Below are 111799 nucleotides of genomic sequence, written 5' to 3'. Positions count from 1 at the left end.
GGTCGGGCGCGACCCGGCCGGGCTCGCCCTCGGCGTGAACGGGCGGCTCTACGTGGCCGAGCGCGAGAACCGGAGCGTCGGTGTGGTCGACACCGCCCGGATGGCGCGGATCGCCGGAATCCCGGTCGGCGACGGTCCCTTCGCCCTGGCCTACGATCCGGTCCGCGACCGGGTCTACGTCGCCAATGTCCGGAGCAACGATCTCACCGTCATCGATGCCGGCGCGCTCAACCCCGTCGCGACGGTACCGGTCGGGGCGAGCCCCTACGGCGTCGCCATCGACCCGGATGGCCGGCGCGTGGTCGTCACCAACCAGCATGCCGGAACCGTGTCGATCGTCGATGCCGAGGCGCTCGCGGTCGTCGCCACGGTGCCGGTCGGCCGCTATCCGGAGGGCGTGGCGATCCTGGGCGGACGCGCCTACGTGGCGAACTGGTTCTCGGACGACGTGTCCGTGATCGACCTCGCGGCCCTGACGGAGACCGGCCGGATCCCGGTGGCCGAGGGTCCGCGCACCGTGGCGGCGGACCGGCCGGTCCCGGGGGAGGCCGGCCGGTGAGGGGGGCGCTCGCCAGCCTGATGGTCGCCGGCCTCGCGCTCGCCGCCTGCGACCGGCCCACGGAGTCGGAGGAGGGTCAGGCCGTGGTGGCCCGCACCGCCGAGAGCGACTTGCCGGCCTGGCTGTCACCCACCGACGGGACCGACCCGGCGCGCTGGCTCGCCGGCCGGGAGGCCGGGCACCCGGTGCCGGCGGGCTCCGACTCCGTGCGGGCGCTGCAGGACGCCCTGGCGGAAGCCAGGGCCGTCTTCATCGAGGATCCGCGCATGATCGCCAACCGCACGGCCCAGCTCGGGCAGATGCTCGCCGAGATCGGCAAGACCGAGCGCTCCGCGTCGCTGCTCACCGGGTTCAGCGCGGTGGCGGCCCGGCGCGGCCGCCACAAGAGCCTCTACGGAGAGATGTGCCAGCACTACTTCAACACCCGCGCCCGCGGCATCGACCATGCCGCCGCCCTGGCCCTGCTCGCCGACCGGTTCGCCCCCGGGCCGGGGCCGGGAGAGGCGCCGTGAGCGCCGCGCAGCGCCTCGCCGCCCCGGGCCCGGCCCAGCCCGCGCGGTCCGTCCGAGCCCGGGACCTCCTGATCGTCGACGACCACCCGATCGTGCTTCAGGGCTTCCGGCTGCTTGCCGAGGAGGCGGGCATCGCGCGCGTCCACGAGGCCCGGGACATCGTCGCCGCCTACCGCACCTTCCACCGTCACCGGCCGGGCGTGGTGGTGACCGACCTGAGCTTCCGGGACGACGGACTGTCCGGCCTCTCGCTGATCCGCCGGATCCGCGCCCTCGAGCCGGAGGCGCGCATCCTCGCGCTGAGCATGCACCGGGACCCGGTCATCGTCGCGCGGGTCCTGGAATGCGGCGCCCTGGGTTTCGTCCTGAAGGATACGCCCGCCGCCGCCTTCCTCGAGGCGCTGGAGGCGGTCGCCAACGGCCGCTCCTACCTGCCCCATGACATCGCCATCGAGATCGCGATGCTGAATGCCGGCGCGCACGACCTGCCGCTGGCGAATTTGAGCAGCCGGGAGATGCAGATCCTGGTGCTGATCGGGAAGGGCAAGCCCTACGACGAGATCGCCGAGATCCTGACGCTCAATTACCGCAGCGTCGTGAACGCCACCGCGACCCTGCGGTCCAAGCTCGGCGTCGGCAGCATGGCCGAACTCATGCAGATCGCCGCCTCCCAGGCCCGCACGCGCCCCTGAGGGCAGGCGCAGGCGCCGGCCGAGACACCAGATCTCACGGCGCGTACGGGATCACAGCCGAAGTCACGGGCCCTCGCAATATTCTGCGGGGCGTGTTGTGCGTCGCCGATATTTATTCAGTCGATCCCGGAAGTGGATCGAACATGTGTTGTGATATCCCGGTGCGTCCGAGCCTAAAATGCCGAAAAATCAACGGCTCTCGTGTTGGGATCGGAAAGTTTCTCTTGTTAGCAGGGCCCGCCGAACGCGAATCATCTCGGGCCGAGCGCGGTCCCTCAGGCGGCTCGCCTGGGCCGGCGGGATGACGTTCGGACAATAAGAAATCCAGAAGCCGTCGAGGCGGGGGTCTGTCATGCGCGTCAACGCGACCGTGGTTCCAAGTTACGATTACAAGACGGCCCTGGCCGCCGGGTTCCTGGGCGGAAACCTGTCGAGCTTCGTCAAATGGGGCTCCGAGATCCCGTTCCCGCCCCGGGAGGCCGGGCGTATCTCGCCGCCCTTCGCCATCCTCAAATGGCTCGGCCTGAACGTCGAGGCCATGACCTATACCTTCACCGGGCACGTCCTCAATTACGGTGTCGCGCTGATGCACCAGGGGTTCTCGGTCTTCTTCGGCCTGCTCTACTGCCTGACCGCCCTGACCTTCCCGCTCGTGACCTTGGGACAGGGTATGGCTTTCGGGTTGATCGTCACCGTCCTGTTCCACGGCCTCCTGTTGCCGCTCGGCGGCTGGGCCCCGCCTCTGTGGCAGATCTCCGGCCATGAGGCGTTCTCCGAGGTGTTCGGTCACCTGCTCTGGGCCTGGTCGATCGAGATCGTCCGGCGCGACATGATGGGTCCGCCCCTGAACGCCCGACGCGTGTGATCGGAGGCGCTTCGCCCGTCCGCCGGGGGCGGCTTACCGAGGCGCCTCCTCGGCCATCGCCGCGACACGGGCGACGAAGCGCGCGTGCGTCTCCGGGCCGACCCGCAGCAGGTAGGCCCGTACCAGGTCGAGGAGGGCCGTGGCGTCCGGCAGGTCGCCCTCGGTCGGCACCGCCGCGTCCGATACGAAGAAGCTGGAGACCGGGACGCCCAGCGCGTGCGCGATCTCGCTCAGCGGGCTCCCCGGCGATGGGCTCCGGCTTGCCGCGCCCGACGGTTTGGATTCGTCACACATGATCGGTTCAACGCGGCTCGGGACCGGTTGTGCGGGAGACGCAGCGGGGTCCTGCCGTTCCAACCGGCCTGCGGCGGGAATGCACCCCGATCCGATCATGAAATTTTCGACAGATTCCGGGATGAAATGGTACGGTTGCGCACCAAATCGTCCTGGTACAGCTCGGCGGGATCGACACGATGGGACAGCGCTCGAAGACGCCGGTCAACGCGATCGACGGCTTCAGTGAACCGCTCGACCGGCTCCGCGCTGCCCTCGAAGCGTCATGCGTGGTCGGTGTCTGGGATTGGGACATCGTCCGTCACGTCGTGGTCTACGATGCCGGCGCGGCGCGCTTGCTGGCCGGCGATCCCGCGCTTGCGGAGACCGAGCTCGACGGCTCGACCGCCATCGGCGCCGTCCATCCGGCCGACCATGCCTGGCTGCTCGATCATGTTCAGCAGGCCTCGAAGACCGGCGGCCTGGCGGTCGCCGAGTACCGGGTGGTCGCCCCGGACGGAACTGTGCGGTGGCTGCTCAGCCGCGGACGCATGTTCCAGGATGCGAACGGGCGTCCGGTCCGGTCCCGCGGCATCATCATCGACATCACCGAGATGCATCAGGGCAGCGAGCGCTACGTCTTGAGCGACCTGTCGGCGCCAGCCGATGCCCTGGAGCGGGCCGCCGACCTGGCGATCGCGCTGAAGCGCACGCTCGACGGTGACACGCCGGCCGAGGTTCGCGCCGCCGCCGACGTGCTGCTCATGAGCCTGGGCCGCGCGATCGCGCGCAGCAGCTTTCATCGCTGAGCCGCGTTCGGCGCCCGAACGAGCCCCTCTGCGCCCGGGCCGCGGGAACATGCCTCGGCCCTTCGGTCTTGGCCCTCCACGGATCACCCGGGAGGATCACATGGGACAGGATGTCGACGCGGCGCGGGAAGCCTTGGGAACCGTGCCGCCGGCTCGACCGGCGCGCGCGGTGAAGACGCCCGACGCCGGCGCCGGGGGAAGCGGCCCGCACGCGCCGGGCCATCCCGAGGCCGAGGCTCCGGGCGATGCGGCCCCGGAGAGCGGCGGCTACGACACCCGGCCGCCCGTTCCCCAGCCGGACAACCGCAAGGGCGGATACGGCGCCGGCTGAGGCCGGTCGGGTATGGCGGCCGCCGCCTCGGGCGACCGAGGGGGCGGCCGCCTGGGGGATTCAGGTATCGCACGGCTGGTCTTCGCGAGGGGCGCATTTATTCGTTAGATATTAGAGGACAATTTTTTGGAACCAAACGTGCTCGGCCTCTGAAATCCTGAAGCTTGATCTGTAAATCCTCGCTGCGTGGAACGTATCATGTGCCATCGGGATTGATGGGGTCCGGAATGATCCACGGAGACCATCATGCGTACCCCCCTCGCCGTCCTCGCCATTGCTACGCTGTTCGGCTCGAGCGCCCTCGCGCAAACCACCGTGACCGGGACGCCGGCTGCTCCTGACGCGAAGACCAGCCAGCAATCGGGTGGCCAGGAGAGCGTCACCCGTCCGAACACCGACAAGATGGCCCCCAACGGCGGCACGACCGCGGCCCATGCCAACGTCCAGCTCGAGAAGGGCGCCAACAGCTTCACCGAGGGCGAGGCGCGTTCGCGGCTCGAGAAGTCCGGCTTCACGGACGCCAAGAACCTCAAGAAGGACGGCGACGGCATCTGGCGCGGCACCGCCATGCAGGGCGGCAAGCAGGTCAACGTGGGCCTCGATTTCAAGGGCAACGTGGCGGCGCAGTGATCCCCTGATCCTCACGACCTTCACGCAGGAGAATTCTTATGGCTCAGCAAACCATCACGGCCCTCTACGACCGTTACGAGGAGGCCAGCAGCGCCGTCAGCAAGCTTGAGGCGGGCGGCATTCCGCACGGCGACATCAGCATCGTCAGCAACAACGAGGGCGACCGTCATGCCGGCCGCACCGCCACCGACGGAACGCATGTCAGCGACGACACCAAGGAGAAGGCCAAAGACGGCACCGGCACCGGCGCCACCCTCGGTACCGTGGTCGGCGGCGCGGCCGGCCTCCTGGCCGGTCTCGGCCTGATCGCGATCCCCGGTGTCGGCCCGGTCGTGGCCGCGGGCTGGCTCGTCGCCACCCTGACGGGCGCCGGGATCGGCGCCGCCGCGGGCGGCCTGGGCGGAGCCCTGGCCGGGGCCGGCGTCAGCGAGACGGACGCGCATGCCTACGGCGAAGGCGTACGCCGGGGCGGGACGCTCGTCACGGTCCGCGTCGACGATGCGCGCACGACGATGGTGCCGATGGTCATGGATGTCCTCGAGGAGCACGGCTCGGTCGATCTCGACCAGAAGACCAGTGCGTGGCGTGCGGATGGTTGGGAGGCTCCGGCCCCGGCTGCCGGTACCGCCATCACCGGCCCGACCGACGGTCGGAGCCGTGTCCGGGCTTATCCGGGCACCACGAGCCTCTGATCGGCCGCTGCGCGACCCGATACAATCCGGAGCCCTTTAGGCTCCACGCGACGGCCGGGACCTATGTCCCGGCCGTTTCTCGTTCAGGCATCCCGAATGGTAGGGTGTCGCCGAGCAGAGCCGGCGATCCCGCGGCTAACGTTCCGATTGTGGCGCGGCTAAGGACGCTGGACCTGCCAACAGAATAGCGTTGAAAGCCGGATTTGGTGTGTTGAATCCTTAGTCGGTCCGAAACAACAAGGGGATGCTGCACGATCTGAAGGGGCCAATATGAACGAGACATCCTATGGGAAATCTTCCAACTTCACCGAGTTGGCGGTTGATCTCGTCGCCGCCTATGTGGCGAACAATCCGGTCCCGGCCTCCGAGCTGCCGGCACTGATCGCGCGCATCTACGGTGCGATCGCCGGCCTGGCGTCGGGCACGGCGCCGGTCGAGAGCGGTGCCGCCGCGCCGGCCGTCGACAAGCCGAGCCCGGCTCAGATCCGCAAGTCGGTGCAGCAGGACGGGATCGTCAGCTTCATCGACGGCAAGACCTACAAGACGCTGAAGCGCCATCTGGCCGCCAATGGCCTGAGCCCGCAGAGCTACCGCGAGCGCTACGGCCTGCCGGCCGACTATCCGATGGTCGCCCCGAGCTACGCCGAGCAGCGTTCCGCCCTCGCTAAGGCGATCGGGTTGGGGCAGCCCGGCGCCATGGCCAAGCGGAAGGGCGAGGCCGCCTGAGCGGAGCCCCTCTCCGACCGGGCAGGCGCTGGCTCGAAGCCGCGCCCCCCGGCGGGATCGGCCGCGTCGGAGAGCCTGCCCGCCCCGGCGGTCAGGGCGACGGTTTGCCGGTCAAGACAAGCGTGTTCAGACATTCCGGCTCGTCCGCGGCGGTGCCGAACGAGCGTTCCCCGCCCCCGGACGCGACCGACAGGTCGGTTCGCTCGCCCGCGATCCGCGCGGCGTGGCGATGTTCCGGGCTTCCGGGAAGCCCGTCCCGATCGCGTCGAGGGTGATGCTTCGCGGTCGAGCGCGAGGAGCGGGCCGACTTCCGGCTCCGCGGCGGCGGTCGGCGCACGATCATCGACCGCGATCACGCGGATCCCGTTGGGCTGGAAGCTCGGCCCCGACCCTCGCGTGAACGGACCCGCGCGCTCGCGCCGGGGCGTGATGCCGAACGCGTCCTCGACCCGTTCCCGATTGCGGCGGGCCGCGATCGTCCGGACCCACCAGCTTCCGCGGCTTGCACCGGCTGGGCGAGGCCGGTCTCCACAACCCATTCGTGCGGTTGTGGATGCATCGCGTGCTGCCTATGTATAGAACATAAAGTGAACATAGGCGCGCGGCCGGGCGGCCGGCTGTCTCGATGCCGCGGCCTTGAACGGAACCGGAGGGCTGTCGATTGATCGAGGAACGGCCGATGCCGACGAAGCTCTACCGCTTCCACTGCACGGACGGGCATGAGCTGGTGACCGACCTCAAGGGCAAGCGTCTGCCGACGACGGCGCAGATGCGCGTCCACGCCGAGCGGGTCGCGCTCGGGCTCATGGAGCGGGTCGAGCGGTTCGACTGGTCGGGCTGGCAGGTCGAGGTCTACGACGCCAAGGGGCGTCGCGTCTGGATCCGGGCGTTCGTCGACGTGAACGTGGATGTGCAGGCCGCGTGAAGCGCGACGGCCCCCGAATACGAGGAGAGACAAGATGGCGTTCAAGCCGAAATCCGCCGCGGAGACCAAGGCGAAGGATCTGGGCCTCGCGCTCGCCCGGATCGCCGAGGGCGACGGCACGCCGGCCAATATCGGGGTCGACCAGCTGCGGCGGGTGAGCCCGCGCCTGACGCCGCTGGCGGTCGGCCAGATGGTCCGCAAGGAGCGGGGGATCGTCGAGGCGACCTTGGCCGAGCGCGGCCTGGCCCTGGTCGACTATGCCGATCAGGGGCCGGGTCGCGGGATGGAATTCGTCATCGACTCGGCGGGATGATCCGGTCGGGCGGCCCGATCAGGCGACCGCCGGACGACCCCGCAGCAGACGGCCGGCCAGTCGGAACGGCAGGAGCGGCAGCTTGAAGAGCGCCGTGACTGCCAGGACCGCGATAACGGTGAGGATCGCCAGGAAAGAGTTGAGCAAGCGGTGCGCGCTCCCATGAAGGGCTGCCCTCGCGGGCTGATGACCCCAGGTGGCGCCCGGAACGCGGCGAGACTATGGACGCCTCAGCCCTCGATTGCAGTCATGCGCGCCCGGCCGATCGACCTCCGTGTCGCGGAAACGGAAGGCCGCGCAAGGGGTTTTCCCTGTTGCGCAGGGCCGGCCCGCACCGGTCCCGGCGAGCCGGAGGGCGGCGCGGCGACACACCGCCGCAACCCCGCGGCACGATAGGCAGGATTGTGAGAGCGATATGAGCAAGCGCGGTGCAGGCAGGGCCGGCCTCGTCCTGGCCGTGCTCCTGGCGGCCGGACCGGCGGCCGCGGAGGTCCAGGTCCGCTACGCCACGCCGGAGCGCTTCACGGATGCCGAGAACCGCTTCGCCTCCGGGCAGCCGCTCCGGGTCACGCTGGCCGAGCTGACCCGGATCCTGGTCGATCTCGGCAATGCCCGTCTCCGGTCGGACGAGCGCCTCGACATCACGATCCTCGACATCGATCTCGCCGGGTTCGACCGACCCGGTTTCGCGTCGCCGACGGGCGTCCGCGTCGTGACCGACGCCACGCCGCCGCGGATCCGCCTGGCCTACGCGCTGCGCCGGGGCGGCCGCATCGTCGCGCAGGGCGAGGATACGGTCACCGACATCAATTTCCTGCTGACCGCGAACCCGCGCTTCTCTACCGGCGGCCTGTATTACGAGCGTCAGGTCCTGCGCGACTGGTTCGCGCGCCGCTTCCCCGCGGGGGCCGAGCGCGGTTGAGCTGCGTGCCCGGGCGGTCGCCGAACCCGCCCACGGCCCCTATTCGGCGGCCGTTCCGCTGAAGGCCTGCCGGTTGGCGCCGCGGGCGCGCGACGGCCGGCTGCCGTCGTAGCGGGCGGCCTTGCCGGCGGCGAAGAGCAGGAGCGCCGCCAGGCCCAGCAGCACGAGATCGACCCCGACGAAGAGCGGGTCCACCGGATCGCCGGCGCCGTAGGCCCGCTGCATCCGCCAGCCATCGGCCAGAGCGGCCGCCGCGTACAGGGCGGCACCCACGATCAGCACCTCGGGCCAGGCCCGCCGCTGCGGACGCAGCAGGCCGACCGCGGCGATCAGCACCCAGACCGCGAAGAACCCGCGGATCTCCCAGAACGCCCGGTCGGGCAGCCCCACCGGGAGGATCCGGTTGGCCAGGAAATAGGCCGCGATGGCTGCCGGCAGCCCGGCGATCGTCGCGATGTTGAGGCCCTGGACGAGGCGCAAGCCCAGATGCGGCGCGCTCCCGGCCGCGGCCGTCTTGGGCAGGCGCGCCACCGACCACAGCAGCAGGCCCGTGGCCACCATGGCGCTGCCGGCGAGCCCGCACAGGAAGAACAGGATCCGTAAGCCCGGCCCGGCGAAATGCGCCTCGTGCAGGCCGACCATCGTGGTGAAGGTCTTGGCCGCCGGCTTCAGCCCGCCGGCCCGGACCTCAACGACGCTCCCCGTGGTGCCGTCGAAGGCGACCTGCGGGTGCTCGTGCGAGAGCCCGTGCGGCTCCTCGAACACGACCACCACGGTGGCGTTCGCGTCCTTCGGGTTGACGATCGAGATCCGCTCCAGGGGCTCGTGGATCGTCTCCTGCGCGCGCCGCACCATCGGGCCGACGGGAGCCAGGGTGCCCGGCCGGCCCGCCGGGGGGCGCGGCGCCGTGATCTGGCCGGCCTCGGCGAAGAAGCGTTGCGTGTCGCCCCGATAGGCCGCGGTCATGCCCCAGGGCATGTACATGAGCGACAGGGTGACCAGCCCCGTATAGGTGATCATCAGGTGGAACGGCAAAGCGAGCACGCCCGTGACGTTGTGGGCGTCGAGCCAGCCGCGCTGGGCGGACTTGTCCCGGCGGAAGGTGAAGAAGTCGGCAAAGATCCGCCGGTGGGTGATGATCCCCGAGATCAGCGCCACCAGCATGATCATCGCGCAGATACCGACGATCCAGCGGCCCCAAAGGGGCGCCATGTTCAGCTCGAAGTGGAACCGGTAGAGGAAATCGCCGCCGCGTGTCTCGCGCAGGGTGGCCGGCGCCCCGGTCTCCGGATCGAGGAACACGTGGCTCGGCGGCTGGCCCGGCCCTGTCCGCCAGAACAGTTCGAGCAGGGGCAGGTCCGGGCGCGGCGGCGTGATGAACCATGACCGCGCGCCTCCCGCCTGCGCCTGCAGGTAGGCGACGCCGCGCTCCACCGCGGCGGCCGTCGCGTCTGGACCGCGCACGGTTCCGGCCTGGAGCTCGGGCCGCATCCAGCGCGAGATCTCGGGCCGGTAATAGCTCGCGGTCCCGGTGACGAAGACCGCGAACAGCACCCAGCCGACGATCAGCCCGGACCAGGCATGCAGCCACGCCATCGACTGCCGGAAGTTGTTGCGCATCGGCGGGGCCTTACCAGCGATAGCGCAGGGTTCCGTAGACCGTGCGCGGCAGGCCATAGAAGCAAGCCGAGTAGGAGAGGCAACTGGAGACGAAGCGCTCGTCCAGAAGGTTGTTGACGTTCAGCTCCGCCGTGAGGCCGGCCAGGCTCGGCGCGAGGTGCCGCATGTCGTAGGACGCGACCGCGTCGACGACCACGCTCTCCGGCACTTGGAAGGTATTGGCCGGATCGCCCCAGGACGGGCCGAGGTAGCGCACGCCGCCACCGATCCCGAGGCCCAGCAGGGGGCCGTCGGTGAAGCGGTAGTTCGCCAGCAGCGAGATCGTCGTGTCCGGCACCTGCACCGGGCGCCGCCCCTGGAGCGGCACCGACAGCCGGGTGAGGTCGTTCGCCGTGCTGCCGCTATCCCGCACGTTGCGGATGTCGAGGAGCGAGACGCCGCCGATCAGCGTCAGGCCCTCGGCCAGGTTGGCCCGTGCCTCGAACTCCACGCCCTGGGCGCCGACTTCGCCGGTCTGGACCACGAAGCCCTGGCGCAGGGGATCCGCGGAGGTTCGGTTCGATTGGCGGATATCGAAGACCGCGGCGGTCAGCAGGATGTCGGTGCCCGGCGGCTGGTACTTGATGCCGGCCTCGTACTGGTCGCTGCGGATCGGGTCGGGCACGCGACCCACCGACCCGAAGGCGCTGTCGAACACACGCCCGCTCACGATCGGCTCGAAGGCTTGGCTGTAGGACACGTACGGCGCCACGCCGCTGTCGAACTGGTACAGCAGGCTCGCACGATAGGTCAGGGCGTCGGAGGGCGCATCCTGGAGCGTCAAGGTGCTGGTGTTCCCGGAAAAGCTGCGGGTCGGGCCGGTCTGGCTGGCGACATCGTAGCGGCCGCCGAGCGTCAGCACGGCGCGATCGAACTTTGCCTGGTCCTGAAAGTACACGCCGGTCTGCTGGGCATCGACCCGCGAGGTGGTGTTGAATGCCGGGAAGGCGATGTTCATGGCGTAGTTCGGTGCCAGGATGTTGAGGTCCGGAGCGCTCGGGAACGGGGTGCCGCTGGTGCGGGTGCTGAAGGTCCGGTGATCGACGCCCAGCAGGGCGGTGTGCGCGATGAACCCGGTATCGAACTCGGCGATGAAGTTGTTGTCCATCGTGTAGGCTTCGGCCGCCACGTTGGTGCCGATGACCGACCGTGCCAGGAGCGGGCCGCTGGCGGTCGGGCCGTTCCGGTCGTTGAAGGCGCCGTAGACGCTGCGGTAATCGCCCTGGGTACGCAGGTAGCGTCCGGCCGAGTGGAACCGCAGGTTCTCGCCGATACGCTGATCGAACAGATACTCGATCGAGGCCTGGGTCCGGTCGGAGCGCTCGATGTTGCGATCGCCGTCGTAGAAATTCACCGGCAGCCGCCCGAACAGCCCGCTGCCGAAATTGCGTGAGAACACGGTGCCCACCGCCGGGAAGCCGCCGTAGAAGCCTGAGAACGGATCGCGCTGGTAATTGCCGATCAGGGTGAGCGACGTGTCGGTGGACGGGCGCCAGGTGATGCTCGGAGTGATGAAGGCCCGCTCGACCTTGGTGGTCACCGCCGGCCCGTCGCCGTTCCAGCCGAGCCCGATCACCCGGTAGGCGAACTGGTCGGCCAAGCCCGGGATGTCCGACGCGATGGGGCCGCCGATGTCGAAGCCGCTCCGGACCTCGTTGAAACCGCCGCCCTGAATGAAGACCTCGCCGTGGCGGACGAATTGCGGGACCTTCGAGACCAGGTTGACGATGCCGCCCGGGCCGGACTGCCCGTACAGTACCGAGGCCGGCCCCTTGATGATGTCGATCCGCTCTAGACGGTAGACGTCGATCGACGTGTTGGCGTCGCGCCCGCCGATGATCGCCATCTGATCCAGGAAGACCGGGGCCGTGAAGCCGCGGATGTTGAACAGTTCCAGGCGAGTCGAGCCGGCACCGCCGCGCGACTCGGCGAAGACGCCCGGCGTGTAGCGCAGCGCCTGGGTGACCGTCAGCGCGTTCTGGTCCTGGATCTGCTGGCGGCCGACGACCGAGACGGATTGCGCCGTCTCCAGGATCGGGGTGTCGGTCTTCGTGCCGACCGTGCTGCGGCTGGCGACGTAGCCGGGGACCGGGCCGACCGCGCCGCCGGCGCCGTACAGGTCGCCGTTGAGAGACCGGCTGGGGCCCTCACCCGTCACGCTCAATTCGGACAGCTCGATATCGGTAGTGGTCGGCGCCGCCTGTGCCGCGCCCGCGCCCGGCGCGATGACCGCACAGGTCGTTGAGAGCAACGCGAGATACAGGGATCCGGCCAGCGACCGTTCGATTGCGTTCCAGGTCGCTTCAGCCCGGGACCGGTTCATCTTGACGCCTCTAAGACAAGCACGGGACCGCCCGTGCTCTCTACGAAAACGGCAGCCTCACGCTACCGTGATCGTGTTGGCATCAGAGTATTGGTATAGGCAACCGCTATGTTATGGAGCAATTCTAATATAACTTGGACTCATTCCAAGTTGTACCCGCCTCCGCGGCTTCCCGCGAAGGGGAGGGGGCTTCGACGGTCGGGATCGGGCCGCCTGGGGGGGACATTTTGCGCTGTGGGTATGGGAAGGTTCTGTTAACCACGCCGGATTAGCTGAATACGGAATCGGCACTGAACCGGCTTGGTTGTGTGGTCCTGTGGTTCACGATCGCGCGTTCGTCTCTGCGACGACGCGTTGACGCGGTGACTGTCCTGGGTCGATACAGCCAAGATATGCGGCTGGCACAAGCGAGGGTTGCATGGTGGTGCGAAACTCAATCGTGCGCGATGCAGTTAAGCAGCCCGTGGATCGCGGCCGACCTCGGCCGCACGCCGTGAAAGACTGTTCCGATATGACGACCGTGACCAAGCCGAAGCTCGCGACCGAAGCCGATCGCGCGATCGGGAGCCGTATCGCGGCGCTCCGGGCCGCACAGGGTCTGAGCCAGACCACGCTGGGTCACGCCATCGGCGTCAGCTTTCAGCAGGTGCAGAAATACGAGAAGGGCCGCAACCGCGTCGGCGCCAGCCGCCTGCAGATGATCGCGGACCAGCTCAAGGTCCCGGTCGAGGCATTCTTCGCGGACAAGTCGCCGGAGGATACGGGCGCCGAGTCCATCCAGGGCCTGTTCGACGATCCCGAGATCATGGACCTCGTGGCGGCCTTCCGGTCGATCACGGACCAGACGACGCGCACCGGTGTCCTGTCGATCGTGAAGGCCGCCGCCGCCCTCCGACAGGCCGGCACCGACGCCTGACCGAAGGCGGGACGCCGGCTGCCGGCCGTTCCTCAGATCGGCTCGCCAAGCAGGTCCCCCACCGTCCGCTCGATGTGCTGGGCGATATCCGGGGCCCCCGTCATCTCGCCGAAGCTGCCCCGCGTCATCGGCCCGTAGGCGTAGAGACCGGGCCGGGGCCGGCCGTCCCGGTCGAGCACATGGCTGCGGCGATCGACGGCGAGGCCGAGACCGACCGCGTCGAGGCTGGCGGTCCCGTCCGCCAGCAGGGCGGCGACCAGCGGGTTGCGCGAGACATCGCGCTCCGGCCCGGTACACAGCACCACCGCATCGAACGACCGGCGCGTGGTCTCGCCGCCGCCGGGCCGCACCTGCGCCGCGATCCGCCCATCCGCGCCGAGTTCCAGGCCGGTGACGGCTGCCCGTTCCACGAGAAGGCGCCCCGCCGCCCGCGCCTCCGTCAAAGCCGCCGCGATCTGCGGCGCGATGCGGAAGCGGTGGACCTCCCAAAACGGCAGCAGGCGGCGCACGACGCGCCGCTTCTCGGCAGCCGGCAGGCTCGACCACAGATCGGGCAAGGCCGTGCGGAGGGAATCCACCACCGGGTGCCAGCCCAGGGCGGGATCGACCGACGCGACCTGCCGCCGGACGAGCCGGAGCAGGTCCAGAGCGGTGGCGGGCGGATGCGTTCCGACCACGTCCAGATCCATCCTGAAGAGTCCGTGAGCCTTCGGCAGCAGGCCCCGCCGGGAGATCGCGGTGATCGGCCCCCGATGACCGCCAGCGCCGAGGCTCGTCACCACGTCCGCCATGGTCAGCCCGGTGCCGACCACCAGCACGGAGGCCTCCGGCCCGATCCCGGCAAGCGCATCGGCCGCCCAGGGATCGGCGACGAGGCGGCCGGATTCCGCAACGCCTGGGCCGAGACGGCAGGGCAGGGCGGGCACCGCGTGACCGAAGCACAGGGCGACGCGGTCGGCCGCGAGGCGCTCGCCGGATCGCGTCAGGATCTGCCAGGCTCCGGCCTCTCCCCGGACCTCCATGGCCGTCGTGCGCAGATGGGACAGGCGCACGCGGTCCGAGGCTGCTGCCAGGGTTTCGGCCAGGACGGCGCCGATATACGCCCCGTAATCCGCCCGCGGTACGTAGGCTCCGGTGCCGTCCTCGCACGCCGCATCGGGCAGGATGCCCTGCGCGTGCAGCCAGGCGGTGGCGGCCCCGGTCTCGCCGGTGACGATATCCAGCCGGTCGCTGGGCACGTTGATGCGGTGATTGGGATCGCGGGTGCTGTAGGCCACGCCGCGCCCGAGCTCGGGCCGCGGCTCGAGAACGACGATGTCGAGGGGCCCCGTCGAGGCGCGTACCGCATGGATCGCCAGCACGGCGCCGGTGAAGCCGCCGCCCACGATTGCGAGGCGCAGCGGGCTTGAGGTCGGTGGCATGGTCCAGATGCATCCCCGAGGGTTTCGGGGGCGTTCGATCAGCCGGACGATGTCCGCGCAAGCCCGGAGGAGGCGGTACAGGTCTGTTCACGACGGGCAGCCGACGCCCGCGTGGTTCGGGTAAGTAGCGTGGCGCGATAGACCATGCCGGTGCTTGACGAGCCGGACGGTCCTGCTGAGCGCGGCGTCGGCTTCACGCGCGGGACCGAAGCCTCATGGGACAAGGCCCAACGCGATGTTTCACGGGAAACATCGCAGCGCCATTCCAACTTACCGCTCGAAGTCCGCGCCAACCGGGGTCGGCTGGCCGGTGCCGGGATCTACGCGGTGGCCGGCGCGAACTGGACGAAGGCCCCCAAGAAGGCCACGAAACCCGAGAGGGCGCCGGCGACACGATAGGCCCTCGCCGGCAGCCTGCGGCCGGGCAGGGTCCAGCTCAAGGCCGGCAGGGCGATCAGATTCAAGACGAGCCCGGCCATCACAGCCGCAGCGATCGCTCCTAGTGGCAGGTAGAGTGCGCCCACCAGGACACTCTGCGTGCTGCCGAGACCAGTCACCATCCGGACGCCGCCGCCGGCCAGGAAGCCGATGGCCGCTGCGGCGGTGATCGCCTCGCGCAGCATCGGGACGCCAAGATGTCCCGGAGGAATGGTCTCGATGGCTCGCACGGCGGCTCTCGCTCGTAGGTCCGAGCGGATGATCGCCGACCGCGATCAGCAATGCAATTGTGAGTTGTACTTAGTTCCGTTGATACACGCGCTGGGTCGCATGCGCCCCCATCCCCGATCGGCGCTGCCACCGCCCGGCCCCTCAAGTCCCTTGGCGCAGAGCGGCGTTACCCGGGCTGGGCTGCGGATCGTGAGACCCCCGCGTCGAAGCCCAACATCGCGGTGGCAGTCAAAGCGCGCGACAACGACGATCCACCCGGCATGGCTCGGTCCCCGAACCGCTTCCCACCCATCAAGACCGCGCAGACGATCCTATGGTCCCCCAAAGCCCGAAGGGACCGAGCGCTCCGCGCCGGTCCGGCGATAAGGGCCGAGCTGCGCGCTCTGCATCTCAGTGACCAGGAGCCGACGGTACACGTCCCCGCCGACAGGCCGGGGTCCGACCTTCGCTCCTTTGCAGACGCCGAACCTCGCACCACGCGTGCAGGCCGCGGCCACCCAGGAGCTACCGCGGCCGGGCGCTCGGCTTACCAAGCGGCCTGCAGACCGGCCGAGAAGACTTGGGCGGTGGCGCCGGGGCGGACCTCGCCGGTGTAGCTCGCCGACAGCGAGACCCCGGCGGCCACCGGGCCCGACACGCTCACGCCCAGCACCGCACCGTCCCGCGCCAGCGCGCTGGTGCGGGTCGAGAACGGCACGCCGAACAGGCTCGAACGCACCACCGCCGCCGTGTCCGCCAGCTCGTGCGCCCAGTACGCCCGGGCGTCGAGGCGCAGGCCCGCGGCTCCATCCACCGCGACGCTGGCGAGCCGACCGCCCGCCAGGATCCGCGCCCCGTCCAGCGCCGCCGTGGTGAAGACCTGCGGGACCAGGCCGCCGCGCTCGCTCACCCGGCCCCGGCTCAGCCGGTCGTAGCTGAAACCCAGCTCCGGCACGAGTTCCACCGGCAGGCCGGTCGCGATCGCGTAGCCGGCAAAGCCCGACAGGCCGAGATCGCCGCCGGACGGCGCGCCGCCGGCCCGCATCGGGGCCGAGCCCAGCACCATTGTCCGGTTCACCCGCCCGTCGGCATAGGCGCCCCCAGCCGTGCCGCGCAGCACCACCGCGCCCAGCCGCGTGCTGCCGTAGAGCGTCCCGCCGTAGCTGTCCGTGGTGAACGACCCGGGCCCGAACCCGGCCCCGGCGCCGCGGGACGCGCCGGTCTCGCGCAGGTAGCTGAACGCGCCGCCCACCAGCGTGTCGCGCCCGATCTGCCGGTCGACGCCGAGCAGCAGCCCGCCGGCATCGAGGTTCGCCCCGCCGGCGGCGCGGTCGCCGCCGCGGCTGCCGAAGCCGTACAGCGCGTCGGCCCAGATCCGGCCCTCGCCGGTGGCCAGCGGCTGGTCGGGGCCCCCGGCGGCGCCGCGCAGGTCGATCGCGGTGCCGTTCGGCCCGAGCCCGGCGCCGCCGGCGCTGAAGCTGGCGCTGCCGCCGCCCGAGGTCAGGCGCCGGTCGATCGTGGCGGCGACCAGCCGGCGCGCCGCGAGGTCGGCCATCACCGCGTCGCCGTAGCTCTGGCCCGACAGGCTCGCGAGCCCGCCCGCCAGGGTGCCGGGGGCGGCGGCGTAGAGCGGGTCGAACAGCCGTGCCCGGGCCGCGTCGGGCCGGGTGCCGGCCGCCGGCCGGGCAACGTCCAGGGCGGCGCCCACCGCCCGGGCATTGCCGCTCTGGGCGAGCCCGAGGGGCGCGAGGTTGCCGTAGGCGGCGGGGGTCACCACAAGGTCGAGGCCGGCGGCCCCGTAGAGCGCGTCGAAGCGGGTGGCCGCGGCCAGGCCGGCTGGCGGCTGGGTGAGCCCGCTGAACGAGCCGCTCAGCCCCGCCTGCGCCACCAAGACGGAAAAGCGCTGGCCAAGCCCCGGGGTGAAGCCGTTGGTCGCGTTGCCGGTGATCCCGCGCAGCACCGGCGCCAGGGTGCCGTTGGCCGCGACCGCGCCGCTCGGGCCCACCGCCAGCAGGCGGGCGTAGTTGCCCGCCCCGGCGCCGGTGCCGGTCCCGTCGATGTCGAGCCCGAACAGGCTGCCGGGGGCGAAGCTCACCGGGCCGGCCACCGTCAGGGTGCCGGGCGAGTTGCCCGGCCGCAGGGCGCCGGCCACCGCCACCGGGGCCGCGATCGTGCCGGTGCCGCGCAGGGTGCCGGCGGCCGCCACCGTCACGGGGGAGGTCCAGAGCCCGTTGAGCGCCAGCGTGCCCTGCTGGATCGTGGTCGGGCCGGAGAAGCGGCCGGTACCGGTGAGGTTGAGCGTGCCGGTGCCGACCTTGGTCAGCGTCGTGGGGCTGCCCCCATCCACGATGGCGCCGGCATAGCTGGACGCGCCGGGGCCGCCGACGGTGATCTGCCCGTTGCCGAGCACGGCCGTGGCCGATCCGGACAGGTTCGCGACGGTGAAGGCGCCGCCGCCGAGGTCGAGCGGGCCGGTGGTGGTGAGCGCGGTGATCCCTGAGACCGGGCCGGTGAACTGCAGGGCGCCCGTGTTGGTCAGGGCGCCGTTGAGCCGGCCGGACAGGCGGGCGGTGCCGGCGTTGGAGACGGGCCCGTTCAGGGTGCCGTCGCTGACCAGCAGGCCGGCATTGCCGATCTCGGCGGCCGAGAGGCTGGCCCCGGAGGCGACCGCGACCGTGCCGGCATTGCTGAGCGCGCCGGCCAGGCCGTAGGCGCCGCTCGCCGCCACATTCAGGGTGGCGCCGGCGGCGTTGGCGAAGGTGCCGTCGCTGGCGACCGTTCCGGTGACCGCGACGGTGCCGGCGTTCCGGATCGCGCCGTCGACCCGGCCGGCGCTGGCGACCAGGGTGCCGGTGTTGGTCACGCCGCCGGAGAGCGTGCCGCGAGTGGTCAAGGTCCCGGCATTGGTCACGCCGCCACCGATGGCGCCGGTATTGGCGGTGTATCCGGCATTCACCAGGCCGCCGGAGAGGCTTCCACTGGTGACCAGGGTGCCGGTGTTGCTCACCCCGCCACCGATCGTGCCGGTGTTGGCGGTGTAGCCGGCATTGGTCAGTCCGCCGGAGAGGCTGCCGCTGGAGGCCAGGGTGCCGACATTGATGACGCCACCGGCGACGGTGCCGCTGTTGACGGTGTAGCCGGCATTGGCCAGCCCGCCGGAGATCGCTCCGCTGCTGGCGAGCAGGCCGGCATTGATCACGCCGCCCGCGAGGGTGCCGCTGTTGGCCGTGAAGCCGACATTGACAAGGCCGCCGGTCGCGGTGCCGGCGTTCACGAAGCTGCCGGCCGTGCTGACGGTGATCGGCGAGATCAGGCTGCCGGTCGCCGTCAGCGCCAGCGTGCCGCCCGTCACGAGGGTGCTGCCCGTATAGGTGTTGGCCGCCGACAGGCTGGCCGTTCCCGGCCCGGTCTTGATGAGCGAGCCCGGCCCGGCCCCGTCCGCAAACACGCCCGCGAAGCTGGAGGTGCCCGTATCGATCTGGAGCGTGCCGGTGCTGTCGAGGGTCACCGGCCGGGCGGTGGCGAAGCCGTCGGCCAGGACTTCGAGGGTGCCGCCGCCGAAGGCCAGCCCGCCGCTCGCGGCGCCCAGGTTGCGGTCGGCCAGGATTCCGAGCACGCCGCCGTTGATGGTTGTGCCGCCGGCGTAAGTATTGTTGCCGGTGAGATCGAGGATGCCGGCGCCGGTCTTAATCAGGCCGCCGGGTCCGGAGATGTCGTTGGCGAAGCGACCGTAATAGGCTTGGCCCTTGTAGGTGGTGTTGACCGTCCAGGTGGAGGTGAACTGGCCCGGTCCATCGATCGCCTTGCCGAGGTTGAGCAGGCCCCAGCCGTAGATCTCCGCCGGCCCGATCGGGGTGGCGGTGGTGAACATCGTCTGGGCGATCTGCGGCGCCGTCAGGAACGGGAAGGCCTGTGTCAGCACTGCGGCCGCGCCCGCGACGTGCGGCGCCGCCATCGAGGTCCCACTTTCTTTAAAATACGGTGGTGTGTAGTTGGATTGAGGTCCGGTCGAGTAGATATCGACCCCCGGCGCAGCAATGCACCACGCCGCCGTGACGCCGCACCAGTTGCTGAAGGCGGCAATCTTGTTTTTGCTATCGGTGGCGACGACAGAAACGATCGATCCGGCAATACCGGAGAAATCGATTCCGCTTTGATCGGAAATAGGTCGACCCTTATCGTCTAGGAATTGGTAGACACCGCTTCTCGCGTTGCCGGGTCGTATGTATGGATAGAGGGCCGAGCCGCTCGGGTTGACCGACGTGACCGGCTGCAACTGCCGATCATTTCCGGCGGCAAAGACCAGCAGCATGCCGCTGTCAGCGGCCTGCTTGATTGCATCATATTCCGGTTTTTCGTTTGAAAATCCATAGGATTGGATCGTGAATACCTTGTAGGCTGGATTTTTGATCCAGTTGCCAAATTCATCCTTGATGTACGGGGGCGGTGAGCCGGGCCCGTAGCTGCCATTCAGGACGCGGGCGCCCTGCGCAGTCGCATGCTCGATGGCGGCGCTGGTGTCGCCATAGAGTCTGCCGGCATAAATGCTGGCATCGTCATTGCCCACGATCGCTCGAAGGGTGAGAATCGTGCTGTCATAGGCGACGCCCATCATCCCGACACCGTCGCGGGCAGCGCCGATCGTTCCTGACACGTGCGTGCCGTGGCCGTCCCGGTCGGTCAGCGCAGGGATGGGGAAGGCCGGACTGCCGAATTCCGGATTCCAGACATAGGCATCGTCCGAGCCCGGAGAGATCCGCGTGAATCCGGGCTTAGAGAGATTGCGGAATTCAGGATGGTTCGGGTCGATGCCGGTATCGACCACCGCCACCAACACCCCAGCGCCGGTGAACCCGCGCGCATAGGCGGTCGCGGCGTTGATCTGGGCCAGGCCCCAATCAGCCCGGTACTCGGGCGTGTCGAAATCCGCCGCCGTCAGGCCCAGGAACGAGGGCGGGCGTCTCGCCACGCTTTGAGCCGCTGCCGGCCCCAGCGCCGCCGTGAGAGCGGCCAGAGAGCAACCGAGCAGGAGGCCGCGCTGCGCCCGGCCACCCCGGCTTCCGACGCGGTCCGCTCGCGTGACGGAGCCGCGGCGTTCACCCGTATGGCGCATGGGGTCATGCTGGTCTGACATGAAGATCGTCCGATCGGTCCCGGCAAAGGCAAGGCTCCGGCCTTAAGCGGACGGACGTTTTACAGGCTATGACGTCCCGGCCACAGGATGCGGCGCGCGCGCGATTTGGCACTTCCTTCACCCCTTTTGAGACATACTGCATGCCGCGGGGCCCTGTGATGCGCGCTCTTGATCCGGACCGACCGGGGCGAGAGACCATCCGAAAGGTCCCGCCGAGATGTGGCGATGCGATGCGAAGCCAATCGGCGTGTTCATTCGATTCGTCGCAATCACGCCTGTCGAAAGACCGGTGCAGATCGACGCGAATCGGGATCATTGCAGGCCTGATACTATGAGACATCACCGCGCCGCCGTCATCGCCGCCCCGGCCGAGCACCGGCAGGCCCCGGCCGCATCGATCGCGCCCGATGCCGGCGCTGGGGCATCCCGTCCGGGCGAGGCGGCGCCCGAGGCGCCCGCCGCCGGCATTGCGTGCCTGCGCTTCGAGCCGCCCGAGGATCCGGACGCCCTCGGCCGGGCCTGGCAGGCACATCTGGCGCCGGTCTTTTCGGTGAGCTTCGGGCCGGAGACCGACCTCAGCGTCCCGATCGCGATGCGCAGCTATCACCTCGGCGAGCTGCTGGTCGGCGACGTGATCGCGCCGGCGCATATCCTCGAGCGGTCTCCGGAGATGATCCGGCAGCAGGGGCTCGATCACATCCTGCTGCAATTCTACCGGCGCGGCCGCAGCGTGGTCGAGACGGACCGCGCCGCCGAGCCGGTCAGCGAGGTCCAGTGCATCGTGTTCGACCTGGCGCAGCCCGTGCGCATCGTCGCGGACGCCGTCGATGCCACGAACGTGGTGATCCCCCGTGCCCTGCTGGAGAAGCAGGGTTGTCATCCGGACGCCCTGCACGGCCGCCCCCTGGACCATGACGGCGACCCGTTCGGGCGCCTGGTCCACAGCTTCGTCGCCAATGTCGTGGCCTGCGGCGACCGCCTGGATCAGCGCGAGGCCCTGGCGTCGGCATCCGCGATCATCCAGCTCTGCGCGACCTGGCTGCGCGGCCGGGAGACGGGGAGCCCCGTCCAGCACCAGGATGTGCGGATCCGGGTCCGCCGGTTCATCGAGGCGGAGCTCGGCAACCCGAAGCTCTCGCCGGCCCTGATCGCCGCGCGCCTCGGCCTGTCGCGCTCGACCCTTTACCGGGTGTTCGCGCCCAACGGCATCGTCACCTACATCCGCGACCGGCGCCTGATGCACGCGATGCGGATGCTCATCCGGGACGAGGCGCAGCCCGCGCGCGTCGCGCGGATCGCCTACGCGGTCGGCTTCACGGACGAGCGCACCTTCCGGCGTGCCTTCAAGCGCCGGTTCGGCTTCGTGCCGAGCGACGCCGTGCAGCGCTTCGGCCCGAATCGTGGCCCGGAGCCCCTGTCGATCCTGCAGACCTGGATCGAGAGCCTCTGAGGGATCTGCCGCGATCGCGGCGCGCTCGGTCCGGACGGCCCCGGTTCAGGCCGGGGGCGCGACGCCGCGCGGAGTTTCCGCCGATGCGGTCGGCAGCAGGCCGTGCAGCGCCATGCCGATGAGCATCGCGGCGACGAAGACGAGGACCGGAACCGCCCCCGTGGACAGGGCCGCCACGGCGGGGCCGGGGCAGAAGCCCGAGAGGCCCCAGCCGATCCCGAACAGGGCGGCGCCGACGATCAGCGGGGCATCGATTCGGCGCCGGGCCGGCAGGTCGAACCGGGCATCCAGGACCGGGCCGGAGAGGCGCCGGCTCAGGCGGTAGCCGAGCCCCGACACCGTCACGGCCCCCCCGAGCACGAAGACCAGGCTGGGATCCCAGCTGCCCGCCACGTCGAGGAAGCCGCGCACCCGGGCCGGGTCGAGCATGCCCGAGAGCGCCAGGCCGAGCCCGAAGGTGAGGCCCGCGGCCAGGGCCGCGAGGATGCGCAGGACGGCGCTCACGGCAGCCCCCGGATGGCGGCCACGGTCAGCATGCCGGTGGCGAGGAAGACCAGCACCGCCGCGATCGAGCGCGGCGACAGCCGGGCCAGCCCGCACACCCCGTGACCGGAGGTGCAGCCGGATCCGAGCCGGGTGCCGAAACCGACCAGCAGGCCCGCGAGCGCCAGGACCGGCAGGCCTGCATCGATCCGCATCTCCGGCCAGTGTCCGGCCAGCAGCGCGAAGGCCGGCGGCCCGAGGATCAGGCCGAGCAGAAAGGCGGCGTCGGCGAGCCGGCGCGCGCGTCCCGGCCGACCGAGGCCGGCGACCAGGCCGCTGATCCCGGCGATCCGGCCGTTCAGCAGCAGGAGCATCGCGGCGGACAGGCCGATCAGCAGGCCGCCCGCGAGGGGGGGAAGATAGGGGCTCATGGCGGTCTCGCCTTCCGAATCGGGGACCGCCCCGGCGATCCCCGGACCTGGGGTTAGCGGCCGGGCTGTCCCGGAACAAGCCTTGCCAAATGCCGTTGAACGATCGATTATCGAGCACGTTCAGTGGCTTAGCGAAGATCATGCTGGTCCCGGGGCAATCTGCGAACGAAACCTTCTCCCCCGATGCGGGGCGGGCGGAAGGGCATTCCCGGGACCGTCCGGCGCCGCGCCGGCCCCGCTTCGGACATCCGAATCGGGCCGGCCGGATCGGCCCTCGCAAGGACGGCAGCGCGAAAGGTTCAGCGACGATGGCGCAGGGTGATCAGGTGGTGTTCCAGCGGCTCGACCTCGCGGAGATCCTGGGGATCTGGCGCCATGCCCGGGGCCGGATCGTGGGCATCCATCAGCAGCAGGGCCACTCGGCCACGGTCGACGTGAAGTTCGAAGGCCACGAGACCCTGGAACGCTACCTCGCCGACCTGTTCCAGCTGGTGCATTGATGGCGCTCGAGATCCGGACCCTCCGGGCGTGACGGCCTCGGCCGCGATCCCGCCGCTGCGCGCCGCCGGCCGCGGCACCCTCGAGGGCGACCTGTGGGCGGAACTCCGCGCCGAGGCCGAGGCCGTCCTGGTCGAGGAACCGCTCTATGCCGGGATCGTCCAGGCGACGATCCTGGACCAGCGCAGCCTCGCCCAGGCCTTCGCGTACCGCCTCGCCCACCGCCTGGGCGACGGCGACCTCGCCCGGCTGTCGATGCGCGACCTCTGCCTGTCCGCCTTCGAGGCGGACCCCCATGCCGGGGCCAACGCCGCGCGCGACCTGATCGCCATCCGGGAGCGCGACCCGACCTGCCGGCGCTATCTCGACCCGTTCCTGTTCTACAAGGGCCTGGCGGCGCTGGAGGCCTACCGGGTCGCCCATTGGCTCTGGCACCAGGGCCGGGCGACGCTCAGCCTGCATGTCCAGAGCCGCATCTCGGAGGTGTTCGGCTGCGACATCCACCCGGCGGCCCGGATCGGCTCGGGCGTGTTCATCGACCACGCCACCGGCGTCGTGATCGGCGAGACCACGGTGGTGGCCGACGACGTCTCGATCCTCCAGTCGGTGACGCTGGGCGGCAACGGCAAGGAGAGCGGCGACCGGCACCCGAAGGTGGAGCGCGGGGTCCTGCTGAGCGTCGGGGCCAAGGTGCTCGGCAATATCCGCGTCGGCGAGGGGGCCAAGGTCGCCGCCGCCGCCGTGGTGCTGCACGACGTGCCGCCCCACACCACCGTCGCGGGCGTGCCGGCCCGGGTGGTGTCGCGCCTCGCCGCGGGCGAGGAGCCGGCGCGCAGCATGGATCAGTCTTTCGGCTTCGGCGACGGGATCTGATCCAAGCAAGAAAATTTTTTCTCAGAGACGAGAGCCGCAAATCCCGCGGGATCGACGTTCGGACGAGAAGGCAATTCTCTCACGATGCGGGGTTGCTTCACATATTTCCTATGGAGTCGGCGTTTTAAAGGCTGGTATTCCACGGACGCAGGATAAATAGGAAAAATCATTTCGTTGACCCGGTGCGGAATCAAGGCTTACCTTGACTGTGCTGGTTCGCCGCAGCGGTGAGCACAGTGTCCCGCCAGTCAACGGCTGCGCGGCTGCACGACACAACGGATCTTATTCTGAGCGCAGCGGCCATTCGGCCCTGATATCACCCCTTTTACCTTGTGCCCGACCCGCATCGACTGCGGGACGGCTCGCGGAGACGCGGGCCGATGCCGCGGCGCGCCTGCCATTGCGATGAAAGAGGACGAACGATGAGTGGACCCGGTCTGAGCGTGAGCGCCACGGCGGCACGCAATCTTGCGACAGCCACCGTCACCTCGGTCCAGAACGCGGCCAATACGCCGCGCTGGCTCCTCCGGCTCCTGCCGTTCGTGGACGTCGCGGGCGGCGTCTACCGCGTCAACCGGCGCGCCGTCGTGCTGGCCCGCCCCGGCCGCGTCGACCTCGTCACCGAGAACAGGGACCGGGCGATCCGCCCCGCCTCGCTGCGGGCGGTGCCGCTGTTCAGCCGCCTGGGCGATGCCGAGCTGGCAAAGCTCGCCGACCGCTTCACCGAGAGCAAGCACAAGGCCGGCAAGATCATCCACGAGGAGGGCGCCGGGACCCGCACCCTGACCGTAGTGGCCGACGGCACGGTCGAGCTCACCTTCTCGGGGCCCTACAAGGGCCGCCTGCGCCAGGGTCTGGCGACCCGGGGCGATTATTTCGGTGACGGCGACCTGCTCGGTGCCGGCGGACCCACACCGGCCGTCAAGGCGCTCTCGGCGGTCACCCTCCTGACCCTCGATCCGGACGCCCTCGAGAACGACGAGATCCGCGCCAAGATCGCCCAGTACCGGGAGGAGCAGGAGCGGCTGAAGGGCCATACCAGCTCGCACGGCGAGCAGGGCATCGAGCTCTTGGCGGTCCATACCGGCGAGCCGCGCCTGCCGACCACCTTCGTCGATTACGAGGCGCATCCGCGCGAGTACCACCTCTCGACGATCCAGACGATCCTCAACACCCATACCCGCGTCACCGACCTCTACTCGAACGAGATCGACCAGCTCCGCGAGCAGATCCGCCTCACCGTCGACGCCGTGAAGGAACGCGAGGAGTGGGAACTGCTCAACAACTCGCAGTTCGGCCTGCTCAACGAGGTCGGCCCGCGCCAGCGCATCCCCACCCGCGGCGGCCCGCCCACGCCGGACGATCTCGACGAGCTGCTGACCCTGGTCTGGAAGAAGCCCGCCTTCTTCGTCGCGCATCCGCGCGCCATCGCGGCCTTCGGCCGTGAGGCCACCCGCCGCGGCGTGCCGCCGGTCGTCGTCCACCTGTTCGGCGCGCCGTTCATCACCTGGCGCGGCGTCCCGCTGATCCCGAGCGACAAGCTGCCGATCGACATCGATCCGGTCACCGGCGCCGAGACCACTGCGATCCTGCTGTTGCGGGTCGGCGAGGGCGAGCAGGGCGTGGTCGGCCTGCAGAAGTCCGGCGTGACCGGCGAGATCGAGCCCGGCCTGTCGGTGCGCTACATGGGCACCAACGACCACTCGATCGCTTCGCATCTGGTGACGCGCTACTTCTCGGCCGCCGTGCTGGTCGAGGACGCGATCGCCCGCCTCGATAACGTCCTCCTCGGCAACTACCATGACTATGCCTGAGGGACTGGCCTTCGGTCGACCGGAGGCGAGCCCGGCCGAGCTCGCCCATAGCGATCTCATCGGGCGCCTCGCCCGGGAGATCTACCAGCAGGGGCAGGCCGCGAGCCAGCCCTTCGCCCCGACGCTGCCCGCGGGACCCCAGGTCCCGCAGGCCCTCGAAGGCCTGTCGCAGGGACCGGGCGGCGCCCCGTTCCCGAGCGCGGCCACGGGAATCCCCTCGGTTCCGGCCGGGGGGCAGCCCTCCGGCCTGCAGCCGGACGGATCCGCACTCGCGGCCAAGTCGTTCGGCGGGCCCACCCTCGGCGTGCCGGGCCTCAGCGGCCCGACCGTGCCGAACCTCGCCCCCGCGAGCCCGGCCTTCTTCGACACCGCCGCGATCCCGCCGGTCCACCCGGCGAGCCCGCGCCCGGTCCTGCCGGATTTCGGCTTCCCGAGCGCGCCGGCGGCCTTCCCGGGCGGTCCCGACCTGCACCGTCAGGTGGCCGGGGATCATCCCCGCGCCAACGCCTTCGCGCAGGCGATCGCGCCGCAGCTGGTGCCGGCCGACCCGTCCCGGCAGGGCGTCGATGTCGCCCAGGAGAGTTTTGCGCGGACCGGGCACCTGTCCCGGGCGCCCGAGGCTCCGGTCTCCGACTATTACTTCCTGAATGCCGGCCCGGGCCAGGCCCGCAAGGCGCCGGCCAGCCCACGGGTCGAGCCCGCCCGCTATCCGGGTCCCGCCCCGCGACTCACCGCCCAGGGGTCGAGCCCGGTGGCGGCGCCGTTCGACGTGGAGCATGTCCGCCGGGACTTCCCGGCCCTGCACCAGAGCGTCAACGGTCACCCGCTGGTCTGGCTCGACAACGCCGCCACCACCCACAAGCCGCAGGCCGTGATCGACGCGACCTCGGAATTCTACGGGCGGCACAACTCGAACATCCACCGGGCCGCCCACACCCTGGCGGCGCGCTCCACGGACCTGTTCGAGGGCGGCCGCGAGGCAGTGCGCCGCTTCCTCAACGCCCCCTCGAAGGATGACATTGTATTCCTGCGCGGCACCACGGAGGGGATCAACCTCGTCGCCCATTCCTTCGGCCGGGCCCATATCGGCCCGGGCGACGAGATCATCGTCTCGACCATCGAGCACCACGCCAACATCGTGCCGTGGCAGCTCCTGTCCCAGGCCACCGGGGCGACGCTGCGGGTGATCCCGGTCAACGACCGGGGCGAGATCATCTTCGAGCAATACGCGGCCCTGCTCTCGGGCCGGACGAAGATCGTCTCGGTGACCCATGTGGCGAACGCGCTGGGCACCGTGAACCCGGTGCGGGAGATCATCGCCCTGGCCCATGCCTACGGGGTGCCGGTGCTGGTCGATGCGGCGCAATCCTCGCCGCACATGCCGCTGGACGTGCAGGCCCTCGACGCCGACTTCCTGGTCTTCTCCGGCCACAAGGTGTTCGGGCCGACCGGGGTTGGGGCGCTCTACGGCAAGACGCACCTGCTCGCGGCGATGCCGCCCTGGCAGGGCGGCGGCCACATGATCGAGGACGTCACCTTCACCCGGACCGTCTACAAGGGCGCCCCGGAGAAGTTCGAGGCGGGCACGCCGGACATCGCGGGCGCGGTCGGCCTCGGCGCGGCGCTCGACTATCTGGAGCGCATCGGCCTGCCGGCGATCGCCGCCTACGAGCATGACCTGCTGGACTACGCGCAGGCCGGCCTCGCCGAGGTGAAGGGCCTGCGCCTGATCGGCACGGCCCGCGAGAAGGCGAGCGTGATGTCCTTCGTGATCGAGGGGCAGGAGAACGAGGCGGTGGCCCACCATCTCGACGCGCACGGCATCGCGGTGCGCTCGGGCCATCACTGCGCCCTGCCGGCCCTGCGCCGGTTCGGAATTGGCCAGTCGGTGCGGGCCTCGCTGGCCTTCTACAACACCAAATCCGACGTGGACGTGTTCCTCAAGGCGCTGCACAGCCTGCCGCGGCACTGAGCCGGACCGCGACGGGACGGACCGAAACAAAAACCGGCCGGACCCCGGAAGGTCCGGCCGGTCTTCCCGTTCTGGACGGTGGCGTCTCCCGCGCGTGGAATGCCCCGCAGACGATGGTGAGCCTGTGCGTCGGCCGGCCCTCGCCAGGGTGGCCGTCGGACCCGCGTCTTTCGTGGATGGCCCGGCTCTGCTTTCCGTCGGGAGATGCCCGGGGGCCTGCGCATGCGTGAAACGCGAAAGCATTCGCGATCCCCCAGCTGACGAGCAGGGTCTTCTCGTATTCCGCGGGTTGCGGCGGGACTTATTCTTTCGTCCTCCAAATTTTCGAAAGACGCTTTCGTTGACGCTCCGCGTCTCGGGGCGGACCATCGCGGCCTCCTTCGCGAACCTTGCGGCAGCCCCGACACTCTGCCGTGGCCATCGCCGCGCCGGCCCCGACACGGAGATTTTCATGAGCCTGCTGCCCCCGGAGGCCGTCGAGTTCATCGGCTTCGTCGCTCCCCGCCACAGCTCCGAGATCCACCCGGCGCAAGGTCCGGCGATCGACCGGGACTACCTGAAGCTCCTGGCCCAGGCGCATGAATGGGGCGGGTTCGACCGGGTGCTGGTGGCGTTCCATTCGACTTCGCCGGACGCCCTGCTGCTCGCCGCACAGGTCGCGACCGTCACCGAGCGGCTCGGGCTGATGATCGCCCACCGCACCGGCTTCACGGCGCCCACCGTGGCGGCCAGGCAATTCGCGACCCTCGACCAGCTCACCGGCGGCCGGGTCGCGATCCACGTGATCAGCGGCGGCGACGACCGGGAGCTCGCCCAGGACGGCGACCACCTCACCAAGGACGAGCGCTACGCCCGCACCGGTGAGTTCCTCGACATTGCCCGCCAGAGCTGGACCGCCGCGGCGCCATTCGACTACGCGGGCGCGTTCTACCGGGTGGAGCGGGGCTTCTCCGAGGTGAAGCCGGTCGATGCCATCCCGGTCTATTTCGGGGGCGCATCGCCGGCGGCCCTGGCGGTGGCCGGCCGCCACGCCGACACCTACGCCTTGTGGGGCGAAACCCAGGCCCAGGTCCGGGAGCTGATCGGGCGGGTCCGGGACGCCGCCGCGCCGCACGGGCGCCAACCGCGCTTCAGCCTGTCGGTCCGGCCGATCCTGGCCGAGACCGAGGCGCGGGCCTGGGCTCGTGCGGAGGATATTCTGGCCCGGACCCGCGCCGCCCGGGCGGCACGGGACCTCGGCGCGGCCGCCGCGCCGCAGAACGAGGGCTCGCGCCGGCTGCTGGCGGCGGCGGCCGCGGGCGCGCGCCTCGACAAGCGGCTGTTCACCGCCATCGCGGCCGAGACCGGGGCGGCGGGCAATTCCACCGCCCTGGTCGGGACGCCCGAGCAGGTGGCCGAGGCGCTGCTCGACTATCACGACCTCGGGGTGCGCACCTTCCTGATCCGCGGCTTCGATCCGCTGGAGGACGCGATCCAGTACGGCCGGGAGCTGCTGCCGGCCTTCAAGGCCGCGCTCGCGGCCCGCGGCCGCGCCGCAGAGGCCGCCTGATGCGCGCCGCGATCCTGATCCTCGTCGCCCTCCTGGCCGCCTGGCCGGCCCGGGCGGGGGACGTGCTGCGGATGGGCGACCAGCGCGGCAATGCCCGCGCCCTGATGGAGGCGGCGGGCGTCCTCGACGGCCTGCCCTACCGGCTGGAATGGAGCGAGTTCCCGGCGGCCGCGCCGCTTCTCGAAGCGCTGAACGCCGGGGCGATCGATGCCGGCGGGGTCGGCGACGCGCCCTTCACCTTCGCGGCCGCCGCCGGGGCACCCGTGAAGGCGTTCATGGCGTTCCGCAACCGGCAGGACGGGCTGGCGATCCTGGTCGCGCCGGATTCGCCGATCCGGAGCGTGGCGGATCTCAAGGGCAAGCGCGTCGCCACCAACCGCGGCTCCATCGGCCACCAGGTGGTGCTGGCCGCCCTGGCGGAAGCGGGGCTGCCGTTCGACAGCGTCCTGTTCAGCTTCCTGCCCCCGGCGGATGCCAAGATCGCCCTCGCCTCCGGGTCCGTGGAGGCCTGGGCGACCTGGGAGCCCTACACGTCCACGGCGGAACTCGCCGGCCTGGCCCGGGTGGTCCGCGACGGCAACGGCATCACCCCCGGGCTCACCTTCACGGTCGCGCGCGACAGCGCCCTGACGGACAAGCGGCCCCTGCTCGCCGATTTCGCCGCGCGCCTCGCCCGGGCCCGGGCCTGGGCGCTCAAGGATCCGGCACCCTACGCGAAGGTCTGGTCGAAGCTGATCGGCCTGCCGGAGGCGGTGCCGCTGCGCTGGTTCAGCCGCGCCGGCTACCGGACCGTGCCGATCGACGCCGACGTGATCGCCGACGAGCAGCGCACCATCGACCTCTATGTCCGGGCCGGACTGATCCCGAAGGGCCGCGCCCCGCAGGCGGCGGCGATCTTCGACACGGGATTCTCCCGAGCCCTGTCCGAAGCCTCGGCGGCGGTGCAATGATGCGGCGCTCCCCCGTATGGAGGTCCTGACGATGCACGACACCGGCGACGGCCACACGCATGCCCATGACGACGCGCACGGCCACGATCACGACCATGCCGCAGGGGAGGGGGCGCCGCGCTGGAAGCATGACGGCGTGCGGGTGATCCCGGGCGACCAGCTCGACAGCAACACCGCGCAGACACCCGGCATGTTCCGGCAGGCGGCGGTCAACGCCGCCCGGGTCGGCGCCCAGAAGATCTGGGCCGGCACGGTGGCGATCCAGCCCGACGCCAAGACCGGCGTGCACCATCACGGCGCCCTGGAGAGCGTGATCTACGTGGTCTCCGGCCGCGCCCGGATGCGCTGGGGCGAGCGGCTCGAATACGTGGCCGAGGCCGGGCCGGGGGACTTCATCTTCGTGCCGCCCTACGTGCCCCACCAGGAGATCAACGCCTCCACGGACGAGCCCCTGCACTGCGTGCTGGTGCGCTCGGACAACGAGGCCGTGGTGGTCAACATTCCGGATGTCGAGCCGGTGGAGCGGCCCGAGGCCGTCCACTGGGTCGACCCGATCCACAAGCAGCCGTGAGGACCCGCGGAGCGCCGCCATGAGTCGAGACCGCCAGCTGCATCTCGGCGCGTTCATGCGCCCGGTCGGGATCCACACGGCCTGGTGGCGCTATCCCGGCGGTTACCCGGACGCGAATTTCAACTTCGAGCACCTGACGCATTTCGCCCGGCGGCTGGAGGCGGCGAAGTTCGACGCCTTCTTCATGGCCGACCATCTGGCGGTGATGAACATGCCGATGGCGGCGCTACGCCGCTCGGCCACCGTGACTTCGTTCGACCCGCTGACGCTGCTGCCGGCCCTCGCCGCGCTCACGTCGCGCATCGGCCTGATCGCCACGGCCTCGACCACCTACAACGAGCCCTACCATGTGGCCCGGAAGTTCGCCTCCCTGGACCACATCTCGAAGGGCCGGGCCGGCTGGAACCTCGTCACCTCGGGCAACCCGGACGAGGCGCTGAATTTCGGCCGCGACGCGCATCTCGACCACGCGGTGCGCTACGCCCGGGCGCGCGAGTTCTACGACGTGGTTACCGGCCTGTGGGATTCCTGGGCCGACGACGCCTTCCTGATGGATCCGGAGAGCGGCCTGTTCTTCGATTCCAGCAAGATGCACGTCCTCGACCACCGGGGCGAATTCCTGACGGTGAAGGGGCCGCTCAATATCGCCCGGCCGGTTCAGGGCTGGCCGGTGATCGTCCAGGCCGGCGCCTCCGAGGCCGGAAAGCAGATCGCGGCCGAGACCGCCGAGATGGTGTTCGGCGCCAGCTCCACCCTGGAGGCCGCGCAGGCCTACTATGCCGACGTGAAGGGCCGGATGCCGGCGCTGGGGCGCGATCCCGACCACCTGAAGATCCTGCCCGGCGCCCTGGTGATCCTCGGCGAGACCGAGGCCGAGGCGCAGGCCAAGCGGGCGCGCCTCGACGATCTGGTCCATCCCGACAGCGGCCTCGCCAACCTGTCGGTGCGGCTCGGGGTCGACGCCTCCGGCTTCGATCTCGACGCGCCCCTGCCCGAGATCCCCGAGACCAACGCCAGCAAGACCAGCCAGGCGCAGATCCTGGACTATGCCCGCCGGACCGGCGCCACCGTGCGCGACCTCGCCCGCAAGGTCGGCGCCTATGCCGGGCTCCATTTCGTGGGGACGCCCGCACAGGTGGCGGACCGGATGGAGGAATGGCTGGAGGGCCGCGGCTGCGACGGCTTCAACGTGATGTTCCCGTTCGTGCCCCAGGGGCTCGACGACGTGGTCGACACGCTGGTGCCGGAGCTGCAGCGGCGCGGCCTGTTCCGGCGCGACTATGCCGGCACGACCCTGCGCGACCATCTCGGCCTGCCGCGCCCGCCGAACCGGTTCTTCGCGTCGGAGGCGCCGGAGCACGCGTGATGGAGAGCCGCGTCGGCGGCGCTCCGCGCTGTGCTTACCGCTTCACCTTGGCCTTGCGGGCGGCGAAGCGGGCGTCGCGGGTCGCCTTCTGCTCGGCGGCCAGGGCGGCCTGGCGCTCGACCTTCTCGGCGGCCTGACGGACGAGTTCGGCGGCCGCGCGCTCCTGCTCCGCGAGCGCTTCCGCGGCGCGGACCGCCTCCGCGGCGGCGCGGGCGGCTTCCCGCTCGCTCACCCGCACCTCGCGGGCCTCGGCGACGGCCTGACGCTCGGCCTGGCGGGCGAGGACGGCCGGATCGTCCGCCGCGGGGCGCGCACGGAACTGAGCCAGCCGCTCTTCCTTGGCCTTGGCACCGGCCTCGAGACGATCAGACAGCTGCGTTTCTTTGAATTGACCCACGGAGACTCCTCGCGCGCCGCAGCGCCCGTATCAGAAACAGAAGAAGCCGCTCCACACTGGGAACGGCTTCGAAACGCGTCCTCGGTTGAGGCGCGAGGTTCAGGCGGCCTGGAGGCTGCCGGCGGATTGCTTGCCGCTGCGACGGTCGGTTTCCAGCTCGTAGGAGAGCTTCTGACCCTCGATCAGGTTGCGCATGCCGGCGCGCTCGACGGCCGAGATGTGCACGAACACGTCCTTGCCGCCATCGTCAGGCTGGATGAAACCGAAGCCCTTGGTCTCGTTGAACCACTTAACGGTGCCGATGCTCATAACTATTCCAACTGCTTCAGAGCATGGTGCGGAGACCGGAGACCGGTCTGGCGTGATCACCAGGCTGTAACAAAGATCCAGGGCCTGCCGCCGTTGCGCTGCGCGAGCCGCGAACTCTGGACGATCGAAGGGGGCGAGCGCGTGCCTGAGCGTGCGCCCGTCCGTGGTCGTCGAAACTGGGAGAGATGCAGAGCGCTCGCCCTGTTGTGGCGAGACGGCCGAATATCTGGCCAAAGATCGATTTATGATCTGTAGCGCATCGACGGGATAATCACAATCGTCAAATGTGTTGCGCGAAAATTCGGTGCGGCGCGCCGGTAAAGCGCGATTTTTCGCGCGGTTATTCTGGTGTATCAATACGGATCTTGAGGCCGCCCGTTGCGCGGCCGTACCCGGACGGATGCCGGTTCCGAGTTCCGGACCGGGATCGAAGCGCGCGACCGCGTTCGAATATCAATCTGTCCGAACGCGACGAGCCGCTCGAAAATCACCCTCCGCGGCGCATCGACCGTGAGACGCGTTAGCACTCTTGTCTATTGAGTGCTAAGACAGGGTCGATCCGGCGCAGACGATTCGGTCTGCCGCCGCCTTTCCCGCACGGGCTCGGTCATGTCGACGCGAGGCCCCAGGCGGGACGACCAGGATGCCGCACATGAAGTTTCGCCCCCTGCACGACCGCGTGGTGCTACGCCGCATCGAGGGCGAGGAGAAGACCAAGGGCGGGATCATCATCCCCGATACCGTCAAAGAGAAGCCCCAGGAGGGCGAGGTCGTCGCCGTCGGGCCCGGCGCCCGGGACGAGGCCGGCAAGATCAATCCGCTGGAGGTGAAGCCCGGCGATCGCGTGCTGTTCGGCAAGTGGTCCGGCACCGAGGTCAAGATCGACGGCCAGGATCTCCTGATCATGAAGGAATCCGACATTATGGGCGTCGTCGCCTAAGGGCGTCCGCCCCCTCCGACGCTGCTCAAGCCCTTCGAGGCGCCCGCCCCGGCGCGCCTCGGGGCCGCACGACAACAGAAGAGATTGTCCATGTCAGCCAAAGACGTTCGTTTTTCCGTCGACGCCCGCGAGAAGATGCTGCGCGGCGTCGAGCTGCTCGCCAGCGCCGTGAAGGTCACGCTCGGTCCCAAGGGCCGCAACGTCGTGATCGAGAAGAGCTTCGGCGCCCCGCGCATCACCAAGGACGGTGTGACGGTCGCCAAGGAGATCGAGCTCGCCGACAAGTTCGAGAACATGGGCGCCCAGATGGTGCGCGAAGTGGCCTCGAAGTCGAGCGACATCGCGGGTGACGGCACCACCACGGCCACCGTTCTGGCCGCCTCGATCGTCCGCGAGGGCGTGAAATACGTCGCCGCCGGCATGAACCCGATGGACCTGAAGCGCGGCATCGACCTCGCGGTCGCCACGGTCGTGCAGGACATCGTGGCGCGGGCCCGCAAGGTCGCCTCGTCCGAGGAGATCGCCCAGGTCGGCACGATCTCCGCCAATGGCGACAAGGAGATCGGCGAGATGATCGCCCACGCCATGCAGAAGGTCGGCAACGAGGGTGTCATCACCGTCGAGGAGGCCAAGACCGCCGAGACCGAGCTCGACGTCGTCGAGGGCATGCAGTTCGACCGCGGCTACCTCTCCCCGTACTTCATCACCAATGCGGAGAAGATGATCGCCGAGCTCGAGGATCCCTACATCCTCATCCACGAGAAGAAGCTGTCCTCGCTCCAGGCGATGCTGCCGGTGCTCGAGGCCGTGGTTCAGACCGGCAAGCCGCTGCTGATCATCGCCGAGGACATCGAGGGCGAGGCGCTCGCCACCCTCGTCGTCAACAAGCTGCGCGGCGGCCTGAAGGTCGCGGCCGTGAAGGCGCCGGGCTTCGGCGACCGCCGCAAGGCCATGCTCGAGGACATCGCGATCCTGACCAAGGGCCAGATGATCGCCGAGGATCTGGGCATCAAGCTCGAGAACGTGACGCTCCCGATGCTCGGCCGCGCCAAGCGCGTCCGCATCGACAAAGAGAACACCACGATCATCGACGGGTCCGGCGAGAAGTCCGACATCGAGAGCCGGATTTCGCAGATCAAGGCGCAGGTCGAGGAGACCACCTCGGATTACGACCGCGAGAAGCTCCAGGAGCGCCTGGCCAAGCTCGCGGGCGGCGTCGCGGTGATCCGCGTCGGCGGCTCGACCGAGGTCGAGGTCAAGGAGAAGAAGGACCGGGTCGACGACGCGCTCCATGCCACCCGCGCGGCGGTCGAGGAAGGCATCGTCCCCGGCGGCGGCACCGCGCTGCTGCGCGCCAAGAAGGCCGCTCAGGGGCTCACCAACGACAACCCCGACGTCCAGGCCGGCATCAAGATCGTGCTGAAGGCGCTCGAGGCCCCGATCCGTCAGATCGCGTCCAACTCGGGCGTCGAGGGCTCGATCGTGGTCGGCAACATCCTGGCCAATGCCTCCGAGACCTACGGCTTCAACGCCCAGACCGAGGAGTATGTCGACATGCTCCAGGCCGGCATCGTCGATCCGGCCAAGGTCGTCCGGGCGGCGCTCCAGGGCGCGGCGTCCATCGCCGGCCTGCTGGTCACCACCGAGGCGATGATCTCCGAGCTGCCGCGCAAGGAAGCCCCGGCCATGCCGGGCGGCGGCGGCATGGGTGGCATGGGCGGCATGGACTTCTAAGGCCGGCCCAGCCGCAGACAGGACGGTCCGACGCGGCGCCGAAGCCGCGCCGGGCCGTCACCGCGTTTCGACCGGGGCTCGCGCCGAGCCCGCGACGTCCTCGCGATCGCACCAACCGGGGCGATGCGGGTTGACCTCGCGAACGGGTCGGGAGGTTTCCATGGGCGCGCATCTCCATCCGGATCCGAACGGGCCCGCGACCCGCGTGACCGGCGCCGCCCTGCTGGCTCTGGTGACGCTCCTCGCAGGTCCCACCCCGGCCCGGGCCTGGGGCGTCCCCGGATGCACCAACCTGCCCGAATACAACCGCGCCCTCGGCGCGCTTCAGGGCATGACCAGCGCCTGCGACATGAGCGTCGAGCGCGCCCGCCAGGTCATCGCCGAGCATGACGGCGTCCCGGCGGTCGCACCACCGGCTGCGCCGCCGCCCCGGATCAAGGCGAGGCGTCACCCGGGACGCGCCCACCACAGGGGCCCCCGCCACCGCCACGCGGCCGGGCGCTAGAACCGGCTTCCAGGCCGAGGCCGGCGGCTTTAATCTCGGCGCCGTGTCGATGGAGGATGCTCCGTGCGGCTCGATCTCGGTCACAAAGGCGATTGGATCGTCGATCCCCGCGAGCTGGCACTGCGCCTGGGCGTCAGCGTCGCCGCGCTCAAGCGCCACGAGCGGCTCGGCCAGGTCGAGGCCCGCATCAAACCCGGGTCCGGAGCGGATGCCGACGAGACCCGCGTCACCGTCCGCCTGAACGACAAGGGCTGGCGGGGCACCTTCGACCGCAGCGGTGCGCTCATCGCCGAAGAGCGATGGTGAGGCCGGATCCGCGTGAAGAAAACCGCGGTCTTCGGGCCAGGCGTGGTACAGAACCTAAGTGCTTCCGCCGCTTCTACCGTCGAGGACCGAGATGAACACCGTCAGATGGCTTATGGCCAAGGTTATCGGCTTCCTGTTCTCGCAGACGATCGACCACAAGAACCGCAAAGCCGCCGCCGATCGGGAGGGCGGCACCTTCGAGACCGGTTCTGCCTATCAATCGGCGGGCTTCGAGGGCGATTATCATGCGGCGACCAACCTGCTGAAGCAGCGGATGGACAAGAGCTTTCCCGACAATTTCCACGCCCGGTTGGGCTCGCAGACCAACAGCATGTACGATTACGGCGAGGACCGCGCCGGCGCGGTCGACACGGCCTCGACCGCGATCGCGATGGCGTTGCGCAACGGCGCGACCGTCAGCCAGGCCGCGGAGGCGGGCGCGGCGAGCGTCGGCATCTGAGGGACGGACGCGGCCTCACGCCTTCAGGACGCGGCGGTCACGGGAGGCAGGCATCTGCAGCCGCGCGGATCGGTGACTTTGGCGTCCTTGCTGAGTGCGGAGTCTGTCTGTCCGGGGACGGCGCACGCCTCAACCCGATCGTCCGCACGAGCAGACCTATTCCACCGCGTTGGCGGATCCACGTCATACAGGATGGGACGTGGCGCGGCCTGCATAAGCCCCCATGCGCTATCGTAGCTGTCGCCGAGAAAGGCGGCCGTGCCGATGGGCCGTGCCCGCCGATCCATGACGCAGGGTCTATCCCACCCCCGCCCTCAGGCGCCGAAGCGGTGCTGGGCCTCGAAGGAGGAGGGGGTTGGGTTGGGGGGCGCCGATCACGACCGGACGGGCGCCCGCCCTGCTCTGTGATGGGCCGTGCCCGCCGCTCAGATCACCACAGGTGGCGCGGCAGCCGCCGCTTCCAGCGCTCGCCGGCCTTCAGGGTGTCGGCCTGGCGGGACAGGCGTATCGCGCGCGTCGGCATCGCGGCCGGCTGATTCACGGCGGCCCGGGCCGGAGCGGGTGCGCTCGGGGCCGGTGCCGGGCGCGAAACCGCCGGGGCCGGGGTGAAGATGGGCCGTGCCGCCTCGGCCTTCGGCGCGCGCTTGGTTGCCGGCTTCGCCGCAACCTTGGCGCGACGCACCCGCGGCAGGCGCTCGATCGACGGGGCCTCGTCCGCCGCCGTGTCCGGCTCGTCCTCGGTGGTGAACATCGGCATGAGGCTCGGCAGCACCCGGCGCGCCGGGGCCTCGGGCGGAGCGGATGCGACCGGGGCGGCGGGGGCGGGCTGCGCCACGGCCGGCTTCTCGGCGGTCTCCGTGGGAAGGTCCCACCAGAGGGTCTGGTTTTCGCGGGGTCGCGTCGTCGTATCGGCCAACGCGACGCGGGAGGGACGGGTATTCTTGACTTCGACCGTGAACGGCCGCGCGCTCCGGCGCTTCATGTGTGCGGAATTCCTGGAAACAACGTGCTGAACGGCTCGACATGTGCCGGCACCATTTGAGCATCATAGAGGACCGAGCCGCGCATTGTCGAGCGCAGAGATCAACAATCCTGTTCGACTAACACAAGCCTTTGTGACGACCTCAAGTGCCACCGCGTCGCGGCATTGTCGAAGTACTGGCTTCGAAGCCTCGGGAGCGCCGCCGCGGCCCGCCCCGCGCAGCAACGCCGCCGGCCGACAGGCGGGAGCGCCCGAACGTCCCGATCGCCCGCCCCCGGCCCCAGCGTCCTCGGGAGCGGCCCCGGTTCACGATCCCGGAGGGCTGGGCGCGAGTTCGTGCAGCCGGCCTGTCCGGAGGCCTGTCGATCGGAAACCACCGTTCCGATCGCACGTTTTGGCACGAAGCCCGTGTGCAACGCGCACGGCACAGCCAAGATGAAGGAGCCTCTGATGCGTCATGCTGTCTTTGCTGTTCTTGCGCTCAGCCTCGCGACACCGGCTGTCGCGCAGACCAACACCGGTCCCGCCCCGATCGTCCAGCCCGGGCCGCCCCGTCAGGTCCCGCCCGGCACGCCGGAGGGGACCGTGGTCGTGCCCGGCGGACGGGAGAATAGCGGTCCGGGCAGCACGGCCGTGATCGCCCCGACCGGTACGGGCGCGGCGACGATCACCACCGACACTGCGGCCGGCGGCAACGCCAGCCAGCCGGAGCGCGCCGTTCCCCAGACCGGCGCCGGCGGCGGCGGCGACAATGGCGGCGGCTGAGCGCGCGCGCCGTCATCGAGCGCGGCCCGCTGAACCCTGAGGCGGCCTGTTAGCCGCCCCCGCCGCCGCCCCCGCCCGTCCCCGGGCCGCCGAGATTGCCGTCCTTGTTGGGCGTGTTCCAGTGGATGATGCCGTCGTCGGCGGGGCGCAGCGTCGTGGTCGGCGGACGCGGCACGCCGAATTGCGGGGCCGCGATCGGTCCGCGGCCCTGCGGCCTGTTGGCCCGGTGGCGCTCGGCGAAGGCCGGGGTGCTGCCGACGATCGCGACCGCAGCCAGGAGCCATTTCACCATTGCAGCTCTCATCTTCGTCCCGCCCGGCCTCCCCGGCGGGACGGCCCTGGGAGGTGCCGGCATGGGGCTCGGCCCGCCGGACGCGCGTGGCCGATGCACCGTGTCAGGAACGGTCTGAGATGCCGAGGGGTTTCCACAAGCCAGGGGTGCATACCGGCGGCCTTGGCGAGGAGAGACCGTGTGTTCAAGATTCCGACTCTGACGGGTGGCCTGTTCGCAGCCAGCCTGTTTCTCGCGCCTGTCCCCGCCTCCGCTGCCCAGATCGGCCTCGGAGCCGTCACCGAGGCCGCCCCGGCCGTGGAACAGGTCCAGTACGGCTACGGCGGTCCCCGCTTCGGGCCCGGTTTCGGCCGCCGCCACGGCTATGGCGGCCCGCGCGGCTATGGCCGGGGCCATGGCTACGGCTATGGGCGCGGCTACGGCCGGGGCTATGGCCGCGGTTACGGCGGCCCGCGGGGCTTCGGCCGGCGCGGCGATTTCTAACGCGTCCGATACGCCTGCATGCTTCGTCAGCCCGCCCGGCCCAGAGCCGCGGCGGGCTTTCTCATGCGCGAGTCCCGCGTCGGGATCGCCCGGCCGGTGCGGGCGCAGGGTCCGCTAACCCAAGTCCGGCATTCTCGCGTCCGAGCCGCGTTGCGTATGGGCTCGACCGCTGGTGAGATCGGACGCTCCCCCGCCCCGTGAGCAGATCGGGGCGGGGCCGAGCGGCCGTGACGTCCGGCGCTCGCGTCGCCGTGACGCCCGTGGTCGTAAAACCGCCGTCCCTTCCTGCCAGAGTTCCTGCATGCGCTTGATCTACGCCGCCCTCCTCGTCTGCTGTGCCACGGCCGCCTCGGCCGGGGAGCCGCTCATGGATGGTCCCGTCGTGGGCGGCGGTTTCGGCATGAGCGGCTCGGACTATTACGGCGACATCCGCAGCCGGATGCCGTTCACCGTCGAGGCCGCGCCCCGGCCGGCGGGCGTCGCCGAGACCGAGCGCGCCCGGGCGGCGCGCATCCGCGCCGTGGCCGCGTCGCGGCGGGCGGATGCGCGATCCGCGGTGCGGCGGCGCTCGCCCCACGGCTGAGCCGACCCCGGGCTTAAGCCCGGCCCGGCGCCGCGACGGGATCTCCGGACAATCGCCGGGCTGCCGCGCCGTTCGGCGCGGACGGTCACGCCCGCGCCCGCGCGCCGTGGAGCCTCTCCTCGGATTCGTCGGGGCAACACAGCATCTCGGCATAGTCGCCGATCGGGCGCGGCTTGCCGAACAGGTAGCCCTGCATCTCCCCGCAGGCCTCGTCCGCCAGGAAGCGCCGCTGCGCGGAGGTCTCCACGCCCTCGGCGACCACGCCCATCCGCAGGCTGCGGCCCAGGCTCAGCACCGCGCGCACGATCACGGCGGCCTGCGGGTCGACCCCGAGCTGCGCCACGAACGAGCGGTCGATCTTCATCTTGTCGAACGGGAAGGCCTGCAGGGTCGCGAGCGACGCGTAGCCGGTACCGAAATCGTCCATGCTGATCCGGACGCCGAACCCCTTCAGGCGCCGCAGGATGCTGATCGCCCGGGCCATGTCGTTGATGATCACGCTCTCGGTCACCTCCAGCTCGAGCCGGTCCGGCGACAGGCCGGTCTGGGCCAGCACGGCGAGCACGGTCTCGGGCAGGTCCGGCTTCTGGAATTGCCGCGGCGACAGGTTCACGGCGACCTTCAGAGACGGCGCCCAGGTCGCGGCCTCGCGGCAGGCCTCGCGCAGGACCCAATCGCCGAGCGTGATGATCAGCCCGGTCTCCTCGGCCAGGGCGACGAACACGCTGGGCGGGATCTCGCCGCGGACCGGATGGGTCCAGCGCACCAGCGCCTCGAACCCCACCAGCACGCCGGACGCGCCGTCGACCTGCGGCTGGTAGTAGAGGTTCAGGGCATTGTCGGCGAGCGCCTGGCGCAGGTCGCTCTCCAGGACCCGGCGCTCCTCCGCCTCCTCGTCCATGTCGGCCGCGAACACCCGGTAGGTGCCCCGGCCCTCCGCCTTGGCTCGGTAGAGGGCGAGGTCGGCGCGCCGGTACAGGCATTCCGCGCTGGCGCCGTGCTCCGGGGCGAGCGCGATGCCCACGCTCAGGCCGACGCCGATCCGCTGGTCGCCGACCTGGAGCGGCGCTCGGAACAGGCCGGTGAGACGCTCGGCGATCCCGGTCGCCTCGTCGCGCCCGCCGTCGAGCAGGACCGCGAACTCGTCGCCGCCCAGGCGCGCCACGACGCCGTCGCCCACCACCGAGCGCAGACGGTCGGCGACGCTGCGCAGCAGGTCGTCGCCGGCCTGATGGCCGAGTGTGTCGTTCACGCCCTTGAAGCCGTCGAGATCGAGATACAGGACGGCGCCGGTGCCGCCCCGGAGCGCGATGTCGGCCAGCCGCCCGTCGAGATATTCGCGGAACAGGCCGCGATTCGGCAGGCCGGTCAGGATGTCGTGGCGGGCGAGCCGCGTCACCTCGGCCTCCGCGGCCTTGCGCTGGGTGATGTCGGTGAAGGTCCGCACGAAGCCGCCATCAGGCAGCGGCACGGTCCGGATCTCGAGCACGAGGCCGTTCGGGCGCACGCGCTCATGGACATGGGCCTGCTCCAACCCGCCCCGCTCGATCCAGTCCCGGTACGAGCGGTCGGTCCGGTTGCGCTCGCGGTTCTGCAGCTGATGGCGCAGGACGGATTTGTAGCTGGGGCTGGACCGCATCATCGCGCGGGGCAGATCGAGGAGCACCAGGGCGCGCTCGTTGCAGACCTGAACCAGGCCGCGTCCGTCGACCATGATCAGCCCCTGGTCCATGCTGCCCAGGGTCCTGTCCAGCAGCAGCGTCTTCTCGCGCAGGGCGAGGCCCTGGCGGGCGAGGGCGGCGTTGATCGTGCGCAGGTGATCCAGCATCAGCGCGAGCGCCGCGAAGGCCAGGATCACCGCCATCATCACGGCGATGCCGCCCGCCACGGCGCCGCGGGCGAGGCCGAGATCCGGCATGTCCAGGGCCGGATCCGGGATCGCCCGTGCCGCCGCCATGGCCAGGAAGTGCAGCCCCGCGATGGCGGCCGTCAGGATGGTGGCCGCGGACATGCGGGTCCGCGCATCGCCGCCGCGGACATGCACCACCAGGGCGGCGCCGGAGAGGCCGCAGCCGATCGCCGTCGCGGCCAGCGCCAGGGCCAGGTCCCAGTCGAACCGTCCGGGCAGGACCACGCCGGCGATGCCGAGGAAATGCATGCAGGCGATGCCGCCGCCCAGGATCAGGCCGGCCAAAGCCCCGACCCACGGCGTGTCCCGGCGCGCGGCGCGCAGGAGCGTGAAGGCGACCAGGGCCGCCGCGACGGCCACGATCAGCGACAAAGCCGTCGTGGCCATCTCGTAGCCGAGGACGATGCCGGGATCGTAGCCGAGCATGCCGATGAAATGGGTGCTCCAGATGCCGGCGCCCGCCGAGAAGGCGGCGGCCAGCAGCCAGGTCGGCGCCCAGGCGCCGCCCTTCCGGACGCGCTGCTCCAGCAACAGGGCGACGTAGCAGGAGATCCAGCAGACGCAGGCGGCCAGGGGGAGCACCCACGGCGTGTGCTCCTCGGTTAGGCAGGCCAGAGCACGGTACATCGGACGCCTCGCCGGACGGCAACATCGCGGCACATTAGTCCGGTGATACTAACCAGAAGTTGCATCGCAGAATAAGATTTCGCCTCTGCGATGCCTGGTCGTCGCGCGACTGCATCCCCGGCGCGCCACGGCGCGTTTCCGGCCCGCGATCAATACAGAGCCGGCGGCGGCACGGTCTTCGCGGGCGCGTCATCGTCCTCGACGCCCGCGCGCGGGCCCGATCACAAGTCACGACCGTGCGAGCGTAGCGGTTACATGCCGCCAGCGCGCCTCGGCCATGCCGGATCGCCAATGCTCCCGGCAGCACAACTGGGCTAGGTAAAGCCTCCTCCCAAGACGACCCCTTCGAGCCCGCTCGGCACCAGCTGCGGCGGGCTCTTTTTCGTTAAGCGTTTCGCCATACGCCAGGCCGGTGTCCGCGATCCGACGCTCCGCCCGCCGCCAACGGATATTTTGACGGCAGCCTGTGACCGCACGCATGAACAGATTCCTGGCGACCGTCGCGACCCTGATCGTGTGCGCGACCCCGGCCCTGGCCGAGAGCGATGAGCCCCGCCTGGGTTGCGACGACCCGCGCACGACGGGGTCGCTGCCGGCGGGAGCGCGCGGTTCGACAGCCCTGGGTCTCGCAACCAGCCGGACCGAGATGACGCCGCCCGAGGAGAGCTGGCAGGAGCAGGCCCAGCAGAACGCCGAGCGCCGCCGGCGGGAGCGGGCCGAGGGCTGCCCGGTCGATTGACAGCCGGCTACGGAGCCTCATCGTCGGATCAGAGACGGCGGCACGTTGGGGCGCCCAAGTTCGGAAGATTCGGATCCCGAACGAGATCCGGGTGTGCCTACCACTTAGCGTTGATCCGCCGAGCGATTGCCGGCACAGTCGCTGACGACGGGCCGTGGCCGATCCCGGCCCGGCGATCGGCGACGCTTCCTGCCGGGCACCTCAGAACGAAGGGCTCTCCGACATGCGGCTCCTGGCTTTCGGCGCCTTGATGGCTCTTGCAGTCTCGCCGGAGGCGCTGGCCCAGGATCCCCGGGACGTCCCGGTCGAGCGCGACCTCCAGCGGATGGACCGGATCGACCGGCGCCTGGGCCGCGACGGCATCCGCCGGGTCGATCCGAACGTGACGCCGGACAATCCCGACGGCGTCGTCGGCTTCGACGGGCCGCCCTTCAACGATGGCGATCGCGGCGTCATCGACGACGGCCCCCTGCCGCCCGGCTCGCCGGCCGATCTCGACGACGATTGAGCGGGCCGCCTCGACGGCGTCCGGGCCGATCCGCCGCCCCCGGGCCGACAGGCGCCGCGGGGTGAGGGCGGTGAGTTGGACGGACGCCGATCGCGATCCGTCATGCCGCTCGTCGCTGTCGCGCCCCCGCTGGGGACGACCCGGTCTCCCCTTCGGCACCGCGCGCTCTAGAACAGGCGCCGACGGCAACACGCTCTCAGGAGACGGATGGATGGCACAGGATACACCGGACGCCGATCGCGTCGCCCGTGTGATCGCCGAGAACGTCTATGCCGCCTTCTGCCAGCGCGCGACGATGCCCGCCCATCCGCTCGAGGAGCAGACGATCCTGGCGCGGCTCGTCGAGGCGATCCGTCCCCAGATCGGCAGAGGCGCGCCGGGCGCGATCGTCGAGGCCGCCAACGCGGCCTTGTCGGCGTGGGAGCAGCGGGATCCCGATATCCGCGGGCCGCGCGTTGTCGCGGTGAACCCGGTCGACGGTGCGGTCACCCTCGGATAGCGGCCCGCCGCCTCGTGGACGAGGGGCCGGTGCGAAGCGGTTTTGGTTGGGGATCTCGAATGCGCAGGATTCGGTCGAAGTCTGGCGCATCGAAGCGCGCGCTGCCCGAGAGCCTGACACAGCACCTCTCCGATCCGAAGATCCACATCCTCAGGACGCCGGACGGCCGACGCAGGCCCTCGCGCGCGGCGGGGCGCGCGGCGGAGGCGGGCCGGAAGGTTCTGATCTCGCTCGTGACCCTGGCGGTCCTCGTTCTGGCCGGCGGCCACCTCGTCCATGCCTGGTAGGTGACCCCTGGTCGGTGACCGGCGCCGACCGCCCCGGCGCGCTTCCACGTCGCGATCCGGGCGTGCCCGATATCGGGACGGCCCGGCCCGACCGGCTGCGTCGCGGGCCCGTCCGCCAAGGTCTAGCTGAACGGGACCGGCCGCCTATGTCAGGGGCAAGGAGCCGTTCCAACCATGATCATGATCCTCATCTGCTTCCTCGCGCCATGGCTCGCCATGTTCCTGCGGGGTAAGATTTTCCAGGGCATCCTCTGCATCATCCTGCACCTGACGATCATCGGCTGGATCCCGGCGACGATCTGGGCCCTGGTCGTCACGCGCAGGGAAGCCGCCTGACACGATCGCCACGCAAGAGGAGGGCCCCCATGCCGCCCAAGCTCACGAAGACGATCATCGGGGCGATCATCGCGGTCGCCCTCGCGGCTGCCGTGTCCTACGGCGTCATCAGCCAGCAGACCGCCGACCAGATCCAGACCAAGGCGAACCAGTCCCTGCAGACCGACCAGACCGCACCCGCCCCGGCGCCGCAGCAGACCCAGCCACTCCCCCAGGATCCGGCCCCGCAGGCACCGGGCGAGCCGAAGCCGGCACCCCAGGCGCCCGCCTCCCGTCCGTAGCATCCGTCGAGGGGGCGCCAGCCGCCCTTAAGGCCGGGCCATTGTCGCCCGCGCCGTGCCCTTCCCGGGTCAGGTGGCGCGCCGTCCCGGAAGCCGATCGATGCGGCACCCGGTTGCCGCACGCTTCACTGGAGCGATCCGGGGCCGGGCGACATGGAGCGTCCGGCCTCGAGCAGGGCGCGGATCTTGGCGGTCGCGTGCGCCAGGATGTCGGGGCGCGCATCGTGGTAGGCGGTCTCCGCGACGAAGCTCTGGAGCGCCTCCTCGATCCTGTCCTCGATCTCGTCCATCACCGTCAGGCCGGGTGGCCCCTCTCGACGCAGATAAGCGTCCGCGAGGGCCAGGTAGGCCGCGCTGGCGAGTAGAAAGGCGACGCCGTTGGCTTCCTGCGCCAGTTCGGAGCCCGGCTCGGGACTGCCGACTTGGTCCTCCGGGAATTCATCGATCATCACATCACGCCCTGCACGTCGCCCGTGCCTGAGCATGTCTCACTTATTGCGGCGCACCCAGCTGCAAAGACTGCGTATCAGCTGGGCCATTCGAACAGTATTACTACTTTTGAGGTAATAATTCTGCGTCGATGCGCCCCCGGGTTGTGCTTGCGACACGATCGGATCGGTGCCCCGCTCGCACGGTCGCGACGAGCGGGGCATCGGTCCGAAGCGTTCACCGCCGCGCCGGAAGCCGGCTCGGTGCCGGCGCGGGCCGGCGCTAGACGATGCCGCTGCCGTCGTAGGGCCACGGCCGGTCGAGATGGGCCGCGACGGCGGCCGGCTCATCACCGACCGCATGCACGGCCGCGGTCACGTCCTCGACCGGCACCTGGAGGCGCCGGGCCCAGTAGGCGGCCGAACTCGGATCCTCGACATTCACGCGCTTGGGCTCTTGGGACAGATCGGACATGGGAACCTCCGGCGGGAGAACCGTCCGGGAGCCCGGCCGGTTCAGAAGGCGATGTCGGGCCCCGCCGCGCGATGCCCGATGCCGGCTACCAGCCGCCGTAGAAGCGGCGCGGGCCGTCGTAGCCCCCGGGGCCGCGCTCGTAGCCGCCGCCATATCCGTATCCGTAACCCGGGCGGCCGCCATAGGGGCCGCGGGGACCGCCATAGCCCCAGCCGCGATCGTTGGGCCGGCAATGGCCCCACGGATTCGGGTGAAAGCCCGGGCCGCAGCCGCCGGCCACCCGCTCGATCAGCCCGGTGCCGCCGAGGGGGCCGTAGCCGAACGGAGCCGCGTTCGCCGCCGTGGCGGTGCCGAGCCCCGCGGCGAGGATCGCGGCCATCCCGAGCGTCTTGAAGCGCATCATGACACCAACTCCTGAAACCGTCGGCCCGCGCTGGCCGGACCGGATGCCAGGAGGATGCAACCCCGGCCCTGAACCCCTTCCGGCTCGGCCGTTCATCAACCTGATGGTGAACGTGACGCGGCACGATCGTGCTGTGGTTTCGGCAGCCCATGAAAAAGCGGCGGGGCTCGCACCCCGCCGCAGGTCGATCAGATCGGTCCGCGCGACAGCCCGGGCCGCTCGGCTACAGGCCCAGCAGCATGCTCGCCGAACCGAACAGGGTCATCAGGAGACCGCCGACGAAGACGCCGATCATCGCGTAGGAGAGGGCCTTGAGAGCCATGGGCACGCGTCGCCTGCCGGATCAGCAGCGATAGCCGCCGGTGGTCTGACCGTATTGTTTCACCGGGCGGGTCTGCTGGTCGGCATTGCCCTCCGCCGCCGAGCTCATCGGGCAGCGGTCGTAGATGGGCGCGTCGTGGACGCCGAGCCCCAGCGCTCCGGTGGTCTCGACGTCATAGGGTGCGAGGCCGGTCCAGCGCGCACCATCTGAGGCCATGGCCGACGAGATCGGAGCGACGCCAAGGACAAAAGCGGTGACGGCGGCAGCGATACGGGTCTTCATGGATAAAACTGAGCTCCTACAAACTACAAGCCGGTCAATCCGGCCGGTTTCTTCTTGTACGAGACCAAGATGGGGTCCCCGACGCCATCGCGCCGTGCCGCCCCGCACGCGGCGGGACGGATTAAAGCCGGGCGGCATTTGCGTACGTCTGCGCAGGCATCCCATGCTCCTGCGGGTGGACTGGGCCGATCGCGGGGATCGGCTTTAATCGGGGCCACGAAGTTGGGGCTTCAATTGCGCCAGAGGCGGCTCTCTCGAGCTTCGTGTATGGAAACAGCGCCGCAGAGCCCCGTGGCCCTCCCGCTGGCACAGTCCGCGCTCTATCGGTGCAGTATGAGGCCCGTCCTGCTCCGTCGCCGGTGCGGACAGGGCCGCTTTCGGTGTCCCCGTGCCACAGCCCGCACGCGCAGCTTGCAAGCCGCGCGCCGACCATCCCAGACAAAGGGAGTGCCGTTCAGCGAAAGCAGTTGGGAGTGACGGCCGATTTCGGCGGCCTACAGCCAGTTGGCGGAGACGGAGGGATTCGAACCCTCGATACCCCTTTCGGGGTATGCTCATTTAGCAAACGAGTGCCTTCAGCCGCTCGGCCACGTCTCCGGCGCTCTGGCTCTAGAAGGTCGGATCGGGCGGGTCAACCCGATCCGGGCTGGTCGTTGTGCGGCGGCGGCGTTCGTAGTGCTTGGCGATGCGCAGATGCCGCGACATGGCGTAGTTCATGGCCGTCAGGAAGCCGTAGGTGCCGCGCAGGACGTGGCGTCGGCCGAGATAGGCCTTGAGGAAATTGCCCGGCAGCTCGACGAAGACCCGCCAGGTCGGAATCACCACGCCCCGGGCCTCGAGGTCGTCGGCCTGCTGGTCGGAATAGCGGTTGAGCTTGTCGAGCTGGTCGCCCAGGGAGCGCACCGAGAAATGGTGGATCACCCCCCGGAGGCGGCCGGGCTTCACCCCAGGCTCCAGGGCGACCCGGTCGTGGACCGGGGAGGGGGCGTAGCGGCCCCGGTCCTTGCGATAGAGCCGCACCGGCGTGAGCGTGTAGGCCCAGGGATGGGGCCGGCCCTCGCCGGGAAACACCTCGGCGATGCCGATCCGCCAGGCCGGCCGGCTCGGCTCGCCGGCGGCGAACAGGGCGCGGATCTCGGCGGCGAGCGCGGTTGGGACGACCTCGTCGGCGTCGAGGTTCAGGAGCCAGACGTGCCGGCACTGCTCCTCGGCGAAGCGCTTCTGCGGGCCGTAGCCCGGCCAGGGATTGTGGATCACCCGGGCGCCGAGGGAGGCCGCGAGCGCCTGGGTACCGTCCGTGGAGCCGGAATCGACCACCACGAGGTCGTCGGTCAGGTCGCGCACCGCCCGGATCGTCGCGCCGATCCGATCGGCCTCGTTCCGGGCGATGATGAAGATCGACAGGGGCAGCGGCGCCACGTCGCTCGCCGGGGCGTCCATCGCCGCGTCGGTCACGCCAGCCAGTCCGGCACCCGGTCGAGGGCGATGAGATCCGCGACACCCACCCGCGGGCGCACCACAGCCGCCCGGTCGCCCCGCACCAGCACCTCCGGCACCAGGGGGCGGGTGTTGTAGGTGCAGGCCTGGACCGCCCCGTAGGCGCCCGCGCTCATCACGGCGATCAGGTCGCCGGCCTTCACCGCCGGCATCTCGCGGTTGAGGGCGAGGTAGTCGCCGCTCTCGCAGACCGGGCCGACCACGTCGGCGACCATCCGGGGCGTGTCCGGCCCCGGCTCGGCCACCGGGCGCAGGCCGTGATACGCCTCGTACAGGGTCGGGCGGATCAGGTCGTTCATCGCGGCGTCGACGATCACGAAGGTTCGGCCCTCCGAATGCTTCACGTACAGCACCCGGGTCACCAGGATTCCGGCATTGCCGCAGATCATCCGGCCGATCTCGAAGACCGGGCGCAGGCCCAGCGGCGCGAAATGCGGCCGCAGGGTCGCGGCCAGGGCGGCGGGGTCGGGCGGCGGGGCGTTGTCGTCCCGGTACGGGATGCCGAGGCCGCCGCCGAAATCGATGTGCTGCAGGGGATGGCCCGCGGCCAGGAGCTGCCGGGCGAGGTCGGCGAGGAGCCGGGCGGCGCTGGCGAAGGGCGCCAGGTCGGTGATCTGGCTGCCGATATGCATGTCGACGCCGTGGACCGCGATCCCCGGCAGGGCGGCGGCCGCGGCGTAGACCTCCGGGGCCCGGGTGATCGGGATGCCGAACTTGTTCTCGTACTTGCCCGTGGAGATCTTGGCGTGGGTGCCGGCATCCACGTCCGGGTTGACCCGCACCGAGACCGGTGCCGTCAGGCCAAGGCCGGTCGCCGTCTCGGAGAGCTGGGCCAGTTCCGGCTCGCTCTCGACGTTGAAGCAGAAGATGCCGGCCCGGAGCGCGGCGACCATCTCGTCCCGGGTCTTGCCGACGCCGGAGAAGACGATCTTGGCGGGATCGACCCCGGCCGCGAGTGCCCGGTGCAGCTCGCCGCCCGAGACGATGTCCATACCGGCGCCCTGGGCCGCGAGCGTCCGCAGCACGGCCTGATTCGCGTTCGCCTTCATGGCGAAGCAGACCAGCGCGTCGTCGCCCGCGAAGGCCTCGGCGAATACCCGGTAATGCCGCTCCAGGGTGGCGGTGCTGTAGCAGTAGAACGGCGTGCCGACCTCCGCGGCGAGGCCCGTCAGGTCGACGTCCTCGGCCTGCAGGCGGCCGTCGCGATAGTGGAAATGGTGCATCTCGGCCGTGTCTCTCCTGCGCGCCGGAGCGCGGGTGTTTCCCGTGAAACATCCCGGCCGCCCGCTGTCGGGCGCCCATCGCGGAGGGGCGCGGAACGGCGCAGGCGCGGAGCGATGCTCCGGCCCCCGCCGTCTACAGCAGCGGATCGAGAATGAAAGGCTCCTTGGGGATCCGATAGCCGCGCTTGGCGCCGCGGCTGGTCTCGACCGGGGCGCCCGTGCCGCCCGGGGGAATCGCCGCGATGGCGACTTCGTCGCCGGCCTGCACGCCGGCGGGCGTCGGCTCGGCGGCGCCGCCGCCCAGCCCGACGGAGACCGGCAGGGTCCGGCGGCCGTTGACCGAGTCGGTCGATGTCTGCGCGGCCGGGGCCGAGGTCTGAGGCGGCTCGAGGGAGCCGCGGCGTCCGCAGGCGGAGACCGCGACGGCGACGAGGCCGGACGCGGCCAGGAGCTTCAGGGCGGGAGACGACAACATCGCGCGAGGGTCCGGCGGGCTCGGCGCCGGCGCTCGAGGCCGGCGGGGAGCCTCACCTTAGCGGTTGCCGGGCGCGTGCGCGAGCGCGCAGCCGCCACACGCCTCCCGGCCTCGCTTCACCAGGTCCGGCCGCGAGGCTGCGCGCCTCAGCCGCGCTGCTCGCGGGTGCCCTGCGCGCCCTGCTTGCCCTTGCCGGGGGCGTCCTGCTGCTGCTGCGCCTCGTAGGCGTCGATCGCCCGACGGCAATTCTCGCTGAGCTTCTTCCAGTTCTTCTGGAAGCAGGCGTCGGTGGCCGGATCGTCGGGGGCGAGGTTGCCGCAATAGGTCAGGTAGTCGCCGGTGCAGTACTTCTTCAGGGTCTCGTTGCCGCGCTTCGACTGCTGCGCCGCAGCCGGGAGCGTCAGGGCGGCGGCCGCCGCGACGGCGAGAAGGATTGGCTTCAGGCGCATGGGGATACGTACCATCTCTCGGAGTCAGGAATGTCGGGATAAGTCCCGGTTGCGATGATGCCTTTGCATGGTCGAAACAAGGCAACCGACGAACGTTTCTCGGTGAGGATCCGTCCTGGCAGCCCGGTCAGACGCGCTCGGGTTGCGGAGCCGGGAATGCCGCCCGGGGCATCCGGTCCTGGCCGGTCAGGGCGTCGGCCACCTCGGTGATCCGCCGGCGCAGGTCGGCGTTCTCGCGCTCGACGCCGCCCTGGCGATCCGCCAGGTTCTGGGCCAGGGCCTCCTCGGCGGCCTTCAGGCTGGCGCGCAGATCGTCGCGCTCGGCCGCCAAAGCGTTGGAATCCTCAGCTTGGGGCCGGTCGGCGCCGCGGCCCTGCCGAATCGCCAGAAGGCTGTCGAGCAGGTCGGCATGCGCCTCCTCGAGGGCGCGCAACGTGGCGAAGCTCGCGGTGCCGTCCTCGCGGGCGCTGCTCAGTTCCGCTTCGAGCTCACGGGTCTTGGCCTGGGCCTGCGCGATCTCGGCATCCCGCGCGGCGACGTCGCGGGCCAGGGCCGCAGCCCGCATGGCACCGGCGCCGATCGCGGCGAGGTCGGCGTGGCGCTTGGCCTGCACAGTCTCGACCCGACGCTCCAGACGGCGCTGCTGCACGGCGAATTGCGCGCGCAGGAAATCCCGCTCCGCGGCGATCTCGGCCGGCGACAGCGGCAGCCGCGCCTCCGCACGTCGCCGCGCCAGACGGGCCGCGCGCGCGTTGAGCGCCGGGAGCAGCAGGAGGCCGCACAGGCTCGCCGCCAGGAAGCCCAGCGCGAAAATCATCACCGTTTCGATCACGAGGGAGCAGCCCGCGCATGCGGCCGGAAAGCCCGGCCCAGTGTCAGTCTAACCCAGGTCGGTCGCCAGGGCGAAATCAAGCTACGCTCATCAATTAGAACGGGTTCCAGGTCGCCTCCCGGGTGAACTTGAGATAGCCGACATTGATGCCGAGCCGTGCGCCGACGCCGCTGCGGATCGGCACCACGATGATGCGGTCGCTCACCACCGCGGTCATGCCGAAGCCGCCGACCAGATAGGCCGAGCCGTCGACCCCGCCGAAGCGCCGGAACAGCTCGCGCACGTTCGGCAGGTTGTAGACCAGCATCATGGTGCGCGCGCCGTCGCCGCCGACGTCGAAGCCGAGCGACGGCCCCTGCCAATAGACGCGCCGCTGGCCGGCATTGCGGGTGTAGAGCGTGCCCTCGCCGTAGCGGACGCCGGCCACCACCGCGCCTCCGCCCTCCTGCCCGAGGATGTAGCCGTTCGGCTCGCCCCAGCGCCGCCCCGCCTCCTCGACGGTGAGCGCCAGGCCGCGCGAGACCGAGCCGAAGAAGCGGTGGCCCGATTCGACGATCTCGCCGGGGCGGAATGTCTCGGGCGTGTCCGTGTCCTCGCCGCGCGCCAGCGCAGCGCCGACCCCGGCGAGGCCCGCCAGCGGCGTGCCGAGCGCCAGGCCGAGGCCCGCGCGGAGCAGGTGGCGGCGGTGGGTGCCGCGCTCGTCTCGTGCCGTCATCGTTGCCTCCTCACCCGGTTCGACGACCGCATCGGATCCGGGCCGATGCCGTCGGTCTTTGACTCCGCATCGTCTTTTTCCGAAAGCCGGTGTCCTGCTTTCGGGACGATGCTCTTACGGTTCCGCGGTGGATCCCTGCCGCCGCGCCAAAGGGCCGGCCTCGGCCGCACCTGCGACCGGGATCGGCCTGAGGACGGACCCGCCATCCGGGACGGCGCGGACCGCTATGTCGGACCAGCTTCTGAGGGAAACCGCAAGATGTGGTTAACGCGCCCTGACGCCGCCCCGGCCCCGACGCGGGCGCGGCGTGACAGGACCCGGCGCCATCTCGCGCCGCGATCGCGCTTGCGTGCTGTCATGGGCCCCGCCTTGGCGCTTGCCGCGATCCTGATGGCGGCCGGCGTGCCGGCGGCCGAGCCGGGCGTGACCACGATCGAGCTGCTGGCGCTGAAGGGCTTCGACCCGGTCAGCTACTTCCTGAAGGAGGGCCCGCGGGCCGGCGCCGCGCGGTTCGAGCTGTCCTGGGGCGGCCGGGTCTGGCGCTTCGCCAGCGGCGCCGACCGCGCCGCCTTTCAGGGCAACCCGGAGGTCTATGCCCCGCGGCTCGGTGGCTTCGACGCCGCCGGGATCCTGGACGGCCGCCTGGTCGATGCCGACCCCCTGGTCTTCGCGGTGATCGACGAGCGCCTCTACCTGTTCCGGGATGCCGCGCGGCGCGCCCGGTTCCTGGCGGACCCCGAGCTGGTCCGGCAGGCGGAGGCGGCCTGGCCCGGCTTGCAGGACCAGCTGGATGTGCCGTTCAGCGATGCGCCGCGGTGAGAGGCTGCTCCGGCCCGCCGCCGGTTCCGCGGGGGGCGGGCAGAGCGAGGCCGGCGGCCAGCTCTGGATCGCCCAGGGCCGCGAACGGCCCGTTGCGGTAGCCGGCGCGGTAGCGCCCGTACAGGATCGGGCCGCCGCCCGGGATCACGACGCAGCCCCCGGCCGCCGCCAGGATATGGTCGCCGGCCGCCGTGTCCCATTCCATGGTCGGTCCGCAGCGGATGTAGACATCCGCCTCGCCGGCGGCGATCAATCCGAACTTGAGCGCCGAGCCGGATCGGCGGGTTTCCGACACGGGCAGGGCGGCGAGGCAGAGGGCGGTCTCGGGGTCGCCGTGCCGCCGGCTCCCCAGGGCCACGAGGCCGCTCGGCGGCGCCGGGCGGGCCCGCACCGGCCGGCCCGCGCCCGGGTGCCCCTCGATCACGGAAGCCTCGACGGTGGCATCGCCCGCCCACCAGGCCCGGCCCAGGCCCGGGGCCACGAGCGCGGCCGCCACCGGCCGGTCGCCCGCCACCAGGGCGATGTTGACCGAGTAATCCGGCGTCCCGGCCAGGAAGTCGCGGGTGCCGTCCAGGGGATCGACCAGGAAGAAGTGCTGCGACGGCCGCGCCGCCAGTTCGTCGGCTGCGGCGCTCTCCTCGGCGATGACGGCAATGCCGGGAAAGCGCGCGGCGAGCGCGGCGACGATCAGCGCCTCGGCCTCGATATCGGCGGCGCTCGACGGCGAGCCGTCCGCCTTCAGGGCGTGCGGGCAGGGACCGCGATGATAGCGGCGCAGCACCTCTCCGGCGGCGCAGGCGATCTCGGCGAGCGCCGCGGCGATCCGCTCGCGCTCAGGCCCCGAAAACATCGCCGCGCTTATCATGTCGCCTCCCATACCCGCCTGCATGCCCGAGCGGGTCGGGCTTGTCGACATGTCGGGCCGGGGACCGGTTCCGTTGCGGGGGCTCGATCGCGGACGGCCTGCCGCGTGGAGCCGGGTCCGACGCCCGCTACCGCGTCGATGCCCCGATCACCGTCCGCTTGATCCGGGCGAGCAGCGCGCAGGTCCGGCGGCGGTGGCGATGCAGTTCGGCCGCGAGGCTGCGGGCATCCGGCAGGCCCACCGCCTTGGCGATCTGCCGAGCTGCGCTGTCCGAGGGGGTGGAGCCGGGATCGGCCATCACCAGCCGCTGCCACTGGTAGACCGCGTCGAGGAACGCGTAGGTCTCGGCCAGGGGCTCGGCGATGGCGGCGGCCAGGATACCGCGCTCTCCGGCCAGCCGGAGCACCGTCTCGCCTGAGAGGCCGATGCCGTCGGTCTGGATCCGCGGGGCGCTCAGCACGATGGATTGGGCCAGGAAGTCGAGGTCGAACAGGCCGCCGGGGGCGAGCTTGAGGTCGTAGGGACCGGCATGGCCGCGCTCCTCGGCGACGAGCCTGCGCATCTCTCCGGCCGAGGCACAGACCTGCGCGGGATCGCGCGGCTGCCCGACGGTCTCGGCGATCGCCGCCATGACCGCCGCCCCGAGCGCGGGATCGCCCGCCACCACCCGGGCCCGGGTGAGGGCCATGTGCTCCCAGGGCTCGGCCGCCTCGCGCTGATACGTGACGAAGCCGTTGAGCTGCACGGCGGGCGGGCTGTGGCTGCCGTAGGGCCGCAGGCGCAGGTCGACCGCGTAGAGCCGTCCGCGGCGCGTCGCGGTGGTGAGCGCCGCGTAGAGGCGCTGCGCCAGGCGGTTATAGGCCACGACCGCGTCGAGCGGGCGCGGGCCGTCGGTCATCCGGTCGTCCGGATCGAAATCGTACAGGAAGACCAGATCGAGGTCGGAGACCGCGCTGAGCTGCCGGGATCCGAGCCGCCCGAGGGCCAGGACGCAGCACCGGCCCTTGGGCACGGCGCCGTGGTCCTGGGCGAACCGCCGCTGCTCCGCTTCGAGGTTCAGCGCGACCGTGGCCTCCGCGAGGGCCGAATAGGCCTCCCCGGCCTGATGCGGCGTGATCAGGCCGGACAGGAGCCGCGCGCCGGTGACGAAGGCCATCTGCCGGGTGGCGTCCCGGCAGCGATCCAGAAACTCCTCGTGGCTCGCCGGCTGCCCGACCAGCGCCCGGTACTGGTCGCGCACCTGATCGGGGCCCGGCGCCGGCGCCACGAAATCGGGGTCGAGCAACGTGTCGAGGACGTGGGGGCTGAGGCTGACCGTGTCGGCGAGATGGGGCGAGGTCCCCAGGATGTCGGCGAACAGGAGGCGCAGGCGCTCGTGCGAGCGCAGGATGGCCAGGAGCTCCGCCACCGCGGGCATCCGGGCGAAGGCCCGGTCGAGGGTGAGCAAGGCCGCGTCCGGATCGGCGGTCCCGCCGAGCGCCCGCAGGAGGCTCGGCAGCAGCTCGGCCAGGATCTCCCGCGCCCGGCCGGTCTGGAGCGCCGGACGGCGGCCGACATGCCAGCCCTGCACGGTCTCCCAGGCGAGCCGGGGATCGCGGAACCCGAACGCCGCCAGGGCCTCCAGGGTGGCGGGGTCGGGCTCGCTCTCGCCGAAGACGAGGCTGTCCTCCGGGGCGCCGTCCCCCGGCGCGGTCTCGAACAGCAGGGCATAGTGCGCCTGGACGCGGCCGGCATGGTGCAGCAGCGCCGTCTCGAAATCCCCCCGCGTGTCGAACCCCGCGAACCGCGCCAGCGCGTCGAGCGCCGCATCCCCGGTCGGCAGCCGCTGGGTCTGCTCGTCGCGGATCATCTGGATCCGGTGCTCGAGGGTGCGCAGGAACCCGTAGGCCGCCGTGAGCTCGTCGCGCGCCTGGGCGTCGATCCAGCCCTCCTCGACGAGACGGCCCAGCATCTCGACGGTCCGGCGCCCCCGCAAGGCGGGCTTGCGGCCGCCGAACACGAGCTGCTGGGTCTGGACGAAGAACTCGATCTCCCGGATGCCGCCGCGGCCGATCTTGATGTCGTGGCCGGCCACCGTGATCGTGTCGTGGCCGCGGACCATGTGGATCTGCCGCTTCATCGCGTGGATCTCGGCGATGGCGGCGAAGTCGAAGTGCCGGCGCCAGATGAACGGCGCCAGATCGGCCAGGAACGCCGCGCCGGCCGGGATGTCGCCGGCGATCGGCCGGGCCTTGATGAAGGCGGCGCGCTCCCAGTTCTGGCCCAGCGTCTGGTAGTAGTCGAAGGCGAAGCCGGTGGAGAGCGCCACCGCCGTGGAGCCCGGATCCGGGCGCAGCCGGTAGTCGATGCGGTGGACGTAGCCGTCGGCGGTGCGCTCGGACAGGAGCTTCACCAGGCCCTGCGCCAGCTTGACGAAGAACGCCTTGGGGTCCCCGCCGGTGGCGGCCGCGGCGCGCTCGGCCTCGTAGAAGACGATGAGGTCGATGTCGCTGGAATAGTTCAGCTCGGCCCCGCCATGCTTGCCGAGCGCCAGGACGACCAGCCCGGAGCCGACCTGCGGCGCCTCCGGGTCCTGCGCTCGGAACCGTCCGGCCGCCATGCCTTGCCGGAGCAGCGCGTCGGTGGCCGCGCTCACCGACGCGTCGGCGAAGGCGGACAGGGCCTGGACGACTGCGTCGAGATCCCAGCAGCCGCCGAGATCGGCCAGCGCCACCAGGAGGGCATGCTCCTCCCGGTTGCGGCGGAGTCGGCGGGCGACCTCCGCGAGGTCGGGATTCTCGCCGCAGGCGCCCCCGACGGCGCGCTGCCGCGCGATGATCGCCCGGCTGGCGGCCTCCGGCGGCTGTCCCATCAGCGCGACGAGGCGCTCCGGCGCGCGGGTGACGGCCTGCCAGAGGAACGGCGAATGGTCGGCCAGCCCGAGCAGCAGGGTGCGGCAGGCCGGGGTGAGGAAACCGGCCGGGAAGGCCGGCTCGATCTCGGCGAGGCGCGCGCCGGCCGCATCGGGGTCGGCGGGTTGCAGGCTGGGCCGCAGGCTCTCGGACAATGGGGGTTCGGGCTGCATGGGGTGCCGCCTCAGCGTGGTTGGCTGCGTGGGGATGCCGGGGGCCGGCCGGCGGCCGCGCCGGGAGGCGCCGGGGCTTTAGAGGCCGTGGTTCGGCCGGCGGTCTCGCGTGTCACGCCGATTCCTCCCTGGCTCGAGCCGGGCCCGAACGGGCGCGACCCCGGGACTGCTCGCGGTCCGCATCGTGGCCGATCCGCGTTGGTCGGCACCGTACCCGATCCCGGCGCGGCCGGCACCGGTGCCGGCCGGTAACGCTTTTCAAAGCCGAACGTGGCGTCTATCCGTGCGGACCGGTCCATTGCCCCCGGCCCGACCGGCGGGCCGCGCGGAATGCTTCGCGGGGACTCGACCGCCATGTCGGGCGGCCAAGGATCGGCGGCTCCGAAGCGACGGGCCGGCCCGCAGATTGTTCGACCTCCAGATCCGCCCGCCCGGAGCGCACCATGTCCTCCCCGAACGCACCCCGCCTGAATCTCGACGGCCTCGACCTCGCCGCCCTGCTCTGCTCCCGCGTCTGCCACGACGTGATCAGCCCCGTCGGCGCGATCGTGAACGGGCTGGAGGTGCTGGAGGACGACGATGACGAGTCGATGCGCACCTTCGCCCTCGAACTGATCGGCAAGAGCGCCCGCCAGGCCTCGGCCCGGCTGAAATTCGCCCGGATCGCCTTCGGTGCGGCCGGATCGGCCGGCGCCTCGATCGACCTCGCCGACGCCGAGAGCGTGGCCAAGGGCATGTTCAGCGACGAGAAGACCAAGCTCGCCTGGAGCGCGCCGCAGGCCCTGTTCCCTAAGAACAAGGTGAAGCTGCTCCTGAACCTCGTGATGATCGCCACCTCGGCGATCCCGCGGGGCGGTCTGATCGACGTCACCGTCTCGGGCGACGGCGAGGCGCCGACCCTCGTGCTCACCGCCAAGGGCTCGCATGCCCGCATCCCGCCCCATGTCGAGGAGCTGATGGCCGGCAGCCCGGAGAGCGGCACCGTCGACGCCCACGGCATCCTGCCGTTCTATGCCGGCCTCGTGGCGCGGGCCGCCGCCATGGATGTGCGATTCGCCATCGAAGGTGATGAAGTGACGATCACGGCCTCGCCGACAGTGATCGCGGCACCCACGGAGGCTGGTGACGAAGCTTCCGATACCGCGCTGGCGTAAAAAACTGGAAAAGCATGGGGTGGGGAGGGGATCGAAACGCTTCCCTAACCCGGCTTGAGTAAGTACGTTGCGCGAGAGCCTCTCCGTGTAACGAGTATCGCCTATGGACGACCTGCTTCGTGAGTTCCTGACCGAGAGCGGGGAGCACCTCGACACGGTCGATGCTGAACTGGTTCGGTTCGAACAGGATCCGAATAACCAGACGATTCTGCGGAACATCTTTCGCCTCGTCCATACGATCAAAGGAACCTGCGGGTTTCTCGGCCTGCCGCGCCTCGAAGCCTTGGCGCATGCCGCCGAGACCTTGATGGGCCGCTTCCGGGACGGCCTGCCCGCCACCTCCGAATCGGTCACGGTGATTCTCTCGACCCTGGACCGGCTCAAGGCGATCCTGGCCGATCTCGAGGCCACCGGCACCGAGCCGGCGGGGTCCGACGACGATCTCATCTCCGAGCTGGATCGCCTGGCGTCGGCCGAGCCTGAGCCCCAGGCCGCGCCCGCCCCGGCGCCCGAGCCGGTGCTGCCGGACCCGGTCTCGCGCGAATTGAAGCCCGGTGAGGTGACCCTGGACGAGCTGGAGGCGGCCTTCCTGGCGGCCCCGGGCCCGGGCGAGGCTGACTTCGCGGCGCCGGTTTCGGCCCCCGTCGAGGCGCCGAAGGCCGAGGCTCCCAAGGTTGAAGCCCCCAAGGCCGAAGCCCCCAAGCCGGCGGCGCCCAAGGCCGTGGAGCCCAAGCCGGCGGCCCCGAAAGCCGAGCCGGCCGAGGCCGAGTCCGCCAGGGCCGAGCCCGCGGGCGACACCGAGGCCGTGGTGGCCACGGAGACCACGGCGGCCGGGAGCAAGATCCAGACGATCCGCGTGAACGTGGATACGCTCGAGCACCTGATGACCATGGTCTCGGAGCTGGTGCTGACCCGCAACCAGCTCCTCGAGATCGCCCGCCGGCACGAGGATTCGAGCTACAAGGTCCCGCTCCAGCGCCTGTCCCACGTCACGGCCGAGCTGCAGGAAGGCGTCATGAAGACGCGCATGCAGCCGATCGGCAGCGCCTGGCAGAAGTTGCCGCGCGTCGTGCGCGACCTCTCGGCCGAACTCGGCAAGCAGATCGACCTCGTGATGGTCGGCGCCGAGACCGAGCTCGACCGGCAGGTCCTTGAGGTGATCAAGGACCCGCTGACCCATATGGTCCGCAACTCGGCCGATCACGGCCTCGAATCGACCGCCGGGCGCATCGCGGCGGGCAAGCCGGCCCGCGGCACGATCCGTCTCGCTGCCTATCACGAGGGCGGCACGATCACGATCGAGATCGCCGACGACGGCAAGGGTCTCGACCTCGCGGCGATCCGCAAGAAGGCGGTGGAGCGCGGGCTGGCGGCCCAGGCCGATGTCGAGCGGATGACCGACGCGCAGGTCGCGAAGTTCATCTTCGACGCCGGGTTCTCGACCGCGGCGGCGGTCACGTCGGTGTCGGGCCGCGGCGTCGGCATGGACGTGGTCAAGACCAACATCGAGACCATCGGCGGCATCATCGACATCGCCACCACGGCGGGCCGTGGCACCACCTTCACCATCAAGATCCCGCTGACGCTGGCGATCGTGGCCGCCCTGATCGTGCGCGCCGGCGAGCATCGCTTCGCCCTGCCGCAGGTGGCCGTGCTCGAGCTGGTCCGGGTCGATGCCGGGGCCCAGCGGGTCGAGCGCATCAACGGCTCGCCGGTGCTGCGCCTGCGCGAGCGGCTGCTGCCGATCGTCTCGCTCACCGGCCTGCTCGGGCAGTCGGGCGGCCAGGGCGACGAGACGGCCCAGGCGGGCTTCGTGGTCGTGGCCCAGGTCGGGCGCGAGCGCTTCGGCATCCTGGTCGACGAGGTCTTCCACACGGAGGAAATCGTCGTGAAGCCGATGTCGGCGAAGCTCCGGCACATCCCGATGTTTGCCGGCAACACGATCCTCGGCGACGGCGCCGTGGTGCTGATCATCGATCCCAACGGCGTGGCCCGGCAGGTCGCCCAGGGGGTCCAGGGCAGCAGCGGCCACGCGGATTCCGATGCCGAGGCGGAGGCATCCGAGATGGGCGATACCAAGACCACCCTGCTGGTGTTCAAGGGCGGCCAGGGCAGCTTCAAGGCGGTGCCGCTCTCCCTGGTCACGCGCCTCGAGGAGATCGAGTGCGACAAGGTCGAGTGGCTCGGCGGCCGCCCGCTGATCCAGTACCGCGGCCGGCTGATGCCGCTGGTCCCGGCCGATCCGGCGATCACGATCCGCTCGGAAGGCACGCAGGCCCTGGTGGTGTTCTCCGACGGCGAGCGGGCGATGGGCCTCGTGGTCGACGAGATCGTCGACATCGTCGAGGAGCGCCTGGACATCGAGATCGCGGCCGACCGTTCGGACCTGATCGGCTCGGCGGTGCTGCGCGGCCGCGCCACCGACATCATCAACATCGCCCACTTCCTGCCGCTCGCCTACGACGACTGGGCCCGCGGCCCGAAGCGGGCGGAGCAGGTCTCGACCCTGCTGCTGGTCGACGACTCGGCCTTCTTCCGCGACATGCTGAGCCCGGTGCTGAAGGCCGCGGGCTACCAGGTGGTCACGGCGGCGAGCACCGATGCCGCCCTGTCGATCCTCCAGTCGGATCCTCGGATCGAGGTTGTGGTCACCGACCTGGAAATGCCCGGCCGCAGCGGCTTCGATCTCGTCGCCGCCATGCGCAGCGGCGAGCCGCGGGTCGCCGGCCTGCCGGTGATCGGCCTCACCGGGACGGTGGGCGCCGACGCGGTGGAGCGGGCCCGGTCCCTGGCGATCACCGACCTCGTGGCCAAGTTCGACCGCAGCGGTCTGATCGCGGCCCTGGCCGAGATCAACCCCACCGCCGTCTCCCAAGCCGCCTGATCCCGGCTCAGCCCGCCATACGACGATCGAATCCGGAGAGTTCTGATGCAGGCTGCCAATGCCAACGGCGCCGAGACCGGCCCAACCGACGACTACGTCACCGTCTTCGTGGGCGACACCCTGTTCGGCCTGGCGATCGAGCGGGTCCACGACGTGTTCGTCCCCTCGGGCGTGACGCCGGTGCCCCTGGCGCCGTCCGAGATCGTCGGCCTGCTCAACCTGCGCGGACGCGTGGTCACCGCCGTGTGCCTGCGCCGGCGCCTGGGCATGCCCGACGCCGAGACCCAGGACGACAAGGCCAATCCCAAGATGGCGATCGGCCTCGAGCAGGGCGGCGAGACCTTCGCGCTCGTGGTCGACGGCGTCGGCGAGGTGCTGAAGCTCGGCACCGACAGCCGCGAGGCGGTCCCGATCAACCTGGATCCGCGCTGGCGCAACCTCGCCACCTGCGTCCACCGCCTCGACGGTCGCCTCCTGGTGATCCTCGACGTGGACGCGCTCCTCGGCTTCAGCGCTGCCGGCGCGAAGGCGGCGTAAGGAGAGGAGGGATGAAAGCGCCACACGAGACGACCTGCCTGGTGGTCGACGATTCCGCGGTGATCCGGAAGGTCGCGCGGCGGATCATCGAGGCCCTGGGCATGAATGTGAGCGAGGCGGAGGACGGCAGCGCCGCCCTCGAAGTCTGCGCCGCCAGCATGCCGGACGCGATCCTGCTCGATTGGAACATGCCGAACATGGACGGCTACACCTTCCTCCAGGCGCTCAGGCGGAGCGAGGGGGGGACGACGCCGAAGGTCCTGTTCTGCACCACCGAGAATGATGTCGGGGCGATCGCCCGGGCCCTCCGGGCCGGGGCCGACGAATACATCATGAAGCCCTTCGATCGCGATATCCTCGCGGCCAAGCTCGAACAGGTCGGCCTCGTCGCCGACGCCGCCTGACTTCGACGCCGACATCATCCAAGACCCAGTACCCGAGGCAATCATCATGGCCCTGAGCCCCGCGGTCGTCCCACTCCGCAGTCCGCCTGCGCAATCCACGACCTCCGCCGCGGCTCCGATCCGGGTGCTGATCGCCGATGATTCCGCCGTCGTGCGCGGCCTCGTCGCCCGCTGGATCACCGAGGCCGGGTTCGAGGTCGCCGGCACCGCCTCCAACGGCCGCATCGCCCTGGAGATGATGGCCAAGCACGATCCGGACGTCGTGCTGCTCGACATCGAGATGCCGGAGCTCGACGGCACGACGGCGCTGCCGCGCATGCTCGCGATGAGCCCGAATCTCCAAGTCGTGATGATGTCGACGCTGACCACGCGGAACGCCGACATCTCCCTGAAATGCCTCGCGCTCGGGGCCGTGGACTACCTCGCCAAGCCCGAGAGCAACCGCGGCGTCACCACCTCGGAGACCTTCCGGGTCGAGCTGATCGAGCGGGTGCGGGTGTTCGGCGCCGCCCGGGCTCGCGCCCGGCGTCCGGCCGGCGCCCCGGGGACCGCACCGGCCCCCGCCCACGCGGCCCCCGCGCTGGCGCCCGCCGCGCCTTCACCGCGGCCGCCCACCCCGTTCACCCTCCGGCCGAAGGTCCGCAACCGGACCCAGCCCCGTGCCCTGCTGATCGGCTCCTCGACCGGCGGGCCCCGCGCGGTGGGCGAGATGCTGGAGGGGATCGGCGCCGCCGCCCTGCGCCGCGTGCCGGTGCTGATCGTGCAGCACATGCCGCCGATCTTCACCGCCGTGTTCGCCGAGCACCTCTCCACCCGCACCGGGCTGCGCGCCGCCGAGGGCAAGGCCGACGAGCGCCTGGAGGCGGGCCGGATCTACGTGGCGCCGGGCGGGCGCCATATGGGGCTGGTGGCCGGGCCCAACGGGCCAACGATCCGCCTCACCGACGGGCCGCCGGTGAATTTCTGCCGCCCCGCCGTGGACGTGCTGTTCAAGGATGCGGCCGTGGTGTTCGGCGCCGCCACCGCGACGGTGATCCTCACCGGCATGGGCTCGGACGGCACCAACGGCGCCCGCGCGCTCACCGATGCGGGCGGCCCGGTCCTCGCCCAGGACGAGGCGACCAGCACCGTCTGGGGCATGCCCGGCAGCGTCGCCCGGGCCGGCCTCGCCGAGGCCGTGCTGCCACTCCCCGAACTCGCGACGGCGCTGCGCGCCCTGATCACGGGGCAGCCGTCATGACCGAGCTCGAGTTCGAATACCTGCGCACCTTCCTCAAGCAGCGCTCCGGCCTCGCGCTGACCGCGGAGAAGCGCTACCTCGTCGAGAGCCGGCTGACCCCGGTCTGCCGCCGCTTCAATCTCGCCGCCCTGGGCGACCTGATCGGCGCGCTCAAGCTCGGCCAGGACGGGGCGATCGAGCGCGCCGTGGTCGAGGCGATGACCACGAACGAGACCTTCTTCTTCCGCGACCGCATCCCGTTCGACCTGTTCCGCGACACGATCCTGCCGGAGGCGCTGGCGCGCAACGCCAGCAAGCGCCGGCTGCGGATCTGGTGCGCGGCGGCGTCCACCGGCCAGGAGCCCTATTCCCTGGCCATGCTGCTGCAGGAGGCCGGGCCCAAGCTCGCCGGGTGGCAGGTCGAGATCGTGGCCACCGACCTGTCCACCGAGGTGATCGAGAAGGCCAAGCTCGGCCTCTACAGCCACTTCGAGGTGCAGCGCGGCCTGCCGGTGCAGTGGCTGATCAAGTACTTCACCCAGATCGGCGAGCAGTGGCAGATCGCCCAGAGCCTGCGCTCCATGGTGGATTACCGTCAGCTCAACCTGCTGCACAGCTTCACGTCCCTCGGCCAGTTCGACGTGATCTACTGCCGCAACGTGCTGATCTACTTCGACGCGCCGACCAAGTCGGACGTGCTGGCCCGGCTCGCCGCCCAGCTCGCGCCGGGGGGCGCCCTCCTGCTCGGGGCGGCCGAGACGGTGATCGGCCTGACCGACCGGCTCAGCCCGAACCCGAAGCAGCGCGGCCTCTACGGCCATGCCGAACCGGTGGGCCGCACGCCCGAGATGGCCGCACCCATGCGTGTCGCCGCCGGCGTCTGAGCACCCAGCCCGCCGCCGGTCCGAGCCGCGTTCGGACCGGCAGCCGTTCCACATCCCGATCGACGCCCCATCGCCGGGCGCATCGCCCGCCTGCGCGCGCCGGGGTCGACCGTGGCCGAGTGAGACGGCATCACGGACCTGACGGGACCGGCGGATGGCCGGACGGCCAGGAGACACGGCATGGCGGCAGGACACGGGGCGGGATTGCCCAAGGTCGCGTTCATCGGCACCGGCGGGACGATCTCGTCCCTCGGGCGCGATGCGCTGGACATCCTCGACTACACCGCCACCGACCGCCGCCTGGAAGCGGGCGCGATCCTGGACGCGGTCCCGGAGCTGTCCGCGGTCGCCACCGTGGTCCCGGTGCCGTTCCGGGCGGTCCCGAGCCCGGCGATCGGGTTCGCCGAGTGGCGCGACCTCGTCCTGCTGTGCGAGCGGACCGCCGCCGCGCATCCGGATCTCGCCGGCATCGTCATCGGGCACGGCACCGCCACCCTGGAGGAGACCGCCTACGCGCTCAGCCTCACGCTGACGGTGGACCTGCCGGTGGTTCTCGTCGGCTCGCAGCGGCCGATGAGCGCCCTGTCCACCGACGCGAAGCTCAATCTCGTGGCGGCGATCCGCACCGCCGCCGCGCCGGCCTCCCGCGGCCGGGGCGTGCTGGTGGTGCTCAACGACGAGATCCAGGCCGCCCGCGAGGTGACCAAGACCTCGGTGGCCCGGCTGCAGACCTTCCGCACCCCGGATTTCGGCGTGCTCGGCCAGGTCGACGGCGACAGCGTCCGGTACTACCGCCGCTCCGAGCGGGCCCACGCGCCCGGCACCCCGTTCGATATCCGGACGCTGCCCGCCCTGCCGCGGGTCGACGTGTGCTACGGCTACGCCGATGCCGACGGCACCGCGGTGCGGGCGTTCCGGCAGGCGGGGGCGCGCGGCCTGGTCGCGGCCGGGCTCGCCCCGGGCATGATGCCGCCGGCCGAGGCCGACGCCTTGGAGGAGGCCGCGGCGGCGGGCATCCCGGTGGTGATGTCGACGCGGGCCGGCAGCGGGGTCGTGCCGCTGACCACGCGCCTGCGCACCCGCGGCATCCTCAGTGCCGACAACCTGACCCCGCAGAAGGCCCGGATCCTGCTCGCCCTGGCCCTGACCGTCACGACGGAGCCCGAGGCGGTCGCGCGCCTCTTCGCGACCTACTGACCCCGATGACCCTGATCGATCCCGCCCGGTCCCTCCTCCTCGTCATCGACATCCAGGTCCGGCTGATGCCGGCCATCGCGGATGGCGCCGGGGTGATCGCCAACACGGACCGCCTGATCGCGGCGGCCAAGCTGCTGGACGTGCCTGTCCTGTTCACCGAGCAGAATGCCGGCGGGCTCGGGCCGACCGTGCCGGAGCTCGCCCCGGAACCCGGGGCGGCCTTCGCGAAGATGAGCTTCGGCGCCGCCCAGGCGCCGGGCTTCCTCGACCGGATCGGGGACCGCGACCTCGTGGTGGCGGGCTGCGAGGCGCATATCTGCGTGCTGCAGACGGTGCTCGGGCTCCGGGAGGCCGGGCGGCGCGCCAGCGTGGTGGCGGATGCGGTCGGCTCGCGCCGGCCCGAGAGCCGCGCCGCCGGCCTCGCCCGGATGGCGGCCCACGGGGCCGAGATCGTCACCACCGAGATGGTGGTGTTCGAGTGGCTCGGCACCGCCCGGCACCCGCGCTTCCGCGAGGCGGTCAAGCTGATCAAGTGACCTTGCTCAGCCGCCGTCGAGGGCCGCCCGGGTGCGGGCATCGGTGCCGATATCGTCCGGCCCCTCGAGACCCAGGACCTCGATCAGCCGCAGGCGGGCGCGGCTGACCCGGCTCTTGATCGTGCCGACCGCGACGCCGCAGATCGCGGCCGCCTCCTCGTAGGTGAAGCTCTGGGCCCCGACCAGAACCAGCGCCTCCCGCTGGGCATGGGGCAGGCGGTTCAGGGCGGACTGGAACTGCGCCATCTCCATCCGGACTTCCTGTTCCGGCAGGGAGGTCAGCTTGCCGGCGAGCACGCCGTCGGCATCCTCCACCTCGCGCTTGCGCTTGCGCTGCTCCGAGTAGAACAGGTTGCGCAGGATCGTGAACAGCCAGGCCGTGAGGTTGGTCCCCCGCCGGAAGCTGCCGGCATTGACCCAGGCGCGCACCAGCGTGTCCTGCACGAGGTCGTCCGAGCGGTCGAGGTCGTAGGTCAGCGAGAACGCGAAGGCGCGCAGCGCCGGGATCGCCCCGAGCAGGAGATCGCGCATCTCGGCATCGACGCCCTGGGGCGGTGGCGGCCCGGAATTGCTGCCGGCGGGAGCGGCTTGGGTCATCATCATCATCGCGGAGCCTCCGTGTCGGAGCATGCGGCGAGGTCGTCGATCAGCGTCCGGAGCCGCTCCGGGATCGGCAGGGCCAGAACATCGGCGTAGTGCAGGCGCAGGCCGCGCCCGATCCGGGCCCGGGCCGCGTCGTTGATCGGCCGGCGCCCGTGCGCCGGCCCTGCGGCCGCGCCATCGGGCACGGGGGCATCGCCGCCCGCCAGCGCCAGCCCGTCCCCGGCCGCGTCTCCGGCGGCGCGCGTCACCGTCCGCCCGTCCTTGCCCTGGCTCATGATTGCGCCCCGACCATCGGCGACGCGGCCCGAGGGGCCGGCGCCCCGCCGCCCGGTCTCGCGACCCGCCCGACGGAGACGCGATTCATCGCCTTCCGGCGGCGCTGGTAGGCGCGACGGATTTAATCGGTTCTGAATTTCACATTCATCAAATCTTAATGTCGGTATTCGTCAGCTCGACGGTAATTTTTTGACGGTTATTTCAGATACAAACCAGAAATACTTGTCTGAGCTTGGCCGTAAGCCAGGATCGCGCGCGGGGGCTGAACGAAGGCTGAGCGCAAAGACCCGAAGGCCCGATCCGCGCAGGTCGCGGACCGGTCCACGCGCGCTTGGTCGGGGCGGAGCCCGTCGGATTGCCGACGCTGGGGCTGCGCGACCGATCCTGGCCGCCGAAGGACGGGAAAAACTAAAAGCTTACGTAAGGTGGTGGTGCCGGTGGAGAGGATCGAACTCCCGACCTTCGGTTTACAAAACCGCTGCACTACCGCTGTGCTACACCGGCCCGCGACACGCTTGCTACCAGTCGCGGTGCCGCCGCTCAAGCCGAGCCGGGCCAGGATCCGGGATCCGTCGCGCGAAATGCGCTAGCGCCCCGAGTTGCGGACCAGGGCCTTGAGGCGCTGGTCGGCCCGGTCGATGCGCTCGGCGATGCCGCGGCGGATGCATTTGTCCACTGAGTCGCCGGCGTAGAAGCCGGTCGTCTTGTCCTGGTGCCGGCAGGCCTGGATCGGCGGCCAGGCGACCACCGCCGCCACGACCAGAAGCACGATCAGGCTGTCGACGACGAGCCAGCCCTTCCAGCCCAGGCGGAAGCCGCGCCGGCCGAGGTCGCGGGGACGGCGGCGCCGGCTCTGCGGCTCGGTGCCGAGTCGTGCCATGCGGGCGCGGAACTGGGCCTCCTCGAGCGCGTCGGGCAGGCTGCCGGGGGAGGATGAGGAGAGGGGGCGGGTGGACATGGTCGGCTCGCGAGGATCGGTGCGGAGCGGCAGGCGGCGGGCGACGCGCCCGGTGGCCTCAATCGATCAGCCGCTTCAGGAGGGCGAAGTTGTCCTGCATCGAGAGGACGCTGCCGATCATCTCGCTGCGCGCGCAGGCGCCCGCGCCGACGAGGCCGAGCCAGCTCGCGGCGGCGGGGCGCGCGCTGCAATCGGCGAAGCTGCCGTAGAAGAGCATCGCCACCGGCAGCGCGAAGACCGCGAGCTTCACGAGCCCGATTCCGCGTCCGAACAGGCTCCTGCGGGGCCGCCGCGGCGCATCCCAATCGTCGTCCCAGTCCGCGTCGGCGGCGTCCCTGTCTCGACGGTCCATCGCGGTATCGGTCCCGGCTGATCGGAATTCGCCGGACGAAACTGCCACGCCTTCGTGAAGCGCAGCCTAAAGCGGATGTTCAAAGGCCCCTGAAGCGGTAATCGGCCGGCCCCACTCTCGGGGCCGCGTCAGGCGGCGAGCGCCCGCCGCACGGTGGCGCGCAGGTCCGCGAGCGAGAACGGCTTCGTCAGCACGTCGGTGACGATCGCGTCGAGCCCGCGGGCGCGCTCCCGCTGGTCGGCGAAGCCGGTCATCAGCAGGATGGTCAGGTCCGGGAAGTCGCGCTTGGCGGCCAGCGCCAGCGCGATGCCGTCCATGAGCGGCATGCGGATATCGGTCAGCATCAGGTCGAACCCGCCATCGGCCTCGTTGAGCCGGTCGAGCCCGTCGCTGCCGTCATTGGCGGTCACGACGGCGTGGCCGTCGATCTCCAGCCCCCGCTTGAGGAAGCCGCGGACGGTCTCTTCGTCATCCACGAGGAGGATGCGCGCCATGGGGTCCCGTAAACGTTCCTGATCCCGGGCCTGAATCCGAGGACGTCCCGCCACGATGAGACTTCAGGCCTGCTTATGGATAACAGATCACGAACGGAACCGTTGCGCTGTCAAGGCATCGCACGGGAAAACAATCGCATCCGCGGGCGCCGCGGCGAAAATGCCGCGCTGCCCGCAGGCGCGTCACGCCTCGTCGAACAGGTCCGGGTCGCCGCTGCCGAAATCGACCACGCCCACGAAGGGCAGCTGGCGGAAGGCGTGCGCCGCATCCATTCCGTAGCCGACCACGAACACGTCCGGGCAGGTGAAGCCGACGAAATCGGCGTCGATCGTCACGGCGCGCTTGCCCGGCTTCTCCAGCAGCACCGCGGTGAGCACCCGCTTGGCGCCCCGGGCCATGAGCAGGTCCTTGGCGAACACCACGGTCCGGCCGGATTCCAGGATGTCGTCCACCAGCAGCACGTCCCGCCCGCGGGCCTCGCTCTGCACGTCGCGCAGGATCTCGACCTGGCCGGTGGAGACCGTGCCGGTGCGGTAGCTCGACAGGTGCACGAACTCGACCTGCGGCGACAGCCCGACCCGGTGCAGCGCCCGGAGCAGGTCGGCCGCGAACATGAAGCTGCCCTTGAGCACGGCGACGACCAGGAGGTTCTCCGGGTTCGCCGACAGGATCTCCTGGGCCAGCTCGGTGTTGCGCTTGGCGATCGCCGCCTCGTCGAAGAGAGTGCGGACGCGCCGCTCGGGGATGCTCATCTGACGTGTCCCGGGAGCTTGTTCTTCTTGCGGGACGGGCTCGCCGCCGCGATCGAAGGTCGGTCTTAGCGCCCGAAGGCCGCCGGGGAAACTCCGGATCGCGGGCGGCGCGTCGCCGGCCCGTCAGCCGTTGTCGCCCCGGATCGCCGCGATCACCGCATCCGTGACCGCTTGGGTCGTGGCCGTGCCGCCGAGATCGGGGGTGTGCAGGGCGGGGTCGGCGGTGACCCGCTCGACCGCGCGCATCAGCCGGTCGGCGGCGGGCTTCTCGCCCAGATGCTCCAGCATCTGGCAGGCGGTCCAGAAGGTGCCGACCGGGTTGGCGATGCCCATGCCGGCGATGTCGAAGGCCGAGCCGTGGATCGGCTCGAACATCGAGGGAAACCGGCGCTCCGGGTTGATGTTGGCGGTGGGCGCGATGCCGAGCGACCCGGCCAGGGCCGCCGCGAGGTCCGACAGGATGTCGGCGTGCAGGTTGGTCGCCACGATCGTGTCGAGGCTCTGGGGCTTCATGGTCATGCGCATGGTCATGGCGTCGACCAGCATCTTGTCCCAGGTCACGTCCGGGAAATCCCGCGCCACCTCGGCGGCGATCTCGTCCCACATCACCATGGCGTGGCGCTGGGCGTTCGACTTGGTCACCACGGTGAGCCGCTTGCGCGGGCGCGAGCGCGCCAGCTCGAACGCGTAGCGGATGATGCGCGTGACGCCCGAGCGGGTCATCATCGATACGTCGGTGGCGACCTCGTTGTCGTGGCCCTGATGGACCCGGCCGCCGACGCCGGCATATTCGCCCTCGGAATTCTCGCGCACGATCACCCAGTCGAGCTCCGGCCCGGTGACGTGGCGCAGGGGGCTGGTGATGCCGGGCAGGATCCGGGTCGGCCGGACATTGGCGTATTGGTCGAAGGGCTGGCAGATCGCGAGCCGCAGGCCCCACAGGGTGATGTGGTCGGGCACGTCCGGGGCGCCGACCGCGCCGAAGAAGATCGCGTCGTGGTCCTTGATCTGCGCCAGCCCGTCGGCGGGCATCATCACGCCGTGGGCCTTGTAGTAATCCGAGCCCCAGTCGAACCGGTCGAAGGCGAAGCGGAAGCCGCCCGCGCGCTCGGCGAGGGCGTCGAGCACCGCGATGCCGGCGGCGATGACCTCCTGGCCGATCCCGTCTCCCGGGATGGCGGCGATGCGATACGGTTTCATGGCGTGTCCTCCGGTGCGGCTTTGCCCGCCAAGATAGCGGGACCGGCCGGAATGCACCCGCGCTCGGCGAAAAATCGCGCTTGCGCGGTCGCGGGGTCGGATGCCGGGCCGGCTTTCGATGGGGCCGCGCGGCGCCCGGCCGGTGCGGCGGCCGGCGATGTGCGCAACGCCACGCCTTCGGCCGTTGCGGCGCGGCAGGTTCTTGATCCAGCGGGGCCGCGGATCGACCCTGCCGGCGACGAATCACAGGAGGCAGGCGTGGACGGGTTTCGCCCCAGCAGGCGCGGGATCTTGGCGTGCGGCGGAGCGGCCCTCGCCGCCGGGATGCTCCCGCGCCCCGCCCGTGCCGGCCAGCGGACGATCCTGAACGATGCCAGCGGGCTCAACCCGACGCCGGTGATGCGCCACGTCACGCCCCGGACGGGCGCGACGGAGGCCCTGATCGAGACGCTGCGTGCCGAGCTCCGCGACGCGGCAGCGTCCGGCCGCCCGGTGGCGGTGGGGGCCGCGCGCCATTCCATGGGCGGCCAGAGCCTCGCGCGCGACGGCACGGCCGTGACCCTGGAGGGCGGCCCGATCGAGGCGGACAGTGCCGCACGGACCTACCGGGTCGGGGCGGGCGCGCGCTGGTCCGAGGTGATCCGCCAGCTCGACCGGATCGGGTTCTCGCCCGCGGTGATGCAGTCGAACAACGATTTCGCGGTCGGCTCGACCTTCAGCGTCAACGCCCATGGCTGGCCGACCCCGCGCGGGCCGTTCGGCTCGACCGTGCGCGAGATCCGCCTGCTTCTGGCCGACGGCACGCTGGTGACCTGCTCGCGCAGCGAGAACCCGGACCTGTTCGGCCTCGCCATGGGCGGTTACGGGCTGGTCGGGATCGTGGTTGATCTCGTGGTCGAGATGGTCCCGAACGTCCTCCTGGCGCCGACCGTCACGGTGATGCCGGCCTCGCGCTTCGCCGAGGCTTTCGTCGCCGCGGTGGAGCAGGCCCCGACGGTGCACATGGCCTACGGGCGCCTGTCGGTGGCCCGGGCCGGCTTCTTCGACGAGGCGATCCTGACGCACTACACCGAGGTCGCCCATCCGCCGGCGACGCTCCCGGTTGCCGCCTCGAAGGGGGCGTTCACCTCGGTCTCGCGCGAGATCTACCGCGCCCAGGTCGGGAACGATTTCGGCAAGCGCGCCCGGTGGATCGCGGAGACCCGGCTCAGCCCGGCGCTCGATTCCGGCATCGCCACGCGCAACAGCCTGATGAACGAGCCCGTGGCGAACCTCGCCGCGCACGACCGCGGCCGCACCGACATCCTGCACGAGTATTTCGTCGCCCCCGACCGGTTCGGCGCGTTCCTCGACGCCTGCCGCGAGACCATCGCGGATTCCGGCTGCGACTGCCTCAACGTCACCCTGCGCTACGTGGCGGCGGACCCGGATTCGCGGCTCGCCTACGCGCCCGTGCCCCGCATCGCCGCGGTGATGTCGTTCACCCAGGGCTTCACCGCCGGCGAGGAGGCGGCGATGATGCGCATGACCGAGGCGCTGATCGAGCGGGTCGTGGCGATCGGCGGGGCCTATTACCTGCCCTATCGCCTGCATGCCCGGCGCGACCAGATGGCTCGCGCCTATCCGGCCCTCGACAGCTTCATCGCGGATAAGCGGCGGCACGATCCGGGGCTACTGTTCCGCAACGCCCTCTGGTCGACCTACATGGCCTAGGGCTGCGAGCGGACGCATCGGATCCGGTTCTCTCGGACGGCGATAGGAACCGGGGAGCGACCCGGCGGGGTAAGGTTCGGTCTACGGCAGTGCAGGATTCCACCTTCGGATCGCTTCGTCTGCACAATGTTTTCAGATCACGCCGGCCGCCGCGGAAGGCCTGCGGTTTTCGGGGCCGATGCCTCGTCGATCGCATCCGGAAAAGCCGGATTGGGGCCGAATGCAGGGTTTGGAAATTCTCAGGGCTCGGAGATTCCCATGAGAGCGGATGTCGATCGTCTGGCCGCCTTCGCCTTCGCGGCGGTCCTGCTGTTTGCCGCGGCGACGAATTACATGCCGGCCTTCAAGGATGCCGACGGGCGCGTCTTCGGGTTGTTCTACCTCGACGTCTACAAGGATGCGCTGCACGTCGCCTCGGGCCTCTGGGCGCTCGCCGCCGGGCTGTGGTCGCGCTCCGCGGCCGTGACCTTCCTGCGCGCCTTCGGGGCGATCTACCTGCTGGACGGGATCGTGGGCGTTCTCACCGGATCGAGCTTCCTCGACCTCTCGCTGTTCCTGAAGGGCTTCCAGGACAGCCCTCTGCTCTCGAACGGGCCGCATCTCGGCCTCGGCCTCGCCGGCGTGGCGCTCGGCTGGCGGCCGCGGCGCGGTCCAGCCAATGTTCCCGCGTGAGGAAGCCAGCATGCGCCGCCTGAAGCGTGTCGCCGTGTGGGCCGCCATCGGACTGGCCGGGCTCGCCCTCGCCTGCGCGATCCCTGTCGCGACGATCGAGGGGACCTGCGCGGTGTCCCCCGACCCCTCCTGGCAGGGCGGATCGCGCTTCGGGCTCGCCCCCGAGGGGTACAAGCGCGCGGCCGGCGACAGCTACCTCACCTTCCCCGAATGGAACATCGTCCACGCCTACGCGGACCTCGCCGGGGTCACGCAATCCGCCTCCGAATCCGCCTTCGACTACCTCTCCGCGATCTCGGGCTTCTGGACGAGCCTGTGCGGGACGACGCGGGCGGCCTCGCGGACCGGCGACGTCACTGCCGGGCAGAAGGCGACGAACTACATCATCGGCGTGAGCTTCACCGCCGAGATGGCGATCCAGGGGGCCTATGAGAGCAGCCTCGGGGCGCTCACGGCGTGGTGGCGCGGCCCCGAGCCCACGGCCGAGGATCGCTTCAACGCCCGGATGCTTGCCGAATACGCGGTGTTCCTGCGCCAGACGCCCTGGTTCCGCTACCCCTTCGACGCGGAACTCGCGCGGCTCTGGCGCGAGGTGCCCTTCGAGCCCTCGATCCGCGCGTTCGAGCGCCGCGCCGCGCTGTCCCTGCAATACGGGGTGAAATGGGCCTACGCGCAGGCGATCGGCTGGCTCGCCGGGATCGACCCGGCCGTGCTCACGATCCGCAGCGTGGTCGACGGGCTCGACGCGGGGGATGTCGCCGCCGACCCGCGCATCACGCCGCTCGGACCCGTCCCGACCGGCGACGGCGTCCCGGCCATCCTGATCGAGACGCCGCGCTACCGCGCCTTCACCGAGATCCTGCGGGGCCTGGGCGCGTGCAACCGCACCGTCCTGGAGATCGCCGGCAACCGGCGCATCCTGACGACCATTCTCCTGCCCGCGGGCACGGAGATCGCGATCGCAGGCGCCACCCCGCTCTTCGCGATGCCCATCCAGGCCCAGCCCGGCTGGCGGCGGGTCGGGCTCGACACCGAGGTGACGAGCCTCGTGAACCAGATCCGCTTCGTGGAGGCGCGCGGTGGCCGTTTCGAGCACGCCTACGATTACTGAGGGCCGGCCGGCCCGTCTGGTCCTGGCGATCGGCGCGGCTCTGGCCGGCTGGATCGGGGTGGGCGCCGTCGCCGCCCTGGCGGTCGAGCCCGAGAGCGTGGTCGCGCTCGGCGATCCCGCCCGCCTCGCCGATGCGGATGGCGGCGCCCTCGTCTCGATCGGACGCGCGTACCTCGTCACCCGGCCGGTCGCCCCCGGGGCGGTCCGGCGCCTCTACGCCGGCGGCGCCTGGCTCGTCCTGCCCGCCCCCGGCACCGGCTGCCTCGGCACCGGCCGCAACGCCTCCGCGAGCGGCCGCTGACCCCATCCGGGCCGATGCTTCGGACCGGGCTGGAAAAACGCAAAGGGGCCGGCGATCCGCCAACCCCTTGCGCTGTCGTTCTGAATGGATGGTACCACCGCCCCGGCTCGAACGGGGGACCCCCAGATCCACAATCTGATCTCCTTCATGTTCAGAGGTGGCCATTTGTGGTCTAAGTATTTGATTCGGCGATAGTACTTTCAGTACCGGGTTGCCATTGGCGGCCATTTGTGCCCAAGGTGCCGCTTACTACTCGCTTACCAGATCGGCCCAATGCGGTTCACCAAGCAGATTGTCGAAGCCCTCACGCTCCCGCCGGGCAAGCCCTACGGCCTATTCTGGGATGATGCGTTGAAAGGTTTCGGCGTGAAGGTCAGCGCCGGGGGAAGTCGACAGTATGTGGCGCAGTACCGGACCCCGGACGGGCGGACACCGCGCGTTACCATCGGCCGGGTGGACACGCTCGCCCTAGACGAGGCTCGTAGGAAAGCCCGTACCCTTCTTGCAAAGGCGCAAACTGGTAGCGACCCGCAGGCTGAGAAGGCCGAAGCCCAGCGGCAGGCTAGGATCACCCTCGGGTCGGTGACGGCAGCATACCTCACACAGGCAAGAGATCGGCTCAAGCCGCGGTCCTACCAGGAAGTTGAGCGCCACCTGATGAAGGCGTGGGCGCCGCTGGCGGGGATGCCGCTCAACGGGATCAAGCGGGCGGACGTGGCCGCTCGGCTCAACGTTATCGCAGAAACAGGCAAGGTGAACGCGAACCGCGCCCGCTCGGCGTTATCTGGTTTCTACTCATGGGCAATCGGTGAGGGTATCGCTGAGGGGAACCCAGTAGCCGGCACCAATAAGCCGGCGGACGAAAAGCCTCGTGAGCGTTTCCTAACACTGGAGGAAGTCCGCGCGGTTTGGAACGCGTGCCGCAGCGACGATCACGGTGTGATTGTACGGCTTCTACTGCTCACAGCTCAACGCCGGAACGAGGTTGGCGAGATAGCGGAGGCCGAGTTGGATCTGGACGCCGCTACGTGGACGCTTCCTGGTGCTCGCGCCAAGAACGGCCGGACGCATGAGGTTCCTCTATCCCCGCCGGCGGTTCAGTTGTTCAGGGACAAGCCGCGCCTTGCTGGGCGCACGTTGGTCTTCGGCCAGGGAGTGGGTGGCTTCTCCGGGTGGAGTAACAGCAAGGAGCGGCTTGACGCTCGCGTGAAAGCCGCTGGCGCCGCACTCGCGCCCTGGACTCTCCACGACCTTCGCCGGACCGCGACCACGCTGATGGCCGAGCATCTCGGCGTACAGCCACATGTCATTAGTGCCATCAAGAACCATACCCCGGAAGGCATGGCTCGCGTCTACAACTTAGCAACCTACCGAGCTGAGAAGCGAGAAGCCCTAAATCGGTGGGCCGACATGGTGGTCCAGCTCAGCTCGTAGACGCTTTGCGGAATGGCTCAGAACAAGAACATGCGCGGCCGTTAGCAGATGTGCAGCTTATGAATTTACTCGGTCCGCGGTCCCACCGACGCATAGGACCAAAAGATTTCATCGTTTCCGGGCCGGAACGCCGCCGGCCGGTTCGTGTCTCTCGTCAGACAAGCCGATCACGCCGACCGCTTGCGGCTGTCAATCGCTCCGGCCGCATGGGGCATGAACGATAAGGTGCGCTGGCCGAAGCGAGCCACCTGGCCATGTCCTCTTCAGGGCCCTCATCTCCGATCCGTATTAAGCCCGTTCTACCGCGGAAGCGCGAGTTTAGGCATTCAGGGAGCGTATTTCGCGAGTCCGTTCACACCAAAGTTATGGGTATGATGCTGCCCAGGCGTGGGTCGTCAACGCCCGCGCTATGCATCGGCGTCCAAAGCGGACCCAGGCTTCGTCCTCATGTAAATCATTGAGATTTCTTAGCTTTGGCGCTCAAAGGTGAGTGCCGGTTCGGCGCCGATTGGCGTGCAATAGGTGCCCACCTTAGCGGGAGAAAAATCCTTCGCATCAACCGTTTAGGTGTAGCGCGGGAGTGAGTCCGCTTTGGGCTCTGACTCACTTTCGGTGCAGGCGGTTTGATGGATCTCGGCTTCGGCCGTCGGAGATCCTGCCATGCTCCGCAGCCTTCATCTCGGTTCGGTTGTCTCGCCCGGCCTTATCGTCGATCACATCTAGTTAGGGGCGGACCTGACCATCACCGCTAGGCCGATCGCCGCCTCGGCCCGGTGTCCGTGCTGTGATGAGGTCTCGTCTCGGGTGCAAGCCGGTACACCCGCACCCTGTCGGATCAGCCGGTCGCCGGCAAGCGCGTCGTCATCACGATCGGCGTTCGCCGGTTCCGGTCATCGGAACAGAATGCGGGACGAAGGTCTTCGCCGAGCTGCTCGAACCGGATCTCGCCGCCGTCTACGCTCAGCGCACAGGAAGGTTGGACTGCATCGTCCATCATCTCGGCCTCGCGTTTGGTGGCAGGCCGGCAGCCAGCTTCGCCCGCCAGCTCGTGGTGCTGGCGAGCCGGGTCACGATGCTGTAGACCGTGCGGAGCCGGGCCCAGAGGCCGGTAGTGCCCTTGAACGCTGTCGGCACCGACGACTGGGCGTTCCGCCGCGGGCAACGCTACGGCACGCTGGTCTGCGGCTTGGAGCGGCGTCGCACCGTGGCCCTCCTGCCGGATTGCGAGAGCGGCACCGTCGAGGCGTAGCTTTCCGCCCATCCCGATATCGCCGTCCTCGCCCGTGACCGCGGCGGCTGCTACGGCGAGGCCGCGACGCGGACACTGCCGTAGGCGAGCTTCAGGTCGCCGACTGCTGGCACCTGATGGAGAACGCCAGCGCCGCCCTCCTCGCTGCCGTGCGCAAGTCGGTGGCCGCCATCCGCATCGCGCTGGGCGCCCCCACGATCGATGGCCGGCTGACCTGCGCTGAACGCCTGCAGTACGAAGGCTACCGTCAGCGAGTGGCGACCGCAGAGGCAATTCTGATGCTGTCGCGAAGGCATGCCGATCAGGCAGATCGTCCCCACGACCGGCCACAGCCGCAAGCTCGTGCGCAACGTGCTGCGCGCCCTGACCGACGACGTGTTCCGGGCGCACCAGAGCAGCTTAGAGGCGCACCTGCCCCAGCTTGATGCCGAGTGGGCGGCCGGTTTCCGCAACGGTGCCGTACTCCGGCGACGCCTGCGCGTGGCCGAGTTTACCGGCAGCCTCCGCATCATCGGGGAATGAACCACGCGCTGCGGGCGCAGTGAGCGGGGGCCTGAGGGAGCGCCCGGCAAGGTGCCCACTTCGCGTCTCCTTGCACGACTGATGATGGCCGAGCCGGACAGCTTCACCAAGGCCGAGGCTGTGATGATGGCGACGGTCGAAGCGGCGGTACCGGCGCTCGACGAAGCCCGCTCTATCTTATCCGGCTTCCACGCCATGATCCGCGAGCGGAGGCCGCCGGACCCTTGACGCCTGGATCGACACGGTCGCTTGCAGCCTACTTGCGTCCTTCGCGAGCGGATTGTCGAGCGACAGGGCGGCTGTCGCCGTAGCGTTGGTCGAGCCCTGGTCGAATGGCCAGACCGCGGGGCAGATCATCCGTCTCAAGCTCGTGAAGCGACAGATGTTCGGTCGGGCCAAGCTCGATTTGCTTAAAGCGCGGCTGATCGGCCTCAGCGGAGGCTGATAGCATCGAGTGTGCGCCAGCCCCCTCTCTGGACGCCGATCCACAGCCCGCGCGTAAGATGCCTAAGAAACGCGCGGAGCAAGACCCTTTTCAACCCTCAAAATCGAAGATTGCGCTTGCGCTTAGTTTGCGCAGATAGTTTGCAGTAGCGCAAATGCTTTTTCAGTTGCGTATTGTTTGCTGCGCAACTTTTGCGCTACTTAATATTTACTGTTGACTGATGTTCTGATCGATGTATGTACGGGGAGCCGATCGCATGATCACTCGCTGTCTTGTCTGCAAGTGCGCTTCCCAGCGAAATTGCCTCAATACTTTGTAGTGTCGTTGAACTACTGGGCAGAAAGGTTAAAACTTAGCTTTCCCATTCCTCTATTTAGGTCTGTGAGACACCATGAAACATATCAGTACAGTGCCAACGGCATACATCGAAGGCTACGACTCGTGTTCTTTCCAGCCGTCAGCCACGATGACCGCGCAGGAGCGATATTTTAGCCTCCTCGACAAGCAACAACAAATCAAAGCTGCTTTCGCTGAGCTTCTCGGCTATGGACCGCTGCACAATCTGAATTTTAAACAAGAATGCGTCTGTGAAGAAGCATTTGCAGAAGCAGTAGGGCGATGGATGGATAAAAAACACGACAATCCCGACATATTTCCGACCAACAATATCGAGATAATGGCAGAATAATATCGTAATAAATACACACTTACGGCTGACCAAATCGAGCATTTTCTACGAGGAATGATGGAATTTGCAATTAAATTTCGTGGCATTAGCGCGGAAGATTGCTCTCAGATCCGTACAATCGTCGAAGAGGCCGAAATCGTCATCGGGGTGCGCTTATCTCCAAAAAAAGCGGATCAGATCGAATGTATGCTAATCAAGGGCACTTATGATATTCGGGAAATTATGGCGGCTAGTCGATCCGACAGACGGCGGGTCATCGCAATCCGGTGCATATCGGACGAGCAATCCGAAGTGCTACATCAAATCGCATGCGAACAGAGCTGGGCCGCCGCTGCTAGTCTTTGACGCAGACGACTCGTGCTCCGTCGTGCGACACTGTATGGGCGGCGGATCCGGTTCTTGCGTCGGCCAGGTCTGCTGGTGAGATCTCCTACCGGCGTCGGTTGCGGCCTCCGCTAGACCATTGATTGCGTCCATAATCCTGCTGGCGGTCTTATAGACTGAGTCGCCAATCGAAGCGCGAGTGAGCAGCGCGACGTACGCGTGGCGCTGCCGATTTTCATTCACCTACTAAGCTGCTCTTAGACGCCTCAAAAAATCCGGTTCATTATTCGGAAACAGGGACACCCGTCGCGCGACGGGCCGATTTATGGTCTGGTCAAAAACATATATTCACAGCATAGGCTTAGTTGAAATCTGAATCAATGAAGAACAAGGCGAGCAACAACACAGCTGGCGGCGGGTGTGGTGACTTCTTCGTAGCCGAGGTCGCCGAGCGGGCTGGAACATGCAGTTTCGCCAGCAGGAATGAGACCGTCGCCTGCTTGGCCTTGGTCGGGCGCTCGCACTTACGTAATTGTACCTCGCCGCGATCGGCCGACGCACAATAGAGCGGCATACGGGAATTACCAGTAATCGCGCGAAGGTGGTCCTCGAAGGGCCGATGAATCCCACGTTCGTGATCCGTCGTGGCGGCGGCACCCACCCACTATACTGCCCGCCGACCGCCCGGAAGATTGACTAACTGTTCAATCCTGTAGCGTAGATATCTGAGAGCGAGCGCCAGGTCTTCGACATTGTCGGGTCCATGCGCGGGGTGGTCAGGAGTGTGGACGGCAATACTAAGGACAGTTGCTCGACTTGTATTCTCGCCGACGAAGGCCGGCGGAATCCGCGGTTTCTCAACCGGGAAATCCTCGACTGCGTGGTCGTAAATCAGACAACGGTGATCAAAAACGAAGCCCGCTTCTATTAGAGGCCGGCTGTAGCCCGAAGGATCAAGATGATGACTTTCGAATCCCTACCTCCGGAATTTTCGAGGCGCCGCTTACTCGGGACGAGGGACGCCGCAAAATTCATCGGTGTGAGCGAGAAAACGTTTCGTAGGATGAAGGAGCGCGGTCAGCTCCCGCAACATGTAACGCCTTCCAATCGCAAATTGGGGTGGATGATTGGCGACCTGTCCGACTTCGTCGGCTGCCGCGCTGCTGGCTTGTCCTGGCAAGAGTACAAGGCTGCGCAGGAAGGCAACGACATCCAGCGCTGACGTTGCCGCAAATCGGCTATGCAAGTTGATAATTTTGCTGGGAGTTGGGCCGAATGATCTCTTTTTACATTATGGTTGCGACCTGGAGGCTTTCCTCGACGCCGTCTCGCTTTCGGCCGCCACGAAGGATGCTCAGAAGGTCACACCGACGGCTCGGCCGCTCAAACCTAAGCCTGCCGAATCGTCTTGAGGCGTCACATAAAAAGGGCCCAATTTTTTATTCGGAAATAGGGGCACCCCCTGGGTAGCGTGCCCATTTTCCTAACCCCTAAAAGGCCCCTTTTCCGGGGTGAGCGGGATCGATCGCGACATGATGATGGGCAAGGCGGACGGGGGCGGCCGGATGGGGGAGCACGGCGGCTTCTTCGCGGTCCATCGGGCAATGTGGGGGATAGTCAGCCAGCAGGCGACCATGAACCAGGCGGTCGCCTACCTCGTCATGGCCCGCGGGTCGCACTTCGGCACTCGTCTCACTTCGTGGTCGGTAGACTCGATCGAGCGTTACACCGCCATCGGGCGCGGCCGCGTGAAGGAGGCCGTCTCGGGCCTAGTGGCGGCCGGGTTGATCGTCCGGAAGCGCGGAGGCACCCGCCCGCAACACTACCTGCCGCTCGCGGTCGAGTTCGAGCGGATGTATGCCCCGGGCAGCGAGCTGTCCGATGCTGAGCGCGCGATTTTCCAGAAGCTGAAGGCAGCCAAGGACGGCGTCGAACTGTCCGGCGATGAGGCTGCAGTGGGAGACGAACTGGACCGCCGCCGAGTGCTGGTGAAGTCAGAGGGGCACGGGTACTTCCTAGACCCGAACCTCGACCTGGCTCTGCCTGCGGATTGGATTTGGCTCCCGAACAGCATTGTCGACGGTGTCGAGGGCCGGGCGGGTCCGCTCGATCAAATTCGGCAGACGCAGGACAAGCTGGCGCTTCGGCTGTTCGTCGAGCTGTACTACTGGCAAAGCCTTGCTTCGAATGGCGGCCTGCACTGGCTTATGATTCGCGAGGAGTACAACCGGGCCCGGGTCGGGCAGCGCGGTATCTACGACGTCTGGGGCTTCCGCTCGACCGGCATCGTGATGTGGGCCACGGCCCCGTTCGTGCGGCCGCATCTAACCGGCGAGCACGAGATGGTCGAAGAGCCGGACGGCTCAACCTCTGAGATCGATACCGGCAACGCGAAGGTCTGGGCAGCACTGTGTAAGCTGACCCACCTCGGGCTGATTCAATTCGTCCCGCACCTGATCGACGCGGACACCGAGGAGGGCGAGGTGATCCATCCGTGCCCGGTCTCGAACGGAGTGCCGGAGGAGCGCGCGATCGCTGTGGCGGCCCGGGATGCGGCCCTCCGGCTGCTCACGGACGGCCAGGAGCGGTTCGCCGACAGCAAAGGGTACGAGCCGCTCATCCCCCTGCCCCGGCACTTGGAGAACGCCGTCTTGGTCGGGCTGCTGCGGCTCACACACCGCGCCCACACCGCGGCCACGGCGAAGTGGATGATGAACGCGGACGACTGGGCGCAGTGGGTGGTCGATTACAACCGGATCGGGGCCGACGCCTGATCCGGCCAAGGACGTGCAACATCGAAGGAATATCAACGGTGGATCAAAGAGACCTCCAAGGAGCATCAACGGGGGATCCAAGGGGTGTCAAAGGGGGATGGCTATATCCCGGTAGGAGCACATGGCCTCCTCCCTCTGGTCGGAGGCGGCCATCCAGGCCTGAAATTGCCGGAGGTCCTCACTGCGTCGGGATCGGCCGCGGCAGCCACGGACCGGGCATGATGCCGCCCAGGACACCTCGGCCCAGCCGCCGCCGGGATTCTGGCCTCCTCCGCGCTGCGCACCTGCCGGACGACATGCTGCCGGCCGGACCGCATCTCGATCACGATCTCAGCCACACTGGTGATGGTGCTCACGCCGAATTCGTAGGACCACAGCCAGTAGGGGCTCTTTCGGCGCTTGTCGCGGTCGGCCAGATCGACGGCTTCGCGTAGGACCAGCCGGAGTCGGCACTTGCCGTCGAGCTGATCCTGGACCATCTGCCGGATCGTCTCGCCCGCGGCAACGTAAGCGTCCCCACCGAAGGTGGCCGGGTGGATGCGCGGGTGGTAGTCGCCTGTCGCCACCTCCGCCACAGCGCAAGCGTGAGAGCCGAGACCGTCATCCGTCGACCGGAAAGCTTATGATGATGGCGGACATGACCATGCTCGCCGGGCACCAGCACCAAGCCAAGATCCACATCGCTGTCCGGCCGCGCCGTCTCCTTCGAGCGGCTGCCGAACAGCCACACCTCGGCAACCTCGGGCTTGCCGGCTGCCTATGCAGCGAGGGCTGGGAGCCATGCCGTCTCCACGTGGAGGCCGAGCACCTCCAACCCGGGATCCATGAACGACGACAGCGACCCCGCCAAGATGCACCGGGAAGCCGACCAGCCATCCGTCCTACCCGTTCGGCGGGCGAAATTTCTGCACGAAGCCGACGATGTCGATCCCGGCCAAGTAGAGGATGACGGCAACCAGGATGAGGATGAGGGTATAGACGCCGTTTGCGATCACAGAGGTGCGAATGGCCTGGCCTGTCGTGCCTCGGAGGGCGTCCTCACGAATGGCAGGCGCGGCCGCCGCGACCGCGGTGTTCGCGAAGCCGGCGAGCGAGCTGTCTGCCTGATCCTGCAGGCCCTCGAGACGGGAGGGTGTCCAGGTCCTTGCATAGGCGTTCAGCTCGTCGTCGGTCGGCTTGCGCCCTTCTGTCTCCCAAATCCCCTTCGCCCATTCCCGCTTCGCGACCTTGTAGAGGCCGTACGCGATCAAGCCTCTAATATCCTCCTTGGCGTCTGGCTCGGGAGCGAGGCGGTCGAGAATCGGGTTGTAGTTCGGCGGCTCGGTTGGCACCGCGGGGTCAACGCCGCTTTTCATCAGAGGACGGCGTGACGGTGGAGGAGCTCGCCTCACGCAAGGCGGCGTTGGCAGATTTCACGGCCTTGTCGAACACGCCGCGATCCATGGTGCTCGCTTGGCCGAGCCCAGGCACGGTCACCGTCGTGAACACGCCCGTGGCGTTGTTCCGACCGAGCGCCTTGCCGGCGAAGATGCGGCCCCCCTTCTTGTCACCAAACATCGGACTCCTCCTGCCCTTCCGAACATAGGCCGATTCCCGTCGAAATTCATCCCTTTCCACTCTCAAGGGCCGCGAGCCGTTCGCGCAATTCCTCGGCCATCCGCCACGCCACCGGGCCGGCGTGGCTGAAGGCGCTGGCACACAGCTCCTCTGCGATGAGGTGACGCTCTAGACCGGCCGAGATGATGCGGTCCACTAGGAGAATCGCCTCGGTCTCGGCCGCCGTGAAGTCGCGCACGCCTGTCCTCTGAAGCGCGCGGGCAATCGCAAAGAGGGAGGCCGGAACCTTGTCGAGGTCGCCGATGCCTTCAGGTGCGATGGTGGCGAACCCGAGCATGCCGGCCCGCAGGCCTTCACCGATCATCTCGACGGCCATCAAAGGTCCAGCGCTGAGGCCGCCCTGCGGGATGAGGTTGCTCGCATGTTCACTGGCGCGGCGCGCGTAGAGCCACAGCCGCTGCGCGAGATCCTCGTCGATGCTTGCCATGTAACCCTCCGCTCGCACGCCGACGAAAGGTAAGGACGACTGTGCAAGGCTGTCACCTGCCCAACAGCACGACAGAGGCCGAGTGGGACAAAGCGTTTGGCAGGTGTTGCGAAGGAAACTCAGCCGCAGGAATCGATGATGCCGCAACAGGGGCCACCCCGCGCGTCGCATCCTGGCCTCAGTGTTCGTGAACGGCATGTCTCGACAGCACCCCGCCCGTTTGCCGATGACCTGCTGCCGATGGCGCAGTGGGAGGTGGTAAGGGTGGGATTGGGGATCGCGCCAGCGGGGAACACACGCGGGGTGGAGCTTAAGGCTGGGATTAGACGCCTGCGACGCTTGCTCGACGACGCGTGCGCTGAATGGCGGATGACGTCCCAGCCGCAAGCGCAGGGCACGAGCGCGAGATCGCAGACACCCGCGCGGCCCTGACGCTCGTCGTACACGTATACAGTCGAAGCGCCTGCAGCCTTCCGAAGTGGGCTCCGGCACCAGAACGAGCTGGCTTCGGCTCGGGATTTGGCAGGCAGCTGGCGTCTGGGCTGCCCTGCACCGGGTGATGCTCGAACAGCTTCAGGATACCGATGCGCTCGACTGGTCACGCGCAGCTCTCAAGAGTACCAGCTTGGCTGCAATAAAGTGCACGGCAATGGTGCGCGTCGACAGGGCGGTCTCGAACCTTGTACGATCATCGAATCCTGAACCATTTCGGCAGCTCAGCCAGCTGCGCTAGGTCAAGCTCCAGCTTCACCTTATTCGCAAGTTCGACTCCTAGCGTGAAGGCACCCCAGGCATAGATGTGAAGCCTGGCGATGCCACCGGTGGCGAACAGGCGCTGCGTGGACGGATTGAATGTCGGATGGAGGTAGAACGTCACCGGTCCGCGCACCGCCCTGCCTTCGACGAGTATGTTTAAGCCCAGGAAGTCCATGCCTTCCCGCTGGTCGAACGACTCCAGGCGCACGCTGGCGTGGCCAGTCACCGGAGAACCTCCGAACCGTCCCTTGTGAGGATCGGTTTTCCATACGTCCTGGCTGGACGCGGAGAGCCTCTTCACGGCTTCGCCCACTTCGAAGGCCGCAGTTACCAGGGCAGGACCGAGGGCGGAGGCCGGTATCGCGAGGGAGGCAGCCAGATGGCCGACGAACTTGTCCACAATGCCGGGTTGTCTCCCCGCCTCACCGGTCGCGAGGACAGCGCGTACGATCCTGTCGCTCGACGGGGAGAGTGTTCCCAGGTCCAACCTCGATGTTTGGGTCGGCGAGGAGCCCACGATTGTGAGCCCGCCGTCGATCGCGGACGCGAGCAATCCCGTCACGCTGCCGAGCGCTGCGCCTAGCTCGGCGGAAATGGCCGAATGCACGCCCGTGGACGCGTGGACCGGAACACGTCTGCCGAGGACGAACCATGGGCTTGCGCTCGGTTCAGCTTGTTCGGCGCGCCTGACCAGGTCGGGATGGACCATATACTCACCACCCGCCGCCGTGCTCGCCGCCGATGCCCAACGCCAGGAGATCTCGAGCGTGGGGGGAAGGAACACCGCCAGTGGGCGCGCGTCCTGGTGCGACGGCCGAAGCCTGTTTAGAAGGCATCGGACATCTGACCAGGCGTCGTAGGGCCGAAGCCTTTCCCCGAGGGCTTCAGCAACCTCCAGTGTTTCCGGCGACTCCATGGACGAGCCATTGAGCGCGGCCGCGAGGCGTTCGAGCGGCTGGCCCGTCGAAGCGAGCGCGGCCGTCGCGCCGTAAAGCTCCAAAAAAGGGTTGTCGGTAGTCCGCGCGAGTTCCTCCACTAGCCCCGGATCCATCCCGCGCGCCCGTGTACGCAGGCGGTGCAGCAGCATCTCGGCGAGGTAGACATCTCCGGCGAGTTCCCTCCGGGACCCACGCGATCGAACCGACGTGATCACGGTCCGACTCGGATCAAAGCCGCTGGCGGTCCAGATTCGTGGCTCGACCGACCCGTCAGCCACCGCAGCAGTACTGCCGAATCTGAGCACGACCACCGTGATCCGGCCCTCGGCGAGGTAGACGGCTTGACGAACGATCCGGCGGTCGAATGTGCGGAAGGCGAGCGAATAGGTGCCCGGAGCCAGGGAGTGCCCGAAGAACAGTGTGCTTCCCCGGCCCAGCGTTAGAGGCCGCCCTAGTGCCGCGACTTTGCCGTATCGGAAGCCGAAGCGACCGCCGACGATTCGAAGCATCCGGGGTCGGAGTGAGCGCGGGAAGCCATTGCGAACCGGCCCGACCACGAGCACCGCGATGCCGGCTCGCGTCTCGGAGACATCGCCCGGCATCAGAGCGGCCTGCGTCTCGTCGAGCAGGGCCTCGTCAAGGCCATCCCCGTACTGAAATTCAGTCCCGAGCTCGACCTTCTCTCCGCTGCGGACCCTCACAATCCGCTGCTGGCTGCGCCCCGAGGCGCTCGTCCTGACCGTATAAACGCCGTCGTCGAGATCGGTCGAAAGGCGGGTGACTCCGTTCGCCACTTCCCGGAATGCGCCGTTCGCGATCGAGATCTCCATTCCAATCGGCGCTTCCACCCGGAGGGTGCCCTTCTTTCCAGAATCTTCAGATTTGGACATGGGTGGCTCCCGGGCCGAAATGCGCGAATGCGCAAACCTGAGCCCCGCTTGCGGTCTCAAGTATGTAGGCCCCTGGTTCCAGCTGGATGCGGGTCGTTCCGATCTGATTCGAGATCGGAATCCGCGCATTCCGCTCCCCGCCGATCAGCATCAGCCCTTCGTTCGGCTGGGCGACGATCTGTATCACGACATCGGGCAGTGCGACGCTTCGCTCGCCCTGTGCCAATACGAGCTTCCGCGGCCTGGGGCGCTCGTCGATGTCCGGGTACTGCTCAAGCGGCGCGACCAGCGCGCCGATCGCTCCTCCGATGAAATCCTCCAGATCCCGCGCCGTGAGCCGACCACCCACTCTGTGGCCGGACAGGGCATTGACGAGCAGCATCGAGAATGCGCCACGCGAAGGATTGCCGTGGGGGACCTCGTAAGCCACCATCCGCTCCTGGGCGGCGCGGCCAACGCAGAGGACCTGGTTGTGTCCAGGATCCGCGAGGCGGTTCCAGGGCGGTGCCGGACGGGCGACGCTCAGCCGAGCGTCCTCACGACATGCGTCGATAAAGATCACGATCTCTGGTGGGCCCGCGACCTTCAGCATGCGTGCCATGTCGTCGCAAGGTACGAGACCGTCCGCCGCCACCCGTGGATCGAAGTTGCCGGCGACGAAGCAGTTCTGGGGCGGCTCCTCATAGCCCAGCTGCATCGTCTGGAAGCCGTGCCCGGCAAGGAAGACGTAGAGCCTCGTAGCCCCGGCGTTGCGCGCGTTGACGGCGACCATGAAGATCCCCCTGCAGATGTCCTGCGTTGTCGGGGGACGCGTGAAATCGACGATCGTCAGAGGCCAAGGCGTCGGCTTCTTCGCGAGATCGACAGCGCTCTGTGGTGCCGTGGGCGCGGGGCAGGTCCAGAAGTATAGGTTCTCGGGTGCCACCGCGCCGCCCTGGGGATCAGCCACCCAGTCGGCGAAGGCGGCCGCGTCCGCGACTGCCCCCCGAAGGGTCCTGAGTTTGGAATCCGGAGGATACTGGTCGATGCCCACGACGAAGGCCCACGCGGTCACGGTCGCGGCTCCTTCAAGAAGTGCACGATGCTGGCCAGTGTCAGCGTTTCGTTGTCGAAGTCGCCGTGCGAGACGGCAACGCAGGCGAGCCCCTGCTCTCCTTCTGATCTGGAGAGCACGCAACGCCCCCTTCCGTCCGACAGAAACCGCTGCACCGCGCCGAGCGCCGCGCCTTCGCCTGCATCGGCGAGCCAACTACTGGATGCGTCGAGGAACCTTTCCATGCCGACTAGGGGCGCGTCCGCCAATCCGTCGGGTCCTTTCTCCTCGAATAGTCCCGAGACTAGGTACAGGAGCGAAGAAGGATAGACGAAGCCAAATCCTTTTCCGAGCAACACGTCCGCTCTTTCCAAATCGTCCCGCATCAGGAACGCTCGGAAGCTCGCGATCCGAGACTCGGAGAGTTTCAGGGCTTCCGCAAACTTTGGGGTGCGAACAGCCGCCGCCAGAAAAACGAGGTCGACGGACAAGGATATTTCCCGCTCTGCCAGATGTATGAGAAACTCGCTGGCGAGAATGGCACCGGCGCTGTGCGCGACGATCATCACACGCGTGCCGGGGGCGGCGGCGAGAGCCTGCGCGAATTCGGCGCCGAAGCCGCCAGCGGCAAAATGCTCGCGGGCGTCGCCCTTCATCATGCCCCAAACGACCGAGCCGATCAGATCGCCGTACAGCTCCCTGGCGATCTCCTCAGCGACTGTGGCGTGGAGACCGTGATCGCGTCCGTTCCGATATCGCCCCAGGACCCTTCTTCCGATGCTCACCCCGTGCTTCACCAAGCGGCGGCCGATCTCCGCCGCCGTGAACGAGCGTGCGGCACCCTGGGGCGCGGTCGAGAGCTCGGCCCGCACCCGCCCGTCGAGCCTCCTCAGCGAAGCGGCCCCAACGGCCGCGTCTCCAACGGACGCCGTGCGGGCGGTGTCCGTGGAGGCGGCTCGCAAGCCTGCCTCAATGTCGCTGGCGACCTCGTCCAGCTCTGAGTCCGCGCGAAGCTCGAGCTCCAGATCGTCGTCAGCGTAGGGCTCGATTTCGACGGAACGGGCTCCGGCGGCTAGGCTAGAGGTCGCTTGGTCCACGTCCGCGAACGGCGCGTCGGACCCGCCGTACAGGCGTGCCTCGACCTCTGCGGGCGTCAGCCTCCGGGGTGAGCCCCGCCCTCGTCCTTCGGGGTCGATAGACTCGATGCGCCCGCTGACGAAGCTGATCAGCCGCTTGATCAGAACGCGGTAGAGCCGGTCGTTCCGGGCGAGGTCCGTCCAATTCTGCCGGAGCGTCTCGAAGGCGCCGGTCCGCCAGACGACGTAGACCTGCTCCCAGCTCTCTGGTGCGTTGTAGGCCTCCGGGCCGGTCTTCGACAGCCGTTCCGCGACGACCTCGGCCGCAGCCTGGTCGACGAGCCCCCCGTGCAGGTGAATTAATACGGGGGGCCTCCCGCGCACGAGGCGGTCCGATAGTGCATCGAAGGCCTCTTGATCCTGCGAATCGAGCACGCCCCCCCGCGTGCGGAGTACCGTCACCGGCATATCCACGCCCCTGGTGCCAAGTCTGCGGCTGCTAGTTGCCGCCGGACCGCCTCAACCTACCCGTCTTCCGTCGCGCTGCTGGCAGGACGAGCCCATCTTCCATATCCGTAGACCGGATCGAGAAGGTGGCTTTCTCGACCGTCCTTCGTTCGGCGAAGGGCCGACAGCCACAACTAGGTGCAGGTTGGGTAACCCACCCCCCTGCCATAGGTGAAGCCGTGGAGATCGCCCACGGAAGGGTCGATCTGGTGGAAAGTCAGGAATTCACCGATGAAGTCGCGGGCAGCTTCCGTACTCACCACGAAAAGCGCGTCTTCCCGATCCTTGCATTGCGCGATGAATTCCGCGTCCTTTCCGGCGTCGAGGATCGCCTTCGCGATCTTCATCACCTCAGCCAACGAGCGTACGTTCTTGTCTTTGACCATGAAGACCTCCCGGCTATCTAAAAAAACCGAAATCTGACAAGGAGTTGCCAATTTTCTCGATGGTGACGTAGGTCCTGTTCTGCTGCGCGAGCGCTAGGCGGTCGCGGGCGAGCTGATCGGTCTCCGCCAATGTCAATGGCGTCGGCTTGGATCCGGGCGGCGGCAGAGCGAGGACGATGGTCACCCGGTGCAGATCCTCGCGGCTCGCCGAAAGCGAACCCGACGCGCCGGCCAACTCGAAGATGCGTCCCATCGGACTGTAAGTGAAGCCCGGCGTGATGCCTGCCATCTTCTTGGTGGTGAACTGAAGATCGTCGGCCATCGTCGGCGTGTCCAACTTCTCCTTCCCAACGAGATTACCTGACTGATTGAGATTCAGAAACGTTGTCACCATCTCGTCGAGGCGGCTCGGGCGCCCGGCGATCGGATAGTCGAAATTCGGAACGGTCGGCCGGTCCTTGCAATACACATCGTCCACGTAGACGAGGACGCCTTCGAAGGTGTCCCTGGACGTATGCGTCCTGATGTTTTGTCGTTGGTGGTTGTCGACCAGCGCGAACCCGATCGTGTCGGTGCCGCGCGTGAACGGCCGCGTGAGCGTGGCCGTGCCGCTGATGTCGTTCTTCTCGGTCATCGTCAGGCTGAAATCGAAGAGGATGGTCGCCCCGGCATAGCGGTTGAGGACGGCGAGCAGACCTGGGTCGCGGACCGATTTGCGCAGGTCCCGATAACTTAGTTCCCCCCTTTGCAGCGCATCCGCCAGGTGCGCATCGACTGGGCGGCGCCGCACCGCGTTCAGGATGCGATGCCTGACCGCCTCCCGCATCTCGCATCTGAAGATGGCTACGATCCCCTCGCTAGGAACGGCAGTCACATCCTCGGGCAGCGGGTGCGTGGAACAGGCCCCGAGTTGCAGGGCCGAGGCCAACGTCGCAAGAAACGCGCGGATGCGAATCATTTTAGCTGTCGACTTCGTCTGCAGTGCTGGACGAAGTCTAAGGTGGAGCCGCGGTCAGGGATGTATCCAAAAAGCCACTGGGTCGCATGCCAACAGCCTCAGTGCTCGATACAGGCATACGAGTCCATATGACCGGAACCTGCGGCTTAGGTTTTGATTTTAACTATCGCGCGGATTGCCTAAGGATACAGATTCAACGCAGGAAACGTTTGTTGTTTTTGCAAGATTTTTATTCGAAGATGAACTTTTGAACAATCTTATTTGGGCAATGATGTGAGAAAATCGACTTGATCAGCGCGGTGCTGCTTGTCGAATGGGTGGTTGTAACGACATGATAGATCGTCGGATTTTTACTGTTAAGAATCTATTTGGTAAGGTAGGAATCAGAAGTATCCATGATTACGAATCAGTCGCTGCTGATTTCGCATGTAGAATCAAGTCTGTGAACCAGAGTGCAATTTGGACTCGGATGGGCGTGCGCAGTGTGTGATCTACAAGGGAGTGGGCGAGTTACTTTTAGATACTGATCACACCTTGTGGTCCCGCGGGTGGAGGCGTGTAGCTTAAGGTGAGGGGTTGACGAGCACTGGCGAACACGTCCACCTGCTCGTCCATGCGGAGGGACATCGCGATCGTCTAGAACGCATGCTGGTGAAGACGCTAAAGGGGAAGGGCAAGGTCGACGTTCGGCGAGCGAAGCAGACGATCGTCCGTCTGCGCCACGGCCGGGTGACCGACGCCTCAACTTACGTGCTGAAGCCGGTCAATCAGAAGGTCTCGCGGTTTCGTCCTTACACGCCGCACCGCAACAGTGGTCCAATCTACGGGGCACGAGTTGGCTGCACTCGGAACCTCAACCGCCGGAAGTCACCGTTCGGGAGAGGCAAGCTCGCTACAGAGACGCCCAAGCAAACGCCGGCTTCGCTAAACACTGGTGATGCGGCTATAAGAATGGCTGCGTGAGATACGGAATGCGGGCGTGCAAAGGGTCAATTGAGGAGGCCGCGAAAAAGCCAGCCGCTCACCCTGACGCACCGTCTAGCGCCTCCGCCACTACGGCCGCCTCTCCGAGTGCGCGTTCGGGATTAGCGTCCCGAATGTTGATCAGTACCCCCGACTTCTTTTGCTCATTCCCGACCACCGCTGTAGCAGAAAGATCAAAATTCCAGGCAATCTGGCCAAGCTGGGGGATTTCGTGAACAGGAGCCTTCGCAGGAATTACTGACCAGCCGTTCTTACTGCTCCGCAGCTTCTCGATGGTCTTTGATACGTCGAGCCCTGCTTCAAGCGTCCGCCGAAGCTCTCCACTCTCGACCATGTGCTTAATCGGCGGCCGCGCGCCGGCTGCGATGTGTTCTGGGTTGAGTAGTCGCAGAGCATCCTCAATGCCGTCGCATGCTCCCTCAGTCATCACCAGGCGGGCCACGGTCTTCCCGGCCTCGTCTCGGCCCACGTAGCAGACGGCTCCCGTACTGAGTTCCGGCACGTTGAGGTCCTGTAAGGTGCCGTCCATCGCAAGCGTCTGGATGCTGACATGTACGGGGAAGGTAGCAGGCATTGGAGCCACTAGCCCGACGCGGCCCAAGCCCGAAAGCATCCGCTGCTGAACCTCGAGCGCATGAGCCTCTCGCAGCCTTCCGACGATCTCTACCGCGCCATTCGCAATTCCGTCTCGAAGGTACTTCCAAGCAATGGTGTCGACGTGTTTTAGCTTCCAAGAAATCCATCGGAGTTCATCATCGATAAGCACTGCAGGCGTTCGGGTATCGGGACCATACCGCCAGGCCGCTCGGTCGAGCGTGAGAACCTCGCCGACTAGGAGTAGAACGTTCGGCGCCTCGCCGCGCTGCAGGTCACAGACAGGGGTGAGCACCAGCCTCACCTCGTTCGGCTGGACGTCAGGAAGCCCGGTCCAGGCCGGAGTGGCGGCAGCATCCCCTGCCCGCCCTGTCGCATCAGCAGGACCGGCTGCCGGGGGGGTGATCCTGAGCAGGTCGCCGAAGGTCACGGGAAAATCTTCTGAAGTCTTTAAGCAGAGGCGTCTGCTGTTCTGCGCTAGGGTGCGCCGAACGACGTCCTGGAGTTCCGGTGAGCCCGCGAGGTATGGTGGTGGATGCTGTACCGAGGTGACATCGTTGAGCGAGATGGCGGCATCGATGATGCCCTTCTCGGCCTCAACCTCGTGCTGGAGAACTCGGTCGAAGATATCGACCAAATAGCTGCCCGGCGGCTCCCCTTCGAATTCGAGTAGCAGTTCCTGAACCTGGCCGATATCGGAGAGCTTGAGGCGACGCATGATCTTGAGCGTGCGACCCGCCGCCTGCGCGGTGCCCTTCTCCAGAGCGTCAAAGAAGGCGGCGAGTTTGCGCGTGTCGGTCACGTTCTCCGCGAGGCGCTCGATCTGGCGCTCAAGCTTGTCGTCTACATCGATATCCGACTTTCGAAGGACACGAAAACCGGAGTCGATCAGCCCGACTTGGTCCCGGAACTCGTCACGGTTGGCCGGCAGTTGCTCGTTCCTCGACATCAGCAGGACTAGAGGCGGATTGGCCGATCGCGGCGCAATTGCCCTTGCTAACAGACGCTTGGAAAGATCGAATGCCGCCTTATTCTGTGCCGCTCCGAGGTAGAGGTCGATGACGATTATGTCAGCCGCCATTGCCTCGTCGGCGAACGCCCGTCCGCGCGTCGTGCAGTCGATCTGCAATGCGGCGAGCCTGGCGGTCAGACGATCGACGTAGGCCTTATCCGTGGTCTGGCTCGCAACGTAGTGCTCGAAGACGGGATCGGCCAAGCCATCGAGCTGGTCCCGCAACCGCCAGATCGCAGCAACGTAGCCGTCATCAACGATCTTGTCGTCGAACCGCCTGCCAGTCGCGACCGGATAGGCTTCGTCGATCAACTGCTTATGTTTCTCCTCAAGATCGATTGCGAATGTTGCCCATTCGTCGGTTAAGCCCGACAGATCTGATGCGAGCGGCACCTCATCGATGGCGTCATCGACAACAAGGGCCGTATTCAGCCCCTTGACCTTCAGCAGTTCGGCGAGGCTCATGATGCGCTTCCTGCCGGAAGCTCAAGGATGAAACGGTGCAGCCGGCGCGTCTCCGGATCGAGGTGGTCCGACAGTGTTAGGCTCCCGCCGTGGTGGTTAGCCGCTTCCCGGGCGATGAACAGGCCGAGGCCACGTCTCCTCCTTGTATCCTTCAGCGAAAAGAAGGCCTTGAACACCTTGTCCGCGTTTTCGGGCGCGATGCCGCGCCCGTTGTCTTCAAACGTGATCGTAGGCGGCCCGCTCTCAAGTGTGATTTTGATCTCGGGCTGATAACCCGGATCGCGTTCCGCCCGCAGGTCCATCCAGTGAATCGAGTTGGAGATCAGATTCTCTAGTATCTGCACTACCATTCCCTTTACCGCCTTAACGCGGAGCGGTCGGTCGCCGAGATCGAGGATGGGCATCACGTTGTGGCGGGCGAATTGCGCCTCATGCGCGTCCACCACTTCACGGATGAGCTCATTCAGCGCGAACGCCTCAGTCCGCTGGCGACCAGATACGCTTAGGGGATCGAGTATGCGTATCCGTTTGCTGAGGCTCTTCATCTCCGACCGGAGTATCTTGACCTGGGCATGGAACCGGTCCGGCACGTCTGCCCGGCTCAAAGCATCGAGCGCCTTCAGTGCGTTCTCCGAGGAGCGCGCCAACTCGTGGGCCACCACCTCGACCATCAGGCCAACACCGGCCATGTCAACCATCTGCCGGCTCTCATTCTCTACCTCCGCAATCCGTTCGCGTGCCTTTACCGCGAAGTCAGACAACTCAAGTAGGGTTTGCTGGAGATCTTCGAGCGGTTGGCCGCCCTCTTTAGGCGTGATGCGCCTAAGCTTCCTCACGGCTATACGAGCACGGTCCTCCAGACCTGCGACGCGAGTCTTGGCTTCAGAGAGGTCGATCTTCTGATTTTTGTATTGTTTCTCCACGTCAACCATGAAGTCGCGCAGCCGATCCTGGACGGCATACTTAATAATCTCGAGGAAAACGGTCTGTTCGGGCGTTACGCGCAGTCCTTCCCGATTGGTCTGATCCAACAGCCTGGGGTTTGCTGCACGGGAGATGTTTACACGACCGATGAACTGCGTCTTGTTCAGCGTGTAGCCCCGGGCCCGGAGTGCCTTTCGGTCAAGCTCCAGCCAATCGTCCTCCTCCTCACCATAAGGGAAGACGCGGAAGCCGTCCCGGTAGAGCAATATGCCCGACCACTGGTTCTGCAGCTCTCTCAGTGCCTTGTTCTCGCCGGTCGTGTCGACCTTACTCAGCCGTCGCCGATTGAACCAGTGCGCCTCGAACGTGAAAGGGCCGACACTGGTCAGCGCCGCATCCTCCAGCTCCCCGTCCTTACCCACAATCGCGGCCTCGAGATCCTCCGGCCCGAGCACGACGGTCTCGGCCTCCAAGGGGTGATCGAAGCCCAGGTCGATCACTTCCACTGTGCAGGTTAAAGTGGGCGTACCTCCGTGAAGTTCGTATTTTCCCGTAACGCGGGCGTGGGCTGCTTTGAGGAGCCGCTGCGGCATGAAAGGGATTGAAATGCGCTCGCCGTTGAAGTGGACGCGTATGCGGGGTCGAGTCTCGGCGTCAAGCAGCGGGTCGGTAAGCCGGGCAAAGTCGTACGCGCACATGTCTCGCACACGACCTTCGGTCCACTGCTCGAGGAGGTCGCTGACGATGATTTTTGTGCCCGACCACAATGCGTCCTGTTTGGCGCCCCCGAGCGTAGGGGCGACTGGAATCTCGTCAAGCATTGCATCGACGTTTCCGAAGGCGCGCCAGTCGATCTCTAGCACGTTCATCTTCGGATCGTCAGCGCGAGCGGTCTCCACGCGCAGGCGTTCCCCAAGCCGCATCGCCGACAGCCGACCAATGCCCTTCTCACCGAGATAAGGCGTCTGCTGCTCGCCGCGTGCCAAGGCAGCCTCGACCTCCTTTTTACGGGAGGGGGTTCCGATCACAAGGAATGCATTTCTCAAGTCCGTTTCGGACATACCGGACCCGCGGTCGAGCACGCTGATGACGTTGAATCGAGCCTGGCCTGTGGCAAGGGCCTTGGAGAGATCTTCGGTCGTTCGACAGCGGAGAATCAAATCTTCGAAGCCGTTCCGCGCGTCGTCGCTGGCGCCGGGCAGGAAGGCGTCGATGACGGCCCTCTTGAGCTTCGCCAAGTCGCCACCGCGCTCGATCTTAGTCGCAAGCTTCATGTAGGCATGGCGCGGTAAGACGATGTCGAAGGAGACCTCGACACCCTTCTTGCTGCCGGCGTCGAACCCGTTCTTGATTAATTCATAATATGCGATGATGTCGGAGCTGATCAGCTCAGCGCCGAGCTCGAGCACTGTCCTCGCGGTTATTCTGAACAAGCGCTCCCCTTTCCTCTCATCGCTCTATGTTGGACTGGAAATCGGCTGCAACGGAAGTCTCGAGCTGAGATTTCGACATTTTAGCGAGAATTGAGCTTGATAGGCTGCGATCAGCGCGTCCCCCCAGGACGCCGGCGAGTGACGAAGCTTTGTGGCACGATCTCAACGCGGTCTGACAGGAGATGCGCCATCCATTCTCGCACAACAAGCCATTGCTGGTCGGGCGGCATGCCATCGTTCATCGGCGTGCTGGCCACTTCAGCCACTGCATCTTCGTCCACGAGATCCTCGTCTACGAGTGTGAGAAGCCGCTCGATTGCCGGCATCGAAGCGAAAGCCCGTGCGGCTGCCGCCCGGAATTCGGGTTCTCGCAGACCGGAAGGGATCGCAAGTGCGGTAAGATCGCGTCCCGCAGCTTCGACGGTCGACGCCATCATTCGGTCGAGACCCAAGCCCGCGTATACCGGGAAAAGTCTGGCAGGATCGCCGAGCTTGGGTAACCACATCGACGCCAGTTCAGCATCTTCATCCTGGGCTTCGGGAATGCGGGTTTGGGCGAGCCCCCGAGCCTCTTCCGCAATTTGATCGCGCTCCTCTGACGTCGCACGGCGGGCGCCGGCTATCGCAGCCAGGCAGTTGACGACGGACGGGTAGCTCGCATCGATAGGGACGAGGATCTCGAGGTTCGGCCGCTCGCACCAGCCAAGGGCTTTCGCCGTCAGGTTCGCCGATCCGGTTAGCACCACGCCATCTGAGACGTAGATTTTAGCGTGGAGCTCATCGAGCAGCGCTAGCGAGGCACCCGGGCGTTTACCAGCGACATCGAACACTTCCAGATCGCTAACCCCAGCCGCAATCTCCGGAGCCTTCCATCGGGTCACAACCACGACGGGGACGTGTGACGGCACGGTTGCCAGAAGTCGCCGGAGCACGCCCGCCTTCACGAACGGCGCGCAAAGTGTGACTTCCTTCCGGGCGCCGGCCAGATGGGCAACTAGCTGATCCCCTTCCCGGCGCATCTTACAGGCTCGATAAGTCGTGCGGTTCGAGGAAATCACGCGCGATCTTCCCCCAGTTCTCGCGCACGCGCTCGTAACTGCGGTAGTTGCCCGGATCCTCGCGCTCCATACGGGCCCAGGCGCCGAACAGCACCTGCACGGCCCTACCTGCCTTCAGAAGCCGCTCCTCGAGTTCTGCGCTCGAGAGGCTGCTGAGATCGTCGTCCGCCGAGACTGTGTCGAAGACGATTGAGAAGGCGGGATGCCGACGGTTGAACACTACCTCAGTTGCCGGTCCGCGCCGGACCACGACGAAGAGCTCAGATGATCCGCCAAGCTCCTTGTCGACGAACACGACCTTGATCTCGCCGGCAACAACCCGTGCAACGATCTCCGAGGTGTCCTCCTCCGTACGGCCGCCTTGATCCAGGTCCTCCGACAAGGCCTCGACGTCCTGCTCAGTCGGCGAGCCACCACCATCAGGAATGGGATTGGTTTCGTCACGCTTCTTCCAGCGCTCGTTCGTCTCCTCAGTCGGATCCCCGGCCTCGTGCCGTTTGCCTTTCCGGCGCGTTCCTTTGCCTTGATCGCGGATAGTCTCGCGGATGGAACGCAGATTGTCCTTGATGGTCACGCTGAGCGCGAGAAGCACGCCTTTAGGGTCACCTTCCTCGCGTAGGCGGCGCACCACGTCCCCAAGCTGTTCGCCTGGTTCCGCGAGCTCGTGCCAGTCCAAACCGGACAGCTCATTGAATACGGTTGCCGCCTGCTTGTTGTTTGTGACACCGAATATCTCGTCGAGGTCGGCAGGGAACTCGACCTCACAGCCCCACCAGCGATCGCGGGGATCGTATTGAATGGTCCACGACCGGTCGAGCATCAGTTCTCTGCCGGCACGTAGGACCGACACGCCGATATTATCGGCAGCATCCTTGCCGTACGCGGTATCACCCCGGAAGGAGCTTCCTGCGAGATCGATCGTGGACTGCTTTGCAACAGAATATCGTGTTACGACGGTGTGAATTTTTCCGTCTACTTCGACCTTCACTGGCACGTCGTATAGGTGCTCAAACATGGCCTCGGCGTTGTAAGGCGCCGGCATGTGCGGGGCCGGTGTGAGGTACATTGGATCGTTGATCTCGACGAACCTCTCTTCGAACTGATCCGTGTCACACTCGGCGAGCCGGATTGACAGAGAGCCGTCTCCGATAAAGCGGCGATGAATGCGCCCAAGTAGTGTTCCCGTGTTCCGGAGCGTAGCCTTGGCGCCCTTCCAGGTCATTCGGTCAGCGCCAAGCCTCGTCCATACCACCAGCGTACCCGACGAGCCGATCACCGTGGCGCGCCTCCTCCAATCCGCGGGAAGAGGTTCGGGGCTCGGCGGAGGCACATCTGTCCTCTGGCGGGCACGGATCTCCTGCACATCGAGGAAGGTGTGCAGGGCATTATCTGGGCCGTTCTGCCAGCTCCATACATCGACACGGCCGGCCTGTGAGATAGAGGCGTTGGGTAGCCCCATCCCGAACCGGCCGATACCGGAACGGTCGTCGAGCCGAGTGCCGTTGCCGAATTGCAGGGACTTGCGAAGGACGATCGCGTCCATGCCCTTTCCGTCATCGAGCACGGCGATCGAGTGAAGGCGACGCCGGGACCGCTCCGACACCGTCTGCATCGTCTCGATGCAGATAATCTCGCAGTGCTTCGCCTCGGCCTGAACTGAATTGTCGATCAGCTCGGCGAGGGCGTACGCGGTATTCTTATATCCGCTGTCCCGCATAGCCTGGATCGCGAGGTCGGCAGGAATGAAGGGAGCGCTCTCCGTGTCGTCCGAAGCCTCACCCTTCATTCCAGACATCCTCCCAGTTGAAGAAAGCCTCGGCTATATCGCCGAAACCAGGGTATTCAGGATCATGGACCGTCAGGATCTCAGAAGTGGCGTTGCCCCCGGCCTTCGGTCCCCTAGTCGCACGCCCCACCATCTGGCTGTAGAGCACGAGGGAGCGCGTCGGTCGAGCAATCACGGCAGCGCTGGTGCGTGGGGCATCAAAGCCCGTCGTGAGCACGCCGAAGTTGCAGAGAACAGCTGGAGTGGGATCGTCGGACTTGAATGCCCGAAGAGCTGCCGACCTGCGCGCCGACGGCGTCTCCCCCGTGACCACCGATGAACGGATTCCATGCGCTACCAGCGCCTCGGCGATTGTCTGCGCGTTCCCAACGGTCGGGGCGAAGAGAATGATGCGCCTATGCCCACGGGCAATGAGCTCCTTGACGGAAGCGAGGATGGCCATGTTGCGCGACACGTCCGCAGCAACAGCCTCTAGGGATTCATCGGGATAATCGCCGAGGTCAGCTATCCGGCGCAGCTCCTTCGAGGTTGCCTCCCGGGTCGGGGCATAGCCAATCTGGCCGAACGTGGGACGTGCTAAATAGCCCTCATCCAGAAGATACTTCACCGGATTGGGATCACGGCCCGCCTCGAGCACAACCTTGGACCTACCGAAGAAATTAGCGAGGCGTTCATCCGCCTTGACGTCGTTCCAGCTGCGGCCGGGAGTGGCCGTGAGGCCGAGGAGCGAATGATGCTCCCCAGCACCGGTGAGGGCTTCGATTAGGCCGCGGTAGGTCGGCGCTACGGCTTGGTGAGCCTCGTCGATCACCACGAGGCGTGTCCGCGCAGCCAGCCTGAGAAAGTCGTTGGGTGACTGCTGCCGCCAGGAGTGCATCTTGGCCAGCCCGGCGACGAGCAGGCCGTCCGCCATGCCGTTAGGCGCATCTCCATAGCCTCCCCAGAACCGATGCAGGTCCACCTCGCGATCGCCGAGTAAAGGCCAGGCGGTGAGGAACGCATCGGCAGCCTGCTCAAGAAGCTCTTTGGTTGATGCAAGCCAGACGATCACGCCAGGCTCGCTCGTCCCTAGAGCCCGCGCGAGGATGTGCATCGCGGTGCGCGTCTTGCCGGCCCCCGTCGGCATATGAACTAGCGTACGTCCCTGTCCGTCGCCAATGAGCGAGAAGGCACGTCGCACAACCGATCGCTGGTGTGGGAATAGACCATAGCCCACGCCGACGCCCTCTACGGGCAGCGCGGCAATCCCGACTGCCGCGTCCGGTGCGTCCAGACCAAAGAAGCCGGCTATCGTTGCCCAAGTTGCATCATCCAAGCGGGCGGCGCCCGGATCACCGCCCAACCGATGAGCTAATTCGGCGAGTTTTCCCGCATCGAGATTGCGAAGAAGCGTGCGCCGGAGTGTGGGCTCGGCGAAGATTCGACGGCCGCGATCTGCCATAACGCGGCCCGCCGCCGACTCGAGTTCGGTGCGAGTCGCGCGTGGTGCGGATGGAAGAAGGGGAAGGACGGCGGGTCCGACGAGCAGCTCTAGATCGCGAACCGTCAGGCGCGAAAGGAGACGGGCCATTTCCTGACCTGGCGCCGCACCGACGAACCCACGCGCCGGATTGAAAGTCTCGGGTTGATCCCCACTCAACTTAGCCTCGCTCGAACCCCAGAGCTTCACGCGTAGATCAGCCAACTCGGATCGGCTGTTACGACTCGCGTGGTTGGCTTTCCGGCTCGGGCCCGCCAACTCGCAACCCGACCACTCCCGTCGCCTCACGCAGCCATCAGGTTCGCATAGGCCATCACTTGTGGCAGGTCAGACACATCTTGCCCTGCCCGTACACTTCGTCGAGATCCTCGACAGTGGTGTCCGGGCGGAGCGGGTTCACCTTACGACGCGACGCAAGTCGCGCAAGGCGCTTTTCATGATCAGCGCGTATCTGCGCTATACGGTCCGGCGCCGACAACTCGTCCAGCGACTCGCCCTGGCTCCACGTGAACGGCGATCCATGTTCCAAGGCGTTTTTCTCGTAGGCTCTAGCCTCGTTGAATTCTCTGGGGTGATGTTCGAGAAGGCGCACCCACTCGATCTTCTGTTGGAAGAAGCAGAAAGTACAACCCGAGCGGGACCGCCAATCGTAGTAACGGGGCAAGCCTAGGCCGCTCGCATTGAGAATATCGATGACGCCTGCCTTGTCTATTCCGACTTCCCGAAATGGCAGCCTCACAGTTAGGCGCTCGTTCGTTGAGGAGTAGCCTTCGCGGTAGCTCTCGTCCGAACGAATGGCGATATAGCTTGTCACGCGCGCGCCAGCGGCCAGGTCCGGCTTCAACCACTGCTCGAATGGACGAATCTTAAGCTGCCGGGTGCACCAGCGCGTCTTCGGGCTCGGCAGGAATGAGTTATATTGTCGCAGCCAGAAATCGAAATCTCGGTCTGGGTTTAAGCGGACAATTGACCGACCGAGGAAGCCTTCTAGTCTACCAAGATACTCGTATACCTCCGGCAACTCTTTCCCGGTGTCCGTGAAGAAATATTCGAGCTCTAGCTCCGGATGCGTTTGAGCCATGTAGACGGCGAGGGCCGCGCTGTCCCGGCCCCCTGATAGGCCGAGGACATGCCGTTCGACAATCACGATGCCACCTTCGCGCTTTTTGTGGCGGGTCCTGTGGCTGCAGAGTTAGGTGCCAGCATCGAAGCGAGTTCTGCCATTGCGGCGAGCCCAATATTGCCCGAACCTGCATCGTCGATAATGGCACGCAACTTAGCCGCGAGCTGTCGCCCGCGCTTGCGCGTTAGATCGTCCACCGCAAACTCTGTCGTGGTCACTGACGGGCGATCGGGATCGGACACATAGATCGCCATTCGGATCTGCCTTGGCTGCCTGTTCTTAACGTGGGCGAGCGCTTCTGCCCGGAGAAACTCCTCCGCCAACGCGGCAAGCTCCAGCCGGGCCTGGTCAACATCGCGATCCACCCAGTCGCGAGGCGGCTTGTTCGCGGCAAGACTCGCGAGGCCCTCCATCGCATCTAGCGTCCCGTCGTAAGCGCGAAGCCGATTCGCGAACGCGTCCAGTCTGTAGTTCCCGGTGAGCCCCACGACGTCGGCGGCGCGGACCTTAAGCCGGTCCTCAGGATCATCGGGCTGGACTTCGAGCGATCGCAGCATGCCTGCGATCAACGTTCCCAGCATCTGTGGATAGGCGGCCGCAATCTCCTCGAGTCCAGACGATAGCAACCCGACGAACCGGTCGGGCGCCTCTGGGCCGTCCTCGAGATCGAACAATCCTGGGAGATCGTCGAGCATGAATTTGTTCGGATCATCGGCGGCGAGCGCCACATTCCGCACTCGCGACGCCGCGACCGAAAGCGTTCCAGTGCGGCGCGTCCAGACCGGCGCGTCCGTCACCACGGCTACGAGTTCCCGACCAATCGTGAGTGGGTCAGGCAAGGCAACAGCGGCCCTTCCCAGAAGTCGCGAGGTCACACTTGCGATGCCTGTCAGAATCGCCGCGTGTCGGGCTGTAACCCGGGTCCGTCGGATCCGAACCGCGTCGGGATCCTGGAGCATGCGATCGACAAAGAGGTCTCCAAGCAACGGGCAGAAAGTACCATCGAGGTAGACCGAGAGGCGATGCTGCTCGGACAGGATGTACGCCAGGGCAAGGAGGGGAAGCAGCCCGTACTTGATCCCCAAGGGGCGCCGTGCCCATGCTTGATAGAGCGCGTCCAGAGTGACGCCGTCCGTCCCACCAGCCTCTAGTACGCGGTCGGCCTCCAGCCAAGTCGGCAGCAGCCGCGAGCGATCTGCCTCGGGATTAGGTCGGAGGAATGCATGGAGGCCATTCTCGTCTTCCCGATGCAGTCCGGTTCGAGCCAGAATTGACTCGTACAATCCACGCTCCGGCGGATAGGCCGTGAAGCCGAGGCGTGGCTCGGATGGCGAGCTCACCATCGAAACCATCAGCGCGCGCACCGCCGCGGCGGCGTTAGAAGATGGGCGCGTTCGGTTGACCAACTCGTTGGACAGTGTCGGCGCATCGATGAAGATCCGTGCAGCCAGAGCGGATGCCAAAATGCTGAGCTTGGCGGCGCCAGAGACCCGGACGTTTTGATCGTGTAATTCGAGACCAGGAACCTGCCAAATGGTGGAGGCGAGGGCCGACCTGAGCCTCTCCTCGAGCTCAGCACTCGTCCGCGCGGCCCGACTAGCGACCTCGCGGCGCGCAACAGCGTCGCCGCGCAGCTCTGGTCGGCCGGTAAGCATCTTCTCTAGTGCGATCAATTCCAGGCTGAGTTCGCGCAGCATGAAGCTGTCTGAGGACACGCCAACTGCGATCGCCTGATCCCCGATGCGCTCGGCCAACGCTGCCATCCTGCGCCGAACCACATCTCGGCTCTCGCCAGCCTCATTGACGAGCAGTAAGAAGAGTCCGACGGCGCCCGAGTCGCCCTGAAATCTCTCCACCTTCTCCTCGGCCAGATCGAGCGGCGAAATGTCGACCTCGAACCAGCGCATCGCGCCTGTCTCGTGGTAGTGCCGCTTGGCGAGCACGGGACTAAAGACGCCCGTCCCTCGCAGTCGTGCATAGTCGCAAGACAGCGTCTCTTTCTGGACATCGCGCAGTGCCGCCTCGATGTCGAAATCGGACCCAGCATACAGCGAGTAACCGCCGAGATGACGGCGGTGGATGATCACCGACCAATGAACGAGTGTCTCGAGCTCTCGAGCTACCACGTGGCGATCGATGCCGAGTGCCGCGGCGAGGACGTCTGGACTGGCTACTAGGCTGGAGCGCTCGCGGAGCATGTCGATCAATGCGACGGCTCTTGCAAGCCGGAGCTGGAGGTCGTCGGAGCCCTTCATCTCACAGCGCTCGACCGCATCTAACGAGAGTGACCAGCGATGGCCGTCGGGTGAGGCTAGGATGGAGGGCTCTAGGTTCGATCTTAGGTAGCGCCAGAGCCAGTCAGTATCGTAGAGGGCGCCGGACTCTGCGTCTGTTGAGGCAAGGAAGTCCTGGAAACCGTTCGGTTCGGCAGAGCTTAAGAACCCAAAAAGGCTCCGCTGGTTCTGACCGAAACGGCGTCGCGATAGGGGACCGAGAAGCGTCGCCACCACAGGGTTCAGCGGCCAGCAACCAAGCAACGTCCGCTCTAGTTCGGAAGCAATGGGCTGATCGCCGTGGACGGCCCGCGCTACAACCGACGCAGAAGGAAGTTCCTCCGGTGCGTTCGCTGCACCGATCGCCGCAGCAAGAAGCCCCAGCTGCTCCTCGCCGGCCGGGTTCAGTGGCACATCAACGAAGCGGCCTTGGATCTTAAGCCAGTCGTCGCGCGTCTCACGGGCAAGACGATACGCGTAGTCGTCAAATGCTTGATGCAGGACGCCAATTACCGCTAGTCGGCCATTTGATCGAGAAGCGGCCTCCGCCAGCAACTGAAAGAAGAATGCGTCGCCGGTGCCGGTAGCGGCCTCCTCGAGCAGCTTCCCCATCTCGTCTATGATGAGCAGCACGCCGCAGTGCGCAGAGGCGGCCGCTGCCGACAATCGCTGCACAGGGTCAGAACCTTTCCCCGGAAGGCCTGCACGATCTAGCGCCGCGCCGACGACGGCGGCCGCGTCAACTCTCGTTCCTGTCACAGGGATCACGGTCCAGCCCTGAGGCTTCCACCTGAACCCGCGCTCAATCTCGGCTAGAACTAGGTCCGGGAGAACGGCGGCGGCGTTGCGACGCGCCTTGCCCTCCCGCCCCAAAACGGCACCTAAAATTAATGCGAGGCTCGACTTGCCGCAGCCGTAGGAGCCCGTCCATGTGAACGCACCATGGCCGTGCTCGCCAACGTGGGATGCGACAGTCCGCAGAGCTTGCGAGGCGGTCGGAGTACAGATGAAGCCCTCGGCGGCACGTACGTCCGCGTCTGCGTCAACCCGCACGGAGCGGCGAAACCGCCGCGCGACCCTTACGACGTCCGAAAGCGCCGTCACTGCACCGCCTCCTTGATCAGGGCGCCCTTGAGTAGCTTGGCCGTCATCTTGGGCGTGATTGGGGTACGCGCCACAACTTGACGCAGACCCGCGCTCTCGTCCCAATCGAGAGTGCCCGAGGTCGGATCGGCGATCCGCTCCATTCTCTCAACGACAGCTTCCTCGTCGAGCAGGAAGACGCGCCCAGGCGATCCCGGCTCGTGAACGATCGTTTCGACGGTGAGTGAACCGCGCGTTGCCAGCGTCCGCTCCCAGAACTCCGCTAGCGCGTACGCGAATACGCCATCACCGAGCGTGGGCTTCGCACCTCGTCGGAACTGGAGTGCGCCCCCTCCAATGAGAGGCATGATAAGTCCGAGTTCCGCGAGCGGGCACTCAAGACCATCCTCCGCGCCACCACGCGCGGGGCGAGACAGGTAGGTGCGGATCAGGCAGTCAACATCCCTGGCGATAGTCGCCCGCGCAATCCTACTATCCGCGAGCCGCCCGTCGGCCCGCAGCTCCCCAACCCGAGCCTCAAGGCGCGCTGCAAGGGTATCGCGGTTGAAGACGGGCTCGTTAAATTCGTTGAACGCGTAATACCAAGCCGTTGAGCGCCCCGGCGCTGAGGCCAGCCTCCAGTGAAGCAGCCAGAGCGAGTCCGGCTGTTCGAGATATGGATCCGCAACTTCGAAGATTAAGCGCCCGAGATCTGTCGGCTCTAAAAGCCCGATCCTGCCGCGGGCACCGTTGCCTTCAAGTATTCCGCATGCCAATGACCAGTGTCGCATCGATGCGACCATGTTTTTTCCCACGCCAAAGTCAGCAATCGCATGATCTGAAGCGAAAACACGTCGTATGCGCTCCTCGTCGGAGCCGGCCGCAACTACAGCATCATAGCACTTCTTCAGCCACCCATATCGGCATGGGAAGGTCTCGTGGCCCGCAAACTGAAGGCGAACGTCCACCTTATCGAGCAAGCTTCTCACGTTCGGCGTCCGCTGGATGAACTCTCCAGTGGACGCTACCTACAGAAGCTCCTAGGGTCAACGCTGGTGGTCGTCACCAGTAGCCCGCAGTCAGCCCGGGATCGAGTGGCAAAGTGACATCGAATCCGACCGTCTTTCTCGACCATCAAGCTTCAACTCCGGTCTCTCAGGCAGTGCTAGAAGCCATGCTTCCTTATTTTTCAGGAGGATATGCAAACCCCCATTCAGAGGATCACTCAGCAGGTTGGGCAGCATCGCAGGCCATTGAAGCGGCGCGCGAGCAGGTCGCATGCGCGGTAGGAGCCGAGCCTTCAGAGATCGTCTTCACATCTGGCGCGACGGAGTCGAATAATCTTGCGCTGCTAGGGGCCGCGGCTGCCGACGGTGAACGAGGCGCCATCGTGGTATCTGCAATCGAGCACAAGTCCGTGCTCGCGATCGGCCGGGCGCTGCAGCGCGCGGGCCGCGAGCTCAGGGTCGTGCCAGTCGACGAAAGTGGTCTCCTGAATATCGATGCTCTCGCTGCGGCGATTTACGGGGATGTGACAATCGTCTCGATCGGCGCGGTGAACAATGAGATTGGCGTAGTGCAAGACATGGCCGCAGTGGCCGATCTGTGCCGCAGTCGTGGCGCGCTGCTTCACAGTGACGTAACCCAAGGGGTTGGCTGGTCAGCGGTGGACGTCGAGACTATGGGTGTCGATCTCGCCTCCTTCTCGGCCCATAAGCTTCGAGGCCCCAAAGGTATAGGCGCCTTGTTCGTCTCGCTTGCGGCAACTGATAGAATTGCCCCGGTAATGCATGGGGGAGGTCAAGAGCGCGGTTTGCGCCCTGGCACGCTGCCGACCCCACTGTGCGTCGGCTTTGGCGCGGCGTGCACACTGCTGCCGAACAAAGCAGACGTTGAATCGTGGAGGTTGGTAACACGCCACTTGCTCAATGGCGTAGAGCAGCTGTTTCCAAACCTAATCCTGAACGGCGCGGGCGACCCGCGGCATCCTGGCAACCTGAATTTCAGAGTCCCTGGAATTGACGCTCAGCTGCTCGTCGCTCGCGCACAGCCCCACGTCGCACTGTCAAGAGGGGCGGCGTGCACGTCTGGCATACCGGAGCAGAGCCATGTGCTTCGTGCGATCGGCCTTTCGGAGGAGGAGGCTGACGCTTCGATACGGCTCAGCACCGGCCTCGACACCACGTTCAGTGAGATCGACGCGGCTATCGTCGAACTGGCGAAGGCAGCTTACCTACCCGAATCGCTTTGATCGTCGAGCGATCAGGAAGCCATCACTGCGAAGAACGGCCTGAGCTGGCAAACGACGTCGTTGAATGCGGCCTTGCGTTCTTGGCAGTGGCCGATAGCGTAGACGTCACACGGGTACAGCGGAAGCCACGCTCTGCTTACCAAACGCTTGCTGTGAATGAATCCTGGTAAGCGGCCCAAAGAACGTAAGGGGCTGGCAAAGCGCCAACCCCTTACCGTCATTTCATAAATTTATGGTACCACCGCCCCGGCTCGAACGGGGGACCCCCAGATCCACAATCTGGTGCTCTAACCAACTGAGCTACGGCGGCACTGGCGGGCGGTGTATCGCGGGCCGCGGCAGTTTTCAAGACGATCTGTGCAGGCTGATGCGGTGCCGGTGGACGCAGGGCGGATTCGCCCCCTAAGTGCACCCACGGAACCGCGCGTCGGCCAGGGCGGATCGGGGGGTAGGGGCGAGCGTGAGCGCGCGAGAGCCAGCGCCAGTCACGACCGGGAGCCGGGATCGCGGCCGGGCCTCCGGGACGGGCGCCGCGGATAGGCCGGCTCGGCCGGGCCATCGCGCCCGCGGGCGCTGGGCCCGATCCCGGATTGTCCTGGCGCCGGAGCGGCTGCGCAGCCTCGTCCGGCGCAGCGAGGGCGGGCTGGTCCTGCTGGCGACCCTGGTGGGCTGCGTCAGCGGGCTGGCGGTCTCGGCCATGACCTGGATGACGCAGGCCCTGCGCGAGACGCTCTACCGCCTGCCGGCGGGGACGCGGCTCAGCGCCGCCGACGCGGTCGCGCCGCCCCTCCTGCTGATCGGTCCATGTCTCGGCGGCGTGCTGCTCGGCCTGCTGATCGTCGTGGCGAATTACCTCCGCGGCCCGCGCAAGCGCCCCGCCATCGACCCGATCGAGGCCAACGCGCTCCATGGCGGCCGGATGTCCCTGCGGGACAGCCTGTACCTCGCCCTGCAGAACGTGATCTCGAACGGATCGGGCGCCTCCGTGGGGTTGGAAGCCGGCTACACGCAGCTCACCTCCGGTCTCGCCTCGCGGCTCGGCATCGCCTTCGAGGTGCGTCGGGGCGACCTGCGGACCCTGGTCGGGTGCGGGGCGGCCGGCGCCATCGCGGCGGGGTTCGGAGCGCCGCTCGCCGGGGCGTTCTACGCCTTCGAGCTGATCATCGGCACCTACTCGATCGCCACCCTGGCGCCCGTGGTCGTCGCGGCGCTCTGCGGCAACCTCGTCTCCCGGTCCCTGATCGCCACCCAGCCGCTGGTCGAGCTCGGCGACATGCAGGCGGTCACGACCTCGCACATCACCAGCCTCGAGATCCTGCCGAGCCTCGCCCTCGGGCTGGTCTGCGCGCTGCTCGGCATCGTGATCATGCGCGGCGTGACGCTGGTCGAGCAGGGGGTCCAGGCGTCCGGCCTGCCGCGGGCGGCCGGGCCCGCCTTCGGGGGCCTGTGCGTCGGTGCGCTGGCGCTGCTGGCGACGCCGCAGGTGCTCTCGGGTGGGCACGGCGCCCTGCACATGCACTTCTCCGCCGAGGGCCAGGGCCACGGGGTGGCGGCGCTCGCCGGCTTGTTCGCCGCCAAGGCGACGGCCACCGCGATCTCGATCGGGTCCGGGTTTCGCGGCGGCCTGTTCTTCGCCTCGCTGTTCCTCGGAGCGATCGCCGGCAAGCTGTTCGCGGCCCTGGCACCGGATCTCCTGCCCGCGATGGCCGGCTTCGGCCTCACCCCGCTGGCCTACGCGGTGATCGGCATGAGCGCCCTCGCCGTGGCGATCATCGGCGGCCCGCTGACCATGACGTTCCTGGCGCTGGAGATCACCGGCAGCCTGCCGATCACCGGGCTCGTGCTGGCGGCGGTGATCGCCTCCTCGCTGACCGTGCGCAAGATCTTCGGCTATTCCTTCGCCACCTGGCGCTTCCACCTGCGGGGCGAGAGCATCCGCAGCCCCCACGATGTCGGCTGGATCCGCTCGCTGACCGTGGGCCGGCTGATGCGCCGGGACGTCGCCACCGTGGCTTTGGACACGCCGCTGCCGACCTTCCTGCGCGCCCATCCGCTCGGCTCGCCCTCCCGGGTGATCGCCGTGGATGGACAGGGCCGCTATGCCGGGATCGTGAACGTCCCCGAGGCGCATGCCGCCGCCCAGGACGCCGAGGCCGACGCGGCGCCGGTTCTGGCCGACCTCCTGCACCACACCGACCTGTTCCTGACGCCGGAGATGAACGCCAAGGACGCGGCGGCCACCTTCGACCGCAGCGAGAGCGAGGCGCTCGCGGTGGTCCAGAGCGCCGACAGCCGCCAGGTCCTGGGCCTGCTCACCGAGAGCCACACGCTCAAGCGCTACAGCGAGGAGCTGGACCGGCAGCGCCGGGCCATGGCGGGGGAATCTGCGTGATTGTCAGGCCGGGGTGTTGACCGCAGGAGCGCGTGCAACACCCTGGCACCGTGCAACCCAGGGCCGGTACGCGGCCCCCGACGCGACACCCGTGAGGATCCATGGCCGGTCAAGACAGCAGCCCCCAGCGCCGCTACCGCATCGCGGTGATCCCGGGCGACGGCATCGGCAAGGAGGTGGTGCCCGAGGGCGTGCGGGTGCTCGAGCAGGCGGCCAAGCGGCACGGCTTCGCGCTCCAGCTCGACTGGTTCGATTTCGCGAGCTGCGATTACTACGAGCAGCACGGACGGATGATGCCGGAGGACTGGAAGCCGCAGATCGAAAAGCACGACGCGATCTATTTCGGCGCCGTCGGCATGCCGGAGCGCGTGCCCGACCACATCTCCCTGTGGGGCTCGCTAATCCTGTTCCGGCGGGAATTCGACCAATACGCCAACCTGCGCCCGGTGCGGCTGATGCCCGGGGTGAAGTGCCCGCTCGCCGACCGCAAGCCCGGCGATATCGACTTCTGGGTGGTCCGGGAGAACACCGAGGGCGAGTACTCGAATGCCGGCGGCCGCATGTTCGCCGGCACCGACCGGGAATTCGCCCTGCAGGAGACGATCATGACCCGCCACGGGGTCGACCGGATCCTGAAATTCGCCTTCGATCTGGCCCAGACCCGGCCGAAGAAGCACCTGACCTCGGCCACGAAGTCGAACGGCATCTCGATCACCATGCCGTACTGGGACGAGCGCGTGAAGGCGGTGGCCGAGTCCTATCCGGATGTGCGGTGGGACCAGTACCACATCGACATCCTGACCGCGCATTTCGTGCTCAACCCGGACCGGTTCGACGTGGTCGTGGCGTCGAACCTGTTCGGCGACATCCTGTCGGATCTGGGGCCGGCCTGCACGGGCACGATCGGCATCGCGCCATCGGGCAACATCAATCCTGAACGGGTGCATCCGTCGGTGTTCGAGCCGGTCCACGGCTCGGCCCCCGACATCGCCGGCCAGGGCATCGCCAACCCGATCGGCCAGATCTGGTCGGGCGCGATGATGCTGGAGCATCTCGGCGAGCACGAAGCCGCTCGGGAGATCGTCAGCGGGATCGAGCGGGTGCTGTCCGAGCGGACGCTGCGCACGCGCGACCTCGGCGGGAATGCGGATACGCAGGCGTGCGGGAAGGCCGTGGCGGAGGCGTTGGGGTAGGGGCGCGCGATCGCATCCCTCACCAGACCACAATGGCCGCTATCGGCGTGTCGCAGGCGCGACGCGCCCCCTCTCCCGAGCGGGAGAGGGCTGGGGTGAGGGATGAGAAGGTTCAGGACTGAGCACAGCCGTAACGTGAGCCCAAGTCGAGCTTTTTCCGGAAGGTTCTCGCCCCTCACCCTGTCCCTCTCCCGCCCGGGAGAAGGGACCCGCGCAGGGTCCTGAACCGGCGTCGCCGGCCGGTATCCGTTTCGGCTGATCGACCTAGCGTGGGCGGCGGCGGACGCTCACGACGTTGCTCGCCTGCTCGACCTGGCCGGAGGCGGCCGGCAGGGTGGCCAGCGCGGTCTTGACGATGGTGGCGGCGTCGAGGCCGGCCTCGGCGTACATCTTCTCCGGGCTGTCGTGGTCCTGGTACAGGTCCGGCAGCGTCAGCGTCCGTATCCGGACCCGGCCCGCATCCAGCGCGCCCCGCTCCGACAGCAGGTGCAGCACCATCGCGCCGAACCCGCCGCGCGAGCCCTCCTCGATGGTGATCAGGACCTCGTGGCTCTGCGCCAGATCCAGGATCAGTGCCTCGTCCAGCGGCTTGGCGAAGCGCGCATCCGCCACGCTCACCGCAACGCCCTGATCCGACAGCGTATCGGCCGCCTTCAGGGCCTCGGACAGGCGCGTGCCGAGGCTGAGGATCGCCACCCGCGCCTCGGCGTCCTGGCGCACCATCCGGCCCTTGCCGATCGCCAGAACCGCGCCCCGCTCCGGCAGCTCGACGCCCACGCCCTCGCCGCGCGGGTAGCGCAGCGCGATCGGGCCGGTGTCGTGCGCGTGCGCGGTCGCCACCATGTGCACCAGCTCGGCCTCGTCGGCCGCCGCCATCACGGTCATGTTCGGCAGGCAGCACAGATACGCCAGGTCGAAGGCGCCGGCATGGGTCGCCCCGTCGGCGCCGACCAGCCCGGCCCGGTCCAGGCAGAACCGCACCGGCAGGTTCTGCAGCGCCACGTCGTGCACGACCTGGTCGTAGGCCCGCTGCAGGAAGGTCGAGTAGATCGCCACGAACGGCCGGTAGCCCTCGGTCGCCAGGCCGCCGGCGAAGGTCACCGCGTGCTGCTCGGCGATGCCGACGTCGAAGGTCTTGTCCGGATGCGCCTTGCCGAACAGGTCGATGCCGGTGCCGCCGGGCATCGCCGCGGTGATCGCCACGACCTTGTCGTCGGCATCCGCCGCCTTGATCAGGCTCTCGCCGAACACGCGGGTATAGGCCGGGGCGTTCGGCTTGGCCTTGGCCTGGACCCCTGAGACCACGTCGAACTTGACCACGCCGTGATACCGGTCGGCCGAGGCCTCGGCCGGGGCGTAGCCCTTGCCCTTGCGGGTG

Annotated in this window: 107 protein-coding genes, 3 tRNA genes and 3 pseudogenes (1 of these 113 cut by a window edge); 58 read left to right on the top strand and 55 right to left on the bottom strand. The window is 68.2% G+C overall.

What is annotated here, in order from left to right; genetic code table 11:
* The 4 genes from BMZ47_RS21535 to BMZ47_RS21520 form a co-directional block, all read left to right on the top strand.
* A protein-coding gene (locus BMZ47_RS21535; RefSeq protein WP_091864130.1) for a YncE family protein crosses the window boundary here: on the top strand, positions 1-559 show its 3' portion. 404 nt of this gene lie to the left of the window's left edge; the window shows 559 of its 963 coding nt (coding positions 405-963); its start codon lies beyond the left edge, outside the window; it ends in the stop codon at positions 557-559.
* A complete protein-coding gene (locus BMZ47_RS21530) occupies positions 556-1071 on the top strand; it encodes an MxaH protein (protein ID WP_208601083.1) in 516 nt (171 codons plus the stop codon). Before BMZ47_RS21535 ends, BMZ47_RS21530 begins: the two co-directional genes overlap by 4 nt.
* Positions 1068-1763, top strand: coding sequence for a response regulator transcription factor (locus tag BMZ47_RS21525; protein WP_424974810.1), 696 nt, complete (start codon positions 1068-1070; stop codon positions 1761-1763). Before BMZ47_RS21530 ends, BMZ47_RS21525 begins: the two co-directional genes overlap by 4 nt.
* Positions 1764-2115: 352 nt before the next feature.
* A complete protein-coding gene (locus BMZ47_RS21520) occupies positions 2116-2628 on the top strand; it encodes a YagU family protein (RefSeq protein ID WP_007565441.1) in 513 nt (170 codons plus the stop codon).
* Positions 2629-2661: 33 nt separating this feature from the next.
* Here BMZ47_RS21520 and BMZ47_RS21515 read toward each other — a convergent pair whose 3' ends face one another.
* The gene (locus BMZ47_RS21515) at positions 2662-2922 is read right to left on the bottom strand and encodes a hypothetical protein (RefSeq protein WP_091864128.1); all 261 of its coding nucleotides are present in this window, start codon (positions 2920-2922) and stop codon (positions 2662-2664) included.
* Positions 2923-3101: 179 nt separating this feature from the next.
* On the opposite strand from BMZ47_RS21515, the gene BMZ47_RS21510 reads away from it, so the two are divergent.
* The 7 genes from BMZ47_RS21510 (at position 3102) to BMZ47_RS21480 (ending at position 7327) form a co-directional block, all read left to right on the top strand.
* Entirely contained in the window at positions 3102-3710 is a 609-nt protein-coding gene (locus BMZ47_RS21510) for a PAS domain-containing protein (protein ID WP_091864127.1), read from the top strand.
* Between the two features lie 100 nt (positions 3711-3810).
* Positions 3811-4041: a hypothetical protein gene (locus tag BMZ47_RS21505; protein ID WP_091864126.1), complete on the top strand. Its 231-nt coding sequence runs from the start codon at positions 3811-3813 to the stop codon at positions 4039-4041.
* Between the two features lie 246 nt (positions 4042-4287).
* A complete protein-coding gene (locus BMZ47_RS21500) occupies positions 4288-4671 on the top strand; it encodes a hypothetical protein (RefSeq protein WP_007565437.1) in 384 nt (127 codons plus the stop codon).
* 38 nt (positions 4672-4709) lie between these two features.
* A complete protein-coding gene (locus BMZ47_RS21495; protein WP_091864125.1) occupies positions 4710-5363 on the top strand; it encodes a hypothetical protein in 654 nt (217 codons plus the stop codon).
* A gap of 270 nt (positions 5364-5633) precedes the next feature.
* The gene (locus BMZ47_RS21490) at positions 5634-6089 is read left to right on the top strand and encodes a Ros/MucR family transcriptional regulator (RefSeq protein WP_091864124.1); all 456 of its coding nucleotides are present in this window, start codon (positions 5634-5636) and stop codon (positions 6087-6089) included.
* Between the two features lie 679 nt (positions 6090-6768).
* Positions 6769-7014, top strand: a complete 246-nt coding sequence (locus BMZ47_RS21485; RefSeq protein ID WP_007565432.1) for a DUF6894 family protein — start codon at positions 6769-6771, stop codon at positions 7012-7014.
* Positions 7015-7048: 34 nt separating this feature from the next.
* Positions 7049-7327 carry an adenylosuccinate synthase gene (locus BMZ47_RS21480; protein WP_091864123.1) on the top strand — a complete coding sequence of 93 codons (279 nt, stop codon included), beginning with the start codon at positions 7049-7051 and terminating at the stop codon, positions 7325-7327.
* Between the two features lie 18 nt (positions 7328-7345).
* On the opposite strand, the gene BMZ47_RS29205 is transcribed toward BMZ47_RS21480, so the two are convergent.
* The gene (locus tag BMZ47_RS29205) at positions 7346-7474 is read right to left on the bottom strand and encodes a hypothetical protein (protein WP_007565428.1); all 129 of its coding nucleotides are present in this window, start codon (positions 7472-7474) and stop codon (positions 7346-7348) included.
* A gap of 268 nt (positions 7475-7742) precedes the next feature.
* On the opposite strand from BMZ47_RS29205, the gene BMZ47_RS21475 reads away from it, so the two are divergent.
* Positions 7743-8249: a DUF3016 domain-containing protein gene (locus tag BMZ47_RS21475; protein WP_091864122.1), complete on the top strand. Its 507-nt coding sequence runs from the start codon at positions 7743-7745 to the stop codon at positions 8247-8249.
* Between the two features lie 39 nt (positions 8250-8288).
* Here BMZ47_RS21475 and BMZ47_RS21470 read toward each other — a convergent pair whose 3' ends face one another.
* Both BMZ47_RS21470 and BMZ47_RS21465 read right to left on the bottom strand, forming a co-directional pair.
* Complete coding sequence (locus BMZ47_RS21470; protein ID WP_091864121.1) at positions 8289-9869, bottom strand: PepSY-associated TM helix domain-containing protein; 1581 nt, start codon at positions 9867-9869, stop codon at positions 8289-8291.
* Positions 9870-9879: 10 nt separating this feature from the next.
* Complete coding sequence (locus tag BMZ47_RS21465; protein WP_091864120.1) at positions 9880-12231, bottom strand: TonB-dependent siderophore receptor; 2352 nt, start codon at positions 12229-12231, stop codon at positions 9880-9882.
* Between the two features lie 511 nt (positions 12232-12742).
* Here BMZ47_RS21465 and BMZ47_RS21460 point away from each other — a divergent pair.
* Positions 12743-13147 carry a helix-turn-helix domain-containing protein gene (locus BMZ47_RS21460; protein ID WP_163006148.1) on the top strand — a complete coding sequence of 135 codons (405 nt, stop codon included), beginning with the start codon at positions 12743-12745 and terminating at the stop codon, positions 13145-13147.
* A gap of 32 nt (positions 13148-13179) precedes the next feature.
* Here BMZ47_RS21460 and BMZ47_RS21455 read toward each other — a convergent pair whose 3' ends face one another.
* From BMZ47_RS21455 to BMZ47_RS21445, 3 genes are all read right to left on the bottom strand, one after another.
* A complete protein-coding gene (locus tag BMZ47_RS21455; protein ID WP_091864118.1) occupies positions 13180-14568 on the bottom strand; it encodes an FAD/NAD(P)-binding protein in 1389 nt (462 codons plus the stop codon).
* A 320-nt stretch (positions 14569-14888) separates the two neighbouring features.
* The gene (locus BMZ47_RS21450) at positions 14889-15236 is read right to left on the bottom strand and encodes a hypothetical protein (RefSeq protein WP_139221038.1); all 348 of its coding nucleotides are present in this window, start codon (positions 15234-15236) and stop codon (positions 14889-14891) included.
* 527 nt (positions 15237-15763) lie between these two features.
* A complete protein-coding gene (locus BMZ47_RS21445; protein WP_244536900.1) occupies positions 15764-20185 on the bottom strand; it encodes a S8 family serine peptidase in 4422 nt (1473 codons plus the stop codon).
* A gap of 496 nt (positions 20186-20681) precedes the next feature.
* Here BMZ47_RS21445 and BMZ47_RS21440 point away from each other — a divergent pair, with 496 nt between their 5' ends.
* A complete protein-coding gene (locus tag BMZ47_RS21440; RefSeq protein ID WP_244536899.1) occupies positions 20682-21800 on the top strand; it encodes a helix-turn-helix domain-containing protein in 1119 nt (372 codons plus the stop codon).
* Positions 21801-21845: 45 nt separating this feature from the next.
* Here the strand turns inward: BMZ47_RS21440 and BMZ47_RS21435 are convergent, their stop codons facing one another.
* Positions 21846-22304 carry a YeeE/YedE family protein gene (locus BMZ47_RS21435; protein ID WP_091864115.1) on the bottom strand — a complete coding sequence of 153 codons (459 nt, stop codon included), beginning with the start codon at positions 22302-22304 and terminating at the stop codon, positions 21846-21848.
* A complete protein-coding gene (locus BMZ47_RS21430; protein WP_091864114.1) occupies positions 22301-22714 on the bottom strand; it encodes a YeeE/YedE family protein in 414 nt (137 codons plus the stop codon). The genes BMZ47_RS21435 and BMZ47_RS21430 overlap by 4 nt, the downstream gene beginning before the upstream one ends.
* 308 nt (positions 22715-23022) lie before the next feature.
* On the opposite strand from BMZ47_RS21430, the gene BMZ47_RS21425 reads away from it, so the two are divergent.
* From BMZ47_RS21425 to BMZ47_RS21390, 8 genes are all read left to right on the top strand, one after another.
* Positions 23023-23214, top strand: a complete 192-nt coding sequence (locus tag BMZ47_RS21425) for a hypothetical protein (protein ID WP_007565415.1) — start codon at positions 23023-23025, stop codon at positions 23212-23214.
* 28 nt (positions 23215-23242) lie between these two features.
* Entirely contained in the window at positions 23243-24085 is an 843-nt protein-coding gene (gene cysE / locus BMZ47_RS21420; RefSeq protein ID WP_091864113.1) for a serine O-acetyltransferase, read from the top strand.
* A gap of 422 nt (positions 24086-24507) precedes the next feature.
* A complete protein-coding gene (locus tag BMZ47_RS21415) occupies positions 24508-25899 on the top strand; it encodes a family 2B encapsulin nanocompartment shell protein (protein ID WP_007565413.1) in 1392 nt (463 codons plus the stop codon).
* Complete coding sequence (locus BMZ47_RS21410) at positions 25886-27871, top strand: family 2A encapsulin nanocompartment cargo protein cysteine desulfurase (RefSeq protein ID WP_091864112.1); 1986 nt, start codon at positions 25886-25888, stop codon at positions 27869-27871. Before BMZ47_RS21415 ends, BMZ47_RS21410 begins: the two co-directional genes overlap by 14 nt.
* A 451-nt stretch (positions 27872-28322) precedes the next feature.
* Positions 28323-29420 (top strand): LLM class flavin-dependent oxidoreductase, encoded by a 1098-nt coding sequence (locus BMZ47_RS21405; protein ID WP_091864156.1) that lies wholly within the window; start codon positions 28323-28325, stop codon positions 29418-29420.
* Positions 29420-30370 (top strand): ABC transporter substrate-binding protein, encoded by a 951-nt coding sequence (locus BMZ47_RS21400; protein WP_167369080.1) that lies wholly within the window; start codon positions 29420-29422, stop codon positions 30368-30370. The genes BMZ47_RS21405 and BMZ47_RS21400 overlap by 1 nt, the downstream gene beginning before the upstream one ends.
* 31 nt (positions 30371-30401) lie before the next feature.
* Positions 30402-30941: a cupin domain-containing protein gene (locus tag BMZ47_RS21395; protein WP_091864154.1), complete on the top strand. Its 540-nt coding sequence runs from the start codon at positions 30402-30404 to the stop codon at positions 30939-30941.
* Between the two features lie 19 nt (positions 30942-30960).
* A complete protein-coding gene (locus BMZ47_RS21390) occupies positions 30961-32307 on the top strand; it encodes an LLM class flavin-dependent oxidoreductase (protein WP_091864111.1) in 1347 nt (448 codons plus the stop codon).
* A gap of 34 nt (positions 32308-32341) precedes the next feature.
* Here the strand turns inward: BMZ47_RS21390 and BMZ47_RS21385 are convergent, their stop codons facing one another.
* Positions 32342-32704 carry a DUF6481 family protein gene (locus BMZ47_RS21385; protein WP_208601082.1) on the bottom strand — a complete coding sequence of 121 codons (363 nt, stop codon included), beginning with the start codon at positions 32702-32704 and terminating at the stop codon, positions 32342-32344.
* Between the two features lie 99 nt (positions 32705-32803).
* A complete protein-coding gene (locus BMZ47_RS21380; protein WP_007565404.1) occupies positions 32804-33013 on the bottom strand; it encodes a cold-shock protein in 210 nt (69 codons plus the stop codon).
* 652 nt (positions 33014-33665) lie between these two features.
* On the opposite strand from BMZ47_RS21380, the gene groES reads away from it, so the two are divergent.
* The 5 genes from groES to BMZ47_RS21355 all read left to right on the top strand — a co-directional run bounded on the left by groES (position 33666) and on the right by BMZ47_RS21355 (position 36958).
* Positions 33666-33953, top strand: a complete 288-nt coding sequence (gene groES / locus BMZ47_RS21375) for a co-chaperone GroES (protein ID WP_007565402.1) — start codon at positions 33666-33668, stop codon at positions 33951-33953.
* Positions 33954-34043: 90 nt separating this feature from the next.
* Positions 34044-35687, top strand: coding sequence for a chaperonin GroEL (gene groL, locus BMZ47_RS21370; protein ID WP_091864110.1), 1644 nt, complete (start codon positions 34044-34046; stop codon positions 35685-35687).
* A gap of 160 nt (positions 35688-35847) precedes the next feature.
* Positions 35848-36192: a hypothetical protein gene (locus tag BMZ47_RS21365; RefSeq protein WP_091864109.1), complete on the top strand. Its 345-nt coding sequence runs from the start codon at positions 35848-35850 to the stop codon at positions 36190-36192.
* A 63-nt stretch (positions 36193-36255) separates the two neighbouring features.
* A complete protein-coding gene (locus tag BMZ47_RS21360; RefSeq protein ID WP_007567299.1) occupies positions 36256-36498 on the top strand; it encodes a DUF6522 family protein in 243 nt (80 codons plus the stop codon).
* 112 nt (positions 36499-36610) lie between these two features.
* Complete coding sequence (locus BMZ47_RS21355; RefSeq protein WP_230368238.1) at positions 36611-36958, top strand: hypothetical protein; 348 nt, start codon at positions 36611-36613, stop codon at positions 36956-36958.
* A gap of 430 nt (positions 36959-37388) precedes the next feature.
* Here BMZ47_RS21355 and BMZ47_RS21350 read toward each other — a convergent pair whose 3' ends face one another.
* The gene (locus BMZ47_RS21350) at positions 37389-37940 is read right to left on the bottom strand and encodes a hypothetical protein (RefSeq protein ID WP_091864107.1); all 552 of its coding nucleotides are present in this window, start codon (positions 37938-37940) and stop codon (positions 37389-37391) included.
* A gap of 450 nt (positions 37941-38390) precedes the next feature.
* Between BMZ47_RS21350 and BMZ47_RS21345 the strand changes: the two genes are divergently transcribed.
* On the top strand, positions 38391-38705 hold the full coding sequence (locus BMZ47_RS21345) for a hypothetical protein (protein ID WP_208601081.1): 315 nt from the start codon (positions 38391-38393) through the stop codon (positions 38703-38705).
* A 49-nt stretch (positions 38706-38754) separates the two neighbouring features.
* Here BMZ47_RS21345 and BMZ47_RS21340 read toward each other — a convergent pair whose 3' ends face one another.
* Complete coding sequence (locus BMZ47_RS21340; RefSeq protein WP_091864106.1) at positions 38755-38997, bottom strand: hypothetical protein; 243 nt, start codon at positions 38995-38997, stop codon at positions 38755-38757.
* A 180-nt stretch (positions 38998-39177) separates the two neighbouring features.
* On the opposite strand from BMZ47_RS21340, the gene BMZ47_RS21335 reads away from it, so the two are divergent.
* Complete coding sequence (locus tag BMZ47_RS21335; protein ID WP_007567288.1) at positions 39178-39480, top strand: hypothetical protein; 303 nt, start codon at positions 39178-39180, stop codon at positions 39478-39480.
* Between the two features lie 301 nt (positions 39481-39781).
* Positions 39782-40063 (top strand): hypothetical protein, encoded by a 282-nt coding sequence (locus BMZ47_RS21330; protein ID WP_007567287.1) that lies wholly within the window; start codon positions 39782-39784, stop codon positions 40061-40063.
* A gap of 85 nt (positions 40064-40148) precedes the next feature.
* Here BMZ47_RS21330 and BMZ47_RS21325 read toward each other — a convergent pair whose 3' ends face one another.
* Entirely contained in the window at positions 40149-42599 is a 2451-nt protein-coding gene (locus tag BMZ47_RS21325; protein WP_091864105.1) for a bifunctional diguanylate cyclase/phosphodiesterase, read from the bottom strand.
* 478 nt (positions 42600-43077) lie between these two features.
* On the opposite strand from BMZ47_RS21325, the gene BMZ47_RS21320 reads away from it, so the two are divergent.
* The 6 genes from BMZ47_RS21320 to BMZ47_RS21295 all read left to right on the top strand — a co-directional run bounded on the left by BMZ47_RS21320 (position 43078) and on the right by BMZ47_RS21295 (position 45249).
* Positions 43078-43338: a hypothetical protein gene (locus BMZ47_RS21320; protein WP_091864104.1), complete on the top strand. Its 261-nt coding sequence runs from the start codon at positions 43078-43080 to the stop codon at positions 43336-43338.
* A 154-nt stretch (positions 43339-43492) separates the two neighbouring features.
* Positions 43493-43846 (top strand): hypothetical protein, encoded by a 354-nt coding sequence (locus BMZ47_RS21315; protein WP_342029072.1) that lies wholly within the window; start codon positions 43493-43495, stop codon positions 43844-43846.
* Between the two features lie 211 nt (positions 43847-44057).
* Complete coding sequence (locus BMZ47_RS21310) at positions 44058-44345, top strand: hypothetical protein (RefSeq protein ID WP_091864103.1); 288 nt, start codon at positions 44058-44060, stop codon at positions 44343-44345.
* Positions 44346-44404: 59 nt separating this feature from the next.
* The gene (locus BMZ47_RS21305) at positions 44405-44632 is read left to right on the top strand and encodes a hypothetical protein (RefSeq protein ID WP_091864102.1); all 228 of its coding nucleotides are present in this window, start codon (positions 44405-44407) and stop codon (positions 44630-44632) included.
* A gap of 174 nt (positions 44633-44806) precedes the next feature.
* Positions 44807-44968, top strand: a complete 162-nt coding sequence (locus BMZ47_RS21300) for a YqaE/Pmp3 family membrane protein (RefSeq protein ID WP_205836114.1) — start codon at positions 44807-44809, stop codon at positions 44966-44968.
* 29 nt (positions 44969-44997) lie between these two features.
* Positions 44998-45249: a hypothetical protein gene (locus tag BMZ47_RS21295; protein ID WP_091864101.1), complete on the top strand. Its 252-nt coding sequence runs from the start codon at positions 44998-45000 to the stop codon at positions 45247-45249.
* Positions 45250-45374: 125 nt separating this feature from the next.
* On the opposite strand, the gene BMZ47_RS21290 is transcribed toward BMZ47_RS21295, so the two are convergent.
* From BMZ47_RS21290 to BMZ47_RS21240, 11 genes are all read right to left on the bottom strand, one after another.
* Positions 45375-45698 (bottom strand): hypothetical protein, encoded by a 324-nt coding sequence (locus BMZ47_RS21290; protein WP_007567268.1) that lies wholly within the window; start codon positions 45696-45698, stop codon positions 45375-45377.
* 262 nt (positions 45699-45960) lie between these two features.
* A complete protein-coding gene (locus tag BMZ47_RS21285; RefSeq protein WP_007567267.1) occupies positions 45961-46152 on the bottom strand; it encodes a DUF3606 domain-containing protein in 192 nt (63 codons plus the stop codon).
* Between the two features lie 85 nt (positions 46153-46237).
* The gene (locus BMZ47_RS21280) at positions 46238-46555 is read right to left on the bottom strand and encodes a GCG_CRPN prefix-to-repeats domain-containing protein (protein ID WP_007567265.1); all 318 of its coding nucleotides are present in this window, start codon (positions 46553-46555) and stop codon (positions 46238-46240) included.
* 343 nt (positions 46556-46898) lie between these two features.
* The gene (locus BMZ47_RS21275) at positions 46899-47159 is read right to left on the bottom strand and encodes a hypothetical protein (RefSeq protein WP_007567262.1); all 261 of its coding nucleotides are present in this window, start codon (positions 47157-47159) and stop codon (positions 46899-46901) included.
* A 505-nt stretch (positions 47160-47664) separates the two neighbouring features.
* Positions 47665-47756: transfer RNA gene (locus tag BMZ47_RS21270), tRNA-Ser, on the bottom strand.
* 12 nt (positions 47757-47768) lie between these two features.
* Positions 47769-48578 carry a glycosyltransferase family 2 protein gene (locus tag BMZ47_RS21265; protein ID WP_091864151.1) on the bottom strand — a complete coding sequence of 270 codons (810 nt, stop codon included), beginning with the start codon at positions 48576-48578 and terminating at the stop codon, positions 47769-47771.
* A gap of 32 nt (positions 48579-48610) precedes the next feature.
* Positions 48611-49879 carry a diaminopimelate decarboxylase gene (lysA, locus tag BMZ47_RS21260; RefSeq protein WP_007567258.1) on the bottom strand — a complete coding sequence of 423 codons (1269 nt, stop codon included), beginning with the start codon at positions 49877-49879 and terminating at the stop codon, positions 48611-48613.
* Positions 49880-50012: 133 nt separating this feature from the next.
* The gene (locus tag BMZ47_RS21255) at positions 50013-50354 is read right to left on the bottom strand and encodes a lipoprotein (protein ID WP_007567256.1); all 342 of its coding nucleotides are present in this window, start codon (positions 50352-50354) and stop codon (positions 50013-50015) included.
* Positions 50355-50500: 146 nt separating this feature from the next.
* The gene (locus BMZ47_RS21250; protein WP_007567254.1) at positions 50501-50803 is read right to left on the bottom strand and encodes a hypothetical protein; all 303 of its coding nucleotides are present in this window, start codon (positions 50801-50803) and stop codon (positions 50501-50503) included.
* 127 nt (positions 50804-50930) lie between these two features.
* Positions 50931-51620, bottom strand: coding sequence for a hypothetical protein (locus BMZ47_RS21245; protein ID WP_091864100.1), 690 nt, complete (start codon positions 51618-51620; stop codon positions 50931-50933).
* A 109-nt stretch (positions 51621-51729) separates the two neighbouring features.
* On the bottom strand, positions 51730-52350 hold the full coding sequence (locus tag BMZ47_RS21240; protein WP_007567251.1) for a DUF1134 domain-containing protein: 621 nt from the start codon (positions 52348-52350) through the stop codon (positions 51730-51732).
* 345 nt (positions 52351-52695) lie between these two features.
* Here BMZ47_RS21240 and BMZ47_RS21235 point away from each other — a divergent pair, with 345 nt between their 5' ends.
* The gene (locus BMZ47_RS21235) at positions 52696-53169 is read left to right on the top strand and encodes a YHS domain-containing (seleno)protein (protein ID WP_244536898.1); all 474 of its coding nucleotides are present in this window, start codon (positions 52696-52698) and stop codon (positions 53167-53169) included.
* On the opposite strand, the gene BMZ47_RS21230 is transcribed toward BMZ47_RS21235, so the two are convergent.
* Positions 53150-54034 (bottom strand): 3'(2'),5'-bisphosphate nucleotidase CysQ family protein, encoded by an 885-nt coding sequence (locus tag BMZ47_RS21230; protein ID WP_091864098.1) that lies wholly within the window; start codon positions 54032-54034, stop codon positions 53150-53152. The two genes, BMZ47_RS21235 and BMZ47_RS21230, sit on opposite strands and share 20 nt — an antisense overlap.
* Before the next feature lie 127 nt (positions 54035-54161).
* On the bottom strand, positions 54162-57098 hold the full coding sequence (locus tag BMZ47_RS21225) for a bifunctional [glutamine synthetase] adenylyltransferase/[glutamine synthetase]-adenylyl-L-tyrosine phosphorylase (RefSeq protein ID WP_091864097.1): 2937 nt from the start codon (positions 57096-57098) through the stop codon (positions 54162-54164).
* Positions 57099-57541: 443 nt separating this feature from the next.
* On the opposite strand from BMZ47_RS21225, the gene chpT reads away from it, so the two are divergent.
* The 8 genes from chpT (at position 57542) to BMZ47_RS21185 (ending at position 65913) form a co-directional block, all read left to right on the top strand.
* Complete coding sequence (gene chpT / locus BMZ47_RS21220) at positions 57542-58252, top strand: histidine phosphotransferase ChpT (RefSeq protein WP_007567242.1); 711 nt, start codon at positions 57542-57544, stop codon at positions 58250-58252.
* A gap of 103 nt (positions 58253-58355) precedes the next feature.
* Complete coding sequence (locus BMZ47_RS21215; RefSeq protein ID WP_007567240.1) at positions 58356-61136, top strand: hybrid sensor histidine kinase/response regulator; 2781 nt, start codon at positions 58356-58358, stop codon at positions 61134-61136.
* 45 nt (positions 61137-61181) lie between these two features.
* Complete coding sequence (locus tag BMZ47_RS21210; RefSeq protein ID WP_007567238.1) at positions 61182-61673, top strand: chemotaxis protein CheW; 492 nt, start codon at positions 61182-61184, stop codon at positions 61671-61673.
* A gap of 11 nt (positions 61674-61684) precedes the next feature.
* Positions 61685-62077 carry a response regulator gene (locus tag BMZ47_RS21205; RefSeq protein ID WP_007567237.1) on the top strand — a complete coding sequence of 131 codons (393 nt, stop codon included), beginning with the start codon at positions 61685-61687 and terminating at the stop codon, positions 62075-62077.
* Between the two features lie 46 nt (positions 62078-62123).
* The gene (cheB, locus tag BMZ47_RS21200; RefSeq protein WP_091864096.1) at positions 62124-63317 is read left to right on the top strand and encodes a chemotaxis-specific protein-glutamate methyltransferase CheB; all 1194 of its coding nucleotides are present in this window, start codon (positions 62124-62126) and stop codon (positions 63315-63317) included.
* Complete coding sequence (locus BMZ47_RS21195) at positions 63314-64180, top strand: CheR family methyltransferase (protein WP_007567233.1); 867 nt, start codon at positions 63314-63316, stop codon at positions 64178-64180. Before cheB ends, BMZ47_RS21195 begins: the two co-directional genes overlap by 4 nt.
* A 180-nt stretch (positions 64181-64360) precedes the next feature.
* Positions 64361-65377, top strand: coding sequence for an asparaginase (locus BMZ47_RS21190; protein ID WP_091864095.1), 1017 nt, complete (start codon positions 64361-64363; stop codon positions 65375-65377).
* A gap of 5 nt (positions 65378-65382) precedes the next feature.
* Positions 65383-65913 (top strand): isochorismatase family protein, encoded by a 531-nt coding sequence (locus tag BMZ47_RS21185; RefSeq protein WP_091864094.1) that lies wholly within the window; start codon positions 65383-65385, stop codon positions 65911-65913.
* Positions 65914-65919: 6 nt separating this feature from the next.
* On the opposite strand, the gene BMZ47_RS21180 is transcribed toward BMZ47_RS21185, so the two are convergent.
* The 8 genes from BMZ47_RS21180 to BMZ47_RS21145 all read right to left on the bottom strand — a co-directional run bounded on the left by BMZ47_RS21180 (position 65920) and on the right by BMZ47_RS21145 (position 70549).
* The gene (locus BMZ47_RS21180; protein WP_007567227.1) at positions 65920-66519 is read right to left on the bottom strand and encodes a sigma-70 family RNA polymerase sigma factor; all 600 of its coding nucleotides are present in this window, start codon (positions 66517-66519) and stop codon (positions 65920-65922) included.
* A complete protein-coding gene (locus BMZ47_RS21175) occupies positions 66516-66791 on the bottom strand; it encodes a NepR family anti-sigma factor (protein ID WP_007567225.1) in 276 nt (91 codons plus the stop codon). The genes BMZ47_RS21180 and BMZ47_RS21175 overlap by 4 nt, the downstream gene beginning before the upstream one ends.
* A 430-nt stretch (positions 66792-67221) precedes the next feature.
* Positions 67222-67296: transfer RNA gene (locus BMZ47_RS21170), tRNA-Thr, on the bottom strand.
* Between the two features lie 82 nt (positions 67297-67378).
* The gene (locus BMZ47_RS21165; protein ID WP_007567206.1) at positions 67379-67750 is read right to left on the bottom strand and encodes a hypothetical protein; all 372 of its coding nucleotides are present in this window, start codon (positions 67748-67750) and stop codon (positions 67379-67381) included.
* Between the two features lie 58 nt (positions 67751-67808).
* Positions 67809-68102, bottom strand: coding sequence for a hypothetical protein (locus BMZ47_RS21160; protein WP_091864093.1), 294 nt, complete (start codon positions 68100-68102; stop codon positions 67809-67811).
* Positions 68103-68230: 128 nt separating this feature from the next.
* Complete coding sequence (locus BMZ47_RS21155) at positions 68231-68596, bottom strand: response regulator (RefSeq protein ID WP_007567202.1); 366 nt, start codon at positions 68594-68596, stop codon at positions 68231-68233.
* A 183-nt stretch (positions 68597-68779) separates the two neighbouring features.
* Positions 68780-69349, bottom strand: a complete 570-nt coding sequence (hpt, locus tag BMZ47_RS21150) for a hypoxanthine phosphoribosyltransferase (RefSeq protein WP_091864092.1) — start codon at positions 69347-69349, stop codon at positions 68780-68782.
* A gap of 123 nt (positions 69350-69472) precedes the next feature.
* The gene (locus tag BMZ47_RS21145; RefSeq protein WP_091864091.1) at positions 69473-70549 is read right to left on the bottom strand and encodes a tartrate dehydrogenase; all 1077 of its coding nucleotides are present in this window, start codon (positions 70547-70549) and stop codon (positions 69473-69475) included.
* A 258-nt stretch (positions 70550-70807) separates the two neighbouring features.
* Between BMZ47_RS21145 and BMZ47_RS21140 the strand changes: the two genes are divergently transcribed.
* The 7 genes and pseudogenes from BMZ47_RS21140 (at position 70808) to BMZ47_RS28180 (ending at position 78684) form a co-directional block, all read left to right on the top strand.
* Positions 70808-72262, top strand: coding sequence for an FAD-binding oxidoreductase (locus BMZ47_RS21140; protein WP_091864090.1), 1455 nt, complete (start codon positions 70808-70810; stop codon positions 72260-72262).
* A gap of 258 nt (positions 72263-72520) precedes the next feature.
* On the top strand, positions 72521-72934 hold the full coding sequence (locus BMZ47_RS21135; protein WP_091864089.1) for a DUF4383 domain-containing protein: 414 nt from the start codon (positions 72521-72523) through the stop codon (positions 72932-72934).
* Positions 72935-72944: 10 nt separating this feature from the next.
* On the top strand, positions 72945-74045 hold the full coding sequence (locus BMZ47_RS21130) for a hypothetical protein (RefSeq protein WP_091864088.1): 1101 nt from the start codon (positions 72945-72947) through the stop codon (positions 74043-74045).
* Positions 74014-74346, top strand: a complete 333-nt coding sequence (locus BMZ47_RS21125; RefSeq protein WP_091864087.1) for a hypothetical protein — start codon at positions 74014-74016, stop codon at positions 74344-74346. The genes BMZ47_RS21130 and BMZ47_RS21125 overlap by 32 nt, the downstream gene beginning before the upstream one ends.
* A gap of 273 nt (positions 74347-74619) precedes the next feature.
* Positions 74620-75780 (top strand): tyrosine-type recombinase/integrase, encoded by a 1161-nt coding sequence (locus tag BMZ47_RS21120; protein ID WP_091864086.1) that lies wholly within the window; start codon positions 74620-74622, stop codon positions 75778-75780.
* A 660-nt stretch (positions 75781-76440) separates the two neighbouring features.
* Positions 76441-77996, top strand: a pseudogene (locus BMZ47_RS21115) (ISL3 family transposase).
* A gap of 391 nt (positions 77997-78387) precedes the next feature.
* Complete coding sequence (locus BMZ47_RS28180; protein WP_139221037.1) at positions 78388-78684, top strand: hypothetical protein; 297 nt, start codon at positions 78388-78390, stop codon at positions 78682-78684.
* A gap of 685 nt (positions 78685-79369) precedes the next feature.
* On the opposite strand, the gene BMZ47_RS28175 is transcribed toward BMZ47_RS28180, so the two are convergent.
* Positions 79370-79669: a hypothetical protein gene (locus BMZ47_RS28175; protein ID WP_139221036.1), complete on the bottom strand. Its 300-nt coding sequence runs from the start codon at positions 79667-79669 to the stop codon at positions 79370-79372.
* 300 nt (positions 79670-79969) lie between these two features.
* Between BMZ47_RS28175 and BMZ47_RS21110 the strand changes: the two genes are divergently transcribed.
* Both BMZ47_RS21110 and BMZ47_RS21105 read left to right on the top strand, forming a co-directional pair.
* Positions 79970-80230 (top strand): helix-turn-helix transcriptional regulator, encoded by a 261-nt coding sequence (locus BMZ47_RS21110; protein WP_139221035.1) that lies wholly within the window; start codon positions 79970-79972, stop codon positions 80228-80230.
* 310 nt (positions 80231-80540) lie between these two features.
* Positions 80541-81782 carry a hypothetical protein gene (locus BMZ47_RS21105; protein WP_091864084.1) on the top strand — a complete coding sequence of 414 codons (1242 nt, stop codon included), beginning with the start codon at positions 80541-80543 and terminating at the stop codon, positions 81780-81782.
* A gap of 352 nt (positions 81783-82134) precedes the next feature.
* On the opposite strand, the pseudogene BMZ47_RS29335 reads toward BMZ47_RS21105, so the two are convergent.
* From BMZ47_RS29335 to BMZ47_RS21085, 4 genes and pseudogenes are all read right to left on the bottom strand, one after another.
* A pseudogene (locus BMZ47_RS29335) lies at positions 82135-82518 on the bottom strand (nucleotidyltransferase domain-containing protein); the annotation flags it as partial.
* Between the two features lie 145 nt (positions 82519-82663).
* Positions 82664-83032: a hypothetical protein gene (locus BMZ47_RS21095; protein WP_244536895.1), complete on the bottom strand. Its 369-nt coding sequence runs from the start codon at positions 83030-83032 to the stop codon at positions 82664-82666.
* Positions 83033-83120: 88 nt separating this feature from the next.
* Positions 83121-83339 (bottom strand): hypothetical protein, encoded by a 219-nt coding sequence (locus tag BMZ47_RS21090; protein ID WP_091864081.1) that lies wholly within the window; start codon positions 83337-83339, stop codon positions 83121-83123.
* Positions 83340-83385: 46 nt separating this feature from the next.
* A complete protein-coding gene (locus BMZ47_RS21085; RefSeq protein ID WP_091864080.1) occupies positions 83386-83826 on the bottom strand; it encodes a hypothetical protein in 441 nt (146 codons plus the stop codon).
* Positions 83827-84217: 391 nt separating this feature from the next.
* Here BMZ47_RS21085 and BMZ47_RS21080 point away from each other — a divergent pair.
* Positions 84218-84466, top strand: a pseudogene (locus BMZ47_RS21080) (IS5/IS1182 family transposase); the annotation flags it as partial.
* A 48-nt stretch (positions 84467-84514) separates the two neighbouring features.
* On the opposite strand, the gene BMZ47_RS21075 reads toward BMZ47_RS21080, so the two are convergent.
* The 13 genes from BMZ47_RS21075 to BMZ47_RS21025 all read right to left on the bottom strand — a co-directional run bounded on the left by BMZ47_RS21075 (position 84515) and on the right by BMZ47_RS21025 (position 105574).
* Positions 84515-86410 (bottom strand): pYEATS domain-containing protein, encoded by a 1896-nt coding sequence (locus BMZ47_RS21075; RefSeq protein ID WP_139221034.1) that lies wholly within the window; start codon positions 86408-86410, stop codon positions 84515-84517.
* Complete coding sequence (locus BMZ47_RS21070; protein ID WP_167369078.1) at positions 86397-87464, bottom strand: caspase family protein; 1068 nt, start codon at positions 87462-87464, stop codon at positions 86397-86399. Before BMZ47_RS21070 ends, BMZ47_RS21075 begins: the two co-directional genes overlap by 14 nt.
* Entirely contained in the window at positions 87461-88981 is a 1521-nt protein-coding gene (locus BMZ47_RS28660; protein ID WP_167369077.1) for a hypothetical protein, read from the bottom strand. Before BMZ47_RS28660 ends, BMZ47_RS21070 begins: the two co-directional genes overlap by 4 nt.
* A 179-nt stretch (positions 88982-89160) precedes the next feature.
* The gene (locus BMZ47_RS21065; protein ID WP_139221033.1) at positions 89161-89412 is read right to left on the bottom strand and encodes a hypothetical protein; all 252 of its coding nucleotides are present in this window, start codon (positions 89410-89412) and stop codon (positions 89161-89163) included.
* Between the two features lie 13 nt (positions 89413-89425).
* Entirely contained in the window at positions 89426-90370 is a 945-nt protein-coding gene (locus tag BMZ47_RS21060; RefSeq protein ID WP_091864076.1) for a Y4kA family protein, read from the bottom strand.
* A gap of 1021 nt (positions 90371-91391) precedes the next feature.
* Entirely contained in the window at positions 91392-93425 is a 2034-nt protein-coding gene (locus BMZ47_RS21055) for a hypothetical protein (protein ID WP_091864075.1), read from the bottom strand.
* Positions 93422-95782 carry a sensor histidine kinase gene (locus BMZ47_RS21050; protein ID WP_091864074.1) on the bottom strand — a complete coding sequence of 787 codons (2361 nt, stop codon included), beginning with the start codon at positions 95780-95782 and terminating at the stop codon, positions 93422-93424. Before BMZ47_RS21050 ends, BMZ47_RS21055 begins: the two co-directional genes overlap by 4 nt.
* A gap of 110 nt (positions 95783-95892) precedes the next feature.
* Positions 95893-96840, bottom strand: a complete 948-nt coding sequence (locus BMZ47_RS28170) for a phospholipase D family protein (protein ID WP_139221032.1) — start codon at positions 96838-96840, stop codon at positions 95893-95895.
* Positions 96803-98626 (bottom strand): ATP-binding protein, encoded by a 1824-nt coding sequence (locus BMZ47_RS21045; RefSeq protein ID WP_167369076.1) that lies wholly within the window; start codon positions 98624-98626, stop codon positions 96803-96805. The genes BMZ47_RS28170 and BMZ47_RS21045 overlap by 38 nt, the downstream gene beginning before the upstream one ends.
* Positions 98616-100295, bottom strand: coding sequence for a DEAD/DEAH box helicase (locus BMZ47_RS21040; protein ID WP_091864072.1), 1680 nt, complete (start codon positions 100293-100295; stop codon positions 98616-98618). The genes BMZ47_RS21045 and BMZ47_RS21040 overlap by 11 nt, the downstream gene beginning before the upstream one ends.
* A gap of 124 nt (positions 100296-100419) precedes the next feature.
* Positions 100420-101253, bottom strand: a complete 834-nt coding sequence (locus BMZ47_RS21035; protein WP_244536894.1) for a phosphoadenosine phosphosulfate reductase domain-containing protein — start codon at positions 101251-101253, stop codon at positions 100420-100422.
* A complete protein-coding gene (locus tag BMZ47_RS21030) occupies positions 101250-104135 on the bottom strand; it encodes an ATP-binding protein (RefSeq protein ID WP_139221031.1) in 2886 nt (961 codons plus the stop codon). Before BMZ47_RS21030 ends, BMZ47_RS21035 begins: the two co-directional genes overlap by 4 nt.
* Before the next feature lie 467 nt (positions 104136-104602).
* Complete coding sequence (locus BMZ47_RS21025) at positions 104603-105574, bottom strand: DUF4007 family protein (protein ID WP_167369075.1); 972 nt, start codon at positions 105572-105574, stop codon at positions 104603-104605.
* A 113-nt stretch (positions 105575-105687) separates the two neighbouring features.
* Here BMZ47_RS21025 and BMZ47_RS21020 point away from each other — a divergent pair, with 113 nt between their 5' ends.
* Positions 105688-106836, top strand: a complete 1149-nt coding sequence (locus BMZ47_RS21020) for a cysteine desulfurase family protein (RefSeq protein WP_091864069.1) — start codon at positions 105688-105690, stop codon at positions 106834-106836.
* 233 nt (positions 106837-107069) lie between these two features.
* On the opposite strand, the gene BMZ47_RS21015 is transcribed toward BMZ47_RS21020, so the two are convergent.
* Positions 107070-107146 (bottom strand) — tRNA-His (locus BMZ47_RS21015).
* 150 nt (positions 107147-107296) lie between these two features.
* Between BMZ47_RS21015 and BMZ47_RS21010 the strand changes: the two genes are divergently transcribed.
* Both BMZ47_RS21010 and BMZ47_RS21005 read left to right on the top strand, forming a co-directional pair.
* Positions 107297-109228, top strand: a complete 1932-nt coding sequence (locus tag BMZ47_RS21010) for a chloride channel protein (protein ID WP_208601080.1) — start codon at positions 107297-107299, stop codon at positions 109226-109228.
* A gap of 101 nt (positions 109229-109329) precedes the next feature.
* Entirely contained in the window at positions 109330-110421 is a 1092-nt protein-coding gene (locus tag BMZ47_RS21005; RefSeq protein WP_091864068.1) for a tartrate dehydrogenase, read from the top strand.
* A 264-nt stretch (positions 110422-110685) separates the two neighbouring features.
* Here BMZ47_RS21005 and BMZ47_RS21000 read toward each other — a convergent pair.
* Positions 110686-111799, bottom strand: a 1114-nt coding sequence (locus BMZ47_RS21000) for a transketolase C-terminal domain-containing protein (protein WP_280142747.1), incomplete at its 5' end; no start/stop codon positions are given.

Source organism: Methylobacterium brachiatum (assembly GCF_900113845.1).
Classification (GTDB): Bacteria; Pseudomonadota; Alphaproteobacteria; order Rhizobiales; family Beijerinckiaceae; genus Methylobacterium; species Methylobacterium brachiatum.
The sequence above is the reverse complement of the archived record's forward strand: the minus strand, read 5'-3'. Positions and strand labels throughout refer to the sequence as shown.

Bases quoted from the DNA above. Each gene is read 5' to 3' on its own strand.
- BMZ47_RS21520 (WP_007565441.1), top strand. From the start codon at position 2,116: ATGCGCGTCAACGCGACCGTGGTTCCAAGTTACGATTACAAGACGGCC.
- BMZ47_RS21515 (WP_091864128.1), bottom strand. From the start codon at position 2,922: ATGTGTGACGAATCCAAACCGTCGGGCGCGGCAAGCCGGAGCCCATCG.
- BMZ47_RS21510 (WP_091864127.1), top strand. From the start codon at position 3,102: ATGGGACAGCGCTCGAAGACGCCGGTCAACGCGATCGACGGCTTCAGT.
- BMZ47_RS21505 (WP_091864126.1), top strand. From the start codon at position 3,811: ATGGGACAGGATGTCGACGCGGCGCGGGAAGCCTTGGGAACCGTGCCG.
- BMZ47_RS21500 (WP_007565437.1), top strand. From the start codon at position 4,288: ATGCGTACCCCCCTCGCCGTCCTCGCCATTGCTACGCTGTTCGGCTCG.
- BMZ47_RS21495 (WP_091864125.1), top strand. From the start codon at position 4,710: ATGGCTCAGCAAACCATCACGGCCCTCTACGACCGTTACGAGGAGGCC.
- BMZ47_RS21490 (WP_091864124.1), top strand. From the start codon at position 5,634: ATGAACGAGACATCCTATGGGAAATCTTCCAACTTCACCGAGTTGGCG.
- BMZ47_RS21485 (WP_007565432.1), top strand. From the start codon at position 6,769: ATGCCGACGAAGCTCTACCGCTTCCACTGCACGGACGGGCATGAGCTG.
- BMZ47_RS21480 (WP_091864123.1), top strand. From the start codon at position 7,049: ATGGCGTTCAAGCCGAAATCCGCCGCGGAGACCAAGGCGAAGGATCTG.
- BMZ47_RS21475 (WP_091864122.1), top strand. From the start codon at position 7,743: ATGAGCAAGCGCGGTGCAGGCAGGGCCGGCCTCGTCCTGGCCGTGCTC.
- BMZ47_RS21470 (WP_091864121.1), bottom strand. From the start codon at position 9,869: ATGCGCAACAACTTCCGGCAGTCGATGGCGTGGCTGCATGCCTGGTCC.
- BMZ47_RS21465 (WP_091864120.1), bottom strand. From the start codon at position 12,231: ATGAACCGGTCCCGGGCTGAAGCGACCTGGAACGCAATCGAACGGTCG.
- BMZ47_RS21460 (WP_163006148.1), top strand. From the start codon at position 12,743: ATGACGACCGTGACCAAGCCGAAGCTCGCGACCGAAGCCGATCGCGCG.
- BMZ47_RS21455 (WP_091864118.1), bottom strand. From the start codon at position 14,568: ATGCCACCGACCTCAAGCCCGCTGCGCCTCGCAATCGTGGGCGGCGGC.
- BMZ47_RS21440 (WP_244536899.1), top strand. From the start codon at position 20,682: ATGAGACATCACCGCGCCGCCGTCATCGCCGCCCCGGCCGAGCACCGG.
- BMZ47_RS21430 (WP_091864114.1), bottom strand. From the start codon at position 22,714: ATGAGCCCCTATCTTCCCCCCCTCGCGGGCGGCCTGCTGATCGGCCTG.
- BMZ47_RS21425 (WP_007565415.1), top strand. From the start codon at position 23,023: ATGGCGCAGGGTGATCAGGTGGTGTTCCAGCGGCTCGACCTCGCGGAG.
- BMZ47_RS21415 (WP_007565413.1), top strand. From the start codon at position 24,508: ATGAGTGGACCCGGTCTGAGCGTGAGCGCCACGGCGGCACGCAATCTT.
- BMZ47_RS21410 (WP_091864112.1), top strand. From the start codon at position 25,886: ATGACTATGCCTGAGGGACTGGCCTTCGGTCGACCGGAGGCGAGCCCG.
- BMZ47_RS21405 (WP_091864156.1), top strand. From the start codon at position 28,323: ATGAGCCTGCTGCCCCCGGAGGCCGTCGAGTTCATCGGCTTCGTCGCT.
- BMZ47_RS21400 (WP_167369080.1), top strand. From the start codon at position 29,420: ATGCGCGCCGCGATCCTGATCCTCGTCGCCCTCCTGGCCGCCTGGCCG.
- BMZ47_RS21395 (WP_091864154.1), top strand. From the start codon at position 30,402: ATGCACGACACCGGCGACGGCCACACGCATGCCCATGACGACGCGCAC.
- BMZ47_RS21390 (WP_091864111.1), top strand. From the start codon at position 30,961: ATGAGTCGAGACCGCCAGCTGCATCTCGGCGCGTTCATGCGCCCGGTC.
- BMZ47_RS21380 (WP_007565404.1), bottom strand. From the start codon at position 33,013: ATGAGCATCGGCACCGTTAAGTGGTTCAACGAGACCAAGGGCTTCGGT.
- groES (WP_007565402.1), top strand. From the start codon at position 33,666: ATGAAGTTTCGCCCCCTGCACGACCGCGTGGTGCTACGCCGCATCGAG.
- groL (WP_091864110.1), top strand. From the start codon at position 34,044: ATGTCAGCCAAAGACGTTCGTTTTTCCGTCGACGCCCGCGAGAAGATG.
- BMZ47_RS21365 (WP_091864109.1), top strand. From the start codon at position 35,848: ATGGGCGCGCATCTCCATCCGGATCCGAACGGGCCCGCGACCCGCGTG.
- BMZ47_RS21355 (WP_230368238.1), top strand. From the start codon at position 36,611: ATGGCCAAGGTTATCGGCTTCCTGTTCTCGCAGACGATCGACCACAAG.
- BMZ47_RS21350 (WP_091864107.1), bottom strand. From the start codon at position 37,940: ATGAAGCGCCGGAGCGCGCGGCCGTTCACGGTCGAAGTCAAGAATACC.
- BMZ47_RS21345 (WP_208601081.1), top strand. From the start codon at position 38,391: ATGCGTCATGCTGTCTTTGCTGTTCTTGCGCTCAGCCTCGCGACACCG.
- BMZ47_RS21340 (WP_091864106.1), bottom strand. From the start codon at position 38,997: ATGGTGAAATGGCTCCTGGCTGCGGTCGCGATCGTCGGCAGCACCCCG.
- BMZ47_RS21330 (WP_007567287.1), top strand. From the start codon at position 39,782: ATGCGCTTGATCTACGCCGCCCTCCTCGTCTGCTGTGCCACGGCCGCC.
- BMZ47_RS21325 (WP_091864105.1), bottom strand. From the start codon at position 42,599: ATGTACCGTGCTCTGGCCTGCCTAACCGAGGAGCACACGCCGTGGGTG.
- BMZ47_RS21320 (WP_091864104.1), top strand. From the start codon at position 43,078: ATGAACAGATTCCTGGCGACCGTCGCGACCCTGATCGTGTGCGCGACC.
- BMZ47_RS21310 (WP_091864103.1), top strand. From the start codon at position 44,058: ATGGCACAGGATACACCGGACGCCGATCGCGTCGCCCGTGTGATCGCC.
- BMZ47_RS21305 (WP_091864102.1), top strand. From the start codon at position 44,405: ATGCGCAGGATTCGGTCGAAGTCTGGCGCATCGAAGCGCGCGCTGCCC.
- BMZ47_RS21300 (WP_205836114.1), top strand. From the start codon at position 44,807: ATGATCATGATCCTCATCTGCTTCCTCGCGCCATGGCTCGCCATGTTC.
- BMZ47_RS21295 (WP_091864101.1), top strand. From the start codon at position 44,998: ATGCCGCCCAAGCTCACGAAGACGATCATCGGGGCGATCATCGCGGTC.
- BMZ47_RS21290 (WP_007567268.1), bottom strand. From the start codon at position 45,698: ATGATCGATGAATTCCCGGAGGACCAAGTCGGCAGTCCCGAGCCGGGC.
- BMZ47_RS21285 (WP_007567267.1), bottom strand. From the start codon at position 46,152: ATGTCCGATCTGTCCCAAGAGCCCAAGCGCGTGAATGTCGAGGATCCG.
- BMZ47_RS21280 (WP_007567265.1), bottom strand. From the start codon at position 46,555: ATGATGCGCTTCAAGACGCTCGGGATGGCCGCGATCCTCGCCGCGGGG.
- BMZ47_RS21275 (WP_007567262.1), bottom strand. From the start codon at position 47,159: ATGAAGACCCGTATCGCTGCCGCCGTCACCGCTTTTGTCCTTGGCGTC.
- lysA (WP_007567258.1), bottom strand. From the start codon at position 49,879: ATGCACCATTTCCACTATCGCGACGGCCGCCTGCAGGCCGAGGACGTC.
- BMZ47_RS21255 (WP_007567256.1), bottom strand. From the start codon at position 50,354: ATGTTGTCGTCTCCCGCCCTGAAGCTCCTGGCCGCGTCCGGCCTCGTC.
- BMZ47_RS21250 (WP_007567254.1), bottom strand. From the start codon at position 50,803: ATGCGCCTGAAGCCAATCCTTCTCGCCGTCGCGGCGGCCGCCGCCCTG.
- BMZ47_RS21245 (WP_091864100.1), bottom strand. From the start codon at position 51,620: ATGATTTTCGCGCTGGGCTTCCTGGCGGCGAGCCTGTGCGGCCTCCTG.
- BMZ47_RS21240 (WP_007567251.1), bottom strand. From the start codon at position 52,350: ATGACGGCACGAGACGAGCGCGGCACCCACCGCCGCCACCTGCTCCGC.
- BMZ47_RS21230 (WP_091864098.1), bottom strand. From the start codon at position 54,034: ATGATAAGCGCGGCGATGTTTTCGGGGCCTGAGCGCGAGCGGATCGCC.
- BMZ47_RS21225 (WP_091864097.1), bottom strand. From the start codon at position 57,098: ATGCAGCCCGAACCCCCATTGTCCGAGAGCCTGCGGCCCAGCCTGCAA.
- chpT (WP_007567242.1), top strand. From the start codon at position 57,542: ATGTCCTCCCCGAACGCACCCCGCCTGAATCTCGACGGCCTCGACCTC.
- BMZ47_RS21215 (WP_007567240.1), top strand. From the start codon at position 58,356: ATGGACGACCTGCTTCGTGAGTTCCTGACCGAGAGCGGGGAGCACCTC.
- BMZ47_RS21210 (WP_007567238.1), top strand. From the start codon at position 61,182: ATGCAGGCTGCCAATGCCAACGGCGCCGAGACCGGCCCAACCGACGAC.
- BMZ47_RS21205 (WP_007567237.1), top strand. From the start codon at position 61,685: ATGAAAGCGCCACACGAGACGACCTGCCTGGTGGTCGACGATTCCGCG.
- cheB (WP_091864096.1), top strand. From the start codon at position 62,124: ATGGCCCTGAGCCCCGCGGTCGTCCCACTCCGCAGTCCGCCTGCGCAA.
- BMZ47_RS21195 (WP_007567233.1), top strand. From the start codon at position 63,314: ATGACCGAGCTCGAGTTCGAATACCTGCGCACCTTCCTCAAGCAGCGC.
- BMZ47_RS21190 (WP_091864095.1), top strand. From the start codon at position 64,361: ATGGCGGCAGGACACGGGGCGGGATTGCCCAAGGTCGCGTTCATCGGC.
- BMZ47_RS21185 (WP_091864094.1), top strand. From the start codon at position 65,383: ATGACCCTGATCGATCCCGCCCGGTCCCTCCTCCTCGTCATCGACATC.
- BMZ47_RS21180 (WP_007567227.1), bottom strand. From the start codon at position 66,519: ATGATGATGATGACCCAAGCCGCTCCCGCCGGCAGCAATTCCGGGCCG.
- BMZ47_RS21175 (WP_007567225.1), bottom strand. From the start codon at position 66,791: ATGAGCCAGGGCAAGGACGGGCGGACGGTGACGCGCGCCGCCGGAGAC.
- BMZ47_RS21165 (WP_007567206.1), bottom strand. From the start codon at position 67,750: ATGTCCACCCGCCCCCTCTCCTCATCCTCCCCCGGCAGCCTGCCCGAC.
- BMZ47_RS21160 (WP_091864093.1), bottom strand. From the start codon at position 68,102: ATGGACCGTCGAGACAGGGACGCCGCCGACGCGGACTGGGACGACGAT.
- BMZ47_RS21155 (WP_007567202.1), bottom strand. From the start codon at position 68,596: ATGGCGCGCATCCTCCTCGTGGATGACGAAGAGACCGTCCGCGGCTTC.
- hpt (WP_091864092.1), bottom strand. From the start codon at position 69,349: ATGAGCATCCCCGAGCGGCGCGTCCGCACTCTCTTCGACGAGGCGGCG.
- BMZ47_RS21145 (WP_091864091.1), bottom strand. From the start codon at position 70,549: ATGAAACCGTATCGCATCGCCGCCATCCCGGGAGACGGGATCGGCCAG.
- BMZ47_RS21135 (WP_091864089.1), top strand. From the start codon at position 72,521: ATGAGAGCGGATGTCGATCGTCTGGCCGCCTTCGCCTTCGCGGCGGTC.
- BMZ47_RS21130 (WP_091864088.1), top strand. From the start codon at position 72,945: ATGCGCCGCCTGAAGCGTGTCGCCGTGTGGGCCGCCATCGGACTGGCC.
- BMZ47_RS21120 (WP_091864086.1), top strand. From the start codon at position 74,620: ATGCGGTTCACCAAGCAGATTGTCGAAGCCCTCACGCTCCCGCCGGGC.
- BMZ47_RS28180 (WP_139221037.1), top strand. From the start codon at position 78,388: ATGAAACATATCAGTACAGTGCCAACGGCATACATCGAAGGCTACGAC.
- BMZ47_RS21110 (WP_139221035.1), top strand. From the start codon at position 79,970: ATGACTTTCGAATCCCTACCTCCGGAATTTTCGAGGCGCCGCTTACTC.
- BMZ47_RS21105 (WP_091864084.1), top strand. From the start codon at position 80,541: ATGATGATGGGCAAGGCGGACGGGGGCGGCCGGATGGGGGAGCACGGC.
- BMZ47_RS21090 (WP_091864081.1), bottom strand. From the start codon at position 83,339: ATGTTTGGTGACAAGAAGGGGGGCCGCATCTTCGCCGGCAAGGCGCTC.
- BMZ47_RS21085 (WP_091864080.1), bottom strand. From the start codon at position 83,826: ATGGCAAGCATCGACGAGGATCTCGCGCAGCGGCTGTGGCTCTACGCG.
- BMZ47_RS21075 (WP_139221034.1), bottom strand. From the start codon at position 86,410: ATGTCCAAATCTGAAGATTCTGGAAAGAAGGGCACCCTCCGGGTGGAA.
- BMZ47_RS21065 (WP_139221033.1), bottom strand. From the start codon at position 89,412: ATGGTCAAAGACAAGAACGTACGCTCGTTGGCTGAGGTGATGAAGATC.
- BMZ47_RS21060 (WP_091864076.1), bottom strand. From the start codon at position 90,370: ATGATTCGCATCCGCGCGTTTCTTGCGACGTTGGCCTCGGCCCTGCAA.
- BMZ47_RS21055 (WP_091864075.1), bottom strand. From the start codon at position 93,425: ATGAGCCTCGCCGAACTGCTGAAGGTCAAGGGGCTGAATACGGCCCTT.
- BMZ47_RS21045 (WP_167369076.1), bottom strand. From the start codon at position 98,626: ATGAAGGGTGAGGCTTCGGACGACACGGAGAGCGCTCCCTTCATTCCT.
- BMZ47_RS21005 (WP_091864068.1), top strand. From the start codon at position 109,330: ATGGCCGGTCAAGACAGCAGCCCCCAGCGCCGCTACCGCATCGCGGTG.